Annotated in this window: 116 protein-coding genes and 2 pseudogenes; 75 read left to right on the top strand and 43 right to left on the bottom strand. The window is 50.9% G+C overall.

The genetic code is table 11. The annotated features are described in order from the left end of the window. From ftsY to WN56_RS08740, 8 genes are all read left to right on the top strand, one after another. The coding region (gene ftsY, locus WN56_RS08705) for a signal recognition particle-docking protein FtsY (RefSeq protein ID WP_046074628.1) at positions 1–1,050 on the top strand (1,050 nt) is incomplete at its 5' end. A gap of 2 nt (positions 1,051–1,052) precedes the next feature. Continuing rightward, positions 1,053–1,721 (top strand): cell division ATP-binding protein FtsE, encoded by a 669-nt coding sequence (ftsE, locus tag WN56_RS08710; protein WP_046074629.1) that lies wholly within the window; start codon positions 1,053–1,055, stop codon positions 1,719–1,721. Next, complete coding sequence (ftsX, locus tag WN56_RS08715) at positions 1,714–2,652, top strand: permease-like cell division protein FtsX (protein WP_046074630.1); 939 nt, start codon at positions 1,714–1,716, stop codon at positions 2,650–2,652. Before ftsE ends, ftsX begins: the two co-directional genes overlap by 8 nt. A gap of 133 nt (positions 2,653–2,785) precedes the next feature. Beyond that, positions 2,786–3,637 (top strand): RNA polymerase sigma factor RpoH, encoded by an 852-nt coding sequence (rpoH, locus tag WN56_RS08720; RefSeq protein WP_369795704.1) that lies wholly within the window; start codon positions 2,786–2,788, stop codon positions 3,635–3,637. Positions 3,638–3,955: 318 nt separating this feature from the next. Further along, positions 3,956–4,294, top strand: a complete 339-nt coding sequence (glpE, locus tag WN56_RS08725; RefSeq protein WP_046074632.1) for a thiosulfate sulfurtransferase GlpE — start codon at positions 3,956–3,958, stop codon at positions 4,292–4,294. A 20-nt stretch (positions 4,295–4,314) separates the two neighbouring features. Beyond that, positions 4,315–5,145, top strand: a complete 831-nt coding sequence (gene glpG, locus WN56_RS08730) for a rhomboid family intramembrane serine protease GlpG (protein ID WP_046074633.1) — start codon at positions 4,315–4,317, stop codon at positions 5,143–5,145. A gap of 252 nt (positions 5,146–5,397) precedes the next feature. Further along, positions 5,398–6,759 carry a glycerol-3-phosphate transporter gene (gene glpT, locus WN56_RS08735; RefSeq protein ID WP_046074634.1) on the top strand — a complete coding sequence of 454 codons (1,362 nt, stop codon included), beginning with the start codon at positions 5,398–5,400 and terminating at the stop codon, positions 6,757–6,759. 87 nt (positions 6,760–6,846) lie between these two features. Further along, positions 6,847–7,641, top strand: a complete 795-nt coding sequence (locus tag WN56_RS08740; RefSeq protein ID WP_046074811.1) for a DeoR/GlpR family transcriptional regulator — start codon at positions 6,847–6,849, stop codon at positions 7,639–7,641. Here the strand turns inward: WN56_RS08740 and WN56_RS08745 are convergent, their stop codons facing one another. Further along, a complete protein-coding gene (locus WN56_RS08745; RefSeq protein WP_046074635.1) occupies positions 7,642–8,058 on the bottom strand; it encodes a flagellar basal body-associated protein FliL in 417 nt (138 codons plus the stop codon). Between the two features lie 157 nt (positions 8,059–8,215). On the opposite strand from WN56_RS08745, the gene WN56_RS08750 reads away from it, so the two are divergent. Further along, positions 8,216–8,758 (top strand): chorismate lyase, encoded by a 543-nt coding sequence (locus WN56_RS08750; RefSeq protein ID WP_046074636.1) that lies wholly within the window; start codon positions 8,216–8,218, stop codon positions 8,756–8,758. After that, entirely contained in the window at positions 8,755–9,609 is an 855-nt protein-coding gene (ubiA, locus tag WN56_RS08755; RefSeq protein WP_046074637.1) for a 4-hydroxybenzoate octaprenyltransferase, read from the top strand. Before WN56_RS08750 ends, ubiA begins: the two co-directional genes overlap by 4 nt. 85 nt (positions 9,610–9,694) lie before the next feature. On the opposite strand, the gene plsB is transcribed toward ubiA, so the two are convergent. Next, a complete protein-coding gene (gene plsB / locus WN56_RS08760) occupies positions 9,695–12,145 on the bottom strand; it encodes a glycerol-3-phosphate 1-O-acyltransferase PlsB (RefSeq protein ID WP_046074638.1) in 2,451 nt (816 codons plus the stop codon). Positions 12,146–12,358: 213 nt separating this feature from the next. Between plsB and lexA the strand changes: the two genes are divergently transcribed. From lexA to WN56_RS08790, 6 genes are all read left to right on the top strand, one after another. Continuing rightward, a complete protein-coding gene (gene lexA / locus WN56_RS08765) occupies positions 12,359–12,985 on the top strand; it encodes a transcriptional repressor LexA (RefSeq protein ID WP_046074639.1) in 627 nt (208 codons plus the stop codon). Between the two features lie 120 nt (positions 12,986–13,105). Then, positions 13,106–13,900, top strand: a complete 795-nt coding sequence (locus WN56_RS08770) for a class I SAM-dependent methyltransferase (RefSeq protein ID WP_327294138.1) — start codon at positions 13,106–13,108, stop codon at positions 13,898–13,900. Between the two features lie 310 nt (positions 13,901–14,210). Further along, a complete protein-coding gene (gene coxB, locus WN56_RS08775; protein WP_046074640.1) occupies positions 14,211–15,320 on the top strand; it encodes a cytochrome c oxidase subunit II in 1,110 nt (369 codons plus the stop codon). A gap of 9 nt (positions 15,321–15,329) precedes the next feature. After that, positions 15,330–16,931: a cytochrome c oxidase subunit I gene (gene ctaD / locus WN56_RS08780; protein ID WP_046074641.1), complete on the top strand. Its 1,602-nt coding sequence runs from the start codon at positions 15,330–15,332 to the stop codon at positions 16,929–16,931. Continuing rightward, on the top strand, positions 16,921–17,448 hold the full coding sequence (locus WN56_RS08785) for a cytochrome c oxidase assembly protein (RefSeq protein WP_046074642.1): 528 nt from the start codon (positions 16,921–16,923) through the stop codon (positions 17,446–17,448). Before ctaD ends, WN56_RS08785 begins: the two co-directional genes overlap by 11 nt. A 10-nt stretch (positions 17,449–17,458) precedes the next feature. Next, positions 17,459–18,325, top strand: coding sequence for a cytochrome c oxidase subunit 3 (locus tag WN56_RS08790; protein ID WP_046074643.1), 867 nt, complete (start codon positions 17,459–17,461; stop codon positions 18,323–18,325). 1 nt (position 18,326) lies between these two features. On the opposite strand, the gene WN56_RS08795 is transcribed toward WN56_RS08790, so the two are convergent. Beyond that, a complete protein-coding gene (locus WN56_RS08795) occupies positions 18,327–18,533 on the bottom strand; it encodes a DUF2909 family protein (RefSeq protein WP_046074644.1) in 207 nt (68 codons plus the stop codon). 45 nt (positions 18,534–18,578) lie between these two features. Here WN56_RS08795 and WN56_RS08800 point away from each other — a divergent pair, with 45 nt between their 5' ends. From WN56_RS08800 to cyoE, 4 genes are read left to right on the top strand one after another with little or no spacing between them, the layout of a single operon-like run. Then, on the top strand, positions 18,579–19,286 hold the full coding sequence (locus WN56_RS08800) for an SURF1 family protein (protein ID WP_052708054.1): 708 nt from the start codon (positions 18,579–18,581) through the stop codon (positions 19,284–19,286). Beyond that, on the top strand, positions 19,283–19,804 hold the full coding sequence (locus WN56_RS08805) for a hypothetical protein (RefSeq protein ID WP_046074645.1): 522 nt from the start codon (positions 19,283–19,285) through the stop codon (positions 19,802–19,804). The genes WN56_RS08800 and WN56_RS08805 overlap by 4 nt, the downstream gene beginning before the upstream one ends. Before the next feature lie 2 nt (positions 19,805–19,806). After that, entirely contained in the window at positions 19,807–20,829 is a 1,023-nt protein-coding gene (locus WN56_RS08810) for a heme A synthase (RefSeq protein ID WP_046074646.1), read from the top strand. Further along, the gene (gene cyoE, locus WN56_RS08815) at positions 20,804–21,706 is read left to right on the top strand and encodes a heme o synthase (RefSeq protein ID WP_046074647.1); all 903 of its coding nucleotides are present in this window, start codon (positions 20,804–20,806) and stop codon (positions 21,704–21,706) included. Before WN56_RS08810 ends, cyoE begins: the two co-directional genes overlap by 26 nt. A gap of 4 nt (positions 21,707–21,710) precedes the next feature. Here cyoE and WN56_RS08820 read toward each other — a convergent pair whose 3' ends face one another. Further along, on the bottom strand, positions 21,711–21,959 hold the full coding sequence (locus WN56_RS08820) for a lipoprotein (protein ID WP_046074648.1): 249 nt from the start codon (positions 21,957–21,959) through the stop codon (positions 21,711–21,713). 248 nt (positions 21,960–22,207) lie between these two features. Here WN56_RS08820 and dinF point away from each other — a divergent pair, with 248 nt between their 5' ends. Further along, positions 22,208–23,548, top strand: coding sequence for an MATE family efflux transporter DinF (dinF, locus tag WN56_RS08825; protein WP_046074649.1), 1,341 nt, complete (start codon positions 22,208–22,210; stop codon positions 23,546–23,548). Between the two features lie 59 nt (positions 23,549–23,607). Here dinF and nfuA read toward each other — a convergent pair whose 3' ends face one another. Then, positions 23,608–24,192 carry a Fe-S biogenesis protein NfuA gene (gene nfuA, locus WN56_RS08830; protein WP_046074650.1) on the bottom strand — a complete coding sequence of 195 codons (585 nt, stop codon included), beginning with the start codon at positions 24,190–24,192 and terminating at the stop codon, positions 23,608–23,610. Between the two features lie 111 nt (positions 24,193–24,303). Further along, positions 24,304–25,035: a ComF family protein gene (locus tag WN56_RS08835; protein WP_082084439.1), complete on the bottom strand. Its 732-nt coding sequence runs from the start codon at positions 25,033–25,035 to the stop codon at positions 24,304–24,306. Positions 25,036–25,074: 39 nt separating this feature from the next. Between WN56_RS08835 and bioH the strand changes: the two genes are divergently transcribed. The 3 genes from bioH to WN56_RS08850 all read left to right on the top strand — a co-directional run bounded on the left by bioH (position 25,075) and on the right by WN56_RS08850 (position 26,850). Further along, positions 25,075–25,854, top strand: coding sequence for a pimeloyl-ACP methyl ester esterase BioH (bioH, locus tag WN56_RS08840; RefSeq protein WP_046074652.1), 780 nt, complete (start codon positions 25,075–25,077; stop codon positions 25,852–25,854). A gap of 98 nt (positions 25,855–25,952) precedes the next feature. Further along, on the top strand, positions 25,953–26,312 hold the full coding sequence (locus tag WN56_RS08845) for a hypothetical protein (RefSeq protein ID WP_046074653.1): 360 nt from the start codon (positions 25,953–25,955) through the stop codon (positions 26,310–26,312). 64 nt (positions 26,313–26,376) lie between these two features. Further along, on the top strand, positions 26,377–26,850 hold the full coding sequence (locus tag WN56_RS08850; RefSeq protein ID WP_046074654.1) for a hypothetical protein: 474 nt from the start codon (positions 26,377–26,379) through the stop codon (positions 26,848–26,850). Between the two features lie 63 nt (positions 26,851–26,913). On the opposite strand, the gene WN56_RS08855 is transcribed toward WN56_RS08850, so the two are convergent. Both WN56_RS08855 and greB read right to left on the bottom strand, forming a co-directional pair. Then, on the bottom strand, positions 26,914–29,211 hold the full coding sequence (locus tag WN56_RS08855) for a Tex family protein (RefSeq protein WP_046074655.1): 2,298 nt from the start codon (positions 29,209–29,211) through the stop codon (positions 26,914–26,916). Positions 29,212–29,301: 90 nt separating this feature from the next. Continuing rightward, positions 29,302–29,796, bottom strand: a complete 495-nt coding sequence (gene greB, locus WN56_RS08860; RefSeq protein ID WP_046074656.1) for a transcription elongation factor GreB — start codon at positions 29,794–29,796, stop codon at positions 29,302–29,304. 221 nt (positions 29,797–30,017) lie between these two features. Here greB and ompR point away from each other — a divergent pair, with 221 nt between their 5' ends. From ompR to WN56_RS08875, 3 genes are all read left to right on the top strand, one after another. Further along, positions 30,018–30,734 carry a two-component system response regulator OmpR gene (gene ompR / locus WN56_RS08865; RefSeq protein WP_046074657.1) on the top strand — a complete coding sequence of 239 codons (717 nt, stop codon included), beginning with the start codon at positions 30,018–30,020 and terminating at the stop codon, positions 30,732–30,734. A 2-nt stretch (positions 30,735–30,736) separates the two neighbouring features. Beyond that, a complete protein-coding gene (gene envZ, locus WN56_RS08870) occupies positions 30,737–32,062 on the top strand; it encodes a two-component system sensor histidine kinase EnvZ (protein ID WP_046074658.1) in 1,326 nt (441 codons plus the stop codon). Positions 32,063–32,161: 99 nt separating this feature from the next. Beyond that, a complete protein-coding gene (locus WN56_RS08875; RefSeq protein WP_046074659.1) occupies positions 32,162–32,557 on the top strand; it encodes a GntR family transcriptional regulator in 396 nt (131 codons plus the stop codon). Here the strand turns inward: WN56_RS08875 and recG are convergent. The 5 genes from recG to gmk all read right to left on the bottom strand — a co-directional run bounded on the left by recG (position 32,542) and on the right by gmk (position 38,581). After that, positions 32,542–34,620: an ATP-dependent DNA helicase RecG gene (gene recG, locus WN56_RS08880; RefSeq protein WP_046074660.1), complete on the bottom strand. Its 2,079-nt coding sequence runs from the start codon at positions 34,618–34,620 to the stop codon at positions 32,542–32,544. The two genes, WN56_RS08875 and recG, sit on opposite strands and share 16 nt — an antisense overlap. A gap of 39 nt (positions 34,621–34,659) precedes the next feature. Continuing rightward, positions 34,660–35,361 (bottom strand): tRNA (guanosine(18)-2'-O)-methyltransferase TrmH, encoded by a 702-nt coding sequence (trmH, locus tag WN56_RS08885; RefSeq protein ID WP_046074661.1) that lies wholly within the window; start codon positions 35,359–35,361, stop codon positions 34,660–34,662. Between the two features lie 82 nt (positions 35,362–35,443). After that, a complete protein-coding gene (gene spoT / locus WN56_RS08890) occupies positions 35,444–37,543 on the bottom strand; it encodes a bifunctional GTP diphosphokinase/guanosine-3',5'-bis pyrophosphate 3'-pyrophosphohydrolase (protein ID WP_046074662.1) in 2,100 nt (699 codons plus the stop codon). Positions 37,544–37,570: 27 nt separating this feature from the next. Continuing rightward, entirely contained in the window at positions 37,571–37,843 is a 273-nt protein-coding gene (gene rpoZ / locus WN56_RS08895) for a DNA-directed RNA polymerase subunit omega (RefSeq protein ID WP_046074663.1), read from the bottom strand. A 114-nt stretch (positions 37,844–37,957) separates the two neighbouring features. Next, complete coding sequence (gene gmk / locus WN56_RS08900) at positions 37,958–38,581, bottom strand: guanylate kinase (RefSeq protein WP_046074664.1); 624 nt, start codon at positions 38,579–38,581, stop codon at positions 37,958–37,960. 379 nt (positions 38,582–38,960) lie between these two features. Here gmk and WN56_RS08905 point away from each other — a divergent pair, with 379 nt between their 5' ends. Beyond that, positions 38,961–39,878 carry a phytanoyl-CoA dioxygenase family protein gene (locus tag WN56_RS08905; RefSeq protein WP_046074665.1) on the top strand — a complete coding sequence of 306 codons (918 nt, stop codon included), beginning with the start codon at positions 38,961–38,963 and terminating at the stop codon, positions 39,876–39,878. A 131-nt stretch (positions 39,879–40,009) separates the two neighbouring features. Continuing rightward, positions 40,010–41,113 carry a glycerophosphodiester phosphodiesterase gene (locus WN56_RS08910; RefSeq protein WP_231637426.1) on the top strand — a complete coding sequence of 368 codons (1,104 nt, stop codon included), beginning with the start codon at positions 40,010–40,012 and terminating at the stop codon, positions 41,111–41,113. 211 nt (positions 41,114–41,324) lie between these two features. Here WN56_RS08910 and WN56_RS08915 read toward each other — a convergent pair whose 3' ends face one another. Then, positions 41,325–42,635: an MATE family efflux transporter gene (locus tag WN56_RS08915; protein WP_046074666.1), complete on the bottom strand. Its 1,311-nt coding sequence runs from the start codon at positions 42,633–42,635 to the stop codon at positions 41,325–41,327. Positions 42,636–43,314: 679 nt separating this feature from the next. Between WN56_RS08915 and WN56_RS08920 the strand changes: the two genes are divergently transcribed. The 14 genes and pseudogenes from WN56_RS08920 to WN56_RS17070 form a co-directional block, all read left to right on the top strand. Next, positions 43,315–44,340, top strand: coding sequence for an ABC transporter permease subunit (locus WN56_RS08920; RefSeq protein WP_046074667.1), 1,026 nt, complete (start codon positions 43,315–43,317; stop codon positions 44,338–44,340). A gap of 1 nt (position 44,341) precedes the next feature. Next, complete coding sequence (locus tag WN56_RS08925) at positions 44,342–45,385, top strand: ABC transporter permease (RefSeq protein ID WP_046074668.1); 1,044 nt, start codon at positions 44,342–44,344, stop codon at positions 45,383–45,385. Positions 45,386–45,431: 46 nt separating this feature from the next. Then, positions 45,432–47,258 (top strand): extracellular solute-binding protein, encoded by a 1,827-nt coding sequence (locus WN56_RS08930; protein WP_046074669.1) that lies wholly within the window; start codon positions 45,432–45,434, stop codon positions 47,256–47,258. A gap of 8 nt (positions 47,259–47,266) precedes the next feature. Beyond that, the gene (locus WN56_RS08935; protein ID WP_082084440.1) at positions 47,267–48,133 is read left to right on the top strand and encodes an ABC transporter ATP-binding protein; all 867 of its coding nucleotides are present in this window, start codon (positions 47,267–47,269) and stop codon (positions 48,131–48,133) included. Positions 48,134–48,148: 15 nt separating this feature from the next. After that, positions 48,149–49,036 (top strand): ABC transporter ATP-binding protein, encoded by an 888-nt coding sequence (locus WN56_RS08940; RefSeq protein WP_082084441.1) that lies wholly within the window; start codon positions 48,149–48,151, stop codon positions 49,034–49,036. A gap of 288 nt (positions 49,037–49,324) precedes the next feature. Next, positions 49,325–50,341 (top strand): TRAP transporter substrate-binding protein, encoded by a 1,017-nt coding sequence (locus tag WN56_RS08945; protein WP_046074670.1) that lies wholly within the window; start codon positions 49,325–49,327, stop codon positions 50,339–50,341. 62 nt (positions 50,342–50,403) lie between these two features. Next, on the top strand, positions 50,404–50,961 hold the full coding sequence (locus WN56_RS08950; RefSeq protein ID WP_046074671.1) for a TRAP transporter small permease subunit: 558 nt from the start codon (positions 50,404–50,406) through the stop codon (positions 50,959–50,961). Further along, positions 50,954–52,270, top strand: coding sequence for a TRAP transporter large permease subunit (locus WN56_RS08955; protein WP_046074672.1), 1,317 nt, complete (start codon positions 50,954–50,956; stop codon positions 52,268–52,270). The genes WN56_RS08950 and WN56_RS08955 overlap by 8 nt, the downstream gene beginning before the upstream one ends. Positions 52,271–52,349: 79 nt before the next feature. Continuing rightward, entirely contained in the window at positions 52,350–52,850 is a 501-nt protein-coding gene (locus tag WN56_RS08960) for a gluconokinase (protein WP_046074673.1), read from the top strand. Beyond that, positions 52,847–54,337: an NADP-dependent phosphogluconate dehydrogenase gene (gndA, locus tag WN56_RS08965; RefSeq protein ID WP_046074674.1), complete on the top strand. Its 1,491-nt coding sequence runs from the start codon at positions 52,847–52,849 to the stop codon at positions 54,335–54,337. Before WN56_RS08960 ends, gndA begins: the two co-directional genes overlap by 4 nt. A gap of 109 nt (positions 54,338–54,446) precedes the next feature. After that, a complete protein-coding gene (gene gntR / locus WN56_RS08970) occupies positions 54,447–55,448 on the top strand; it encodes a gluconate operon transcriptional repressor GntR (RefSeq protein WP_082084442.1) in 1,002 nt (333 codons plus the stop codon). Between the two features lie 35 nt (positions 55,449–55,483). Next, positions 55,484–55,702 carry a hypothetical protein gene (locus WN56_RS08975; RefSeq protein ID WP_046074675.1) on the top strand — a complete coding sequence of 73 codons (219 nt, stop codon included), beginning with the start codon at positions 55,484–55,486 and terminating at the stop codon, positions 55,700–55,702. A 194-nt stretch (positions 55,703–55,896) separates the two neighbouring features. After that, the gene (locus WN56_RS08980) at positions 55,897–59,037 is read left to right on the top strand and encodes a DUF3427 domain-containing protein (RefSeq protein ID WP_046074676.1); all 3,141 of its coding nucleotides are present in this window, start codon (positions 55,897–55,899) and stop codon (positions 59,035–59,037) included. 458 nt (positions 59,038–59,495) lie between these two features. Further along, positions 59,496–59,687: pseudogene (locus WN56_RS17070) on the top strand (integrase); the annotation flags it as partial. 71 nt (positions 59,688–59,758) lie between these two features. Here WN56_RS17070 and WN56_RS16565 read toward each other — a convergent pair. Continuing rightward, positions 59,759–60,694, bottom strand: coding sequence for a hypothetical protein (locus WN56_RS16565; protein ID WP_052708055.1), 936 nt, complete (start codon positions 60,692–60,694; stop codon positions 59,759–59,761). Between the two features lie 425 nt (positions 60,695–61,119). On the opposite strand from WN56_RS16565, the gene WN56_RS08990 reads away from it, so the two are divergent. Further along, positions 61,120–61,794 (top strand): inovirus Gp2 family protein, encoded by a 675-nt coding sequence (locus WN56_RS08990; protein ID WP_046074677.1) that lies wholly within the window; start codon positions 61,120–61,122, stop codon positions 61,792–61,794. A gap of 75 nt (positions 61,795–61,869) precedes the next feature. Here WN56_RS08990 and WN56_RS08995 read toward each other — a convergent pair whose 3' ends face one another. Then, positions 61,870–62,430, bottom strand: a complete 561-nt coding sequence (locus WN56_RS08995) for a tyrosine-type recombinase/integrase (RefSeq protein WP_046074678.1) — start codon at positions 62,428–62,430, stop codon at positions 61,870–61,872. A 175-nt stretch (positions 62,431–62,605) separates the two neighbouring features. After that, positions 62,606–63,109, bottom strand: coding sequence for a DNA repair protein RadC (radC, locus tag WN56_RS09000; RefSeq protein ID WP_077676327.1), 504 nt, complete (start codon positions 63,107–63,109; stop codon positions 62,606–62,608). 157 nt (positions 63,110–63,266) lie between these two features. Between radC (WN56_RS09000) and WN56_RS09005 the strand changes: the two genes are divergently transcribed. From WN56_RS09005 to WN56_RS09040, 8 genes and pseudogenes are all read left to right on the top strand, one after another. Next, positions 63,267–63,449 (top strand): AlpA family phage regulatory protein, encoded by a 183-nt coding sequence (locus WN56_RS09005; protein WP_046074679.1) that lies wholly within the window; start codon positions 63,267–63,269, stop codon positions 63,447–63,449. Positions 63,450–63,451: 2 nt separating this feature from the next. Continuing rightward, positions 63,452–64,330: pseudogene (locus tag WN56_RS09010) on the top strand (IS5 family transposase). A 235-nt stretch (positions 64,331–64,565) separates the two neighbouring features. Then, positions 64,566–65,363, top strand: coding sequence for an iron-containing redox enzyme family protein (locus WN56_RS09015; protein ID WP_046074680.1), 798 nt, complete (start codon positions 64,566–64,568; stop codon positions 65,361–65,363). Beyond that, the gene (locus WN56_RS09020; RefSeq protein ID WP_046074681.1) at positions 65,356–66,633 is read left to right on the top strand and encodes a pyridoxal phosphate-dependent aminotransferase; all 1,278 of its coding nucleotides are present in this window, start codon (positions 65,356–65,358) and stop codon (positions 66,631–66,633) included. The genes WN56_RS09015 and WN56_RS09020 overlap by 8 nt, the downstream gene beginning before the upstream one ends. Before the next feature lie 55 nt (positions 66,634–66,688). Continuing rightward, positions 66,689–68,407, top strand: a complete 1,719-nt coding sequence (locus WN56_RS09025) for an FAD/NAD(P)-binding protein (RefSeq protein ID WP_046074682.1) — start codon at positions 66,689–66,691, stop codon at positions 68,405–68,407. Positions 68,408–68,438: 31 nt separating this feature from the next. Beyond that, entirely contained in the window at positions 68,439–68,969 is a 531-nt protein-coding gene (locus WN56_RS09030) for a cupin domain-containing protein (RefSeq protein ID WP_046074683.1), read from the top strand. Further along, positions 68,969–69,724 carry a sulfite exporter TauE/SafE family protein gene (locus WN56_RS09035; RefSeq protein ID WP_046074684.1) on the top strand — a complete coding sequence of 252 codons (756 nt, stop codon included), beginning with the start codon at positions 68,969–68,971 and terminating at the stop codon, positions 69,722–69,724. Before WN56_RS09030 ends, WN56_RS09035 begins: the two co-directional genes overlap by 1 nt. A gap of 5 nt (positions 69,725–69,729) precedes the next feature. Next, positions 69,730–70,311, top strand: a complete 582-nt coding sequence (locus WN56_RS09040; RefSeq protein WP_046074685.1) for an O-methyltransferase — start codon at positions 69,730–69,732, stop codon at positions 70,309–70,311. 107 nt (positions 70,312–70,418) lie between these two features. On the opposite strand, the gene WN56_RS09045 is transcribed toward WN56_RS09040, so the two are convergent. Beyond that, a protein-coding gene (locus tag WN56_RS09045; RefSeq protein WP_231637428.1) for an IS3 family transposase occupies positions 70,419–71,529 on the bottom strand; the annotation gives its coding sequence in 2 pieces (ribosomal slippage) (positions 70,419–71,277 and positions 71,276–71,529; 1,113 coding nt in all). A gap of 93 nt (positions 71,530–71,622) precedes the next feature. Between WN56_RS09045 and WN56_RS17200 the strand changes: the two genes are divergently transcribed. Both WN56_RS17200 and WN56_RS09055 read left to right on the top strand, forming a co-directional pair. Continuing rightward, a complete protein-coding gene (locus tag WN56_RS17200; RefSeq protein ID WP_369795705.1) occupies positions 71,623–72,171 on the top strand; it encodes a hypothetical protein in 549 nt (182 codons plus the stop codon). A 102-nt stretch (positions 72,172–72,273) separates the two neighbouring features. Next, on the top strand, positions 72,274–72,552 hold the full coding sequence (locus tag WN56_RS09055) for a hypothetical protein (protein ID WP_046074687.1): 279 nt from the start codon (positions 72,274–72,276) through the stop codon (positions 72,550–72,552). Here WN56_RS09055 and WN56_RS09060 read toward each other — a convergent pair. Next, positions 72,549–73,763 carry a site-specific integrase gene (locus tag WN56_RS09060; RefSeq protein WP_046074688.1) on the bottom strand — a complete coding sequence of 405 codons (1,215 nt, stop codon included), beginning with the start codon at positions 73,761–73,763 and terminating at the stop codon, positions 72,549–72,551. The two genes, WN56_RS09055 and WN56_RS09060, sit on opposite strands and share 4 nt — an antisense overlap. Before the next feature lie 186 nt (positions 73,764–73,949). Further along, positions 73,950–74,813: a YicC/YloC family endoribonuclease gene (locus WN56_RS09065; RefSeq protein ID WP_046074689.1), complete on the bottom strand. Its 864-nt coding sequence runs from the start codon at positions 74,811–74,813 to the stop codon at positions 73,950–73,952. A 160-nt stretch (positions 74,814–74,973) separates the two neighbouring features. Between WN56_RS09065 and rph the strand changes: the two genes are divergently transcribed. Both rph and pyrE read left to right on the top strand, forming a co-directional pair. Continuing rightward, positions 74,974–75,693: a ribonuclease PH gene (rph, locus tag WN56_RS09070; protein WP_046074690.1), complete on the top strand. Its 720-nt coding sequence runs from the start codon at positions 74,974–74,976 to the stop codon at positions 75,691–75,693. 94 nt (positions 75,694–75,787) lie between these two features. Further along, the gene (gene pyrE / locus WN56_RS09075) at positions 75,788–76,429 is read left to right on the top strand and encodes an orotate phosphoribosyltransferase (protein ID WP_046074691.1); all 642 of its coding nucleotides are present in this window, start codon (positions 75,788–75,790) and stop codon (positions 76,427–76,429) included. A gap of 63 nt (positions 76,430–76,492) precedes the next feature. Here pyrE and slmA read toward each other — a convergent pair whose 3' ends face one another. Beyond that, positions 76,493–77,083, bottom strand: coding sequence for a nucleoid occlusion factor SlmA (gene slmA / locus WN56_RS09080; RefSeq protein ID WP_046074692.1), 591 nt, complete (start codon positions 77,081–77,083; stop codon positions 76,493–76,495). Positions 77,084–77,280: 197 nt separating this feature from the next. Beyond that, positions 77,281–78,531: a bifunctional phosphopantothenoylcysteine decarboxylase/phosphopantothenate--cysteine ligase CoaBC gene (gene coaBC / locus WN56_RS09085; RefSeq protein WP_046074693.1), complete on the bottom strand. Its 1,251-nt coding sequence runs from the start codon at positions 78,529–78,531 to the stop codon at positions 77,281–77,283. Positions 78,532–78,776: 245 nt separating this feature from the next. Between coaBC and radC (WN56_RS09090) the strand changes: the two genes are divergently transcribed. The 5 genes from radC (WN56_RS09090) (at position 78,777) to mutM (ending at position 81,492) form a co-directional block, all read left to right on the top strand. Further along, on the top strand, positions 78,777–79,460 hold the full coding sequence (radC, locus tag WN56_RS09090) for a DNA repair protein RadC (protein WP_046074694.1): 684 nt from the start codon (positions 78,777–78,779) through the stop codon (positions 79,458–79,460). Positions 79,461–79,645: 185 nt separating this feature from the next. Next, a complete protein-coding gene (gene rpmB / locus WN56_RS09095; RefSeq protein WP_046074695.1) occupies positions 79,646–79,882 on the top strand; it encodes a 50S ribosomal protein L28 in 237 nt (78 codons plus the stop codon). A gap of 13 nt (positions 79,883–79,895) precedes the next feature. Beyond that, positions 79,896–80,066, top strand: coding sequence for a 50S ribosomal protein L33 (rpmG, locus tag WN56_RS09100; protein WP_046074696.1), 171 nt, complete (start codon positions 79,896–79,898; stop codon positions 80,064–80,066). Between the two features lie 116 nt (positions 80,067–80,182). Next, positions 80,183–80,662, top strand: coding sequence for a hypothetical protein (locus WN56_RS09105; RefSeq protein WP_046074697.1), 480 nt, complete (start codon positions 80,183–80,185; stop codon positions 80,660–80,662). A gap of 17 nt (positions 80,663–80,679) precedes the next feature. Then, the gene (mutM, locus tag WN56_RS09110) at positions 80,680–81,492 is read left to right on the top strand and encodes a bifunctional DNA-formamidopyrimidine glycosylase/DNA-(apurinic or apyrimidinic site) lyase (protein WP_046074698.1); all 813 of its coding nucleotides are present in this window, start codon (positions 80,680–80,682) and stop codon (positions 81,490–81,492) included. Here mutM and coaD read toward each other — a convergent pair. After that, on the bottom strand, positions 81,487–82,035 hold the full coding sequence (coaD, locus tag WN56_RS09115; protein WP_369795703.1) for a pantetheine-phosphate adenylyltransferase: 549 nt from the start codon (positions 82,033–82,035) through the stop codon (positions 81,487–81,489). The two genes, mutM and coaD, sit on opposite strands and share 6 nt — an antisense overlap. Before the next feature lie 119 nt (positions 82,036–82,154). Here coaD and WN56_RS09120 point away from each other — a divergent pair, with 119 nt between their 5' ends. Next, positions 82,155–82,865 carry a 3-deoxy-D-manno-octulosonic acid kinase gene (locus tag WN56_RS09120; RefSeq protein WP_046074822.1) on the top strand — a complete coding sequence of 237 codons (711 nt, stop codon included), beginning with the start codon at positions 82,155–82,157 and terminating at the stop codon, positions 82,863–82,865. 2 nt (positions 82,866–82,867) lie between these two features. Here WN56_RS09120 and waaA read toward each other — a convergent pair whose 3' ends face one another. Beyond that, positions 82,868–84,127 carry a lipid IV(A) 3-deoxy-D-manno-octulosonic acid transferase gene (gene waaA, locus WN56_RS09125; RefSeq protein WP_046074699.1) on the bottom strand — a complete coding sequence of 420 codons (1,260 nt, stop codon included), beginning with the start codon at positions 84,125–84,127 and terminating at the stop codon, positions 82,868–82,870. Between the two features lie 169 nt (positions 84,128–84,296). Here waaA and WN56_RS09130 point away from each other — a divergent pair, with 169 nt between their 5' ends. Further along, entirely contained in the window at positions 84,297–85,211 is a 915-nt protein-coding gene (locus WN56_RS09130; protein WP_052708056.1) for a hypothetical protein, read from the top strand. On the opposite strand, the gene WN56_RS09135 is transcribed toward WN56_RS09130, so the two are convergent. The 8 genes from WN56_RS09135 to rfaD are packed head-to-tail and all read right to left on the bottom strand — an operon-like array spanning position 85,201 to position 93,403. Continuing rightward, positions 85,201–86,238: a glycosyltransferase family 4 protein gene (locus WN56_RS09135; protein ID WP_046074700.1), complete on the bottom strand. Its 1,038-nt coding sequence runs from the start codon at positions 86,236–86,238 to the stop codon at positions 85,201–85,203. The genes WN56_RS09130 and WN56_RS09135 overlap by 11 nt on opposite strands. 4 nt (positions 86,239–86,242) lie before the next feature. Further along, complete coding sequence (locus WN56_RS09140) at positions 86,243–87,025, bottom strand: glycosyltransferase family 2 protein (protein ID WP_046074701.1); 783 nt, start codon at positions 87,023–87,025, stop codon at positions 86,243–86,245. Positions 87,026–87,040: 15 nt separating this feature from the next. Next, positions 87,041–87,943, bottom strand: a complete 903-nt coding sequence (locus WN56_RS09145) for a glycosyltransferase family 2 protein (protein ID WP_046074702.1) — start codon at positions 87,941–87,943, stop codon at positions 87,041–87,043. After that, a complete protein-coding gene (locus WN56_RS09150; RefSeq protein ID WP_046074703.1) occupies positions 87,936–89,102 on the bottom strand; it encodes a glycosyltransferase in 1,167 nt (388 codons plus the stop codon). Before WN56_RS09150 ends, WN56_RS09145 begins: the two co-directional genes overlap by 8 nt. Position 89,103: 1 nt before the next feature. Beyond that, on the bottom strand, positions 89,104–90,414 hold the full coding sequence (locus WN56_RS09155) for an O-antigen ligase (protein ID WP_046074704.1): 1,311 nt from the start codon (positions 90,412–90,414) through the stop codon (positions 89,104–89,106). Beyond that, positions 90,411–91,436: a lipopolysaccharide heptosyltransferase II gene (gene waaF / locus WN56_RS09160; RefSeq protein ID WP_046074705.1), complete on the bottom strand. Its 1,026-nt coding sequence runs from the start codon at positions 91,434–91,436 to the stop codon at positions 90,411–90,413. Before waaF ends, WN56_RS09155 begins: the two co-directional genes overlap by 4 nt. Further along, complete coding sequence (gene lpxM / locus WN56_RS09165) at positions 91,433–92,413, bottom strand: lauroyl-Kdo(2)-lipid IV(A) myristoyltransferase (RefSeq protein ID WP_046074706.1); 981 nt, start codon at positions 92,411–92,413, stop codon at positions 91,433–91,435. Before lpxM ends, waaF begins: the two co-directional genes overlap by 4 nt. Before the next feature lie 45 nt (positions 92,414–92,458). Further along, positions 92,459–93,403, bottom strand: coding sequence for an ADP-glyceromanno-heptose 6-epimerase (gene rfaD, locus WN56_RS09170; protein WP_046074707.1), 945 nt, complete (start codon positions 93,401–93,403; stop codon positions 92,459–92,461). 103 nt (positions 93,404–93,506) lie between these two features. Between rfaD and WN56_RS09175 the strand changes: the two genes are divergently transcribed. The 3 genes from WN56_RS09175 to tdh all read left to right on the top strand — a co-directional run bounded on the left by WN56_RS09175 (position 93,507) and on the right by tdh (position 96,613). Beyond that, on the top strand, positions 93,507–94,175 hold the full coding sequence (locus WN56_RS09175; protein ID WP_046074708.1) for a TetR/AcrR family transcriptional regulator: 669 nt from the start codon (positions 93,507–93,509) through the stop codon (positions 94,173–94,175). Positions 94,176–94,368: 193 nt separating this feature from the next. After that, complete coding sequence (locus WN56_RS09180) at positions 94,369–95,565, top strand: glycine C-acetyltransferase (RefSeq protein ID WP_046074709.1); 1,197 nt, start codon at positions 94,369–94,371, stop codon at positions 95,563–95,565. Between the two features lie 19 nt (positions 95,566–95,584). Further along, the gene (tdh, locus tag WN56_RS09185; protein WP_108744014.1) at positions 95,585–96,613 is read left to right on the top strand and encodes an L-threonine 3-dehydrogenase; all 1,029 of its coding nucleotides are present in this window, start codon (positions 95,585–95,587) and stop codon (positions 96,611–96,613) included. Between the two features lie 84 nt (positions 96,614–96,697). Here tdh and WN56_RS09190 read toward each other — a convergent pair whose 3' ends face one another. Both WN56_RS09190 and gpmM read right to left on the bottom strand, forming a co-directional pair. Beyond that, positions 96,698–97,831: a peptidoglycan DD-metalloendopeptidase family protein gene (locus tag WN56_RS09190; RefSeq protein ID WP_046074711.1), complete on the bottom strand. Its 1,134-nt coding sequence runs from the start codon at positions 97,829–97,831 to the stop codon at positions 96,698–96,700. A 7-nt stretch (positions 97,832–97,838) separates the two neighbouring features. Further along, positions 97,839–99,377, bottom strand: coding sequence for a 2,3-bisphosphoglycerate-independent phosphoglycerate mutase (gene gpmM / locus WN56_RS09195; RefSeq protein WP_046074712.1), 1,539 nt, complete (start codon positions 99,375–99,377; stop codon positions 97,839–97,841). Between the two features lie 478 nt (positions 99,378–99,855). Here gpmM and WN56_RS09205 point away from each other — a divergent pair, with 478 nt between their 5' ends. The 4 genes from WN56_RS09205 to cysE all read left to right on the top strand — a co-directional run bounded on the left by WN56_RS09205 (position 99,856) and on the right by cysE (position 102,873). Continuing rightward, on the top strand, positions 99,856–100,317 hold the full coding sequence (locus WN56_RS09205; protein WP_046074714.1) for a rhodanese-like domain-containing protein: 462 nt from the start codon (positions 99,856–99,858) through the stop codon (positions 100,315–100,317). A gap of 97 nt (positions 100,318–100,414) precedes the next feature. Further along, a complete protein-coding gene (secB, locus tag WN56_RS09210) occupies positions 100,415–100,894 on the top strand; it encodes a protein-export chaperone SecB (RefSeq protein ID WP_046074715.1) in 480 nt (159 codons plus the stop codon). Between the two features lie 9 nt (positions 100,895–100,903). Next, positions 100,904–101,923 carry an NAD(P)H-dependent glycerol-3-phosphate dehydrogenase gene (gene gpsA / locus WN56_RS09215; RefSeq protein WP_046074716.1) on the top strand — a complete coding sequence of 340 codons (1,020 nt, stop codon included), beginning with the start codon at positions 100,904–100,906 and terminating at the stop codon, positions 101,921–101,923. 116 nt (positions 101,924–102,039) lie between these two features. Then, complete coding sequence (cysE, locus tag WN56_RS09220) at positions 102,040–102,873, top strand: serine O-acetyltransferase (protein ID WP_231637427.1); 834 nt, start codon at positions 102,040–102,042, stop codon at positions 102,871–102,873. Positions 102,874–102,987: 114 nt separating this feature from the next. Here cysE and pfkA read toward each other — a convergent pair whose 3' ends face one another. The 3 genes from pfkA to WN56_RS09235 all read right to left on the bottom strand — a co-directional run bounded on the left by pfkA (position 102,988) and on the right by WN56_RS09235 (position 105,560). Further along, on the bottom strand, positions 102,988–103,950 hold the full coding sequence (pfkA, locus tag WN56_RS09225) for a 6-phosphofructokinase (RefSeq protein ID WP_046074718.1): 963 nt from the start codon (positions 103,948–103,950) through the stop codon (positions 102,988–102,990). Positions 103,951–104,136: 186 nt separating this feature from the next. After that, positions 104,137–105,027 (bottom strand): CDF family cation-efflux transporter FieF, encoded by an 891-nt coding sequence (gene fieF, locus WN56_RS09230; RefSeq protein WP_046074719.1) that lies wholly within the window; start codon positions 105,025–105,027, stop codon positions 104,137–104,139. A 77-nt stretch (positions 105,028–105,104) separates the two neighbouring features. Further along, complete coding sequence (locus WN56_RS09235) at positions 105,105–105,560, bottom strand: Spy/CpxP family protein refolding chaperone (RefSeq protein ID WP_077578240.1); 456 nt, start codon at positions 105,558–105,560, stop codon at positions 105,105–105,107. 167 nt (positions 105,561–105,727) lie between these two features. Between WN56_RS09235 and WN56_RS09240 the strand changes: the two genes are divergently transcribed. From WN56_RS09240 to WN56_RS09250, 3 genes are all read left to right on the top strand, one after another. After that, positions 105,728–106,423, top strand: coding sequence for a response regulator (locus tag WN56_RS09240; protein WP_046074720.1), 696 nt, complete (start codon positions 105,728–105,730; stop codon positions 106,421–106,423). Then, positions 106,411–107,811 carry an envelope stress sensor histidine kinase CpxA gene (gene cpxA / locus WN56_RS09245; RefSeq protein ID WP_046074721.1) on the top strand — a complete coding sequence of 467 codons (1,401 nt, stop codon included), beginning with the start codon at positions 106,411–106,413 and terminating at the stop codon, positions 107,809–107,811. Before WN56_RS09240 ends, cpxA begins: the two co-directional genes overlap by 13 nt. A 63-nt stretch (positions 107,812–107,874) precedes the next feature. Next, on the top strand, positions 107,875–108,339 hold the full coding sequence (locus WN56_RS09250; protein WP_046074722.1) for a tRNA (cytidine(34)-2'-O)-methyltransferase: 465 nt from the start codon (positions 107,875–107,877) through the stop codon (positions 108,337–108,339). A 56-nt stretch (positions 108,340–108,395) separates the two neighbouring features. Here WN56_RS09250 and tpiA read toward each other — a convergent pair whose 3' ends face one another. Continuing rightward, on the bottom strand, positions 108,396–109,163 hold the full coding sequence (tpiA, locus tag WN56_RS09255) for a triose-phosphate isomerase (RefSeq protein WP_046074723.1): 768 nt from the start codon (positions 109,161–109,163) through the stop codon (positions 108,396–108,398). Positions 109,164–109,427: 264 nt separating this feature from the next. Here tpiA and WN56_RS09260 point away from each other — a divergent pair, with 264 nt between their 5' ends. Beyond that, positions 109,428–109,790 carry a 5-carboxymethyl-2-hydroxymuconate Delta-isomerase gene (locus tag WN56_RS09260; protein WP_046074724.1) on the top strand — a complete coding sequence of 121 codons (363 nt, stop codon included), beginning with the start codon at positions 109,428–109,430 and terminating at the stop codon, positions 109,788–109,790. A 2-nt stretch (positions 109,791–109,792) separates the two neighbouring features. Here the strand turns inward: WN56_RS09260 and WN56_RS09265 are convergent, their stop codons facing one another. From WN56_RS09265 to glpX, 4 genes are all read right to left on the bottom strand, one after another. Continuing rightward, the gene (locus WN56_RS09265) at positions 109,793–110,146 is read right to left on the bottom strand and encodes a DUF3135 domain-containing protein (RefSeq protein WP_046074725.1); all 354 of its coding nucleotides are present in this window, start codon (positions 110,144–110,146) and stop codon (positions 109,793–109,795) included. Between the two features lie 237 nt (positions 110,147–110,383). Then, positions 110,384–111,127: a ferredoxin--NADP reductase gene (locus tag WN56_RS09270; RefSeq protein ID WP_046074726.1), complete on the bottom strand. Its 744-nt coding sequence runs from the start codon at positions 111,125–111,127 to the stop codon at positions 110,384–110,386. A gap of 9 nt (positions 111,128–111,136) precedes the next feature. Then, complete coding sequence (locus WN56_RS09275; RefSeq protein ID WP_046074727.1) at positions 111,137–111,757, bottom strand: metalloregulator ArsR/SmtB family transcription factor; 621 nt, start codon at positions 111,755–111,757, stop codon at positions 111,137–111,139. A 119-nt stretch (positions 111,758–111,876) separates the two neighbouring features. Next, a complete protein-coding gene (glpX, locus tag WN56_RS09280) occupies positions 111,877–112,884 on the bottom strand; it encodes a class II fructose-bisphosphatase (RefSeq protein ID WP_046074825.1) in 1,008 nt (335 codons plus the stop codon). Between the two features lie 291 nt (positions 112,885–113,175). Here glpX and zapB point away from each other — a divergent pair, with 291 nt between their 5' ends. Beyond that, positions 113,176–113,418, top strand: coding sequence for a cell division protein ZapB (zapB, locus tag WN56_RS09285; protein WP_046074728.1), 243 nt, complete (start codon positions 113,176–113,178; stop codon positions 113,416–113,418). A 52-nt stretch (positions 113,419–113,470) separates the two neighbouring features. Here zapB and rraA read toward each other — a convergent pair whose 3' ends face one another. Further along, a complete protein-coding gene (rraA, locus tag WN56_RS09290) occupies positions 113,471–113,989 on the bottom strand; it encodes a ribonuclease E activity regulator RraA (RefSeq protein WP_046074729.1) in 519 nt (172 codons plus the stop codon). Between the last annotated feature and the right edge of the window lie 97 nt (positions 113,990–114,086).

A 114,086-nucleotide genomic window follows, 5' to 3' on the forward strand; every position in this document is an offset into this window, starting at 1 on the left:
CCAGAGCCAGAGCCAGAGCCAGAGCCAGAGCCAGAGCCAGAGCCAGAGCCAGAGCCAGAGCCAGAGCCAGAGCCAGAGCCAGAGCCAGAGCCACAATCTGCTGCGGTTCGCGAGCGTGAAAGACCGCAACGTGAAGGCTTTTTTGCCCGCCTAAAGCGTGGCCTGCAAAAAACCAAAACCAACTTAGGTTCTGGATTTTTTGGCCTGTTTAGCGGTAAGAAAATCGATGATGACTTATTCGAGGAGCTCGAAGAGCAGCTGCTTATCTCCGATGTGGGGATGGAAGCGACCACTAAAATCATCGATAACCTGACCGATAAAGCCAGTCGCCGCGAGCTAAAAGATGGCGAAGCCTTGTATGGCATTCTTAAACAAGAAATGGCGCAGATGTTGGAAAAGGTCGAGCAACCGTTGGTGCTGACTGACCAAAAGCCTTACGTGATCTTAATGGTCGGGGTCAATGGAGTGGGCAAGACGACCACCATCGGCAAACTAGCACGCCAGTTCCAAGATCAAGGTAAATCTGTGATGCTGGCTGCCGGTGATACCTTCCGTGCGGCCGCGGTGGAACAGCTGCAAGCTTGGGGCGAACGCAATCAGGTGCCCGTGGTCGCGCAACACACGGGTGCAGACAGTGCTTCTGTGCTGTATGACGCGATTGAAGCGGCCAAAGCGCGTAACGTCGATGTGGTGATTGCGGATACCGCCGGGCGCTTGCAGAACAAAGCCAACTTGATGGAAGAGCTGCGCAAGATTGTGCGCGTGATGCAAAAGCTGGATGTGGGTGCCCCACATGAAGTGATGCTGACCCTGGATGCCGGTACCGGACAAAACGCCATCAGCCAAGCGAAATTGTTCAATGAAATTGCACCGATAACGGGGATTACGCTGACAAAATTAGACGGCACTGCCAAAGGCGGAGTGATTTTTGCTGTGGCAGAACAATTTAATATTCCGATTCGCTATATTGGTGTCGGTGAAGGCATTGAAGATTTACGCACCTTTAACGCCAACGACTTTATCGAGGCGCTCTTTAGCCGGGAGGAATAACCGTGATTCAGTTTCAGCAGGTAAGTAAAGCCTATCGGGGCGGTCGTCAGGCGCTACAAAAAGTCAGCTTTGAGCTTCCCAAAGGGGATATGGCGTTGTTAACCGGCCATTCTGGCGCTGGGAAAAGTACGCTGCTGAAACTGATCTGCGCCATTGAACGTCCCAGTGATGGGCAGATTTACTTCAATGGCCATGATATTTCCCGCATTCCGCGCCAAGACATTCCGTTTCTACGGCGCCATTTAGGGATTATTTTTCAGGATCATAACCTGCTGATGGACGCGACTGTCTACGAGAATGTGGCGTTACCGCTGCGAATTGAGCAGCAGCCAGAGGGTGAAATCAAAAAACGCGTGTCTGCGGCGTTAGATAAAGTGGGGTTGTTGGATAAAGCGCGTTGTTTCCCGATTCAGCTATCAGGGGGCGAACAGCAGCGCGTTGGGATTGCCCGGGCGGTGGTCAATCGCCCGCAAGTCCTGTTGGCGGACGAGCCAACGGGGAATCTCGATGCCGCTTTGTCAGCGCAGATTATGGAGCTGTTTCGCCTGTTCAACCAAGTGGGCGTGACCATTCTTATGGCGACCCATGACACCAGCTTGCTTGAGCAGTACCGCCACCTTAGGCGGTTTGATCTCCAGCAAGGCAGTTTGGCGGAGGTCAGTCATGGCTGAATCTTTTATGCAGACGCAAAAGCGTCATGCCTCCACTGCTTGGCGGGATCTGTTTCAACGCCCGATGGGGAATCTACTCACCTTGATGGTGTTAGCGGTTGCACTTTCCTTACCCGCGACCTTCTACTTATTGGCCAAGAATGTGGTAGCAGTGAGCGCGCAGTGGCATAGCCCAGCAGAGCTCAATGTGTTCTTAACGCCGGATCAATCGTCGCAGCAAGGTGAAGCACTGGCTAAGCAGCTGAGGGAGTGGCCCGCCATTGATAGCATTGAATACATCTCGCCCGACCAAGGTATGGCGTCGCTAAAACAGCAGCGAGGCTTTAATCAAGCGGTGAGCTTGTTAGATAATAATCCACTGCCTGCTGTGTTGGTGGTGGTGCCTGACGTGACCCCCGCAGATGGAGAAGGCGCCATCTCTTTGACCGCGCGTGTGGAAGCCTTGTCCGACAAGCTTTCGGCACTGGCTGAAGTCGAGGAAGTGCGGTTAGATACTGATTGGCTGGCACGTTTGGACGCGATCAAAACACTGGCCATTACACTTGCTTGGCTTTTTTCCGGGTTGATGTTGGCAGCTGTCGTGCTACTTGTGGGGAATACCTTGCGGTTGCAGGTACTCCATCATCGTGCACGGATCCAAGTGATGAAAATGGTAGGAGCCACCGACCGTTTTATCTTACGGCCTTATCTTTATATGGGCGCATGGTTGGGCGGACTGGCGGCGATCGTCGCGTGGTTACTCACCGGATTAAACACCTGGTTGATGGATGGGGCGGTGCGGCAATTTGCACAGCTTTATGACAGTCCCTTTACCCTTAGCGGACTCAATTGGGATGAATCTTTGCTATTGTTAATGGGCTCAATCCTACTAGGAGTGTTGGCGGCGTTGCTGGCGACGCGCCGACATTTAAAAGAAATTGAACCTGTGTAGGGTTAATACGGTCATAGACTCACAACAGACAGATAAAGGCTTGCAGTTTGCCCCTGCTTGGGTATATTTTTGCATGCTTAATCAGCAATTCGGTCTTCGACGATTCGGAAACGAGGTTTGAATGACAAAAGAGATGAACGCATTGGCACCGATTGTTCAAGATAACATCGACGGTTATCTGCAAGCGGTAAACAGCCACCCTATGCTCAGCGCTGAAGAGGAGCATTCGCTGGCCGAGCGTCTCCATTATCATGGTGATTTGGAGGCGGCGAAGTCGCTGATCCTATCTCACTTGCGTTTTGTTGTTCATATCGCCCGTGGATACACCGGATACGGTCTCCCGATGGCAGACTTGGTACAAGAAGGCAACATTGGTTTGATGAAGGCGGTGAAGCGCTTCAACCCAGAAGTTGGCGTGCGCCTCGTGTCCTTTGCTGTCCATTGGATCAAAGCTGAAATTCACGAGTACGTATTGCGTAACTGGCGTATCGTTAAAGTGGCAACCACCAAAGCGCAGCGTAAGCTTTTCTTTAACTTGCGTAAAAACAAAAAGCGCTTGGGTTGGTTTAATAACGACGAAGTGAATATGGTCGCAGAGCAACTCGGCGTGGAAGCGTCTGAGGTGCGCGAAATGGAAGCTCGGTTGGCCGCACAGGATGCGACCTTTGAAGCGCCGGCGAATGCCGACGATGAGCGCGAAAGCGGTCCAATGGCCCCTGTCTATTATCTGGAGGACAAAACCTCAGATATTGCCGCGTCGCTAGAGGCGGAAAACTGGGAGTCGCACGCAAACCGCCGATTGGCCAGTGCACTATCCGCATTGGATGAGCGCAGCCAACATATTGTCCGTTCTCGTTGGTTAGACGACAACAAAGCCACGCTGCAAGATCTCGCGGATCATTATCAAGTGTCGGCGGAGCGGATCCGTCAGCTAGAGAAGAACGCGATGAAAAAGCTTAAACAAGCAATGGGTGATGCGCTGTAAGATCGTCTTCGATCAAAGCTGAACCGGCCATGAGGCCGGTTTTTTTATGCCTGTTGCCAGGGAAAAAGAAAAGTGTTGAAGAGGTTATTCACAGCTTATCCTGGATCCTTACTACATATAGTGGATCCGGTATAACGATCATCGCTTATCAACGCAATCCACACCTTTTTCCACAGTCGACTAAAAAACGAACACTGTTGGCGGGGGAAGCAGACGTGTGAGATCAAACTCAGGTACAATGCGGACTTGTTTCGAGGAGCACGTTATCCTCGTGTGACGTCAGCTGGGAATAACTTTGTGAGTGAAGGGGTAAAAGGTATGGATCAGTTTGCACACATCTCTGTGACCGATGCGTGGGAAATGCTGCGTGATGATCAGCAAAATGCAGTATTAGTGGATATTCGCGATCCACAAACGTTTCAGGTTGCGCACCCTCAAGATGCGTATCACCTAACGAACGATACCTTGGTGGCGTTTATGGATCAGGTTGACTTTGATCAGCCGGTGCTGGTGATGTGTTATCACGGGATCAGCAGCCAAGGCGCGGCGCAGTACTTGATCAATCAAGGCTTCGATGCGGTATATAGTGTCGATGGCGGGTTTGAAGCCTGGCAACGTCAAGCCCTTCCCACCGCGTCGGGTATCGATCTTAAATAGGAGCCTCAATAGGACAGCTCATGCAAAAAATCGCGGTACTGCCAAATGCGCGCTTGGCTCAGGCATTTGTCGATTATGCGGCAGCGCATCACGTCACTCTTGAACTCGCCCCTGAGCCGGAAACGCAGGTGGCGATTTGGTTGGTGAACGACAACGATAAAGCCTGGGTGGATAGCGAGCTGGAGCGGTTTATCGCTGACCCCATGCATAGCCGTTATCAAGCGGCGTCTTGGCAGGTGGCAGAAACCCGCCATGCCCGTTTTCACTACCCCTCCTCAGGGTTATGGCAAACGGTCAAAGATAAGTCTGGTCCAGTGACCTTGGCGGTGATGTGCGCCAGTGTGGTGTTGTTTGCGTTGATGACGCTGGGCGGGTTTGAGGTTGTCGTACGCAGCTTACTGTTTCCGGCTGATAGTGGTCAGCGCTGGCAGCTGTGGCGTCTATTCAGCCATGCGCTCCTGCATTTTTCCGCTTTGCATATTATCTTCAACTTACTCTGGTGGTGGGTGCTTGGTGGTCGCATCGAGCGCCTCGGCAGTAGCAGTAAGCTGGTTCAAATCTTTTTATTTGCCGCGCTTTTCTCGGGACTCGGTCAGTATTGGTTGGAAGGGCCTTACTTTGGTGGTCTCTCGGGCGTGGTTTACGCGCTGTTAGGCTATTTATGGTGGATGACTTGGCTGGCGCCATCGCGTGGCCTCACGGTCGAAAAGCCATATGTTGTCTTTATGCTGGCGTGGTTGGTGATTGGCTTTTTCCAGCCGATGGGCATGAACATCGCCAATATGGCGCACTTATTTGGTCTGATCATTGGCTGTTTGCTCGCTCTGTGGGACGCGAAACGCCATTCTTAGCGGATCGGTACTTCTGTCTACATCGCATTATCTCTATCGCGTAAAGAAAAAAGAGCAGGTAACTGCTCTTTTTTTGTTCGTAAGCGCAATTTTATTGCGTCAGATCTATGTTTTTATGTTCGCTTTCACGGTTTTTGTTTTCAATTTGAGTAATTATTCTACCCGTTGAGCGGATACGAAAATTTATTGCTCACTTCTTTGATTTTTATCCTTTTATAAATCCATCGCGTACATCTTACTGAGGACCCTCTCATGTTTGGAATCTTCCGTCCGGCTGCTCACCGGCAAAGATTGCCCCAAGCGCAGATCGGTGACACCTACACTCGACTGCGCTGGCAACTGTTTATCGGGATTTTTATCGGCTATGCCGGCTACTATCTCGTGCGTAAAAACTTTAGCTTGGCCATGCCGTATTTGATTGATGAATATGGCTTTAGTCGTGGTGATTTGGGGGTAGCGCTCGCCGCTGTGTCCATCGCTTACGGCTTATCAAAATTCTTAATGGGCAGTGTCTCTGACCGCTCAAACCCACGTTATTTCCTAAGTGCTGGGCTGTTAATGTCATCGTTGGTGATGTTCAGCTTTGGTTTCCTTCCTTGGACAACCAGCAGCATTACCATCATGTTTATCCTGCTGTTTATCAATGGTTGGGTACAAGGTATGGGCTGGCCTGCCTGTGGGCGCACCATGGTGCACTGGTGGTCACGGAAAGAGCGTGGTGAGCTGGTGTCGGTTTGGAACGTGGCGCATAACGTCGGGGGTGGCTTAATTGGGCCGCTATTCTTGCTCGGCTTGTGGCTGTTTAATGATGACTGGCGTGCGTCTTTTTATGTACCTGCATTTTTTGCCGCATTGGTCGCGGTGTTTATCTGGTTAACGCTACGTGACACCCCACAATCGTGTGGCTTGCCACCGATTGAGGAGTATAAAGACGATTATCCAGAGAACTATGACGAGGAAGCGTTTGAAAAAGAGATGACCGCCAAAGATATCTTCGTCACCTACGTGATGAAGAACCGTTTGCTGTGGTATATCGCGATTGCCAATGCCTTTGTCTATTTGATTCGCTATGGCGTACTCGATTGGGCACCGGTTTATCTTGATGAAGCGAAAGGCTTTACCGTGGATAAATCCTCTTGGGCCTACTTCCTCTATGAATGGGCGGGGATCCCAGGCACCTTATTATGTGGCTGGATGTCTGATAAATTCTTCAAAGGGGCGCGAGCACCTGCCGGTGTGTTGTTTATGGTGCTGGTGACCGTGGCAGTGTTGGTGTACTGGTTTAACCCAGCCGGCAACCCGGGCATCGATATGGTAGCGTTGGTGGCGATTGGTTTCTTGATTTACGGCCCGGTGATGCTGATTGGCCTGTATGCATTGGAGCTGGCACCGAAAAAAGCGGCGGGCACCGCGGCCGGCCTGACCGGTTTATTCGGCTATCTGGGTGGCGCGGTTGTCGCGAACATCGCGCTTGGCTATACCGTCGACCACTTTGGTTGGGATGGTGGCTTTATGCTGCTCACCGGCGGGTGTGGGTTGGCTATCTTCTTCCTGTGTTTGGCATGGGTCGGGGAGCATCGTGTGCGTCGTGACACAGCTGTGCACGCTGTCTAAGTGATCTGTCTTGGCATCGCCTAGTGGCTATGCGTAAACTAGGAAGCCCTCGTGATCGCGGGGGCTTTTTTTGTAAGGGGAGAAGCAGTGAAGCAAAACAAACGTCATCAGCAAATCATTGATCTGGTTAAGTCACAAGGATACGTGAGCACGGAAGACTTGGTTGAGCGCTTCAATGTCAGCCCGCAAACGATTCGACGCGATCTCAATGAATTGGCGGCAGAGAACCACATTCGTCGTCATCATGGTGGCGCGACGGTGCCGTCCAGCTCAGAAAATACCGCGTATGCGACCCGTAAGGTGCTTCAGCAGCAAGAAAAAGACACCATCGCACAGGCCTTGGTCAAACATATTCCTGATGGGGCGACCTTGTTTATCGATATTGGTACCACACCTGAAGCGGTGGCACGTGCGCTACTAGACCATCATAACCTGCGCGTGGTGACCAACAACTTGAATGCGGCCGCGATCTTAATGCCAAAGCAGGACTTTACGGTGATTATTGCGGGCGGCGAGGTACGGAATCGCGATGGGGGGATTGTCGGTGAGGCAACGCTCGACTTTGTCTCTCAGTTTCGGCTCGACTTTGGCATTCTTGGCATCAGTGGTATTGATGATGATGGCTCATTACTCGACTTTGACTACCATGAAGTGCGCGTCAAAAAAGCCATTCTTGATAACAGTCGTTGTGTGATGCTGGCAGCAGACCATACCAAGTTTGGCCGCAATGCCATGGTGAATTTGGGCAATATCACCCAGCTGGATATGGTCTTTACTGACGCAACGCCACCAGCTCAGATCCGTGACATGCTGAGCGCACAGGGAAGCCACCTTGAGGTGATTAGCCACCCTGAGCCCGTCGCTAACGTCACGGCTGAGTGATTATTGATATAAGTATTTTGTGAATAACAGGTCGGTGAGCATGCGGCGATTGGTTTCGGCGAGTAGGTGCTCGTTGACTTTCTCTAAACAGGTTTTGCGAATCGTTTCTCGGCCAGACAACGACTTTATCTGGGTGGCGGTTTGCTGGTTTAGGGTTTCAATAATCACATCGCGGATCAGGGGAGAGTGATACTCCAGCTCACTGACGAGTTTGGGGTTATCGACCATCAACTCGACTTTCACCTTGATAAAACCTAATCGACGACCTTCGGTGACATAGTTGGTGGTAATCTCAGGCTCTAAGGAAAAGTAACTGTATTTGGGGTTACCCTCACCCTCTTCTTGTGCATGGACGGCGGCACTAAGCCAGAACAACACGCTCAGTACGACCATTAATAGGGGTTGTTTTTTACTCATAGTGACCCAGTTATTCCGTTCATGGTGTGACAGGGATAGGCTGAGCGCATTCTCCAAACGCAACCAGCCTGATACAATTACCAGCCGAGTATAGCAACATTGTCCCCCCCTTAGCGGTAAGGACAGGCGAATTTTGCGCGATGTGGCACAGGAAACAATGTCGGAATTAAATCATACCTATTTAGAAGCGCTGCAAACGGCACGCTGGGAGCGACCAGATATTGCGGCGCTAAAGCGCACCGCAGAAGGCAGTTGGTTACTCGAATCACATTCGATGACAGCAAGGTTGAAGCAGCACTGTCATGACTTTGACGTGGATGTGATTGCCGTTTATCAATTAACCCCAGACAAACTGACTGACAGCGAAGTTGCGCTGATTGGCCAAGAGGCTTGTGTGGTGCGTGAAGTGGTATTAAAAGGCGATGGACTTCCTTGGTTGTGCGCGCGTACTTTGATGCCGGCCTCCACCTTAGAAGGACAAGGGGGACACTTGCATGCCTTGGGAACAGAGCCATTAGGCCAACATGTCTTTAAGCAGCGCGCCTCACGGCGAGATGCGATTGAAACTGCTAATGTGGCGTGCTTGTCTCATCAGTTGCATGCGCGTCGCTCTCGGCTTTGGCTCCACAATCGCCCCATGCTAGTGGCGGAATTATTTCTGCCTAGCTCACCTGTGTATGGAAAGGAGATCCCTGCATGAGCGCAAAACTGGCCGCCTTCGGACAGCTGGCCCGTCTAGACCGGCCCATAGGCACGCTATTGCTGTTATGGCCAACCTTATGGGCCTTGTTTCTCGCTGCCGATGGCATGCCGTCACTGTTAACCCTGGTGGTCTTTGTCCTCGGGGTATATATGATGCGTGCCGCCGGGTGTGTCATTAACGACTATGCGGATCGCCATTTCGATGGCCATGTTAAGCGCACCAAAGATAGGCCCTTACCGGCCGGACGGATCAGCGAAAAAGAAGCGCTCGGCTTTTTTATTATGTTGGTATTCGGTGCGTTTTTGCTGGTGCTCACCCAAAATCGTTTGACCATTCAGCTTTCTTTTGTCGGCGTCGCGCTGGCGTTTATTTATCCTTTTATGAAGCGCTACACCCATCTGCCTCAGTTAGTATTAGGGCTGGCGTTTAGCTGGGCGATCCCCATGGCGTTTGCGGCGGCGCAAAATGCGCTGCCACCAGTGGTTTGGTTGCTGTTTTTCGCCAATATTTGTTGGACCATCGCTTACGACACCTTGTATGCCATGGTCGACAGAGACGATGACGTGAAAATTGGTATCAAATCGACGGCGATTCTATTTGGCCGCTGGGATAAAGCGACGGTGGGTGGCTTACAATTATTAACCCTCGGGCTGCTGATGCTCGCCGGGCAGTGGTTAGCGCTGTCGCCAGCCTATCAGTGGAGCTTATTGGCCGCCTTTGCATTGTTTGTCTATCAGCAATACCTCGCCAGAGAGCGCGAGCGGATGGCGTGCTTTAAAGCCTTTTTGAACAATAACTATGTCGGCCTAGTGATTTTTATTGGTGTATTGTTGGGTGTATACGGGTAGCCGAGTTTGGATAAAGAAAGAGAAGGCGCTTCGTGGTGAAGCGCCTTTTTTTTGTCAGGAGGGCTGTATGAGTGGGCCGTTTCGCTTAGCGTTTGTCCGCCTTATTCGTGCCTAATGGCTGATTAAGCACTGCTTGAATGGTCAATTGCACCTCGGGGGAAATCAACTCACATACCAGATCGTTGAGCGCGGCGATACGCTCTGCATTGGCCTTGGCATCATCGTCCAAATAGCCTTGCTCGCGCAAGGTGTCGACAAAAATGGAGAACACTCGCTTGTCAAAGAACTCAGGGGCGTTGATCCCATGCAAACGGCTGAGTCGCTGCGCCAGCATCTGGCTGTGTTTTTCCAAATCACGCTTATCAATATGCGGCTGGTGGCTGAATAAGGTAAGCGTAATCGCGTAGCGCTGTAGCGTTTCGGCAATGGTGCGGCCGAGTAATTGCAGCTCACCGAGCTTGGCATTATTCATGGTCACTTTGCCATCGTCACAGCACAGCAGCGACTGGTCGTGCATTGCGTGCAGTAAGGCTTCGAAGTAGCTTTCAAGGCCGGCTTGGTCAAAGCTCATAAAGAGTTCCGCTTTAAGCAAGGGGTACAATTGCTGCACGCAGGCGCGCAAGCCGGATCGGCTAATCGATTTGTGGGTCACCAATATTTGCGCGATCAGCGACGGCAGCGCCACCAGATGAATGACATTGTTGCGATAGTAGGTCATCAAGATCGCTTGCTGGCGATCCAGAGAAATGACTTCACCCATGGTGTCTTTTTCGACCACCAATTTGTTGAGTGATAACGCGTGATCGACCAGATCCGCCGGTGAATCTTGAGGCACACTGCTGCTCGCCGAGTAGGGAGCCTGTGTCAGCAGGGCTTGATACACCCCTAACTGGGCCTCGAGCGCTTCACGGCTTAAGGCACGCTGACGTGAGGCCAGCAACGCGGTGGCGCACAAGTTGAGAGCATTGGTCGCGGCGGCATCGTTGATATGGGTCATTACCTTGGTCGCCAAATCACTGACGACCGGATTCATCCACGCCGGTTTTTGCGGCTCCATCGGGTTAATGTAATCGTGCCAGTCAGGCACCTGCTCATTAAGGTGTTGGTTGAGCGCAATGGGTTCACCAAAGTTCACGTAACCCAAGCCGTAGTTACGCAGCTTACGCACGATCCCTAATACTTGGCCGACGCTTTCTTTCTCTTTGCGCTGGCCTTGGAGCTCTTTGGCGTAAGTGTTGACCTCCATCACGTGCTCATAGCCGATATAGACAGGCACCAAGGTGATAGGGCGTTGTTGGCCGCGAAGCATCGCCTGTAGGGTCATGGCGAGCATCCCGGTTTTCGCTGGCAGTAGGCGGCCTGTACGAGAACGGCCGCCTTCGGCAAAGTACTCGACCGAGTAACCACGGGCAAACAGTTCTGCGAGATACTCACGGAATACGGTGGAATACAGGCGATTGCCTTTAAAGCTGCGGCGAATAAAGAAGGCACCACCACGGCGGAATAAGGGGCCGGCCGGGAAGAAGTTGAGGTTCACACCGGCGGCGATATGCGGTGGCACCAAGCCCTCTTTGTATAACACGTATGAAAGTAGCAGGTAATCCATGTGCGAGCGATGGCAGGGCACGTAGACAATCTCGTGGCCATCTTGCGCGAGTTGACGCACACGCTCGGCGTTGTTGACATGAATGCCTTGATAGAGCTTGTTCCACAGCCAAGTAAGAATGCGGTCACTGTAACGGATCAAGCGATAGGAAAAGTTGGCGGCGATCTCCTCCATCATATCGACCGCTTCTTTGCGCACTTTGTCTACTGACACATCGCGCGTTTGCGCTTCATCGTGCACCACCTTGTCGATGGCTTTCGACGCAAGCAGCCGCTTAAACAGTAAGCCACGGTTGGGCAAGCGTGGTCCTGAAGCGGCGAGCTTTTGGCGTGAGAAATGGATCATCGCCACGCGCGCCAGTTTATGGGCGATAGCCTGGTCGGTGCCGTGCTTATCGGCCATGTAGCGTAGCGATACCGCTTGGCTAAGTCGCACCATGCCATCGCGGCCACGGGTGAGGATGGTCCACAGCTTTTCTGGTCCATTCATCGCCCGCAGAATCGCTTGGTGACGCTGGGTCTCATTGCCCGGATCGCGCTGCCATAGCACGGAAGCTGGGACGAGCTGGATATCTAACTCGCTATCTTGGCGGTGTAAGTGAAGTAAGTCTTTAAAATGCGCGAGCGAGCGCGCAGGCAGATCGTCATCCCCAGAAAATACCTTGCGTCCGTGGCTAATAAACACGTAGCGCGGCAAAGTGACATCGCCAATGGTCAAGGGCGTTAACGGATCGGGCAACCCCTGGCGTAAGCAGGTGCGCCGTAAGGTTAATAAATCGGTGTGAGACTGAAACGGCAACACATACACAATAGGGCGTGCGAGTGACAGATTAAGCTGTTCGACCGGTTCAGAGGGAATACATTGGGTGTTTACCCAGGCAGAAAGCGGCAAATTCAATAGCTTGTAATAAATCTTTTGCCAGAGAGCCATGATTGTCAGTGCCTCAAATTCAAAATGCGCGCCAAGGATAGCAGAAAAGTGCCGCGAACTTGCAAACAAAGGTCGAGATTTGCCATTAGCCTGCGCGTAATCGACGATATTCGCGATAATGAGATCGGCTTCTCGTGGCGTTAATTAGTGCTTTTCAAGCTGCATTTTACTGGATATACTCACAGTTAACTGTATAAAAAGACAGGTAAGAGCATGAAGCCGTTAACCGCGAGACAGCAACAAATCTTCGATTTGATTAAAGCCCACATTGAAGAAACAGGAATGCCCCCGACCCGTGCCGAAATCGCCCGTCAATTGGGTTTTCGTTCGGCGAATGCCGCAGAGGAGCATTTAAAAGCCTTGGCCCGTAAAGGTGTGTTGGAAATCATTCCAGGTGCATCACGTGGTATTCGTTTGATCAGTGAAGAAGAGGTGGTGACGCCGGAAGAGCAAGGGCTGCCCTTAATTGGGCGTGTTGCTGCCGGTGAGCCGATGCTGGCGCAAGAGCACGTCGAAAGCCACTATCAGGTCGATCCTGCTCTGTTCAAGCCCAATGCTGACTTCCTACTTCGTGTCAATGGCATGAGCATGAAAGACATTGGTATTCTCGACGGTGATTTGCTCGCCGTCCACAAAACGCAAGATGTGCATAACGGCCAAGTGGTGGTTGCCCGTGTCGATGATGATGTGACGGTTAAACGGCTTGAGAAGAAAGGCGCACAAGTGGTACTTCATGCTGAAAACGATGAATTTATGCCAATTTCGGTGGATTTGACCGCACAATCGCTGACGATTGAAGGCGTTGCTGTGGGGGTGATCCGCAATACCGACTGGATGTGATCTTGACCGTGGCGGGCGATAGCGTCCGCCATTGGAACGCGGTTAAAAAAACACCTTTGCATTCTTGCTCAGTTAAACGATAATTATTATCATCAGTGATTATCGTGTGTGGAGGTGTCCGTGCGTACACAACAGCATTCTGTTCCCAGTAAGCTATTTAAGCCAATGTGGCTGCGCAGTCGTGAGAGCCTGACTGACGACGGCGTGATCTATGATCCCATGGCGGCGGCTGCCTGCCAGGGGTGCGTGTTGCAGCCTGAATGCGATTGGCACAACCTAGATCAAACCCAGCTGCTTTATGCCACGCTTACCAGTCAATGTGACGCGATTGTAAAACAATTCTTAGCCCAGCATCCCACTGCGTGGATTATTAACGTGGGTGGCGGACTCGATACCCGTTTTTATCGACTAGATAACGGTCGCTGTCGCTGGTTGGAAGTGGACGTAGACGAAACCCTGCTCTGGCGAGAGCGCTTGTTTCATACCAGTGAGCGTTTTCGCATGGTGCAAGGCTCGGTCAAGCAGCTTGATTGGCTGGCGCAGTTGGCGGTGCCGGCAGGTCATCCCACCATGCTGATTTGCGATCAAGCCTTGTTAGAGTGCACTAACCAAGAAATTTCTGCCTTTTGCCACCACATTAGCCGTTATTTCCCTCAACTTGAGGCTTGCTTGGTCTTAGCGGGAGATAAATGTCATACCCGAATGGGTCAAAAACTCGGCTGTGAGCACTATCAACATGGGTTCACCGACCCCAGAATGGCGATTATTAATGCGTTACCTTGGGCGTGTCGCGTGGAAGAAAAATCTCCGCTCGATAAGCCGTGCCCACGGTGGCGTCTATGGCAGCGTGCACTGGCCGCGATGCCTCGCTATCGCCTCCGCTTTACGCCGGTGGTGCTACATATCGAAATCTGATGCCATGGCGGCCCCCTGCTTACTGTGTTGAGCATCAGTATGTGCTTGGCATCACAATCTTTTTCCCTCTGTTTTTTTGTCCTTTGGGCAAACCTCTCCTAAATTGAATGTAAATAAAACGTTAATGGTTGTGACCAGCTGTATCGAGGTTTTTCCTTAACGACGGCTTGCTGATATCGCTACTCTGACCGCTATAACAGCGTGCGACGTTGATATGTGGCGACAAGCAGTAAGGCTTTGCATTGATGCCGTGAGGCAGGAGGGAGCCGTGCTGAGGCACCAAAGACGAATCCTAGCGCTGAGTTTAACAATGTTCAGTGGCGGTGCAGTAGCCACAGAGCGCGAAGGCTGGAATCTCACCCAAGGGGTGACGGCCATCAGCCAGCAGGTGTATGACCTGCATATGACCATTTTCTACATCTGTGTCGCGATTGGCGTACTGGTGTTTGGGGTGATGTTTTGGGCCATCATCCGTCACCGTAAATCCAAAGGCGCGAAGCCTGCCTCATTTCATGAAAGTACCAAGGTAGAAATTGCGTGGACGCTCGTGCCGTTTTTAATTTTGGTGGGTATGGCGATTCCGGCCACCCAAGTGCTACTCGATATGGAAGACACCACTGAGCCGGACCTCACAGTGCAGGTAACGGGATCACAATGGAAGTGGCATTACCGCTATTTTGACCATGACGTTGCCTTCTTTTCACTGCTTGCCTCAAGTCCTGAACAAATCCGCAATGAGAGACAAAAGCGGGACACCTATTTGCTCGAGGTCGATCAGCCACTGGTGTTGCCAGTTGGGCGTAAGGTGCGCTTTTTGATTACTTCGCAAGATGTGATTCATTCGTGGTGGGTGCCTGCCTTTGCGGTGAAAAAAGATGCTAACCCCGGCTTTATCAATGAGGCGTGGACCAAAATTGATAAGCCCGGCATTTATCGCGGCCAATGTGCAGAGCTGTGCGGTAAAGACCACGGCTTTATGCCGATTGTGGTGATCGCCAAGCCTCAAGAGGAATTTGATGCTTGGGTGCAAAAAACGGCCCTAGCGCAGCAGAAAGCGCGCGAAGAAGAGCAACGCTTGCTGGACATGGAAATGCCGATGGATGAGCTGATGGCGCTAGGCAAACAGGTGTATGACAGCCGCTGTGGCATGTGTCACCAAAGCGAAGGACAAGGGATGCCGGGCGTGTTCCCCGCGTTGGCCGGCGCTGAGATTGCCATTCAGCCGGATAGATTGGTCGACCATATCGATATCGTCGTCAACGGCAAGGCAGGCACCGCCATGCAAGCGTTTGGTCCGCAACTGTCGCTCAAAGAATTGGCGGCGGTGGTGACCTACGAGCGCAATGCGTGGGGCAATGACACCGGTGATACCGTACAAGCTGCGCAAATCAACGCGGTGAAGTCAGGTGAAGATCTTTAGGAGCGCGTGATGACAGATACTACCCCAGATACCTTGCATGACGATCATCACCATAAACCGCGTGGGATCATGCGTTGGGTGTTGACCACCAACCACAAAGATATTGGCTCCATGTATCTGATTTTTAGCTTCACCATGTTTTTACTGGGTGGGGCGATGGCGATGGTGATCCGCGCTGAGCTTTTCCAGCCCGGCCTGCAACTGGTTGAGCCTAACTTTTTCAACCAAATGACCACAGTACATGGGCTGATCATGGTGTTTGGCGCGGTGATGCCTGCGTTTACCGGTTTGGCTAACTGGATGGTGCCAATGATGATAGGGGCGCCGGACATGGCGCTGCCACGGATGAATAACTGGAGCTTTTGGATCCTGCCGTTCGCGTTCTTACTGCTTATTGGCTCGTTGTTTATGGAAGGTGGCGGCCCTAACTTTGGCTGGACGTTTTACGCACCGCTGTCGACCACTTATAGCCCAGACAGTACCGGCCTGTTTGTGTTTGCCCTGCATATTATGGGGATAAGCTCGATCATGGGCGCTATCAATGTGATTGTCACCATCACCAATATGCGCGCGCCGGGCATGACCTACATGAAAATGCCGCTGTTTGTTTGGACTTGGCTGATCACGGCCTTTTTGTTGATTGCGGTGATGCCGGTGTTGGCAGGGGCCGCCACCATGGTGCTTACCGATAAATACTTTGGCACCAGCTTTTTTGATGCCGCGGGGGGCGGCGACCCGGTTTTGTTCCAGCATATTTTCTGGTTCTTTGGTCACCCCGAGGTCTACATCATGATTTTGCCAAGCTTTGGCATTATCTCGGCAATCGTCCCTGCGTTCTCGCGCAAGCGCCTGTTCGGCTATAGCTCGATGGTGTATGCCACCGCCTCGATTGCGGGGTTAAGCTTTTTAGTATGGGCGCACCATATGTTCACCACCGGGATGCCGGTGTTTGCCGAATTATTTTTCATGTTCTGTACCATGCTGATCTCTGTGCCCACTGGGGTGAAGGTCTTTAACTGGGTCGCCACCATGTGGCGGGGATCCTTGACCTTTGAAGTGCCCATGTTGTTTGCGATTGCCTTTATTGTCTTGTTCACCATCGGCGGGTTTTCTGGCTTGATGCTGGCGATCACCCCAGTCGATTTTCAGTATCACGACACCTATTTTGTGGTCGCACATTTCCACTATGTACTGGTCTCGGGCGCGGTATTCTCGATTATGGCCGCGGCTTACTACTGGCTCCCTAAGTGGACGGGCCATATGTTTAATGAAACCTTGGCCAATTGGCACTTTTGGTGTTCGGTGATTTCGGTCAATGTGCTTTTCTTCCCCATGCACTTTCTGGGGCTGGCGGGGATGCCGCGCCGGATCCCCGATTATGCCCTGCAGTTTGCTGACGTAAACGCCATTGTCAGCATCGGTGGCTTTGCCTTTGGTTTATCGCAACTCATCTTCTTGGTCGTCGTGGTTAAGTGCGCGCGTGGTGGCGCCCCAGCGGCTGCCAAGCCTTGGGATGGCGCTGAAGGGCTAGAATGGACCGTGCCATCGCCCGCACCGTATCACACCTTTGAGACACCGCCTGATCTCAAGGAGGTGCGAGATGGCCACTAAATCAACCCGCTCCGCTCGTCGATTATTGTTGTTAGCGGTGGCCATGTTTGGCTTTGCGTTTGCCTTAGTGCCTTTGTACGACGTGTTCTGTGAGGTGACAGGGATCAACGGCAAAACCGATAACGAGGCGGCCGCATCCAGTGCGGGCATTGACCAAGACCGCTTGGTGACCATTGAGTTTATCGCCTATATCAACCCGGGGATGCGCTGGACGTTCGAGCCCCAAGTCAACCAGATGAAAGTGCACCCGGGTGAGACCCACACGATTAATTATCTCGCAACGAACAACGCACGCTATGACACCATTGGCCAAGCCGTGCCTTCGGTCTCGCCGGGTTTAGCCGCACAGTACTTAAACAAAATTGAATGCTTTTGTTTTAACCGTCAGCCATTGCCGCGTGGCGAGGATGCCTCTTTACCGCTGATCTTTTACGTGGATCCTGAGTTGCCGGACGATATTAACCACTTAACGCTGGCTTACACCTTGTTTGATGTGACTGCCAGCGCCAAGGAATAAGGAGGCGATCATGGCGACGCCTGAACGTTATTATGTCCCTGCCGCGAGTATTTGGCCGATCGTGGGTGCGGTGGCGCTGTTTTTGATTGCCGCTGGTGCAGGTGCCACGGTGGGCGGTTTATTTGGTGGCAACGGTCCTTGGCTGTTACTGGCTGGCACTGTGCTTATTTTGATTATGCTCACTGGCTGGTTTCGCGACGTGATCCGCGAATCCATGCAAGGGCTTTACTCAGCGCAAATGGACCGTTCTTTTCGCCAAGGAATGAGCTGGTTTATTTTCTCTGAGGTAATGTTTTTTGGTGCCTTCTTCGGCGCGCTCTTTTATGCCCGCTTTATCGCCGTCCCTTGGCTGGGTGGTGCGAGCAATAACGCGATGACCGCGGCGGTGCTGTGGCCAGATTTTGTCGCCCAGTGGCCGTTGACCCTCACGCCTGGAGGGATTGAAACCACTGCGATGCCGGCAATGGGACTGCCCTTACTTAACACGCTGATCCTACTCACCTCATCGGTCACGCTCCATATTGCCCATACCGCGATTGAAAAAAATCAACGTGAGCGATTGAAAGGCTTTTTACTGGTAACGGTGCTGCTTGGGGCGCTGTTTATGTTCTTTCAAGGCGAAGAGTATGTGCACGCCTATCAAGAAATGAATCTGCGTCTCGACTCCGGGGTGTATGGCAATACCTTCTATTTATTAACCGGCTTTCATGGCCTACACGTGACCTTGGGTACCATTATGCTGTTGGTGGTGTGGCTGCGTGTGATGCGTGGGCATTTTAGCCCTGAACATCACTTTGGCTTTCAAGCCAGTGCGTGGTATTGGCACTTTGTCGATGTGGTCTGGCTATGCCTGTTTGTCTTTGTGTATATCTTGTAGCTCAGTAAGGGCGCGGGTTGGGGGCAATCCAGCCCATGGATAGCGCAATCAGCAATAACACGAAGACAACCACGGAAAACAGCACACGCCGACCGAGATAACGTGACAAAGGCACAGCGCTATCGCCTTTTAGTAGCACGGGCAAGGCACGGAAGAGATTAAACAGAATAAAAATCAGTAAACAAATCAGAATGACTTTGACCAACATAAGCGCTCCTTAGCGCAATAGGTAATCATGAAACAAGGACGGCGAATGGGGTTTCTGATATTGACTGTGGTTGTGGTCTTGCTGCTCGTCAAGTTAAGCCATTGGCAATGGACGCGTGGCGAGCAAAAAGCCCAACATCTGGCACAGTTTGAGGCCAATCAAGCACCAGGTTCACTCGCAAGCGCGGTGCAAAAAGGGCAATTTCTGGCGATCGATGGCCAGTTTCGCCCCGAGTTTGCCGTGTGGCTCGATAATCAGACCCACCAAGGTCGCGTAGGCTATCGCCTTTTTCTTCCCTTCATTCCAAACCAGCAGCCATCGCGATGGTGGCTGGTGGAATTGGGTTGGGTGGCCGCGCCTGCTGTGCGTGCCTTGCCGGCGGTACCCGCGTTGGCGTCGCGCTATCAGCTGTCTGGCTTTATTGATACACCATCTAAGCGGGTGGTGCTCAAGAAAGAAACGGCATCGCATAAGTGGCCCGCTCGGGTGCAGCGCATTGACTTACAAGCACTTAAGGCTCAAATGCCCGCGCTGGAGGCGCAGTGGTTGATACGGGCAGAAAAACTGGTGGATGTGACCACGCCGAGCACAGATGCCTTGGCGCAAGCGGGGGTGACACCGGTGTGGCAGCCGGTGGTGATGCCGCCAGTAAAACATTATGGCTATGCCTTTCAGTGGGCGTTAATGGCGCTCGCGGTCAGTATTGGCGCGGGCATCTGGTGGTACAAAACTAAACAGAGGGAAGCGGTGTGAAAGGACGCATGACGCTCGTGGCTTTGATTGGCATCTTTGTCCTGCCCGTGGTGGTGGCGAAATTGGTGTTGGAGCAAAGTTGGTATGAAAAAGGGGTCACCAATTACGGACAGTTTCTCACTGAGCCGGCGACCTTGAATTGGTTACCTGAGCAAGGCCAGTGGCGGTTGATTTATCGGGTGCCAGAGCAATGTGACTCTGTGTGCGAGCAAGCGCTGTTTCAGTTAACACAAATTCCGATTGCGGTCGGCAAAGAGCGCGATCGGGTCAGTAGCGTGGCACTGACGAGCTCCGCCCCGAAAGCGCCGGAGGTACTGACATGGCAAACCCTGACCACAGAGCAAGCGCGGGCATGGCAGCAGCAAGCGTTTGATAAAAATACCATCTATCTTAGCGATCCGATGAATAATGTGGTGCTGGCCTATCCGGTCAGTGATGATAAAACCAAGTGGGTCGCGCAAGGCAAAGGCTTGTTACGCGACCTCAAACGGCTCCTTAAATTGTCAAAGGTAGGCTGATTATGGCAACGCGTCGCTACCAACTCGCCGTTTTATCGACACTGATACTGGCTGTGCTGGTGGTCGGCCTCGGCGCGTTTACCCGCCTCACTGAAGCGGGGCTTGGCTGTCCAGACTGGCCTGGATGCTATGGCCATTTGGCGGTGCCCGTCAGTGAAAGCGCGCAATCGGTCGCCATGTCGCGTTTCCCAGATGCGCCCATTGATATCAATAAAGCATGGAATGAAATGCTGCACCGCTACGTGGCCGGCACCCTCGGGCTGGCGATTTTTGCGTTGGCCTGGATCAGCTGGCGACGTCCTGACTATCAGGCTTTACGACCACTGACCACCTTGCTCAGTGTGGTGGTCGTCGCGCAAGCGGCCCTAGGGATGTGGACGGTGACCTTAAGTTTAATGCCGGTGGTGGTGATGGCGCACTTACTCGGCGGTTTCACCACCGTATGCTTGCTGGTTTGGCTGACGGCGGTGACAGGCGCATGCCGGTTGCCGGTGATTGCAATGTCGTCATCGGCGCGCCGCGTGGGCACTTTAGCTTTGGTGGCGGTGATTGTTCAAATCGGGCTCGGCGGTTGGACCTCCGCCAACTATGCCGCCACTGTGTGCACCCAGCTACCTATCTGCGAAAGCCCTTGGTGGCAGCTTTTCACCCCTTCCGCCTTTCATCCTGTCAGTCCGCTTAGCGACACCTATCAGTTTGGCGTGCTGAACCATGCCGAGCGGGTGACCATCCATGCCACCCACCGTCTTGGCGCCATGGTGGTCACCGTATTCGTGCTCGCTTGGGCATGGGTGCTGTGGCGTGCTGGGGGGCGCGCGCTGGCAATGACGGTGAGTGGTGTGTTGGCGATTCAAATTACGCTGGGGGTGACCAATGTGGTCGCATTACTGCCGCTGAGTGTGGCGGTGGCGCATAATCTCGGTGGATTGTCGCTGTTGGCCACATTACTCCTCACCCGATTTTTATGTCTTTCTCCGTCGACCCGACAAGGAGCCCGTGATGGCACAGTTTCAACGTACCGCTAGTGTTTCGACACCTGCTGGCGCCAATTGGCGTGATTATTACGAGCTGACCAAACCGCGTGTGGTTGCCATGTTGCTTCTCACCGCGTTGGTGGGCATGTGTTTGGCAACCCCAGGTTGGCCACCTTGGTCGGCGGTGCTGGTGGGATTATTTGGCATTGGTGCGCAAGCCAGTGCGGCGGCGGTGTTTAATCACGTTATCGATTGGAAAATTGATACGAAAATGCAGCGCACCCGCCATCGTCCCGTTGCTGAGGGGCGAGTGAGTCAAGGTGCCGCGTTGGCCTTTGCCGTGGTGCTGATGGTGAGCGGTTTTATTGCTTGCTGGTGGCTGAACCCGCTCACCGCCTGGTTAACGTTTGCCAGCCTAGTCGGGTATGCCTTGGTGTATACCCAGTGGCTTAAACCTGCGACCCCGCAAAATATCGTGATTGGCGGTTTGGCCGGTGCGATGCCGCCTTTGTTAGGCTGGACCGCGGTGACCGGAGAGCTTCACGCCCATGCGCTACTGCTGGTGATGATCATATTTACTTGGACGCCGCCTCACTTTTGGGCGTTAGCAATACATCGCCGCCATGACTATGCCAAAGCCGATGTGCCGATGCTGCCTGTCACTCACGGGGTAGGGTTTACCCAAACCATGGTCTTGCTTTACACCCTACTGCTGGTCATCGTGGGCATTTTACCTTGGCTGACCGGGATGAGTGGTTGGCTGTATCTGGTGGGGGCGACCACCTTAAATCTGGTCTTTGTCGGCTACGCTTGGCGACTGAAAACCCAGTCGCAAAAAGGCATCGCGTGGCAGACCTTTAAGTTCTCGATATGGCATATCTTCGCGACCTTTGTGGTGCTGCTTGCCGACCACGCGTTGCGCTATTAAGAGGCTACTTTAGCCCTTGCGCCGACAGCACGGTGGCTTTGTCGGCGACAAAAGACACTTTGATGTGCTTACCATCGCCGCCCCACACACAGTGGGTTAAGCCCATGGTGTCGTCGCATTGGCTAGGCTCGCCAATGTGGCTCACAACCACGTCATAACTCATGCCCACTTCGAGCTGATCGTAGTTTTGCTTGGTCACTTTCGAGCAACCCGCTAGCAATACCACCAACACACAGGCAAAAAATACACGCATAACCTTTCCTTATTCACAGAGGTGATGAGCGCTAGTTAGCGCAGTGCAACTGGCGCAGTGCAACTGACGTCGTGTCACTGGCGCAATACAATGGCCGCTCGTCGATGAGATTGTCGCAATGGTACACTGCTGCACCCATAAGGGCTACCCAAGGATGTTATCGCTTGTCGATGCAATCGTGTTCTTTATCAAAAATAGACGATCTCTCAAACGCAGTGCAGATCACTTAAAATTCAAATCGAGGAAGTATGTGGCAGTCTTTAACCCAGCGTGAGCTTCACTGGCGGGTCTTATCGCTGGCTTTACCTATGGTGATCTCCAATATCACCGTTCCGTTATTAGGGTTAGTGGATGCCGCGGTGATCGGCCATTTAGACCATGCATGGTATTTAGGTGGTGTGGCGGTTGGCAGCACCATGATAAATGTCACCTTTTGGCTGTTGGGCTTTTTGCGTATGGCGACCACCGGGTTTACCGCGCAAGCCTATGGCGCGAGTGATAACCGTGAGCTGGCAGCGACCTTTGTGCGTGGGGCGACCTTAGCGTGCTTGCTGGCTGTACTGTTAATCGCACTGCATGTGCCTATTTTAGAGGGGGTGATGCACTTTAGTGATGCCAGCGCTGAGGTGAAACACTATGCGAGCCAGTATTTCTCCATTCGGATCTTTAGTGCACCGGCGACCTTGATGAACTTGGTGATCATGGGCTGGCTACTGGGGGCCCAAAATGCGCGCCAGCCGATGTGGCTGCTGATTGTGGTTAACAGCGCCAATATTGTCCTTGATTTGCTGTTTGTGGTGGGCCTCGATATGAAAGTCGAAGGGGCCGCAGCGGCGAGTGTGGTTGCCGATTATCTCGGCCTCATGCTGGGGCTCTATTTTGTCAAAGGTATCTGGCAGTCGCGTCAGTTACCGACCGTTTGGTCGGTGTTCGAGCGCGGGTTGACTGGGATGAGCCGCTTGCTAAAGCTTAATCGAGACATCTTTTTACGTAGCCTTAGCTTGCAGTTGGCGTTTACCTTCATGACCTTCCAAGGAGCGACACTCGGCGATGACATTGTGGCCGCCAATGCGGTGTTGATGAGCTTTCTGATGCTGATTTCTTTTGCAATGGACGGTTTTGCTTATGCGATGGAGGCAATGGTCGGTAGAGCGATTGGCGCGCAGAGCAAGTCTGAGCTGTTAGTGTCACTCATAGGCAGCACGTTTTGGTCGTTGGTGATTTGCTTGGCGATCACGTTGGCGTTTGGCGTGGCAGGCCATCACATCATTGCGCTGATTTCCGATATCGAGGCGGTGCGTGACCAAGCGGCGCGTTATTTACCTTGGTTGGTGGCTATGCCTTTGGTATCGATGTGGTGCTTTTTGCTGGATGGTATTTTTATTGGTGCCACGCGGGGTAAAGACATGCGCAATGGGATGTTTGTCGCCACCGCAGGTTTTTTTGCGGCATGGTGGTTAGCGCAAGGGTGGGGCAATCATGCACTGTGGTTAGCGATGCTTACTTTTATGGCGCTAAGAGGGCTCAGTCTTGCGGTGTGCTTTGTTTACCATTGGCGACGAGATAGCTTTTTTCACGTCACGCACTGAGGCTAATGAACAAAAAAACAGGCCATTTGGCCTGTTTTTGCGATAGGAGACGGCGTTTATTAGTAGTAAGAATGATCGCCACGGGCATGCTCAGTCACATCACGCACGCCGTTTAACTCGCCGCTAAACTCAGCCAGCAACTGCTTTTCGATCCCTTCTTTTAGGGTAACGTCCACCATCGAGCAGCCATTACAGCCGCCACCGAATTGCAAAATCGCGACCGCATCATCGGTGATTTCTATCAAGTTCACATGGCCGCCATGGCTGGCAAGCTGTGGGTTAACTTGGCTTTGAATCACGTAATCAACCCGCTCCATCAAGGGGGCATCGGAGGCGACTTTACGCATTTTCGCATTCGGTGCTTTCAGCGTCAGCTGTGAACCCATTTTATCGGTGACAAAGTCGATTTCCGCTTCGTCTAAAAATGGCAGGCTCATCTCATCGATAAAGGCAGAAAAGCCGTTGAACTTAAGTTCGGTATCGCTGCTTTCTATCGCTTCGGGTGGGCAATAAGAAACACCGCACTCGGCGTTTGGCGTGCCTGGGTTAACCACAAACACGCGAATATTGGTGCCCTCGGGCTGCTGCTCAAGCAGCTTCACAAAGTGGCTTTGTGCATTTTCTGAAATATTGACTTCTGACACGACAAATACCTGACTAATCCAGTGTGTTTTATACAGTGTACTCCGGTTTGCGTTGGCTATCACCCCTTGAAGTATGTGGCTACTTTATGAGCATGGATAGCACGCTTTCCGTTAGGGTAGATCGGTACGTGCCAAACAGTAAATATCGATCGTTTCTGCTCCCACACGGCGTAATAACCGGCACAGTTGTGACACCGTTTGTCCAGTCGTGACCACATCATCAACAATCGCCACATGCGAACTTGGCAGCTCGCCCCTGATCGCAAACGCATGTTTCAGATTAGAGAGCCGCGCCTGTCGGCTTAAACCTTGTTGTGGCGCAGTATGGCGATGTCGGACTAACACGTTATCGACAACTTGAGTATCAAGGTGGTCGGCCAGCGCCCAAGCTAAATGCACACTTTGATTAAAGCCGCGTTGCCAGCGACGCCGCCAATGCAGAGGGACAGGAAGCAGCACGGGAGCGGGGTGAAGGATACGCTCGCTTAACTGGCGTGCAAAGGGCAAGGCCAACTCGAAGGCCTGCTGGTATTTGAATGCGTGGACAAGTTGCGGCAAGGGATCATGGTAAGCGCTGATGGCAAACAAGTGATCCCACGCCGGTGGGTGGCTCAGGCAGGCACCGCATCGCGCTTGGGAGTCGGTCACCGGCAAACCGCAACACTGGCAAAGATGATATTGGTAGTGGGCGTCCCAGCATGCGTCGCAACACAAAGCCTGTGTGGCCCCCACCGACGTGGTCGCCAGTGATAAGTGGCAAACAGGGCATTGCAAGGGCAAGATCTTGCCTCTCCAATGGGTCAGCCAACGCGTCAAGCGCCTTGGGTTGATTGCTGGTATCATAGGCACCTTGATTGAAAAGCAACCAAGGCAGTGTAAAGCATGGCGTTATGTGATTGGCAATCTTATGGTCAAGGCCCCGATCTGGTTCTCATTCACGGCTGGGGGATGAACAGTGCTGTTTGGTCGCTGTTACTGCCTTACCTGACCGCGCATTACCGTGTTCACTGTGTTGACCTACCAGGTTTCGGCCACAGCGCCCACCAACCGGATCTTAATATAGAGAAACTGGCACAACTGTTGCTTAAAGAATCACCAGCGCATGCAACTTGGATCGGTTGGTCGCTGGGCGGGTTAGTCGCCACACAGGCGGCATACTTATCGCCACAGCGTATGAGTGGTTTAGTCACCGTGGCCAGTTCACCCAAGTTTGTTGCAGAGCCAGGATGGCGCGGAATCAAGCCGGCAGTATTGACCGACTTTGCCGACCAACTTGAGCGTGATTTTTCGCAAACGGTGGAGCGCTTCATGGCGCTGCAAGCCATGGGATCACCCACGGCGAGAAAAGATGTGAAAGCGCTCAAACAAGCGGTGTTTTCGCGGCCGGCGCCCGACCCTCGTGCTTTGGCAGATGGATTGTCGATGCTGGCAACCACAGATCTTCGCCAACAGTGTGAGGCGATCACTGTGCCTTGGTTGCGGTTATACGGGCGGCTAGACGGTTTGGTGCCTGCGTCGGTGGCGAAAGCGGTGTCTGCGTTGGCGCCTCACTCACAATGCGAGGTATTAGCACACAGTGCTCATGCCCCCTTTGTGACGGAGCCTGACGAAGTGGTGGACAAGCTACTTGCCTTTTTAGGCAAAAACTTGCCGCCCGAATAGTGTGCGCGGATCGTTTTTTGGTAGAATTGACTAAATCCTGTCATGGTTCTGCCGATAAGTTAACTATGTCACTTGCTCTGACATTAGGAGAGACCATAATGAACGTAGGTAACGTTGGGCAGTCTCAGGCGTATCATCAACAAACGATGAAGCCAAAAGCGCCGACACAGCCGCAACAAAATGCGGACAACGCGGCCAAAGATACGAAAGAAGCGAAGCCTGTTGAAAAGCTTTCTGCTGCTGAGGCAGCAAAAGAAAGCAAAGATGTGAAAGCAGCGAAAAACGCTGAAGGTGTTAAAAAGCCAGAAGAGAAATCATCGGTTGAATCCTTTACCTATGGTGCGTTGGGCATGGACCACCCGGAAAAAGTGAAAGAAAACGATGATACGGCCTATAGTGCGGGACAATTTTTGTCTGCGTTGGGCACAATAGGCACCATACTCGCGGTTGTCGTCTAAACTATAAGGAGACGAGGCCGCACTGACAATTAGGCCTTCAGCTGATGTTGGGAGGTAGCATCAGATGAATATATCGCCAGCAAGCGTCAGTATCCCAACTGTCGCGCCATCGGTGAACCCGCCAACCGAGCAAGTTGCGCGGGACAATCGCATGCGCGAAAAAATCGTCCCCACCAAGCAAGCCCCAGAGCCAGAACACGGCAAAGCGGCCACCGATCAAGGCAAGCAGCTCGGCCGCTCATCTTGGGATCCGTCACAGCACCCTAATTATTCGCTCGACTACAGTCGCGAGTCTTTGTCTGACGCTGATTACGATGGGGCGAACATTGCCGGTCGTGTCGACGCCATGGCACGTACCGAGCCTGGAGAGCAAGCACGTAAAGACAACGGCTACCCGCTGGGGTTGAAAATGCCGGAAGAAGTGCTTGAAAAAGTGGAAGAGCTGAAAAGGTTCGAGCAAACGCGTGCAGTCGTCGCCATGCGTTATCAGCAAGCGACCGTGGCGAATATGCCCTCAGAAGTGCTGATCGTGATTTAAGCGCTTTCCGTTGAGCCGATTGACGTCAAAGCCCCGCGTATTATCGCGGGGCTTTTTGCTTGGCTAAGAGCGCTTGGCGCGGGCAAAGGCATCCGCCATGCTGCCCATTGCGGCGGGTTTGTCCTGCCGTTTTTTCGGGCCTTTATCACGTTGCTTTGGGGCGGCAACTGTGGTTTCGCTCGCGGCTGGGGTGTCGTCGAGGCGCATCGATAACCCAATGCGTTTGCGCGGCGCATCCACCTCCATGACTTTCACTTTCACCACATCACCGGCTTTCACCACGTCGCGGGGATCGCTAATAAAGCGGTTTGATAGCGCAGAGATGTGCACGAGCCCATCTTGGTGGACGCCGATATCGACGAATGCGCCAAAGTGCGTGACGTTAGTGACCACGCCTTCGAGTTGCATACCTGGTTTTAAGTCACTGATCTGATTCACGCCCTCGGCAAAGGTGGCGGTTTTAAACTCAGGACGCGGATCGCGGCCCGGCTTGGCCAGCTCGTTCAGTACGTCGGTGACCGTGATCTGTCCAAAGGCCTCGGTGGCATAATCGCTTGCGTTTAAGCTTTGTAGCATACCCGCATTGCCCACCAAGGCATCGATGGCTTTGCCAGTCTTTTGGGCGATTTGTTTAACTAAAGGGTAGGTTTCTGGGTGGACACCTGAGCGATCCAGCGGGTTAGCGCCATCCATCACCCGTAAAAAGCCAGCGCATTGCTCATAGGCTTTCGGGCCAAGGCGCGGCACTTTCAGCAGGGTTTTACGATCGCCAAATCGGCCATTTTCGTCGCGAAAGGCAACAATGTTTTGTGCCATGGTTTGGCTAAGGCCTGCCACCCGGGTGAGTAGTGGTGCGGACGCGATATTTAAATCAACCCCCACGGCGTTCACACAGTCTTCCACCACGGCATCGAGCTTTTTGGCAAGCTGACTTTGAGAGACATCGTGCTGATACTGACCGACGCCAATCGATTTAGGATCAATTTTAACCAGCTCGGCGAGGGGGTCTTGCAAGCGACGGGCAATGGAAACCGCGCCACGTAGCGAGACATCGAGATCGGGAAACTCATTGGCTGCCAGCTCTGACGCCGAATAAACCGAGGCACCGGCTTCACTGACCATCACGGTTTGAATGCTTAAGTCGGCTTGCTTGAGCATGGTGGTGACAAAGTGTTCCGTTTCACGTGAGGCGGTACCATTGCCGACGGCAATCAAGTTCACGCCATGGCGATCAATAAAACGGCGCAGGGTTTTGCTTGCCCCTTCAATATCGTGTTTAGGCGCGGTGGGATAAATCGTGGCGGTGTCGAGCAGTTTGCCCGTGCCATCCACCACCGCCACTTTACAGCCGGTACGTAGGCCTGGGTCTATCCCCATGGTGCAGCGAGGGCCAGCCGGTGCAGCCATCAATACATCTTTTAAGTTGGCGGCAAACACATCAATGGCGTCATTTTCCGCGCGCTCTTTCAGATTGGCCATGAACTCTGTCTCGAGATGCATCAAGATTTTTACCCGCCACGCAAAGGCAATCACCTGCTTGCGCCAACGGTCAGCCGGTGCGGTGCCTAAAGACAGCTGGTAATGCTGAGCAATCATGGTTTCGCATACGCTTTGCTTGCTGTCTGGTGCTTGGTCGGGGTCGGCAACCAGCGCCAGCTGCAGTACGCCTTCATTGCGACCACGTAGCATCGCCAGCGCGCGGTGAGAGGGCACTTTGGCAATCGGCTCTTGGTGGGCAAAGTAGTCTTTGAACTTTGCCCCTTTCTCTTCCTGACCCGCAATCACAGTGGCGCGTAGCACCGCATATTGCTTAAGGTATTGGCGCAGCGCCTCAAGTAAGCTCGCATCCTCAGCGAGGCGTTCCATCATGATGGCGCGGGCCCCCTCGAGTGCTGCTTTGGTATCGGCGACGCCCTTTTCAGCATTGATGTATTGCTCGGCAAGCGTGTCAGGGTTGTGTGAGGCGTCTTGCCACAGGGCCTCGGCCAAGGGGGCGAGGCCGGCTTCAATCGCGATCTGTCCTTTGGTTCGGCGCTTGGGTTTGTAAGGCAGATAGAGATCTTCTAGGCGGTTTTTACTCTCCGCGGCGAGAATATCGCGGCGCAGGCTCTCGGTGAGTTTGCCTTGTTCGTCAATCGATTTGAGGATGGTGTCGCGCCGGGTATCCAATTCGCGCAGATAGACCAATCGCGTTTCTAGGGTACGCAACTGCGAGTCATCCAGGCCCTGAGTCGCTTCTTTACGATAGCGAGCGATAAAAGGGACAGTGTTACCATCGTCAAGCAGCTCAACCGCTGTCTTAACTTGACCTGGTGCGACATTGAGTTCGTGCGCCAGGGTTTGTGTAATGGATGTGTGCATGTGTTTCCTTTTCTCTACAAGCACGGCAGGGGATACCCTGCCAAGGGATAGCATTTTTGACCGCGATGGAGGCGAAGGTTCCCTCCGTGATTACTGAGCGTCGGTGTCATTGGGCTTTGGGTAGGTAATGGTATTCACAAACCACTGCTTTTCACCTTCAGGGGTTGAGACCACCACTTCGTCATCAACGGCTTTTTTTAATAGCGCCCGCGCCATAGGGGCATCGATAGAAATGTAATCTTTGCGTTCATAAATCTCATCAGGGCCAACGATTCGAAATTGTTTGGTGTCGCCGGCCTCGTTTTCTATTTCCACCCAGGCGCCAAAAAAGACCCGCCCTTCTTGTTCTGGCGCGTAATCAACAATGGTTAAGTCATTGAGGCGTTTGCGCAGATAACGGACGCGACGGTCAATTTGACGTAACAGCCGCTTATTGTAGGTGTAGTCAGCGTTTTCTGAGCGATCACCTAAACTGGCGGCCCAGCTGACAATTTTGGTCACTTCTGGGCGTCGTTCGTGCCACAGGTAATCGTGCTCGGCTTTGAGCGCGTTAAACCCCTCTCGGGTCACCAATTTGGTTTTCACGTTACCTCTCCTTTCGCTAGCCATTCGGCGTCGCGCGATATAACCTTGTTCAGGAAACTACAAGAAGCGGACAAGCTTGTCGAGGCAACACTCGGTAACAATTTACTCCGCATGTGGTGACAGACAAACACGCGGTCTGACATTCAATTGTGGCAAAATTCAGTATGATATAAGTGACGGTCAATCGATGGCCGGGCAACGATCAGCATTGAGGGCTTAGCATGCAAGAGAACTATAAAATTCTAGTGGTGGATGATGATATGCGTCTGCGCTCGCTACTGGAACGCTACCTGACCGAGCAAGGTTTTCAGGTACGCAGTGTGGCCAATGCCGAGCAAATGGATCGCTTACTCGCGCGTGAAGCCTTTCACCTGATGGTACTGGATCTGATGTTGCCGGGTGAAGATGGCCTGTCTGTGTGTCGCCGTTTGCGTCAAGCGAATAACCAGTTGCCGATTTTGATGCTGACCGCCAAGGGCGATGAGATTGACCGCATTGTTGGCTTAGAGGTGGGTGCTGATGATTACTTGCCCAAGCCTTTTAACCCGCGTGAACTATTGGCGCGGGTACGGGCGGTATTGCGCCGGCAGACCATTGAAGCGCCAGGCGCGCCGAGTGCAGACTCAACCACGGTGACCTTTGGCGAGTTTCGCCTCAACTTGGGCACGCGAGAAATGTTTCGCAATGATGAGCCCATGACGCTTACATCTGGCGAGTTCGCGGTGCTTAAAGCCTTGGTGACCAATGCGCGAGAGCCTTTGTCACGTGATAAGCTGATGAACATGGCGCGTGGTCGTGAGTATTCGGCTATGGAGCGCTCGATTGATGTGCAAATTTCGCGGTTGCGCCGCATGATAGAAGAAGATCCGAGCAAACCGCGTTACATTCAAACCGTATGGGGGCTCGGCTACGTGTTCGTTCCGGATGGAGAGGTGTAGCGATGCGGATGTCACCGCGGACTAACTTTGCGCGTACCTTGTTTATCTTGGCTGGCTTATTAATTGCCAGCCAAGTTTTTTCTTATCTGACCATCGTCAATTATGCCTTACTGCCCAGCTTGCAGCAGTTCAACAAAATCTTGGCGTTCGAAGTACGCCTGATGCTGGAGGAAGATTGGTATCTTAAGGATGGTGAAGTCCTTCACCTTGGTGAACCTGTGCGGCGGCAGCTATTGGAGCAGATTGGTGTCACCTTGCATGCGCCCAACAGTGACCAAGCGGCGGCGTTTAAAGACGCGATGGAGATTGATTACTTAAGCGAGCACATCAGCAAAGAGCTAGGCACGCAAACCGAAGTACGCTTGGTCAGTGGCGAAGACAGTTATGTGCTATGGCTGAAGTTTGACCAGATTGACGACTTTTTAATGCGGATCCCGCTATCGGAACTGCATCAAGACGACTTTGCCCCTTTGTTTCAATACAGCTTGGTGATTGCCCTGTTGGTGATTGCGGGCGGGTGGCTATTTATCAAGATGCAAAACCGTCCACTCGTGGCTCTTGAGCGGGCGGCGTTAGATGTGGCGGATGGTCGTTTTCCCGATCCTGTCCCCCCGCGAGGGGCGTCGGAAATTCAGGCGGTGACGGTGGCGTTTAATAAGATGTCGGCCGGCATACGCAAACTCGAAGAAGACCGCGCCTTGCTGATGGCCGGGGTGAGCCATGATTTGCGCACGCCACTGACGCGCATTCGCCTTGCGACTGAAATGATGTCATCAGATGATGCCTACTTGGCCGATAGCATTACCGAAGATACCGAAGAGTGTAATGAAATCATCAACCAATTTATGGACTACTTGCGCGCGGTGCAGCAACAAGATCCTGATCCGATTGATTTAGCCAGTATTTGCCGCGATGTGGCGAGTAATCAGCAGCAAGTCGGTGTCGATATTGAACTCGATTTAGGGGCGTTGCACGGAGAGTTATTTGCCAACTCGGTGGCCTTAAAGCGTGCGGTGACCAACCTGGTGGTCAATGCGGTGCGTTATGGACACGGTTGGGTCCGTCTCGGCTGTGGCAGTAATGCCGATCACACCTATCAGTGGGTGGAAGTGGAAGACAATGGCCCAGGGATCGATGCCAACTTAGAAAACTCGCTATTTCAACCCTTTACACGCGGCGACACCGCACGCGGTAGTGAAGGGACAGGCTTAGGGCTGGCTATCGTCAAACGCATTGTGGAACAGCTCCATGGTGATATTCGTCTTTCTTCACGTACTGAAGGCGGGCTGAGAATTCAAATGACGTTTCCCGTGGGCAATAAAAAATAACCCCTCGTGTGCGTGTGACCACGTTTTTAGCGGCGGAAGTCGCGGAATGCGGGCGTTAGGCCATACTGTCATAGAGATTCAATACACTGGGAAAAGGCTATGCGTTTATCGCTAGACAGTCAGGATCCGACGCCTAAATTTCAGCAGCTTATTGACCAAATTCAACGGCAAATTGCCAGTGGTACACTTTATCCGGGGGCGCGCCTCCCCTCGGTGCGGCAATTGGCCAAAACACTGGCGATGAACCCAATGACGGTATCGCGCAGCTATCAGCAATTGGTTGAAGACGGGTGGCTAGAGCGCTTGCCCGGCGTGGGTATGCAGGTCAGTGATGCCATGCGTCCTGCTGAGCCAGAGCAACGTCTGCAATATGTTGAAGCAACGCTGGCGCAATTTATTCATGCGACCAGCGAAGCAGGCTACAGTAAGTCAGAAGCCATGGCGCTGATCATGACCCATTGGGAGCGTTATAGCGGTGATCAGGCGTTGGAGTAATGGGTTTTATGCCCCAGCCAGCGGCGAATAATCGCATCCGCATGTTGTGGGTAATGTTGATGGATATGGGTCGCCAGTTTTTGTACTTCAGGGATCAGCGCTTGGTCTCTCACCAAGTCGGCGATTTTAAATTCGGCCAAGCCCGTTTGCCGAGTCCCCAATAGTTCACCCGGCCCGCGGATTTCAAGATCGCGCTGGGCGATAACAAAGCCATCATTACTGTCGCGCAGTACCCCAAGCCGCTGACTCGCGGTTTTAGATAAGGGCGCATGGTAAAGCAGTACACAATGACTGGCGACTGCGCCTCGGCCGACACGGCCACGTAACTGGTGCAGCTGTGCGAGCCCCAGCCGTTCTGGGTTTTCAATGATCATTAAACTGGCATTGGGCACATCGACCCCCACTTCAATCACAGTGGTCGCTACCAATAACTGCAGTTCGCCTTGCTTAAAAGCGTCCATCACCGCTTGCTTGTCCGTCGCTTTCATTCGCCCGTGAACCAAACCAATTTCCAGGTTGGGTAGGGCGTCTTTGAGTGCGGTGGCCGTGTCTTCGGCGGCTTGCGCTTCTAAGGCGTCGGACTCTTCAATCAAGGTGCATACCCAATACGCTTGTCGACCGGCGGCACAGGCAGCACTGACGCGGGCGATGATATCGTCACGGCGGGTGTCGGGGACGGCAACGGTTTGAATGGGGGTACGACCTGGGGGTAACTCATCAATCACTGAGGTTTCTAAATCGGCATAGGCGGTCATCGCCAAGGTACGAGGAATGGGGGTCGCGGTCATGATCAACTGGTGTGGATGCGCACCTTGTTGCTCGCCTTTTTCACGCAGCGCAAGACGCTGATGAACGCCAAAGCGGTGTTGCTCATCAATAATCACCAGTGCTAAGCGGTGGAACCGGACACTGGCTTGAAATAACGCATGAGTACCGACCACCATTTGTGTTTTGCCATCGGCAACTTGTGCCAGGGTGTCTTCGCGTGCTTTTCCTTTTAACTTGCCAGCCAGCCAACCAACCTGAATCCCCAATGGCTCAAGCCACTGGGAAAAGTTGGTGGCGTGTTGCTCGGCCAAGAGCTCGGTCGGTGCCATCAATGCCACTTGATGGCCTTGCTCAATCGCTTGCAAGGCGGCGAGGACGGCCACCAAGGTCTTGCCCGCGCCGACATCCCCTTGCACGAGGCGCATCATTGGAAATGGTTTAGCTAAATCGGCACTGATCTCGCTCACCACTCGGGTTTGTGCGCCGGTGGGAGTGAAAGGCAGGTTATCTAAAAGACGCTGTCCCAGTGACTGACTGGGCGCGAGCGCAAACCCTTTCACTTGCTGTGCCTGGTGGCGCACAGACAGCATCGACAGGTGCTGGGCAAGGAGCTCTTCAATGATTAAGCGCCGCTGAGCGGGATGTTGACCGGTTAATAGATCCTCTAGCGCGGTATCTGGCGGTGGGCGATGTAATAGGTGCAACGCCTCGCGCAATGAGAGTTGTCGATCGTACAAGCCCTCGGGCAGCAGCTCGTCGACGCCACTTTTATCCAGCAACGCCAGCGCTTGATCGGTCAGGCTGCGCAGGGTCGCTTGGCGCAGCCCCTCCGTGGTGGGATACACGGGGGTCAGGGTTTCTTCCATCACCAATTCGGTGGGCTCAGAAAACACCTGATACTCGGGGTGAATGATCTCCAGCCCATGCTTTCCGCGTTTGAGTTCGCCGTAGGCTTTCACTTGCTTGCCGACCGCTAAACTGTTTTTCATCGCGGCATTAAAATTGAAAAACCGTAGTGTTAACGCGCCGCTGCCATCTTGCACCCGGACGGTGAGCATCCGGCGGCGACCAAATACGGTATCGTTGTGGGTGATCTCACCTTCGATAGTCGCATGTTGGCCAGGTAAGAGGCTAGCGACCGGCCAGACACGGGTACGATCTTCATAGCGATAAGGCAGGTGAAACAACACGTCCTGCACTGTATGCAGGCCAACTTTTGCCAGTTTTTCTGCCATCTTATTGCCAACACCGCTTAAGGTATCGACAGTAACGGCACTCAGCATGGAAGATCGCATCCGTTTCTCTATTTGGTTAGCGCTGGCTATTGTACATGACTAACGTGCGTGTTTAGCCGCTTGCATCTGTGCCCACCACGCCTCATCCGCCACGATTTGACCATGTTCATCTAAAGGCGGATAAGGCAAACCTTTTTGTTTTGCCACCCGGGCAAGTACCGGATGGCCGCGCTCGAACAAAATGTGGTGGATCTCGTGTTCGGGTAAGCGGGTTTTATCCTGTTGATACATGCCAGCCGCTTGGCGCTGGCGCTGTGCTTCGTACAAAATCAAGGCACTGGCCACTGACACATTGAGTGACTGTACCATACCCACCATAGGAATGAGGATGTCTTGGTCCGCTTTGTCGAGCGCTTCGCGACTGATGCCTTGTTTTTCTTGCCCCAGCACGATGGCAGTCGGACGGGTGTAGTCAATCTCGCGAAAATCGACCGCGGTATCCGATAAGTTGGTGACTAACACCTGCATCCCTTGGGCTTGCATGGTATTAAACGCTTCTTCCGTGGTGTTGTGAGTCACCACATCTATCCAGTTGCGTGAGCCGGCCGATGTGCCCCCGAGGGTGCGCATCTTGGTGCCTTCTGGCCACACGGCATGCATGCGATGAATCCCCACAGCGTCGGCAGTGCGAATGATAGCGGAAATATTATTGGGTTTATGAACTTGCTCCATGCAGACAGTGAGATCAGGCTGGCGTTGGGCCAAGACCTGATGAATGCGTTCAAAGCGTTCAGGGGTCATGATTCAATTCCGTAAATGGCAGACGAAAAACAAATGCGCCCGCCAAAAAGGACGGGCGACGGGCAATAGTGTATTGAGGCGATCAGTTTTTCTGGCGGCTAACCTTCACCACGTTAGGCATCACCCGCAGGCGGCGCATGATATTGGCTAGGTGCACTCTGTCTTTGGTCGTTAGGCGAACAAAGATAGTGTACAAGCGGCCATCGCGCTCTTCGGTGGTTAGCCCTTGGATATTAGAGCCGGTTGATGCAATGGTATTGGTTAAATCTGCCAGCGCCCCTTGATGGTTTTGCATATCCACACGCACCCGTGTGCTGAACTCTTGTTCAAAATCATCCGCCCACTCGACGGGCATATATTTATCCGGCTCTTGGCGGTGACCACGGATGTTGGCACAGGTCTCACGGTGGATAACCAAGCCTTTACCTGGGCTGACATGGGCAATGATCGGGTCACCTGGGATTGGACGACAGCAATTGGCATAGGTGACCAAGATACCATCGGCACCACGGATAGGCATTTTGCCCTCGGTGGGGGCCGCCGGGTCTTGATCTAGCAAGCGACGTGCGATCACTACGCTCATGAGTTCGCCAAGGCCAATCGACGCGAGTAAGTCGTCGCTGGTTTTCAGCTTTAAGTCACTTAGTACTGCCTCAACCCGCTCAGGGTTGATATCCGGCAGGTTTTGCTCTCCAAGCGCATGATTGAGCAGACGACGCCCTAAGGTCACCGACTCTTCACGGCGCATGGTTTTCAGCACTTGACGAATTTTCGTCCGGGCCCGTGCAGTCACCACATAGTTAAGCCAAGCCGCGTTGGGGCGCGCGCCGGGTGCGGTGATAATCTCTACTGTTTGACCATTTTTGAGCGGCTGACTCAGCGGGTAAGGTTGACGGTTAACCCGCGCCCCGACACAGGTATTGCCCACATCGGTATGGACGGCATAGGCAAAGTCGACCGCGGTGGCATCGACAGGGAGCTCGACAATCCGCCCTTTGGGGGTAAAGACGTACAGCTCATCGGGGAAGAGATCCGACTTGACGCTCTCAATAAATTCAAACGAGCTACCGGCACTTTGTTGGAGCTCAATAATGTTTTGCATCCAGCGCTGCGCCCGTTTTTGTGCGGTGGTGCCAGAGGGCCTGTCGGCACCGCTTTTATACGCCCAGTGTGCCGCGACCCCTTTGTCGGCCATTTGATCCATGTCTTCGGTACGAATTTGTACTTCCACCGGGACACCATGTGGACCAATCATCGAGGTGTGCAGTGATTGATACCCGTTGGCTTTAGGCACCGCGATATAGTCTTTGAGCCGGCCTGGGCGTGGCTTATACAAGTTATGCATTTGCCCTAGCACGCGATAGCAGGTATCAAGATCACCCACAATCACTCGAAACGCGTATAAATCCATGATGGTATGGAAACGCTGCTCTTTATTCTTCATCTTGTTATAGATGGAGTAGAGGTTTTTCTCTCGGCCCAGCACACGGGCGTTAATCCCGGCATCTTCCAAACGACCTTCAATTTCCGCATGGATTTTTTGGATCATCTCTTTGCGGTTCCCCCGCGCTTGCGCGATCACCTTTTTAAGGACGCGGTAGCGATTGGGGTACAAGGCCTCAAAGCCGAGCTCTTCAAGCTCCACCTTTATATTATGGATACCCAAGCGGTGGGCGAGAGGGGCGAAGATTTCTAGCGTTTCACGGGCAATACGGCGTTTTTTGTCTGGGCGGAGGGCGCCCAAGGTACGCATATTGTGGGTGCGGTCACTCAATTTTATCAGGATCACGCGAATGTCATGGGCCATCGCCATGACCATTTTGCGAAAGTTCTCGGCTTGGGCTTCTTTACGGTCGCGAAATTTAAGCTTATCAAGCTTAGAGACGCCGTCGACCAAGTCAGCCACCACATCACCAAAGCGTTGCTGCAGATCGTCTTTGGTCACCTCAGTGTCCTCAATGACATCATGCAGCAATGCCGCCATCAGGGTTTCACAGTCCAAGCGCATTTCCGCCAAGATCCGTGCCACCGCGATGGGGTGAATGATATAAGGTTCGCCGGTTGAGCGAGTTTGCCCGTCGTGGGCATCCCTGGCTACTAGGTAGGCTTGCCGAAGCGCTTCAAGCTGTGACTCCGGCAAATACTGGCTAGCAACTTCTTTCAGGCTATCAAATAGATACAAACGGCCTGTCCCTGATAAATGCAGCGTTTAACGTTGACCCGAAATGGTGCTTACCGCGGCCATTTCAGCGGCTTCTTGCTCTTGCTTTTCCTGACGCTCACGCGCGTCGAGGACTTCTTTGTTGATCAGTCCTTCTTCAACTTCACGCAAAGAGATCACTGTGTACTTGTCGTTTTCTTCTGCGACGAGGGCATCTTTGCCACCCGTTTGCATTTGACGGGCGCGGCGAGCCGCAACCAGAACGAGATCGAAGCGGTTACCAATTTTTTCAACGGCGTCTTGAACAGTTACGCGTGCCATGAAGGACTCCAGCTATGTCATCAATAGGTCATTCAAAATGACCGAAAAGTATACAAAAGGCCGCGACCTATTGCCAGCGTTGGCTGGGGCAATGGCCACGTCTCAATGTGGTGGTTAGTCAGCCAACAGTTCGTCGATCATTGCATGATACTTGCTGGCTTGTTTGGCTTGTGCCATCCGCTCGGCACGGATGATGGCCTTAATATCCATCAATGCGACATCAAAGTCATCATTAATAATCAGGTAATCATAATCAGCATAGTGAGAGATCTCGGAGCGTGCTTCCTGCATGCGTTGCGCAATCACTTCCTCACTGTCTTGGCCACGTGTCGTGAGGCGTCTTTCTAACTCTTCACGGCTTGGTGGCAAAATGAAAATACTCTTGCTGTTCGGCATTTGCTGACGAATTTGCTCAGCGCCTTGCCAATCGATATCGAGAAAAATATCGACACCATTATTAAGCATTTTTTCAATCCATACGCGCGAGGTGCCGTAATAATTGCCAAACACTTGCGCGTGCTCTAAGAACGCTTCCTGTGCAATCAGTGACTGAAATTCTTCCACCGAGACAAAATGATAGTGTACGCCATTTTCTTCACCCGGACGCATGGCGCGCGTTGTGTGAGAGACTGACACTTTCATGTCATAGCGAGGATTATCATTCAGCAACGCTGAAATCAGACTGGATTTACCCGCACCACTTGGGGCGGAAACAATGTAAAGCGTACCTTGGCTCATGGATTGATCACTTTCACTGGCTGATGCCCATCCGCAGTATAGCGTACACGTACAGGCGTCGATCGACGAATAGATAGTTGTTCCCCGTGGGAGGCGCGCAGGGTAGCACGAACCAATGAGGATTTGAACGGGATCGGTGTGAAAGCGATCCGCTGGATCCCTCACGAGGCATAATGACGTTGTGGTGACAAAGGTTCACTGTTCGATGCTGAGCTGATAGGGTAGCCCGCAGTTATCCAAGAAGATGCATCGCACGCGTATGGGGGTTGATTTTCGATTGGCCGCCCACACCTGTGTTGTGTTCAATTCACGCCCTTTAGGGCCTCAAACAGCGAGAAGATATCACCAAAAAACGAACGACATGAAGGAGGTGTCAATAATGGAAGGTACTCCCGATTTGTATCCCTCACGCGTCAATGGACAAGAAACGCTTTCACCACGTCTAGACCCTGTTGTGTACGGCAGTGTGCAACCAGAGGTACCGCATAGCTTAAGCCCGCACGAGCTGGATACGTTCGAGCGCCAAGGCTTTCTAGTTATGAAGGATTACATGCCGGAAATGGTGGCACCGCTTAAACGTGAAATAACCCGTTTACGCGATGATATGGCCGGCTATGAAGAGCTATATACTGAGCCGGATAGTGACGAGCTGCGCACCATTTTCAAACCTTTTGCCTACAGTGATTTGATTGATCGCTTCTCACGCGATCCGCGCATTCTCAATAAAGTGCGGCAAATTTTGGGCTCGGACGCATATTTGATGCAATCGCGAGTCAATATTAAGCCTGCGTTTAAAGGCAAGTCGTTTCCTTGGCATTCTGACTTCGAGACTTGGCACGTTGAGGATGGAATGCCACGGATGCGAGCCGTGACCGTATGGCTGATGCTAACTGACAACACCGAGCACAATGGGCCTTTGTATGTGATCCCCGGCTCACACCATCACTATGCGTCTTGTGAAGGCAACACCGGCGAAAAAAACTATCAGCAATCGCTGAAAAAACAAATGCTGGGTGTGCCCAAGCCAGAGACCATGGAGGCATTGTTAGAAGACAATGGCATTGCCTCGGTAACGGGACAAGCCGGTACCTTGGTGTTCCATGATTGTAACTTGATGCATGGTTCACCCGATAATATCGCCAACGACCCACGCTCAATTTTAATGTTTGTCTATAACAGTGTGGAGAATAAACCGGTGACGCCCTTTAGTGGGTTGTCACCGCGCCCCCACTATTTATCCAATCCCGACCAACGCCCCCTGCAGGCGGTTGAGTCACTCTGGCCGCTAGCTTCTTAGCCCGACTAACGCCCACGTTGTTGTGGGCGTTTTTATTTTTTCTCTTTAAATCAGGGTTTTGCTATGCTGTCTCGATAATTGAACAAGCGTTTAATTATCTCGCCAATTTCAACGACATTAAGGAGTTTCCGTTGAACACATCATTAAAAGCGACCTTGAGCGTGACGGCTACTGCCCTGAGTGTAGCCAGTGCCTTATCTTACCCTTCTTTTGCCCAAGCCAGTGACAGTGCGCTTAGCGAACAACTTGGCATTGCTGATCACGCCGTGATTGCCCACCGTGGTGATTCTTACAATGCACCAGAATCAACCTTGCCGGCCTACCAACTTGCGTGTGAAGTGGGGGCCGATTATCTCGAGCTTGATCTGCAACGCACTAAAGACGGCAAACTGATTGCGGTGCATGACGACAACCTTAAGCGCAACACTAATATTGAGACAGTTTATCCTGAGCGTGCCGACGACCCAGTCAATACCTTTACTTGGGCAGAGCTGGAAAAGCTGGATGCGGGCAGCTGGTTTAATCAGTCATACCCAGAGCGTGCGCGTGAGAGCTTCCGCGGATTGAAGTTAGTGACACTGGATCAGGTACGTGAAATCGCTGAAGACTGTGCCCATCAGCCCGGGCTTTATATCGAAACCAAGGTGCCGGAGTTCTTCCCAGGGATTGAGCAGGATTTGAAGCAAGACTTGACCGAGCATGGTTGGTTAGATGATGACGCCAAAGGCAAAGTAATCCTGCAGACTTTTAATAAATCGAGCCTTGAAGCATTGCAAGATGTGATGCCAAACGTGCCAAAAATCTTGCTGCTATGGGCAGGCGATGGCTACATTCCGACCAAAGACAGCGCGCCGAAAGCGGATGATGAGTCCTACGCTCAGTACTATGCGCGCCAAGAAGTGGCCTCGAAAGCCGGCTACGCAGAGTGGTTGGATTATGCCAAGGAGCACGGTGCCATCGGTGTAGGCCCGTCGGGCACGCAAGCCAACTTCGATGATGCCTGGTCAAGCCAATTTAGCTATATGGACCTAGCGAAGACCTGGATGGTGGACATGAGCCATGAAAAAGGCTTATTGATGCACATGTACACCTTGGACGATCGCGAAGATTTGATTCGTTACCGTGAGCGTGGCGTGGATGGCTTCTTTACCAACCGTCCTAACGTGGCGGTTAAAGCCCTAACCGACAGCGACGGTAAAGACATTGAAGCGACCTTAACGCAACTGGGTTATTAACCCCGCGCGTTAACCGTTTTTATCCTTTGAGCCCGCCTTATATTTGGTGGGCTTTTTAGTTGGGGGCGAACGCTGGAGGGTTTGATGATCGGCTTATTTCGCTAAGCAGACCCTCCGCGCCATGGATGGCGCGGCGGAGCCTCCAGGGAAGGATTGACGGCGTGTCTGTGTGCGAACTGAGCCGATGCCCCAAGGTTGACGTTTTGGCTCTCTATTCGCGCGCCATCAGTTTGGCTAGCGTACGTCGGTACATTGCATAAGCCACGGCGCCTGCGAGTAGGTTACCGATTAAGGCACCGGCAAACAGGCCAAACAGCTCGCCAATTTGTGCGCCTAGCCAGAGGCAGGGCAGGAAAAACGCAAATAGGCGGAGCGCAGAAATGGTTAGGGCGGTGTATGAGCGACCTAATGCATTGGTAATCGACACCATCAACATACACACCCCCAGAGCGCCAAGACTAAATGGCACTAGCGTGAGGTGGGTGTACAAGATATCGGTGACTTGTTGATCGCTGGTCATCAAGTCTGCCAAGGGAGCGGCGGCAAGCCAGGTGACCAGTGCTATCAGCAATTGAAAGCCGAGAATAAACTGACAGGCTAACTTGACCAGATGCCGCACTTCGGTCAGATCGCCTTTACCCAGCAAACGACCCACCATAGGGGGCATCGACATGGTCAGCGCCAGCACCGAGACAATGGCGAAAAACTCAAAGCGTGAACCCAGCGCCCAGGCGGCCACTGCCGCTGAGCCAAAGCTGGCGAGCAGCTTGGTGGCCAGCATAGATGACACCGGCGGCAGCAGTTGGCTTATCATTGCCGGCCCCATAATATGCCCAATCGAACCCACACTGTGTTTGATGTCTAAGTCTTGCCAGTCAAACGAAACCCAACCTTTACCAAACACGCGGGGCGCGACAATGGCGATGCCTGAGCCAAACGCAATTAAGGTGGCGACGGCCGCGCCATTAATGCCCCAATCGAGCCAAAAGATAAACACCGGATCGAGCGCGAGGTTTAATAAGCTGGTCACCACCATCATGGAGCCGGGCAACATGGTGTTTCCATTGGCGCGTGCTAGGCTATAAAAGAAGTAGAGTACCGCGCCTGTCCAGGCACTGACTAACCAAATTTGCCAATAGCTATCAATTACCGGAAACACATTATCCGGTGCATCCAGCAGCTGCAAGATGGGGTGGCGTAATGCATAAAGTAAACCGGCGAACAAGGCGACCCCTGTGGTGCCGATAAATAAAATTAAACCGCCGAGTTGTTTGGCGTAACGGCACTGATCGGCCCCGAGCGCGCGCGAGATCACCGCCGTGGTCGCAATCCCGAGTCCGACTTGAATGCCGATAATGATCATCTGAATCGGCAAGGTGAAGCCTTGCGCGGCGAGGGGCAACACGCCCAGCTGACCAATGAAAGCACTGTCAACGAGCTGAAAACTCATCAGTGACAGTACGCCAAACAGCATGGGTAGGGTGGTCGAGAACAAGCGCTTTGCGCGAGAAGCAGACTCCATCAGGCACTCTTTGCTTAATTGGATGAAAAAAAGCCGAGCAGGAAGAGGCTCGGCATCACTCAACCAATTGTAGAGGATTGCTAAAAATTACCAACCCCTAATAAATACGGTTATTCAGTGTCAGAGAGCCTGACCCTAGCGATGCGATGGACGTTCAGGGAGCGACTGCACACAATCATTGGGGTTAGTGATTCATGCTGGTAGCCCTAGTTTATAGTGAAACAAGTCACTATCACTGTTGCACTGATCCTGATGAATGAATATGAGATTGAGGGTGGAGCGGGAGGATGGTTGTCTGTTTATCAAGGCAGGCACTGTGGTGGGTTATCGGTGCGTGCAATCACGAGAAGATACAAGGTTTCGGTGAAATGTCATTTTTATTGCATTTTAAACCAAACCTTTTTAACTATTGATTGAAATATTTATTGCTTTTAGCGATAAGCAAGCTAGCACAACACAGTAATTAGTGCCGGAATAACGTCATTGTTTTGTCGAAAAAAAATGACTTTTGACAGCGTGTTATCGTTGATCGTGACCAAAATTCAAGATAAATATAGACCACTTTATATAAGTGTGTAATACGTATTGTTGCTTTCAGTGCTTAGGATGGCCAAGAGAACGCAACGGCAGGCGCAGTGCTCTGCAAAAATATCAGACAGTGGACAGGGAGTAGTGGACTATGCTGTCGTACTTTTTACGCCGGTTACTGTTGGTGATCCCGACGTTTCTCGGCATTACCATTTTGATTTTCGGTATCACCCGCCTAGTACCAGGTGGGCCGGTTGAACGGATGATGACGCAAATGCAGGCTCAAGCCGATGGTGGCTCGAGCTTGCAGCGTGCTGGCGATAGCTCAGCGTTATCAGACGATCAGATTGCCGAACTCAAGGCATTTTACGGCCTCGATAAACCCGTGCTCGAGGCCTACGTGGATTGGCTCGGCAAACTGGCCAATTTGGACTTGGGCGAGTCGACCCGCTACTACGAGCCGGTCACCGACATGATTGCCGAGCGTCTGCCCGTCTCTTTGTTTTATGGCGGGATGACCTTCTTCATCAGTTATTTCATTTCTCTTCCGCTTGGTTATTACAAAGCCCTCAAACACGGCTCGGTGTTTGATTCGTCCTCCTCTGTACTGATATTTATTGGTTTTGCCTTACCCGGCTATGTGGTGGGGGTATTGCTGATCACCTTATTTAGCTATCACCTCGAATGGTTTCCGATGGGGGGCTTTGTGGGGGACGCTTACTACGATGCCACCAGTTTTTGGGAGCGCGCCAAAGATGTGATGTGGCATGCGGTGCTGCCGCTGATTTGTTATCTGATTGGTGACTTTGCCACTCTGACCATGACGATGAAAAACAATCTGATGGAAAACTTGTCGGCGGACTATATCCGTACTGCTATCGCCAAAGGGTTACCGTTCCGCTCGGCGGTGCGCAAACACGCGCTGCGCAACAGCTTAATTCCGATAGCCAGCCATTTTGGCAACTCCTTGTTGTTCTTTATGACTGGTGCGTTTTTGATTGAAGTGATTTTCAACATCAACGGCATTGGCTTACTTGGCTATGAGTCGATTATGGAGCGCGATTATCCGGTGGTAATGGGCATTGTCGCCATCAATGCGCTTTTACTGCTGGCCGGCAACATTATCTCCGATATCTGTGTTGCCTTGGTTGACCCTCGCGTGAAGTTTGGATCTTGATATGTTGACGTTTAGCCCTTTAACTCAAAAGAAAATCCGCAGTTTTAAGCAAATTAAACGCGGTTACTGGTCGTTTATCATCTTGACCACCATGCTGGTGTTGTCGCTGTTTGCCGAGCTTTTTATCAACAGTAAAGCGTTAATGGTCAAATACGACGGCGAGTATTATTTCCCGGTATTGAGTGATGTGTACTTGGCGAGCGATTTTGGGCAGGTAGGAACCAGTGAGGCCAACTATCGTCAGCTCGCGAAAGCCTTTGCCGCGCAAGGCGGTGACAATTATGTGGTGATGCCCCTAGTGCCGTGGAACCCGCTTGAGCAAGACTTTAGCGGTGACTTCCCGCCGACAGCGCCCAGCGCTGAGCATCAGCATTACCTTGGCACTGATGAGATTGGTCGCGACATCCTCGCCCGCTTGGTGTACGGCTTTCGTATCGCCATGGGCTTTGCGTTGCTCACCATGGCCGCTTCCTATGCGATTGGCACGGCTGTCGGCTGTGCGATGGGCTTTTGGGGCGGCAAGTTTGACCTCTTCTTCCAACGCTTTATCGAAATCTGGTCGATGGTGCCTTTTTTGTACGTGATCATGATTTTGGTCTCGATTCTCCAGCCCACGTTTGCTCTGTTTGTGGGGATTAACGTGTTGTTTGGCTGGATGGCGATTACTTGGTATATGCGCACCATGACCTATAAAGAGTCAGCGCGTGATTATGTGATGGCCGCGCGTGCACTCGGTGCCTCGACCAGCCGGATCTTATTCCGTCATATTTTGCCCAATACCATGGTGATGATTGTGACTTTGGCGCCCTTTACCATCGCACTCAATATTACCGCGCTAACGGCGCTGGATTATCTCGGCCTAGGACTGATGCCGCCGACGCCAAGTTGGGGCGAGCTGTTGCAGCAAGGCAAATCAAATTTGGACGCGCCATGGATTGTTGCGTCCGTGGTGACCTCACTGGTGGTGGTATTGGTGATGGTGACCTTCATTGGTGAAGCGGTGCGCGCCGCGTTCGACCCGAAAAAATTCACCCGTTACGACTAACGTTAAACACAATGTGCAATGTTTGAATCACGATAAGGAAATCACGATGAAAAAACTGATCCTTGCGACCTCAATCTCAATGTTTAGCCTGACTGGCTGGGCGGCGGATTTGCCTGAAAACCTCAATTGGCAAACCAACTGGGATGCGCCTAAAATCGGCTCTCCCGACGCCAAGCGCGGCGGCGTTCTGCGCTCACACTTAAGCTCCTTTCCCCAGACGCTGCGCACGGTAGGCCCAGACTCCAACGCAGGCCTGCGCAGCTATTTTCTCGATGAAATGCCCTCATTGGTAAAGCGCCACCCTGACACGCTGGAATGGATCCCGGATTTGGCCAACGAGTGGGCCTATGGCGACGACCATAAAACCATCTACTTTAAACTGAACCCAGAGGCGACCTGGTCGGATGGCGAGCCCGTCACCGCTGATGATTTTGTCTTTATGATGCAGTTCTACCGCTCGAAAGACATTGTTGCCCCTTGGTACAACGACTACTACACCAACACCATTGGTGGGGTAGAGAAAATTGACCAACACACCATTGCGATCTCGACCGCGATAGAGAAAAGTGACGAAGATCTGATGTATACCTTGGGTAGTTTGGTCCCACGTCCCGCGCATTTTTACGCCAATCCGCGTAAAGATGAAAACCAAGACGGCATTGCCGACGACTTTGTGCGCCGTTATAACTTCAAAGCGACGCCCACCCTGGGTCCGTACGAATTAGCGCGGGTGCAAAAAGGCCGCAGCGTCACCTTTGAGCATGTCGATGACTGGTGGGGCTACACCAACCCCTATTATCAGCACCGCTATAACGTCGACAAAATTCGCCTGCGTGTGATCCGGGATAACGACATCGCCATGAAGCACTTTGAGAAAGGCAACTTGGATGTGTTCGACTTGCTCTTACCGGATGTGTGGCACGACAAAACCCAATCTGAACCTTATAAAAAAGGCTATATCACCAAATTCTGGGGCCACAACGAATTACCGGTTGGCGCGGGTGGGTTATGGATGAATACCGCCATGCCGCTACTCGATGATATCAATGTGCGCAAAGGCATCATCTATGCCACCGACTTTGATGGCATGATTGAAAACATTACCCGTGGTGACTACTCACGCAAGCCACATGCAATGGGGCATGGTCATGGTGAGTACGACAACGATGGTGCGACACCGCCAGCGTTTGATCCTAAAAAAGCGATCAGCTATTTCGAAAAAGCTGGCTTTGACCAAGTGGGCCCCGATGGCATTCGTATTAACGACAAAGGCGAGCGTTTAAGCTTTGCCATCACTTATGGGTACCAACACCACACCCCACGGATCGCTTACTTGAAAGAGCAAGCGAAAAAAGCAGGGTTGGACTTTACCATTCACCTGGTTGATGGCTCATCGGCGTTTAAATACATACTGGAGAAAAAGCATCAGCTGGCGTTTCTCAATATGGGCACCTCAGAAATCCCGGCCTATTGGGAATACTTCCACTCGGATAACGCTAATAAAAAGCAAACCAACAACCACACCAATTACAGCTCCCCGGCGTTGGATAAGCTGATCATGGCGTACAAAACCGAGTTCGACATGGCGAAGAAATACCAGCTGTCGCACCAGATCCGCGCTAAGATCTCAGAAGCCAGTGTGATTGTACCTGGGTACATGGTGCCGTATGTGCGTCAAGGTTTTTGGCGTTATGTACAAATCCCAGACAACGCAATGACCAAGCGCACCGAAAAAATGGTCACCAGTGGCCGCGTGATGGGCTTTGGTACCTTCTGGATTGATGAAGAGATGAAAGACGCCACCGAAGAGGCGATGGATGACGATAAAGCCTTTGAGCCGGTGACCATCATTGATGACAGATACAAGCTGTAGGGGCGATTATGACGCAGGATGTCATTCTTTCGGTTAAGGATTTGACCGTTAATTTTACCACTGACGACGGCCCCCGTGAGGTACTTCACGGGGTAAGCTTTGACGTAAAAGCCGGGCGCACGCTCGGCTTGGTGGGCGAGTCGGGCAGTGGCAAAAGTGTCACAGCGATGTCAATCATGGGTCTGCTTCCTAAACCCTACGGCCAGGTGACGGGCGGCGAAATCTTGTACCGCGGGACCGACTTGGTGACCTTGCCCGCCAAAGAGCGCTATGCGATGCGTGGCAATCGGATCTCGATTATCTTTCAAGACCCGATGACGGCACTGAACCCGGTGCATACCGTGGGACGGCAAATCAATGAAGTTTTGATGCTACACCGCCCAGAGCTGGATAAAAAAGCCCGTGCGGCGTGTGCGCTCGATATGCTGGCCAAGGTGAAAATCCCGATGCCAGAAAAGCGACTGAACGAGTACCCGCATAACCTATCCGGTGGGATGCGTCAGCGGGTAATGATCGCCATGGCACTGGCCTGCAAACCCGATATCTTGATTTGTGATGAGCCAACCACTGCCTTGGATGTGACGGTGCAGGCCTCGATTTTGGACTTGATTAACGAGCTGCAAGAAGAAACCGGCATGGCGGTGATTTTTATCACTCACGATCTGGGGGTAGTCGCCGAGGTGTGTGACGATGTGGCGGTGATGTACGATGGCCAAATTCGTGAACGGGCAGATATTTTCACCCTCTTTGATCACCCATCCCATCCGTATACCAAGCGTTTATTGGGATTAATGCCGGGGCGTCACCATCAACCCAAACAGATGATTGATATTCGCCCGTTGGAAGCGTTTGATGCCGCGCCATCATCCCCGTAGTTGCAGGAGAACGCGATGAGCAAGGAAGTCCTCAGAGTAGAAAACCTGAAGCAGTATTTTGTCTCGGGCAAAGGCCTGCTTCGTCAAGGCTACACCATTAAAGCCGTCGATGGCGTATCGCTCTCGGTGTCACAAGGTGAAACCCTCGGGCTGGTGGGTGAGTCGGGGTGTGGCAAAAGCACCCTTGGCCGTACCATGCTTAAGCTGTTTGAGCCTACCGAAGGGAAAATTTTCTTTGAAGGTAAAGACATCACGCATTTATCGCCACGTCAGATGCGGCCACTGCGTAAAGACATGCAGATTGTCTTTCAAGATCCGCTCGAGTCGCTAAACCAGCGTCACACCATCGGCGGGATCTTAGAAGAGCCCTTTATTATTCACAATATAGGCACCGCGAAAGAGCGCCGCCAATGGGTACTTGAGCTGCTAGATAAAGTCGGCTTGCCCCACGATGCGGTCAACCGCTACCCGCATGAGTTTTCGGGCGGTCAGCGCCAGCGGATTGGTATTGCGCGGGCGATTGCCCTTAAACCGAAACTGCTTATTTGTGATGAATCCGTCTCCGCCTTGGATGTATCGGTGCAGGCCCAGATTCTTAACCTGTTGCTGAAACTCCAGCAAGAGATGAACTTGGCGATGATTTTTATCTCCCACGACTTATCGGTGGTTCGTCATATCTCCGATAAGGTGGCAGTGATGTACTTTGGTCATGTGGTGGAAGAGGGTCCGACCGAAACCGTCTATCATCAGCCGCAGCATGAGTACACGCAAAAGTTACTCTCTGCCATTCCGATCACCCACCCTAAATACCGCAAGCACAAGCGCCGCGCTGAGCAGCCGGCCGCTGACGCGGACGCAAGGGATGAGGCGGTGGACGAAAAAAAGCCTGAAACCACCCGCTAGTTCTGTTTCCCCACCCTGTTTCAGGGTGGGCATCGGCTCATGCTTGCGCTTTTGTCGAGGATGCTAGCCCGATAACCGCCAATGTGGTGTGTCTCACACTTCTTCCTCTTTGCTTTATCCTTGTGACAAATTAATCAATAACTGTGAGTGCGATCTCTGTTCATGCATCAGTGTTACCGGTAACTTTACGGCGTAGAAGGTTGGTAACATAACAATTACATCCAGCGTTTCGACCACTCGCATTCCAGCTTGATGGAATAAATGGAAATAAAACAAGGACATCCTACTATGAAAGCAATAACGAAAACCCTGCTCGCTGCCTCTATCTCTGGCTTGTTCTCTGTGTCAGCGATGGCGGCGGATTTTAATCTGAAAATCCAATCCTCTGATCCCTCAGGTGATCTCAACTTTAAGGTTCAGCAGCGCTGGGCGGATCGTGTTGAGACCATGTCTGATGGCCAAATCAATATCGATTTATTGCCTGTCGGCTCTGTGGTGAAACACACCGAGACCCTTGGGGCGATAAAAATGGGGATCCTGGACGGCCATGTCACCGCCACGGGCTACTTTTCGGGCAAAGATCCGGCCTTTGGCTTGATTGGTAATATGGTCGGTGCCTGGTCCGATACCACCCAGCTGCTGCAATACATGAATTACGGTGGCGGGAATGAGCTGATGACTGAGCTTTACGCTCCGTACGGCGTGCAGTTTGTAGGCGCATCGACCACAGGCGTTGAGTCGTTTATTTCCAAAAAACCGATTGATGGCGTGGCTGATCTGAAAGGGCTCAAACTGCGTGCCCCGGAAGGCTTGGTGCAGCAAGTGTTTGCCGCCGCTGGCGCCACACCGGTTAACTTGCCGGGCTCGGAAGTCTTTACCGGTCTGAGTAAAGGGGTGATTGATGCGGCCGATTACACCGTGTTTTCCACCAACCAAAAAGCGGGCATGAATGATATTGCACCGCACCCAGTGCAACCAGGCTTCCACTCGCTGCCACTGATTGATATCTCTATTGCGCAGAAAAAATGGGACAAGATGCCGGAAGACTTGCAGACCATTTTGAAAACCTCTGTTCGTGACTTTTCTTACGACATGACCACCCAACTGAAAATGGCAGATATGGCAGCTGTGAAAGAGGCCAAAGCCAACCCAGAGATCACTATCCACGATTGGTCTGACGAAGAGCGCAAGAAGTTTCGTGAAATTGCCAAAACCCAATGGAAAGTGTTTGCCGAGCGCTCACCGAATGCACAAAAAGTGTATGACTCAGTGACCGAGTTCTTAGAAACCAATGGCTTGTTGTAAGCATTCATCCTTGTCTTGTCAGTGATAGGAGGGCATCGCCCTCCTGATTGTGGACCTATTTTATGACTGAACAAACACCTCATACCCCGCCCGAGACCGACGAGCACCCAAGAAACGTACTCGATAGAGCGATCATTAAGGTGAGCCACCTATTAAGTTGGTTGTTTATCGCCACCGTCTTTATCTCTTTTTATGAAGTGGTGATGCGCTACCTGTTTGATTCGCCCACCACCTGGGTGCATGAAACGGCCTCATTTATCGGCGGCTCCTTGTTCATTATCGGTGGTATTTATGCCTTTGCGGCCAATCGCCATGTGCGTGTGGTCTTAGTTTACGACGCGGTGTCGTCACAAACGCGCAAATACCTCAACCTGGTTCATCACCTCGTAGGGCTCGCGTTTGCCAGTATGCTGGCTTATTCATCCTACTCGCTTGCCAAGGAAGCCTGGTTTGCACCTTGGGGCGAATTACGGCTTGAGACCTCGGGGTCTGTGCTTAATGCTCCCTATCCGGCGCTGCTTAAAGGGCTGATTTTTATCGCGCTGTGTATTCTCGTGATCCAGTTTGTATTGCATCTCATCCAAGAGCTGATGGGACTGAGGAACAAAGACGATGTTTGATTTATCTTCGATTGGACTGGCATGGGGAAGCCTGCTCATGCTGGTGATGCTGATTGGACTGCTGCTCACTGGGATGCAATTGGCGTTTGTGTCTGGGTTTGTGGCGATCTTTTTTACCCTCTTTTGGTTTGGCCCCGAGGCGATGCCATTAATTGCCAGCCGTACCTACAGTTTTGCCTCTGGTTACGTCTTTTTAGCCGTGCCGATGTTCGTGTTGATGGCAGCACTGCTTGACCGTTCAGGCATTGCCAAAGATCTTTTCGATGCCATGAAGTCCCTAGGGCGCAAGGTGAGAGGCGGGGTCGCGGTACAAACCATTTTAGTCGCGGTGTTGCTGGCTTCTATGTCTGGCGTGATTGGCGGTGAAACCGTGTTATTGGGGATCTTGGCGTTACCGCAAATGCTCCGCCTTGGTTATGATCGCAAACTGGCGATCGGGACCACCTGTGCCGGGGGCGCGCTCGGGACCATGCTGCCGCCCAGTATCGTACTGATTATTTACGGCATGACCGCCAGTGTATCGATTGGCGATTTGTTCAAGGCATCCTTTCTCCCCGCCTTTATTCTCGCCGCTTGTTACATCGCTTACGTGTTGATTCGTTGTAAGTTAAACCCGTCACTGGCGCCGATCCCAAGTGACAGCGGCGAAGACGACGAGCCGCAAGTGAGCTACTTTAAAGCGCTGTTTTTCCCACTTTTCTCGGTAGCGGTGGTGCTTGGCAGTATTTACACCGGGGTGGCCTCGGTCACTGAAGCCTCGGCGCTTGGCGTGGTGGGGATCATGCTGTCTGCGATTGTCCGTGGTGAGATGAATCTTTCGATGCTCAAAGAGAGCGCGATTGCCACCATGCGCACTTGCGGGATGATCATGTGGATTGGCATTGGTGCCAGCGCCCTGGTGGGAATCTACAACCTGATGGGCGGGATTGATTTTGTTGAACAAGTGATCCTGAGCCTAAGTGGCGGCAGTGCGATAGGTACCTTGCTTATCATGATGGTGATCTTACTCGTCTTAGGGATGTTTCTAGACTGGGTCGGGGTGGCGCTGTTAACCATGCCGATCTTTGTGCCCATCATCACCGGGCTTGGTTTTGACCCCATTTGGTTCGGGGTGGTGTTCTGCCTCAACATGCAGGTGTCGTTCCTTTCGCCACCATTTGGACCCGCTGCCTTCTATCTTAAATCGGTCGCCCCGAAAGACATTAGTCTTGGTGAGATTTTTACCTCACTCCTGCCTTTTATCGCTCTGCAAGTGTTCGTGCTGTCATTGGTGATTATCTTCCCTGAGTTGGCAATGTGGTGGCAATGATCATGGTATTAAAACAGCAATATCGAGTTCTCAAGATGTTATCGCTGGCGTGTGGCCTGGCTAAGGGTTGTGGTGTGTAATGAAAGTAAAAAAACTATTAATCATGGGGGTTTCAGGGTGCGGCAAAAGCCTGATTGGCAGTGAAATTGCCCGTGCACTCGACCTGCCTTTTTATGACGGTGACGATTATCATCCCGCTGACAATGTAGAAAAAATGCGGCAAGGGATCCCACTGACTGATGCTGACCGTAGTGGCTGGTTGCGCACCTTGAACCGTCTGTACACCGACAACGAAGCGGCGGTGATTGCCTGCTCAGCATTAAAACCGGAGTACCGTGACGTTCTGCGACAAAACAACCCAGAGTTAGTGATTGTCTACCTGCAAGGGGATTACGCCACGATTTGGTCACGGCTACAAAAACGGGCTAACCACTATTTTCATGGTGAAGCCATGCTGCGTAGCCAATTTGACGCCTTGGTTGAGCCCAGCGCCGAAGAGGCCTTGTTTGTCGATATCTCTTACCCCGTCGACACCGTGGTCGCGCACGCGTTGCAACAAATAAAGGAGATGGAGTCATGATGCCATCACAGATAAGTCTGATTGGATTAGGTGTGATGGGGAAAAGCCTGGCTTTAAACCTTGTCGATCATGGCTTTAATGTCGCAGGCTTTGATATTGATCCGCATCACCGGCAAGCGGCGCGCGAGGCCGCGTTACCCCTGAATCAGGCGTCGGGAAAAGGCCAGCTAACGGTGGTCGATTCGCTATCTCAGCTGCTGGCCTGTTTGCAAACGCCGCGTGTTATCGCCTTGTCGGTGCCCGCCGGCGAAGTTGTTGATCGGGTGATCGATGAGTTGTTGGCGGCGGGCCTGGCACCTGACGATATTGTTATCGATACCGGCAACAGCCTGTGGACAGATAGTGAGCGGCGCGCCCGCGACTACCAAGGGCAGTTGCGCTTTTTTAACACCGCCATCTCCGGTGGGGAAGTGGGCGCGCGTACCGGCCCCTCGCTGATGGCCAGTGGCGATGCGTCAGCGTGGGCGCAGGTTAAACCCATGTGGTTGGCGATTGCGGCAAAAGTGGATCACACCGGTCAGCCTGTGGGCCAGTTTGAGCAGGGGGAGCCGTGTGCCGCTTATTTAGGCGGGGCGGGTGTGGGTCATTATGTCAAGATGGTACATAACGGCATTGAATATGCGGACATGCAGTTAATTGCGGAAGCGTATCATTTTATGTCGCAAGCACTAGGACTGTCGGCGGTAGAAATTGGCCAATGTTTTGCTCGTTGGAACCAAGGGCCGCTCAATAGCTACTTGATGGCAATCAGCGCCGAGATCTTACAAACCCCAGACCCTATCACAGGTAAGCCGTTCGTCGAGGTGGTGCTGGATAAAGCCGGTCAAAAGGGAACAGGCATGTGGACGGCAGTGAATGCGCTGCAAACTGGTGTCGCGGCCCCGACCATTGCCCAGGCGGTGTTTGCACGCGCCCAAAGTGGTTTAAAAGCGGTGCGAGTCGCGGCAGCGAAAACCCGTACCAACTCAGCGGCTGTTGCGTATGATGATATTGATACGCAGCTTGAAAACCTACACGACGCCCTGTATTGCGCCAAATTGTCGGTGTATGCCCAAGGGTTTGATCTGATCAACACCACCGCCCAGCAACAAGGTTGGACACTGGATTTTGCGCAAATTGCCAAGATTTGGCGGGCAGGGTGCATTATCCGCGCACAATGTTTAAGCGAGATTGCCAGCGCGTATCAACAGACGCCAGATGTCGCTAACTTGCTTCTCGTCGCGCCCTTTGCCGAGGCGGTGAGCCGCCAAGCTTCCGGCTGGCGTGCGACCGCTGCCAGTGCCGCGCAAGCGGCGGTGCCTATTCCCGCGATGGCGGCGTCATTGAGTTACTTTGATGCTCTTTATAGCGAGGTGTTACCCGCTAACTTGCTTCAGGCTCAGCGCGACTATTTTGGCGCTCATGGTTATGCACGTGTGGATGACGATGAGTCACGCCAGTACCATTTGACCTGGAGTGAGCAGCCAAAGCGCCAACAAACACGATAATAAAAGGCGCGCTGTGATGGGCGCGCCTTTTTGTTACACGTAACAACAAAAAGGGCCAAAGAGTGGGTATGATGGAGCCAAAACAAGACTGCATCAACGAAAGACCCAGATGGCGAATAAGAAAAAGCGACCGACATTACAAGACATTGCCGACCGAGTCGGCGTCACCAAAATGACAGTAAGCCGCTGTTTGCGCGATCCGGCGATGGTCTCGGACGCCGCCCGTGAAAAAATCCAATTAGCAGTAGAGGAGCTGGGTTACATTCCCAATCGTGCCCCCGATATTCTCTCCAATGCAAAATCCCATGCAATTGGCGTACTGGTGCCTTCGCTGACTAACCAAGTCTTTGCCGAAGTGATCCGCGGGATTGAATCCGTCACCTCACCAGAGGGCTATCAAACCATGATTGCCCACTATAGCTACAGCGCCGCGCTCGAGGAGCAGAGTATTGAGTCTTTGCTCTCGTATAACGTCGATGCGATCATTTTGTCCGAAAATGTCCATACCGATAGAGCGCGCAAAATGCTGCAAACCGCCTCGATTCCGGTGATTGAAATCATGGACAGCGTGTCGCCACGCATCGAGCAAGCGGTCGGTTTTGACAACACCAAAGCCTCGCGGGATATGACCAACGCCCTGATTGAAAAAGGGCGCCAATGCATTGCATATTTTGCCGCCCGTATGGATGAGCGCACGCGCTTAAAGCTTGAGGGTTATCATCAAGCGATTGCTCAAACCCAACAAGCGCCGATCAGCCTGCAAACTGAAGACGCCTCGTCATTTACCTTAGGGGCCAAGTTACTCGGCCAGATCCTCGAGTTACATCCCGAGGTGGATGGCATTGTTTGCACCAACGATGACCTGGCGATTGGCGCTTTATATGAATGCCAACGACGCGGGATCAAGGTGCCGGAACACATTGCGATTGCCGGTTTTCACGGTCACGACATCAGCCAAGCCATGCTCCCCAAACTGGCGACAGTGATCACCCCCCGAGAAGAAATCGGCCGCGTCGCCGCCACCGAGCTTATCTCCCGACTCCGCGGCGCCGACACCTGGCCGAGCCACATCGATCTTGGCTACCGCATCGAACACGGGGAGAGTATTTGAGGCAGGAGCCATAGCACAGCGGTGGGGCGTTGTCTGTGAAAGCGTTAACCGCTATTTATCGCCAGCGTGAGCCTGGTTGCCAGCAAGCGCATGAGCAAGCGGATCGTACTTGCCCCAGTGGCTGCGATCCGGCATCACGCTATTTGCATCAGCCTCACGATAATGCTGCTTCCTTTGTTCAGTTATTTAAGCGCTCTGTAGCAGCCAATAGCCGTCGTGAAGTGTTATTAGCAAAAAATATCGTTGAGTTTTGATTGGCTGAAAGCCTTTGTGCCCGCCTCTAGGTCTACACATTGTTACCTATTAAGTCACTTTGTGTAGACCTCAGATGAGAGTGTGACTTAACTCTTTGTTGCTATTGTTTGAAAAGTATAGAAAAGTGATCCTTTCATAGCGCCTACAACCCGTGGTTTGTAAGGTGAAACTGGCTCATCACGTGGAAGGAAAAATGCAGCAGGTCGGAATTTATGAGCAGCTGGTAACGCAGCTTATTGAGAGCCGTATTGATCGAGAAAGATTTTATGTTGGCGAGCGAGCGCTTACCAGCAACGAGGCGTCAGTTTGGTTGTCTCGTTTTTTATCGCATGTTTTGCACCATGTACTCGACGCCGTGCCTGCCAGTGATGATCGCCTAGAGCAGCAAATCACACTATCCAACCAATTCTTGCTTTGGCTGAAAACCCAGATCCACGATAAAGACATTATCGACGATAATTTGCTCGCGAGTCAGGGAAAAATCCTGACGGCCCTTTATGAGTTTGAAAACCCGATAGCATCTGATTTAGCGCGCTATGTGCAAGATATTTTCCCACTCACCGGCTTAACGCAGAGTGAGCTTTTTTGTGGCAGTAATGCGGGTCTTTCATTGGAGTCAGAGCTGAAAAGAGAGATTTTATCCGCAGACAAAATCTATTGGTTGGTATCATTCATCAAGTGGGCGGGGATAAGAATTTTCCGTAAAGAGCTGGAAGCCTTTACTCGCAGTGGCCGCGAGTTAAAGGTCATCACCACGTCATACATGGGCGCGACAGATGCGAAAGCGGTGGAGTACTTAGCCAGCTTACCCAATACCGAGGTGAAGTTAAGCTACAATACCGAGCGCGAGCGTCTGCATGCAAAAAGCTATTTGTTTTTACGCGAGACCGGCTATCACACCGGTTATATCGGATCGTCAAACCTCTCTCACTCTGCACTGACGAATGGGTTGGAGTGGAATCTCAAAATTACCTCGCAAGAAATTCCCCACATTATCAATAAATCACTCAGCACCTTTGAAACGTATTGGGCGTCGAATGAATTTGAACGATTTGACGGAGATGCAAAAAGTACCGAAAAACTGAATCAGGCCCTTCGGCAGCAGCGTAGTGGTGACGAGGATAGTGCTACGTTTTTCTTCGATCTCTCTCCTTTCCCGCACCAACGTGAAATTCTGGAGCAGCTGACGGTTGAACGTCAGACGCATCAGCGTTTTCGCAATTTAGTGGTGGCGGCAACAGGCACTGGTAAGACACTGATCTCTGCGTTTGATTTTGCCCGTTTTTTGAAAAAACACCCTGATGCCAACTTTTTATTTGTGGCTCATCGTGAAGAAATCCTTAAGCAGGCGCGTGCGGCCTATCGAGGCGTATTACGTAACAGTACCTTTGGCGAGCTGTGGGTCGGTGGTCACACGCCAGATCATTACAGGCAGCTATTTGTCTCGATTCAAACATTGAACAACCAGCTCGATACGCTCAACTTGACGGCCGATTACTATGACTACATTGTGATTGATGAAGTGCATCATATTGCGGCGAGCAGTTATCGAGCGGTTTTGCACCACTTTTCGCCGTCAATACTACTGGGTCTGACGGCGACACCCGAGCGTCACGATGGCGGCGATATTCTCGCGGATTTTGGTGGTGTTATTGCGGCTGAGATTCGGTTGCCAGAGGCGATTAACCGTCGTCATCTTTGCCCATTCCAATATTTTGGTATTGATGATGATACCGATCTACGGACCATTCCTTGGCAGCGTGGCCGCTATGATATTGCACAGCTGACTAACCTCTATACCTCCAACCAAGCACGGGTGGATAAGATATTACTCAGCATGAACGAGATCATCACGAGTCTTAGCCGTATGAAAGCACTCGCTTTTTGTGTGAGTAAAGAACACGCTCAATACATGGCTCAACAGTTTTCACTGCAAGGGCTTAAGGCGGATGTGTTAACCAGCGACAATCGGCATGAGCGCCAGCGAAAGCAGCAATCGCTGCGCGCCGGTGAGGTCAATGTGCTTTGTGTGGTTGATATTTTCAACGAGGGGGTCGATATCCCTGAAGTAGATACCTTATTGTTTCTGCGTCCCACCGAGAGTTTAACCATTTTCCTTCAGCAACTAGGCCGCGGTTTACGGTTAGCCGAGGGCAAAGAGTGCTGCACCGTCCTCGATTTTGTCGGTCATTCGCGTCCCGAGTATGACTTTGCAAACAAGTTTCGGGCGCTGGTGGGTAAGAGCGCTCGTGCGATTAACCGTGAGATTGAGCAAGGCTTTCCCCATGCGCCTTTGGGCTGTCGCATTGAGCTTACTAAGCGCACCCAAGAAATGGTCTTGGATAACATTAGCAAAGCGTCTCTAACGTTAAGGCGCTTAGTGGCAATGGTTCGGCAATATCCTCAGCACACCCATCTGCCGATGACGCTAGCGAACTTTCTAACCTTGTATCCGCATATTGATTTGAACGAACTATACAAGCGAGGCTGCTGGTCAGAATTGGTGTTCAAAGCAGATCTGCAGGTCAATGATTATTCTGTTGATGAAAGTGCATTTAAAACAATCAAGAAAGCGATATTTCAGCGGATTTTAACCACGGATGATCATGCGTATCTAGAGTTTTTAAAGCAGCTTTGCCAAACAGACTTTGCGCCTGATACGGGTAACGAACGGCATCTACTCATGTGCCATTATGATGTTTGGCAACAAACAGGGCCAGCTCTTGGCTTTTCATCCATTGCGCAAAGCTTTGCCGCGTTAAAACGGCTGGGCATCAAAGCAGAATTAATGGATGTGGTGAACTGGAAACTGGCACAAACCAAGCATGAGCAGTTAAGGATGGACGATTTACCTGATGTGCCATTACGGCTTCATGCTCGATATGCGCGTGAGCAAATCTTGGTTGGGTTTGGCGCTACCACCTTGGAGCGGCAGCCACCTGCACGAGAGGGGCTCTATGCGCTGAAAGATCAAAACATTGAGTTGTTATTTGTCACCTTGGATAAAAATGAAAAGCAATTTTCCCCGACGACCATGTATCACGATTATGCGATCAACGCATCACGCTTTCACTGGCAGTCGCAAAACAGCTCGCGCCCAGATAAAGGCCGAGGCAAAGATTACATTCAACATCAAAAGATAGGGAAGCGCCTGTTTTTGTTTGTACGAGAGCAAACTAAAGATGAATTCGGGCGTACCATGGGATTTGTGAATTTTGGCGAAGTGAATTATATCTCACACACCGGCTCTCAGCCGATGAATATTACGTGGGAGCTGGTCACCCCGATGCCAAACTTTATGTGGCAGCAAGCGGCGAAGTTGGCGGTAGGCTAGGGGATAGCGAATCTTTTGTAGACACTGGTTGGATGATTAATGTGGGAGGGTAGAGCAAGCGATGACTGAGAATACGTGGGCATTGATTGGGCTCTGGCTATTTTTTACTGCGGTATTCGCGTGGTGTGGGCTCAGCCTAAAAATCCAAAAAATGAGTCAAAACAGTGAAAAGCGGGATAACACAAGCGGTTAATACAGATTTACTTTACCGCTCCCACCAAAGGGGTCTATTCGCATAACGCTATAGGCGATACAAAACAACCCGACATGTAGAGCCGAGCTGTCTTTATGTGACTGATAGTTAAGAGCCGCGAATCGCTATTTATCACTCAATATTCTGGATCTGAATGTGGGTTTTATTTAAATTCTTATATATATCAGTCGCTTATGATGGATTGTTTCTTGAATGTCGATTGTTACCCACCATGTTACCCACCTCTTGGTGAGGTGGCATATTTTGTAGCGAAATGGGGCTAGTCATTGTTGTCATTGAAAAGACCGTTGGTCACCAGCTACCAGGGATGTTCAGGGGTGTACAACCACTATGATAACCTTGATGAACAGCGGACGTCTTAGAGGCTTGGGGCGATAAGTTTCTTTCTTTAACGCAGGAGAATGTTCACCCGTTACCATCGGCTAAAACAAGCTAGCAGGGGCTTGTAGGCTGGCAGCGAGAGCCAGCCTCTTCATGCTCAAACGCATCATTACCAAACGCTCTGTGTCAGTCTTTTATTTCAAAACCGGACCGTTCCCCTTCTTCACGAATCAATGTCTCTACAAGCTCGTTGATACGCATTCCTTTTCTATCTGCTAGTTCGTCGAGCATCGTTTTTGCCGTTTTAGTTAAGCTGATACTGTAAGGCTTTTTTCCGTTCTTCTTATCTCTGAACTTCTTTTGGCTCCAAGCCCTTTTCATATTTAAGATGAGCAAGTTCTTTTTGTCTAAGTTCTCGCTCAGTAAGTCAAAGCCTGTGATTAGCGCTTGTTTCTTGTCACTCTTCGCTAAGAACCTGAGCAGTCTACCACTGAAAAAATATTGAGAAGTCAGATAATCCCAAGCCCAATCAATTTGGATCTCGTTATCAGTGATCCACTTCACTATCCGTTTGTCACTCTCTATCTCTCGCCATTCTTGTACCAGGAGTTTGTTGACCCTTCCAACTTTCTTGTTACTCATTTCAGAGAATACAAAGCAGTTTTCAATCTCCTCTCTGATTCTTTTTATGTCTAAGGATAATTCATTGAGTTCTTTTCCTGATATCGTTGTTGTCTTTCTTTCTTCTCTGTCATGGAGGTCTATAAGCATATTTCGCGACAAAGCCCCATGAATATCCTTTCTATGTTTTTTCATAAAAACCAAGGCCCAGTATAGAAATCTTGGCTCAGCTTCTTTTATCCAATCGAGATCGCCGTTTTCTTTTCTGCTATTTATGAACGCCTTCTTCATTTTTTTAGCAAGATCAGAATACTCTCTTGTGCTTGCTATTTTTTCATCTGCTTCTTCGAATGTGATGTCTGGGTCCATCAAGAATGAATGCTTTTTTATTCCTAGGTTTTCTTGCAAGTATTTAATGTAAAAAATCCGCTCCTTTGATGAGCGTATTTTTAACTGTGTTTTGAGGGGTTCAGGTTCTACAGTATTACTGGTCATTACCATTACCATTACCTTGTAACTAAATATGCCCTATATCGTACATTACTAAACTATTACTGTGTAGTATTTATAGTGGTTTTATGACAAGTGTCTCGTGGTTTTACACAGTGTTTGTCGTGGTTCTAAGCCAACTTTATAGTGGTTTTAGAGTGATTTTATTAAAGGGGTACACCCATATAAACCGCTATGAGACTGGGTTTTTTATTCCTGTAGATAGGATGTCATAACTTCCACATGCTCAGATCATCGGTGAGAGAGGGAGAGACTAGGTTGGCTGGTGGGTGACATCGTCACAGTGGGAGGGGGATTTGTCGGTATAGTAATATACGTATTAGCTCTTCTCTTCATATACCCATTACCTGTAAAGCAGATAAGGTAAAAAATAATGTAGTCAGTGTTCCTTTGTAGAACTCAAAGAGGAACATAAAATGAATCAAAATACCTATGAGGGGTTTCCCATTCTCCTACCTGTTAATGAATGTAAGGGAAGGTATTTAGATAAAATAAGAGAGGTGTTAGCTGATGGATATCATGACTATAAAAACCTCACTATTGCTCGTCTTGACTTAAGGTTTCCAGCTATTGATGAGTCTGATGACTTTCTGATGCGTGATGAGGTGTTTTCGTTAAGACGGAGGAGAAAAGATACCGTTAAAGTTTTTATTCGAGCTATTGAATTAGAAATGGCAAAGCAAGAGTGTGAGAAGCGAGCGAAGGGTAAGCGGGTGCATCGTTGTAAGGTGCGATATGTATGGGCAAGAGAGCGCGATGGTTCACACAACGACCACTATCATTTCGCGTTGGTTTTAAATAAGGATAGGTTTTACCGTTGGGGAAAGTTTGAGAATGTTGAGTGCGGTGATGGTTTATATAATATCATTGTACGTGCCTGGGCGAAGGCAATCGGCCTGTGTAACAATCAAGCGATGGGGTTAGTGCATATCCCTGATAATAGTATTTACTACCTTCACGGACGTCCTGAGAGCTCTGAACGCGCTGAGCAGGAGTATAAAGATATATTCTATCGACTAAGTTATTTAGCCAAAAAAAGAACCAAGCGTCGCAACGAGGGATTTCGTTGCTTTGGTTCTAGCACCAAGTGAGCGGTGCGAATCGTTTTTTATTGATGATATATATTTAAAATCCCGTCGGCCGTACTGTCATGGTGCGGCCTTATTTCATATCTCTAAGGCAATAAAATCATTGTCGACATCCTCCTGTGTAATACCAATATAACGAAGCGTGATGCCTTCTGAGGTATGGCGCAGCATTTTCATCACCCGACCAATATCTTTTGTGGCTTGATACAGCATATAACCGCGTGTTTTTCGCATTGAGTGCGTCCCTAACGAGAGGTTGAGCTCTTGCCCAACCTGTTGAAAGGCCAGAGTAACAGCACGCCGAGAGAGCGGTTTAGGCGGCAACTGCTTAATCTGCTGACAGCGGTGAGATTGAAACAGGTAGACGTGGTCAGGATGGTCTGCCCGTATCTTTTCAATGCGCGCCAGTGTTTTGGAGTTGAGCTGGATATCAGCAATCTTACCTGTCTTACGCTCTTTGATTCGCAACCGGTCACCGTGGATGTCGTCGAACCGAATGGCAAGCAGATCGGAGATACGTAACGCCAGGTTTAACCCGATATACCAGACGTCAGCCATTTGGCGGTGATAACGAATACTCAATAGATGACCGATAAGATGAACAGTCTCAGCGTCTTTGATGGCTTGAACTTCTGACATGGCTTACTTCCTTTTTTCTTCACAGAGAGAGGTTTTGAGAAGCACAGCACGACAGCGACAGCCGGACCCTTGTTGCGCCTGGGTTGGCTGCTTCCCGTTTTAACATAATGAGAAGCAGGGAAAGGTATCGCTGCCTGTGTGCTTGTGTGGCGTGTAAAAATGGCCTGCGAAGCCGCTACACGACTGGGATCCAGCCTCGCTCGGCGAAAGACACACAGTCTTCACCGACAACCACATGATCTAAAACGCGAACATCGATAAGGCCCAACGCCTTGATCAACTTGTCAGTGATGTGACGGTCTGCCTGTGACGGCTCGGCAATCCCCGAGGGATGGTTGTGCGCAAAGATAACGGCGGCTGCATTGTGGCTCAGTGCCGCTTTCGCCACTTCGCGTGGATAGATAGACGCGGCATCAATGGTGCCAAAGAACAGGATATCGAACTGGATCAGCCGATGTTGGTTATCCAGCAGCATCAACGCAAACACTTCACGATCGTACGCGCCGAGTTTGAGCTTTAGGTATTCCATCACGTTGTTAGGGCTCGTGAAGGTGCCTTCGCGTTTGTACTTTTGTGCCAGTGCTTCTGCCGCGTGCTCTAAGAGCTGGTTCAAATCAGATGGCTGGTGGGCAGGGTAGTTGTCTGCAGGGGTAAACAGAGGAGTGTGTGACGTACGCATAGGGAGTCTCCTTTAAGTGATTGATGTGGCTATGCGTATCGATGACATATATCTGAAATCAGGTTGGTTAGGGGAGTGGATACCCCAAAAGCTAATCACGGTAAAAATTAACGCATGGGGACTTGTTATGAGTTGAACTACCTAACAAGGACCAATCATGAAGTTTTTAAAACTACAACAAGTTATGGAAAAGACCTCACTGTGCAGCAGTAGCATCTACAACTTGATGAAAGAAGGTGACTTCCCCAAAAACATCTCCGTGATGGGTAAGCGTAAGGCCTGGTTGGAGAGTGAAGTCGAGGAGTGGATGCTGAGTAAGCTTGAAGAGTGTGAGGGGTGACAATGGTTAACCGTGGTTTGGTTACCCCTTGGGTTGATGACGCCGCCATCCAGAACGAGTATTACAAAACACATCATGGCAAACGAGGCAGAGGGTTTACGTTTACCGATGGTGCCATTGAAACAGCACTGATGGTTAAAGGCATTTTCAAGCTCCCTCTTCGCGCCCTTCAAGGCTTTCTCGACTCGATATTTGGTTTGATGGATGTACCGCTAAAATCGCCGTCATACAGTTGTATCAGTAAACGGGCGAAGACGGTTGAGGTTAACTACCGATTACCCAGTCGTGGGCCCGTTGCTCACGTCGTCATTGATGCCACCGGTTTAAAAGTGTTCGGCGAGGGAGAGTGGAAAATGCGCAAACATGGCAAGGAAAAACGCCGTGTTTGGCGCAAGCTGCATCTCGCGATTGACGACAGTACACATGAAGTGATTTCTGCCGTCGTTAGCTTAGCGTCTGTTGGTGACAATGAAGCCTTGCCGACGCTGCTCAACCCGCTACGCCGAAAAATCGCCCAAGTCAGTGCTCCAAGTCAGTGCTGATGGGGCCTATGATCCCAAAGCCTGTTATCAAGTGTTCAGGAAAAAAGGCATCAAACCGGCCATTCCACCACGCAGCAATGCGGGTTACTGGGAAGACGGCTATCCTCGTAATGAAGCCGTCGGTGCCTGGAAATCAGGTGACTTGGAAGACTGGAAACAAGAAGAGGGGTATTACTAACGTGCTCTATCAGAAGCTGGAATGTTTCGATACAAAACGTACTCAGCCCTTATCTGACTCTGCGCAATTACAATGCACAATTTGGCGAAGCATTGGCCAACGTGAAAGCGATGGACAAAGTCAATCAACTCGGTATGCCTGTTAGTTACCGAGTTGATTGATGGGGGCAACCCCATTGGGATCAGTGCGTTAGGTGAATAATTTGATCAACAACGCCAACTAATACTTTTGTCTAATGTAATTATTGTGTTAAATTTAATACAGTTGATATGTAACGAGTTGTACAAAACTTGATTGCATATTATTTAACTATTTACATTATAAAGAAACTAAACGATTGGTTATCCCATCTCCATCAGATGGAATAATAAAGGTTAGTTATAATCTGGAGGAGCAATGTCAACACAATTAGATAGTAACGTGGATAAGCTAGACTTTTTTTTATCTGAGTTGGAGTTTCACTCTATCTTCAATAATCCGTACTTTACTTATCTCTCTGAGCATAAATGGTCACCCACTACATATGAGCTTTTCCGAGCTAACTTTTTCTTTCGAACTGAATTGACAGTAAAGGGTATTGCACACGTATGTTCACGATCGGCTGCAATAAATGACATGGACACGCTGATTCTTTTTTCCTACATACTATGTGAAGAAACAGGTATGGGTAACAAGAACCATTGCCATGAGATTTTCATGGAAAATGCCCTTAACCTGTTTGGTTCTCGAGAGTTTGGTTTGGAGCCTTTAAGTGTTAAAGATGCAAGCTTGAGCCCATACATTCTAAATGAGACCTTGCAATATCGTGAGCGAATTCTAGAGCTCATTACTGATAGTTATCCAAAGATGCTTGGAGTTGTGATGGCACTTGAAACACATGCCGACATAATGCTCACGGCGTTTAGAGAAGCCTTCCGATTCAGCAGAACAAAACTAGACACAGATACTTATTTAAAGTCCGTGGAAGTTTACTTCAATGCTCATGTCGACAATGGGGTTGAAGAAAGACATGCGGAAGACGCAAAACAATGTGTGATCAACAACTGTCGCAGCGAAGAAGATTTGAAAGACATTATCTATGGTGCCACTGAAATGCTGAAAGTACAGGAAGCCATGTGGGAAGCAATGTATACAAAAGCGGTTGAGCTTGAAAAATCAGAGCAACTTGTTGGGAGCGATAACATTCATGCGTAATTCTTCTTTCTCTTCAGCAGCAATGAACCTTCGAGAGTCCATTACCCACGGTACTAAAGCTAGGATCGCGGCCATAAATCAATCCGCTCGAGTAGGCGAAGAAGTTATTGACCTTAGTATAGGTACCTTAGATGACCTAGCTGACAACCGAATCAACGAAGCCGTAATCAGATTCATCAAAGACAATCCAAGAGCAATTCACGAGTTCGCACCAGTCAAAGGTTTTGACTTTCTGCGCCAATCCATTAGCGAAAGAGTCGAACGATTCCGTAAGGTTAAATACTCACCGGATAGTGAAATTATGGTAACCCCAGGGGGCATTAAGGGAGCGATCACAGTTGTATTCCAAACGTTTCTAAACCCTGGAGATGAAGTCATTGTTCCTTTACCAAACTGGCCACACTATGCCGATATGATTGAGCTTCATGGCGGTGTAATGAAGGGAGTGATGGTTTCTGACTTTTACAATAAAGCCCTGTCTCCTGATACTTTGGATGAAGTAATTACTGACAAGACTAAGATGGTAATTCTGGGAGATTGTGTTAATCCTTCCGGGAAAATTTATAGCTATGAAGACCAAAGGCATTTAGCCGAAGTTATTTCAAAGCACAATATCACCCGAATGAAAAAGGGTCTGCCACAGATTCAGGTTCTATTTGACTGTCCTTATGAGTCCCATATCTTGAATGGTCCTCAGACAATCTCCTCCATAACAATTAAGGTTGAACCTGGTCAAGAGTACCAAATGAAAGATTGCACATCTTTTGTAACAGGCCCTGGTAAAACCTATGGTATGCATGGAGATCGTTTAGGCTACATTTGTTCAACTGCAGAAAATATAACTTTAATGGCTAAAGTCCAGGTGAATCTCAACTCATTTTCTTCTACATATGCACAAGTAGCTACAAATGAAGCAATGCAGGAGTATATGGATGAAGTTGCTACTTCCCGAGCCATAAACTCTCGAGCAAACCTACAATGGTTCATCGAAAAGCTTAATGCGATTCCGGGCGTACGTGTTCCTAGTCCTGAAGGGGGATTTTTCATCTTTGCTGATCTTTCTGCATATGGTGAACAAATTGAACAATGTGGCTTTTCTAGTGCAGAGGAATTCATCTTGGAGCACGCAAAGGTTGCTTCAATTGGAGGTTTACACTTCGCCGAGGATGCTTCTGAGTTGAGGCATTACATACGCATGAATACTGGCCGAAGTTCTGATTGTCTCGCATTGGCAGTTGATCGAATTAATACCGCACTGCAAAGCCTATAACTTTTATTCATAACCTCGATGTGTCAATACGTTGAGGTTGTAAACGAGGTTTAATATGTCTAGTGAAGTAAAAAAGCTTTGTATAGTTGGAACTGGTTTTTCTGGGACTGCTGCATTTTTCCATCTCGTTAAATACTTAACCGAGCGAGTTAGTTTCACCACAGCCGTCGAAATCATAACAGTTGAATCGAGACCGGATAATGGACCAGGTTTTCCCTATGCTCCTGCTGAACTACTACCTGACCATCTATGTAACAATCAAGCAAAAGTAATGTCTCTGTTCGGCAATGACTTTGTTGATTGGATGGTTGCAAATAGAAGTCGTCTTTCTGAACAGTATCCCCAGTTCATTAGAGAAACACATCCAAATATACCTCCTAGCGAATGGAATCCAGATCCCGATGCATTTTATCCGAGGGCGTTATTTGGTGTTTACCTGCGTGAACGCTTCGAAAGCACACTGAAAACTGCTCAAAGCCATGGTATCTCAGTTCGAGTCCTTAACGGTTACAGGGTTATTGATGGCTGTCGACGTTCTGGAAAACTTCAGGTTACCTTGATCCAAAACAATCGTGGCACGAAAGAAGAAATCACAGGAATTGATAAGTTATTGCTGTCCATTGGTCATTGGGTACCGAAAGACACTTCCACTTTCGATAAATCCAGAATGTACCTAGATAGTCCCTACCCTTTTTCAAGACTGAAAGCATATGTCACAGAGTGGCACAAAAATCAGCCTGATCGTATTCCTCGCGTGTATGTAAAAGGAATGGGACCAAGCGGAATAGACGGGATTCTGTCTCTTGCAGGGCCTGGACGATTTATATATTCAAATCTAGGTGAAGTTGTCAGTTACCAGACACCTAAGCAAGGTGAGCGCGTTAAAATCATTGCTGGAAGTCGTTGTGGCTTCTTCCCAGCTGTTCGTGGGAAAGTGATGGACTATCAGTTTAAATACTTAATTGAAGACACATTCTCCGAACTCGAAGCGGCCTTAGATAGAAAACTCAGCCTTGATGATGTCATCAAATTAATAGATTTAGAACTACTTGAAGCAACATCTGGTAGACTCTGCTGGCAAGATGTTGTACAGCCAAAATTTGAAAATGCGTATCAAAAACTTAAGCATGATATTGAATGCCCTTTAGACAATGATTTCGTGCACACCATCTTGCTTAAAGCGCGCAGAATGAAGTTTTATCGCTTCCTCAATGACAGTGAAAAGGAAATCTACGACCGTGAGTTAGACTCACACTTTATTCGCGTAGCAGTGCCCATACCGAAACAGAACGCAGCAAAGCTTATAGCGTTGTTTGAGAGTGATGTCCTTGAGTCGATTCGAATCGGTTACGGGAAACAGAGAGAGCCCAGATTCAATGGCACGGAATACGAGATAACACTGCCAGACAGTGAGTCATGCTTTGTAGATGCAATAATTCGAGCTTCAGGGCAGAACTTCAAGCTTAATGCTCATCCTTCTCGACTTGTATCTGCACTTCTGGAGCGAGGTGAGCTAGTGGAGAACCGAGAGGGGAATTATTACACCGGAGGAATAAAGCTGGTAAGCGATGAGTCGTATCAAGTCGTTCGACTAGACAATGATACTGGTCAGTTTAAGCCTTCTCAGAACATTTACTCATATGGTGTGCTTAATCGCTATTGGCAAAATGAGAGAAATTTTTCTGCAGCTTTTATAGATGCAGCAATTTGGCTGGCTGAGGACTGGTCCTGCTTTTGTTCCAACGCATCCCATATTCCAGCTGATTTAGCTTAAAAAATTTGAAAAATTAAAAAGAGAAAACAAAATGGAAATGAAAGAGTTTTACTATGAGAATGGCATCCGAGTGAGCCTATTCAATCTCGACCATAAAGCGGTACCATTTCACTTTCACCAAACAGTTTCCGACATGATTTACTGCTCTAAAGGCTCTATCAAGATTGAATTGCCTGAAATTGGAGGGCTGTACAAAGTAGCTACTGGTAACGTATTTCAGATCCCACCCCGTGTTAAGCATAGATTTGCGAACGGGGAAGAAAACGGTCAGGCTAGCCGCTATGTTCTCCTGCAACTGGGCTGCTTTGATATTGAGTTTTTGGATGATACTTCATCCCTACAGGACATGCTCAAGGAAACAGAGCTTAAGTTAGATTCCTCCACACCTGTATACATAGAGAATCGTAAGGATGAAATCTTAACTCTCGCGAATAAATTCTCACGAAATAAACCGGATGTCCTTACTAATGAAGAAAATAATGATGTTGTCGAAGCGTTGAAGTTATTTGCTTCTGAAGGCATAACTTCGCCTTACCCGGACAAAAGAGCTGTGATTGCTTAATGGAATATGATGTTTCAAAAGTCGTCCTGATAATGCTGGTTTTTTTGATTGCTGGGACCATAAAAGGGGTGGTTGGCTTAGGCCTTCCCCCCGTTGTGCTAGGGTTGTTAACTGCTGTGATCGGCATTCATCCTGCCATGGCGATGGTTGCTCTGCCCGCATTCATCACCAACTTCTACCAGGCAGCATCGGGAAATAATGCAAAGATTCTTGGTAGAGAATATTGGGTGTTCTTTCTTTCAGCCACCTTATTCGTCGGCGTTGGTTGCTGGATGGCCTTGTCTGTTAATCATCAATATATGGCCGTAATGCTGGGTATTTTACTCACTGTATATGCGGTTGCAGGGCTTTCTAATTTTCGCTTAGTAATACAACAACGGTGGCAAAGTATTTGTGGGGCTGTAATGGGTACATGTAATGGGATCTTCACTGGCTTAACGGGTTCTTCCGCCGTGCCAGGGGTTTTCTACTTACAATCGTTAGGGTTGTCGAAAGAGCAATTGATCCAAGCTATGGGTATTCTGTTTACTTTCTCCTCAGCCGGTTTGAGTGTCGGACTGTATCTGCAAAACCAGCTAACCTTTTCATCTAGCGCCATCTCCCTCGTCGCCTTGATCCCTGCTGTTTTTGGTATGTGTATTGGCGCTCTAATACGAAAACGTCTATCCATTAAGGCTTTCCAAACAACGTTTTATATATCTTTGCTAATACTTGGCTTGTTTATCGTCCTTAAAAATAGTGGTATTTGGAGTTAGGAAACATGAATGAAACTATGAAGCTATTGAAAAGTTTAGCCGCCAAAGGTGAAGACAATGACCGTTTAGTATCTGATAAAAACAAAAAGTACCTCAACATCACTCATGATACAGGTGAGTTCCTTTCTGTGATCACAAAGGCAACCTCGGCTAAACGTATTCTGGAGATTGGTACCTCAAACGGCTACTCAACCATTTGGCTTGCTTACTCACTATGCGAAACCGGGCAAGTTATCACAATTGAATGCGACCCGGATAAAGCCCAAGAAGCACAAGCCAATTTTAAAAAAGCTAACTTGAATGAGCGCATTCGTCTTGTTAAAGGGGAAGTTAGCGATGTGCTCCCTCCGCTTAATGAACAGTTCGACCTAGTTTTTCTTGATGCCGACAGAAGTATCTACATGAATATTCTTGATGATATTCTGAGGTTGACAAAGAGAGGCGGGGTAATTATCTGCGACAACGCTATTTCTCATTATGATGAAATCAAGGATCTAATTGATTACTTCAACCGTCAACAAGGGTATACGACTTGTCTAGTCCCTGTAGGGAAAGGTGAATTTACAGTTTACAAAGGAGTTGACTAATTAAATATGTTCCATCTCAACTTCAAGAAATAATAATTCCTTTGGAAGATCCAGTAGTTAGTAAGATCGAATAAGAAACCGTCTGTTCAATTGTAATCATCCCTGTTTTAGTGGCACTCTAAATTAGAGTTTTTCCTACTTTCATGCCTTGCTAAATACTCCCAAGGGGTCAGATCATCGAGTGAGTCATGAGGGCGTTCATCGTTGTATTCCTTCATCCATTTTTCTGTCAGGTCTCGGACTTCACTTAAGGTTTTGAACACGTACATGTTGAGTATTTCTGTCCGATAAGTTCGGTTAAATCGCTCTATATAGGAGTTCTCCGTTGGTTTGCCTGGGCGAATAAATTCCAACTCAACTGCGTTCTCTTCCGCCCATTCAGCCAGCGTGGTCGAGATGAATTCAGGGCCATTATCCATGCGCAGCTTACTGGGGTACCCTCGCCAAGCAATAATGCGTTCTAGCACCCTTATAATGCGTGGTGCTGGCAGATTGAGATCTACTTCAATCGCTAGCACCTCACGGTTGAAATCGTCCACGACATTGAACGTACGAAAGCGCCTGCCGCAGAGCAAAGAGTCACTCATGAAATCGATAGACCAGCAACTGTTGATCGACTCTGGACATGCCAGTGGTGCTGGATTTCGTTTAGGTAGGCGCTTTTTTCCCTTGCGCCGTAGGTTTAGCTTGAGCGAACAGTACACTCGATGGACTCGTTTATGATTCCATCGGTGTCCCCAGCGCCTAAGTACTTTAAATAATTTGCCAAAATCGTAGGCAGGATAACGCTCTGCTGCGTCCTGCAACGTCGCGATAACCTCATCATCCCGATGCGGATCTGGTCGGTAACGATAGACTGAGTCGCTAATGCCAACTACGCGGCAGGCCATTCGCAAACTGACCTGATAGTGTTTGCGAGCGTAATCGACAAGCTCGCGCTTAACCGCTGGCCCTACAGCTTTTTTCCAGAATATCTTTAACGATACGGTGCTCAAGGCTTAGGTCGGCAAACATTTGCTTGAGCCTCCGATTCTCATCCTCAAGCTCTTTAAGCCGTTTAACATCTGACGCTTCCATCCCACCATACTTGGACTTCCAGTTGTAGTATGTTGCATCAGAGATGCCATATTCGCGACAGACTTCGTTGACCTTTCGGCCTGCTTCGACTTCCTTCAAGATCTTTACGATTTGTGTTTCTGTGTAGCGTGATTTTTTCATCATGCGTTCTCCGTTTGTTTCAGTGTAAACGGAAAAACTCTAATTGCTAATGACCAGTTTTTTGGGGAGGGTTACAGGCTGAATGCGGCTCGAATAGTAGGGGCACTATTACTTGAGGGTGCGGGGGTTGATCATGCTGCTGGAGAGTATTCACTTTCAGGTTTTTTATGGAATTCAGACACTATATATGAAAATTATATCTTTTGGTTATGTCGTCGTGCGGCAAGCCGAAATGGTAATCGTATTAGTAAAGGGGAGCTAAAGTTTGGAAGAGTAATTCAAGGTGACGGCGGCAGGTTAAAAACGACTCCCGATGTAGTATTTCATGATGTTAATGGTAATACACTTGCAGTTGCTGATGCTAAATATAAACGCCTTGGAACTCGACCGAAAGCTTCCGACACGTATCAGGTATTAGCCGCTGGACATGTGTTAGGTTGTCAACGAGTCTCGCTAACTTATCCTGTAGCTACTAATCGTGAACCAACAGTTTGGAGAGTGCCTTCCTCTTTGGGGGCTAGAGATATAGAGTTGACTACTTTACCCATAAATCTGATGAGCCTAACTGTATCGGGAGGGCAAAATGCTTTGATTGAAACAATTAGATCATGGCTAGATAAAGAATTATTCTCGATAGTTTGAATTTACGGTATCAGAATATCGGTAAGCGACCATTTATCCCCACATTCAGATAACCACTATGACCTGATATTGATATAGCTCCTTCACTATCGGAGCGATATCATGACACGCGAAGATAAGATGAAACTCTGGCAGGAGCGCCTGCAGCATCAAAAAGATAGCCAACTCACCATCGCCGCTGGTGCGAACTGCACCAAATTGCCCAATGCGCGCGTTTTTGTGCTTGTTTCATCGTACCTCTGCTCAAAAAGGTACTATGGTAATGCCCGTGTCTTATGGGTATGTGGGGTTTATCAACCGCTTACGTTCCCTCGTGCTACTCTGCTGATTGAGGACAAAGTCTGGCTATGGTCGTCAGAGACTCGTTCTTATCATTTCTAGATCCAGTGTAAGCCATTCGCTAGAGCGGAAAGTGCTTCTTTCCGCTCGTCAAAGTAATCATACCTATCGTAGATCCCTTCAACGCCTTTGAGTTTATGGTTTAGGCATCTTTCTGCAATGTGACCTGGTGTGCCTTGTCGTGCCAGTAATGTCCGGCATGTACGGCGTAAGTCGTGCACTGCAAAATGTGGCATGTCGCCCATTACATTCGGTGCAGGTTTTTTTTTGCCTGGCTCTTTACCGAATAATTTTGAAATCGCACGATTGAGCGTATCTGGGCCCATATGAGGTCGCTTGCTGGCGCGTCGGCTCGGAAAGACATAGTCTGAACCACAACCTCGGATTTTTAACTCTTCTAACCAGGTAACGACCACTGGCGCTAAAGGAATATCTAACGCAACGCCGGTTTTACTGCGCTCTTTAGGGAGCATCCATACCCCTGCTTCTAAATCAAACTCTTGCCACTTCGCTTCACATAGCTCTGATTTTCGTACCCCCAAGCAAACCAATAACGCACAAGCGAGATAGTTATCGCGACCAAAACTAGTTTGATATGCCTTTGCCGTAGAAAAAAACTGGTTTAGTTCCTCTGGGGTCAAGGCTCTATCCTTGCTGTGCTCAACACCACCAGCGTCTCTTACTGTAAAAGCTGCCGCTGGGTTGCCGTTCATAAGGTCGAGTTTGATGGCATGGTTAAAGAGTTGTTTACAGTAACCTAATGCATCGTTCGCTATTGTAGGCCTGCCAGAATTTGTAATCGCATTAATAGTAAAACGAATATCTCGCGCTGTGACTTGGTCCAGTAAGATCTCACCAATATGCGGCGCAATGTCTTTCGTGTAGATGCGTTTAGGAATATCGGGGTATTTGAGACGTTTAACGAGAGTGGGGTACCAATCTTCGAAAAGGTCGTTCACTGTTTTTATTTGTACTTGTTGGACTCGTTTTCGTTGCAAGAGCGGATCGAACCCATCCCGCAGTTGTTTCATCTTGGCGGCAGCGTCTAATCGAGCATCCTGGAGCGATACATCGCGTACCTTCCCGAGACTCATCTCTCGTCGCTTTTTGTTTGAGGTATACCGTAGCATCCAGCTGGGCAGACCGGAGGCAGGCACAACAAGGTATAAGCCACCACCGTCAGCATAGCGTTGAGTCTTCTCAGTTCTTGCTTTAATCAGCGCGTCAACTTTTTTTACCGTTAGCTTTCCCATTGCATTCTCCATACCCGCAACACGATTACCCACCACCTTACTGATAGTATAATCTCATTACCCACCATATTACCCACCATTTAGTGGTGGGTAAAGGTGGTTGACTATGTAATGCTATGGAAGTTATACAATCTCTAACTTACTGTTTTAATGTGACTGTAAGGTGGTTATGTTTAGATATGGAGTTTATTCAATATTCTGGATCTGCTCGCGCATTTGTTCGATAAGCACTTTAAGTTCGACGCCGGAGGCGGTGATCTCGGTGCTGATTGATTTGGAGGCGAGGGTGTTGGCTTCGCGGTTGAACTCTTGCATCATAAAGTCCAAGCGTCGGCCGCAGGCTCCGCCTTTTTTGAGGATTTTTCGCGCTTCTGAAACGTGTGAGTCCAAGCGGTCAAGCTCTTCCGCAACATCCACTTTTTGCGCCAGCATCACCATTTCTTGCTCAACGCGGGCTGGATCGAGTTCCACTTGTGCTTCCTCTAAGCGCGTGGTCAAACGCTCACGCTGCCACTCAATCACGGTGGGCATCTTTTCGCGTACTTTGATCACTTCAGCGCTAATCGCATCGAGTCGCTGCTCAATCAGGGCTTTCATGTTCTCGCCTTCGCTGGCACGTGCGGCGATAAAGGCATCGAGCGCGTCATCAAGGCCTGCTAATAAGGCGCGGTGTAGCTCGTCGGTGTCTTGCTCCGGCGCTTCCATCACGCCTGGCCAGTTCAGGACTTGAAACGGATTGATGTTGCCTTCACCCGCGGTCTCTTTCACCCACTTGGCGGCGTGAATCACTTGCTTGGCCAAGGCTTCATTGATGGTGAGCTTATCTTGGCTGGCTTGTGAGGTATCAAAGCGCAGGTTGCATTCCACTTTGCCGCGGGCTAGGCGTTTGCGAAAACGCTCGCGTACCACAGGCTCAAGGCTACGTAGCTGCTCAGGCATGCGAATGTAGGTTTCGAGATAGCGCTGGTTAACGGAGCGGATTTCCCAAACCGCGTTGCCCCAATCGCCCTTGAGTTCTTGACGGGCGTAGGCGGTCATACTGTGGATCATGTGTACCTGCTCTTATGTGCTGAAGGTCAATGGCAAAGATTATACGCATCCATGCCCTTGCCGTCAGCTGTCTTGGCCTGTGGGGTGGACAGGGATCGCAAGAGGGCGGAGAAACACGTATAATCGCGACCACATTCTTACAGTCAATAAGGTAACTTGCATGCGCCCAAGTGGAAGAGCACTCGACCAAATTCGTCCCGTTAGCTTTACCCGCGGTTTTACGGCCCACGCAGAAGGCTCTGTGTTGGTGTGCTTTGGTGATACCAAGGTGATCTGTAACGCCACGATTGAAGAGGGCGTGCCGCGCTTTTTAAAAGGCAAGGGCCAAGGTTGGGTGACTGCCGAGTATGGCATGTTGCCGCGTGCAACCCACACCCGTAACCGTCGTGAAGCGTCAAGCGGTAAACAAGGTGGCCGTACCGTCGAAATTCAACGTTTGATTGGCCGCAGTTTGCGCGCCGCGGTTGATTTAAAAGCACTGGGTGAGCGCACCATTACCGTTGACTGTGACGTGATTCAAGCAGATGGCGGCACGCGCACGGCGTCCATTTCGGGGGCGAGCGTCGCCCTGGCAGACGCACTTAATGCGCTGGTACGCGATGGCAAGCTCGCGGCCAACCCGATGCGTGGCCATGTGGCCGCTGTGTCAGTGGGTATTTATCAACAAACGCCGATTTGTGACCTTGAATACGTGGAGGACTCGGCGGCCGATACCGATATGAATGTGGTAATGCTCGAAGATGGCCGCATGATTGAGGTGCAGGGCACCGCCGAAGCGGAGCCGTTTACCCCCGATGAGCTAAACGCGATGCTCGCGTTGGCCAGTAAGGGCATTGATGACATTGTCGTCGCGCAAAAATCGGCACTCGCCGACGCATAACAGATTGAATAGCTCCCACATCGGGGGCTATTTTTTTATCTATCCGACCCGGGTGACATGTGGCGTGTCACCAAGACAACCAAGAGAGGAACGAATGAAAGCCTATCAGCGCCAGTTTATTGAGTTTGCCCTTGAGCGAGAGGTATTAAAGTTTGGCGAGTTTACGCTTAAATCAGGGCGGAAAAGTCCGTACTTTTTTAACGCCGGCTTGTTTAACACCGGGCGTGACTTGGCAAAACTGGGTGAATTTTATGCGGCCGCGTTGATGGATGCAGGGATTGATTACGATGTTTTGTTTGGTCCTGCGTACAAAGGGATCCCGATTGCGACCACCACCGCGGTAGCACTTGCTGCGCACCATAATGTGGATACGCCTTATTGCTTCAACCGTAAAGAAGCCAAAGACCATGGTGAGGGCGGCAACTTGGTAGGCAGCGCGCTGAGTGGCCGTGTGATGTTGGTGGATGATGTGATCACTGCAGGTACCGCTATCCGTGAGTCAATGACACTGATTCAGGCGCAAGGGGCGCAGCTTGCTGGGGTGTTGGTGGCGATTGACCGCCAAGAGCGTGGTCAAGGTGAGTTGTCGGCGATTCAAGAAGTGGAGCGTGACTTCGATTGCCAGGTGGTTTCTATCATTAGCTTGTCGGACTTGGTCGCCTATTTGGAGCAAAGCCAAGCGGATCCGGCTCATCTAGCGGCGGTGAAAGCGTACCAGGCGAGCTACGGGATTTAAGTTACAGGTGTGCAGCTGGCTGACTTGAGTGCGCCAGCTGCACTACGCTCGTTGCACTGCTATTCACTGCAGTTGATTGGTGAGCAGTTGCCAGTATTGCTCGAAATTGGCGGTCGGCAGCTGTTTAAATGACGAGCGTACGTAGCGACAAAAGCCGCCTTCTACTTGGCTAATCAATTGGCTGGCAAGCACCGCCTCATCCAATGGAAACCCCTTCCCTTCACGTAAACGACGCTCGCGCAGTACTTGCTTAAGCTGTGCCTCGACGCGCTCAAACAGCTGGTTGATACGCGCTTGCAACCTATCTTGCTCAAACATCAATGCATGACCTGTCATAATGCGCGTGAGCCCCGGGTTGCGCTCACCAAAGGCCAGCAATAATTGCAAGATCAGTTTGAGGCGCACCAAGGTATCCTTTTCTTCCTCAATGATCCGGTTGATGCGGGATAACAGGGAATCTTCAATAAATTCGATTAATCCCTCAAACATCCGCGCTTTACTGGGGAAGTGGCGATAGAGTGCCGCCTCAGACACCCCGACTTGTTCGGCGAGTTTGGCCGTGGTGATGCGTTGGCTGCCTTGGGTTGACTCCAGCATCTGCGCGAGCGCTTGGAGGATCTCTTCGCGGCGATTACTTTTTTTTGGGGCTGCCATGGGTGCGATTCCTTTGTCTTTTTATCTATCACACTGGCGACCAGTAAAGGAGGCATCATGGAGAGGTGCCGCCCAGTGTGAGTCTTTCCTCCTATCTTAGCGACGAGGTCTCTGTATTAAAAGCAAAAAGCGTGGCCATGGCGCACGCTTTTGAACTTGTATTTTTGGCTCAATATAAGCTGTTTGTATTGTGTGGTTCAGGGTTGCTTCTGACAGGCTTGTTGTAAATAGCACGCGTGAATGTGTGCCATGACATTGCGCGCTAATAAGCGTTTTTCCTCGACGGGCAGCGCCTGATCGCCGCCAGGCCAGAACAGATGTAAGGCATTGCGATCGCTGTTAAAGCCTTGATCGGATTGGGACACATCGTTAGCACAAATCATATCAAGCTTTTTGCGCGCCAGCTTGTCACGCGCGTAGGTCGCGACATCTTGGGTTTCGGCGGCAAAGCCGACCGTAAATGGACGATGTGACGTTAAGCCCGCTACCGAAGCAATAATATCGGGATTTTTTACCATGGTGACGGTCATCGCGTCTTTATCCACTTGCTTTTTCATCTTCTGTTCGGCGATGTGCTGTGGACGGTAGTCCGCGACCGCGGCACAGCCGATAAAAATATCTTGGTCGGTGATGCGCTCATGCACCGCATCATGCATCTGTTGGGCGCTGGTGACATCAATACGCGTGATTCCTGCTGGCGCTGACAGCGCAACCGGGCCAGAGACTAAGGTGACGTCGGCCCCTAAACGGGCTGCCGCCTCGGCGAGGGCATAGCCCATTTTCCCTGAACTGTGGTTAGACAGATAACGAACAGGGTCTAAGGCTTCGCGGGTAGGGCCGGCGGTAATCATCACGCGCTTGCCTGAAAGCGGTTTGGGGCCGGCCCAACGTTCGCATTCCGCCACTAAGGCCAGCGGCTCGAGCATGCGCCCAAGGCCCACATCGCCGCAAGCTTGCGCGCCACTGTCGGGGCCCCATATCAAGCAGCCGCGAGCACGCAGTCCACGTAAGTTCGCCTGAGTGGCTTGGGCGCGGTACATTTGCTGGTTCATTGCTGGCGCAATCGCCAGAGGTGCATCGGTGGCCAAGCATACGGTGGTGAGCAAATCATTGCCCATGCCTGCGTGGATCCGGGCAATCAAATCGGCAGTTGCCGGGGCAATCAGCACGAGATCCGCCCATTTAGCCAGTTCAATGTGTCCCATTGAGGCTTCGGCAGCCGGGTCGAGCAAGCTATCAGACACGGGATGCCCAGAAACGGCTTGCATGGTCAATGGCGTAATAAACTCTTTTGCGGCATGGGTCATCACCACCTTGACGGTGGCTCCACGCTCGATGAGGCGGCGGGTGAGATCGGCACACTTATAGGCGGCAATCCCGCCACCCATGCCAAGCAGAATACGTTTACCGGCCAGCGTCTGGGCTGGCTGCTGTGAACTATTGGCCATAATGCTCTGTGTGTTTGAACGACAATGACGAAACCATACCATAATCCTTAGCGCAAAAAGCTTGTTTGAGCGCATGAATCCGTATGGGGTGTGACGTGCGTTGGATGTGATATGGCTAGCGCGTGGCTGAAAGCATTGACGGTGGCACATGATAAAACCACGAGCGCGCCGCAGTTACATGGAAAAGCTATTGCGGCGTGGAGGAGGCTTACTTTAACTGGCGGCAACGTTGAAGAGGGATCACCATGAGCCTAAAAACCTTGCCGCAAGACTGTCGCCCCAGAGAGCGTTTATTAGCGCGAGGGGCGGAAAGCTTATCGGACGCCGAGCTGTTGGCGATTTTTCTACGCACCGGCGTCACAGGGATGAGTGCGGTAGCGCTGGCTGACCACCTGTTGCAGGATTTTGGCTCGCTCCGGGCGCTGATGGGCGCCGACCAAGGGGCGTTTTGTCAGCGAAAAGGACTGGGTAGCGCCAAATATGCCCAACTTCAAGCTGTGCTTGAGCTGAGCCGGCGCTATTTAAAAGAAACCTTAAGCAAAACTGACGCACTGACCAGCCCGGACCATACTCGCCGTTATCTCTCGACGTTACTGCGCGACCGGCCTCGCGAGGCCTTCTACGTTTTATTTCTCGATAATCAGCATCGCGTGATAGCCGATGAGCAACTTTTTGAAGGCACGCACAATGCGGCGAGTGTTTACCCACGAGAAATTGTTCGCCGCGCGCTCGAATTGCATGCCGCTGCACTGATTTTGGCCCATAACCACCCATCGGGCGTGGCAGAGCCGAGCCAGGCAGACCGACATATTACCGATAGAATTGCCAATGCCTTGTCATTAGTGGATGTTCGCGTGCTTGATCACCTAGTGATTGGGGACGGAGATGTGGTATCGTTCGCCGAGCGAGGTTGGTTGTTATCCCCTTAAGGATCGCCATTGGCGAAAAAAACGATCAAAAAGCGCATAAAAGGATCTGCTCGGGACTTGAGCAATGTGAATTCAGTTAGTATAATGCGCCACCTTTGATAGCCTTGACCTTCGACCTGACCTTAACGATGCAGGACTGGCGGACAAGGTTGATATCGAGCCGAAACGATTTTGGAGAGACTTTCATGTCACGAGTATGCCAAGTAACTGGCAAGCGTCCTGTAGTTGGTAACAACCGCTCTCACGCTAATAACGCCACCAAGCGTCGTTTTCTGCCGAACCTGCAAACTCATCGTTTCTGGGTAGAAAGCGAAAAACGCTTCGTTAAACTGCGTCTATCTACTAAAGGTATGCGCATCATCGACAAAAAAGGCATTGATTCTGTACTTACAGAAATGCGTGCCCGCGGTGAGAACGTATAAGAGGAATTAGAGAATGGCTAAAAACGGCGTTCGTGAGAAGATTCGTCTAGTATCCTCTGCAGGTACTGGTCACTTCTACACCACAGACAAGAACAAACGTAACATGCCTAGCAAATTCGAGATCAAAAAATTTGATCCTGTAGTTCGCAAGCACGTTATGTATAAAGAAGCCAAAATCAAGTAAATTGATCGACGCTTTGAGAAAGACCCAGCTTCGGCTGGGTTTTTTTATAACTAAAATCTGGCCGCATTTGCGGTTATACTGCGGAGGACACGCGTAACGTCCTCAGGTGAACCGACATGAAGCTAAAGCGGCAGACATGGAATAACATCCTGATTTTCTCAGTGGTGGTTTTTTTTGGCTTAATGCTGCTGCCAGATTATTTGCGCCATCAACGCCAAGCACGGGCGACGCCTGAGGGGGTAATCGCGCTGGTTGAATCGCGCAGTGAAGTGCTGTCGTTGCGGTTCTCCCATTTAACCCTGACGCGTACGTTAGAGGGGTGGCAATCGGATAAACCCCTGGTAATTAGTCCGACAGAGCTCGCTCAGCGCTGGTTGGGGCTGACTGGGACACAAATCGATGACACCACCTTGCAGTCGTTGCGACCCCAATTAACCTCTCCCCGTACGTTGGAGCTTACTCGCAGCCCTGACCAAGAGCCCATTCGTATTACCTATTATCAACAACCCCAGTTTTGGTTGATGCAAAACGAACACGGCCAATGGTTAGCCGTGTCAGTGGATAGTCGGTATCTTTTCCCGCTATCAAAGTCGTAAATATTAAGAGCTGTGTTATGCCCGAGTTACCTGAAGTAGAAGTAAGCCGTTTAGGTATCATGCCGTATGTCGAAGGGCAAACGGTCACCGAGATTACCATTCGTCAGCCCAAGCTACGCTGGCCCATCCCCGAAACGTTACAACAGTTGAAAGGCCAGGTGATACGTCGCGTCACGCGTCGCGCCAAGTATCTTTTATTGGAGACGGATGTCGGTACTGCGATTGTGCATTTGGGGATGTCAGGCAGTTTGCGGGTGCTGCCCACGTCACTGGCACCGGAAAAGCATGATCATGTTGATGTGACACTCAGCAATGGTCGCTTAATTCGTTACCACGATCCGCGGCGTTTTGGCGCCTGGTTGTGGCAGGAGGGAGATTTGCCGCATCCCGTGTTGGGAAAGCTCGGCCCTGAACCACTCACCGATGCGTTCAATTCAGATTATTTGCTGGCCAAGGCGGCAGGCAAAAAAATGGCGATGAAAAGCTTTATTATGGACAATGCAGTCGTGGTGGGCGTGGGGAATATTTACGCCAACGAATCGCTGTTTTGTGCTGGTATCCACCCTAAACGTCCTGCCGGTAGCCTGACGCAAACAGAAGCGACGGCGCTGGTGGATGAGATAAAAACGGTGTTGGCCGCGGCGATCACGCAAGGCGGTACGACGTTAAAAGACTTTACGCAGGTAGACGGGAAGGCCGGTTACTTTGCTCAAGCGCTACGCGTTTACGGAAAGTCGGGTGAGCCGTGTCCAGCCTGTGACACGACCCTTGAGCGCATAGTCATCGGCCAGCGGGCAACTGTCTTTTGCCCACAATGCCAGCCCTTATGACGACGTCTTGCTTTGCAGCTTTTCTTGTAAGGCCGTTAGCACGCTAGGCGCGACAAACTCACTGGTATCACCGCCGTGCAACGCGACTTCTTTGACCAAGGTAGAAGAAATAAACGAATGCTCCTCTGACGGAGTCAGAAAGACGCTTTCCAGTGCGGGCATCAGTCGACGATTCATATTGGCGAGTTGGAATTCATACTCAAAGTCGGAGACCGCACGCAAACCGCGCACCAGAATATTGGCTTGGTACTGTTTGGCAAAATTGACCAGCAACCCTGAAAACCCAACCACAGAGACATTGGGAAGGTGCGCGGTGACCGCTTGCGTGAGTGCCACTCGCTCACCCAGATCGAACAATGGTTTTTTGCTTGGGCTAGCCGCAATCCCCACAATCACATCATCAAACATCCTTGCTGCCCGCTCAATCAGGTCCAAATGACCATTCGTGATGGGATCAAATGTGCCTGGGTAAATCACGCGTGTATGCTGTTTGTGTGTCACGAGCTTTTCCTTAAAAACGTTGATCTGGAAAGAGGTTATCAAATCCTTGTCCATCACGCATTGTTCTTACGGTCCCGTGAGGTATCGCCTGTGAATCCATTGACGAGCAAGGTACACTAATGTGCGCTAGCGTGAGTGCGCAAACAGGAAAAACCGTGAGTATAGAAGTAGAGCAACGCGAAAACGAGTGTATTTGGTACGATCCGGCTTTAGTGGAGGGCGACCCTCGCCAGTATTTTGATATTCATTTTTGGCACCAGCAAGCCGCTGTCACCGGTTCAGCCAAAGGGCGCGGTACCACGTTCTTTATCCGAGGGCCGAAAATGGAGATGGCGTTACGTCATTACTATCGCGGTGGTTTGTTTGGTAAATTCGTGAAGGATCAGTATTGGTTTCAAGGGTGGGAGGCGACCCGTTGTGGCGCTGAGCTCAACTTACTGGCCTATCTTCGCGAGAAGAAAATGCCTGTGCCTCGTCCTGTCGCTGCACGCGCGGTAAAAAACGGCCGTACCTATCGTGCTGATATCTTGGTGGAGAAAATTCCAGGTGCACGCGATCTGGTCGCTGTATTGAGTGAAAATAGCTTACTTGCCCATGATTATCGTGCCATTGGTCGTTTGGTTCGCCGCCTACACGACGCAGGCGTGTGCCATACCGATCTAAATATCCACAACATCCTGCGTGATAGAAAAGGAAAGCTGTGGCTGATTGACTTCGATAAGTGCCAACAGCGCGATGGCGAACAGTGGAAAGAGGATAACCTTGCCCGCCTTCATCGCTCGTTTAAAAAAGAAAAAGAGAAGCGTCAGATCCGTTGGCAACCCGAGGATTGGGCTGCCGTATTAAAAGGCTACAACCATATCCGCAAGTAGCACTAGCGTGGATGATTAAGCCAGGGCGCGATCGCCTGCAAAGTGCGCTCGACCGCGCCGCGATTTTGCTTCACCACAGAGAGCCCAGCGTTGCCGGCCTGTGCGGCAAGGGCGGGGGCACTGAAAAAAGCCCCGATTTTGGCAGCGAGATCTTGGCTGTCGTTACACACCTGTAGGGCGCCAGCGTCAATCAGAGCATCACCAATCACTTGGAAATTATAATAGCTTGGGCCTGTTAAAAGGGGCTTGCCTAACGCCGCGGGTTCAAGCAGGTTATGCCCACCCACTTTGGTGCCCAGAAAACTGCCCGCCATCACTACCACATCTGCGCCAGCAAGGTAGGTCATCATCTCTCCCATGGTGTCGCCAAGATAAACTTGAGTACTGAGTGCCAGCGGCTCACCCTCGGTGCGTCGTTGCACACTGAGGCCTTGGCTAGCCACTAGCTGGGCAACATCATCAAAACGTTCAGGGTGGCGAGGGACCAGTATCAGTAGCGCGTCTGGGTAATCGCGCAGTAATACACTGTGAGCGGCGAGCAAGGTGGCGTCTTCTCCCGCGTGAGTACTGGCACCTATCCAGCAAGGGCGATCACCGCGCGCTTGGCGAAGTGTGGCACCCAACGCCGGATCCACGGCTTTAATATCAAATTTCACCGAGCCAGCCACCGCAAGCTTGTCGTCAGCGACACCGAGGCTTGCAAAGCGCGCTTGGTCGTTTTGATGCTGACAAACGATTAAGTCGATATGTTTACTCATGGCTTGAAAGAGCGGTGCGATTTTCTGATAGCGTTGGCAAGCTTTTTGAGAAAGCCGGGCGTTGATAACCGTAATGGGAATGCCCGCTCGACCCACATGATGCAAGGTATTTGGCCAAAGCTCAGTTTCCATGATCACGCACACCCGTGGTGACACCGTGCGGAGAAAACGTTTTACCGCAAATGGAAAATCAACCGGCATATAGCGGTGTATGATCCCATCAAGACGCCTGGCCTGCTCTGCGCCGGTGGCGGTAGTGGTGGTGACCAAGATCGGGACATCTGGATAGGCTTGTTGCAGCGCGCTGATCACCGGCTTTGCCGCGAGAACTTCTCCCACCGACACCGCATGGAGCCAAATAGGCTGACCGCCTACGTTGGGCGTACCGCCAAAGTGTTCACGCCACCGCTCGCCAACAGCAGGCTTACCAGGCCGTTTACGGTACAGCCCAATAAGCAAAAAAGGGGCGGCAAGCGTGAGTAAGAGTGTATATATCCAGCGCACAAGTTAGCTCCTATTGATGGCACTTCGCCATGATAGCGCCTTGATGAGTATTTGTTGATGTTTGATTGTCGGTAATAGCTCACGCCTTGGATGTTGTGAGCGCTAAGCGATGATGAAACTGTGCTAAAGTTGGCGCCATTTAGCGGCGAACAACAGCGATAACATGGGAATGCTTAAAAAAATAAAGAAAAGTATTAGAGAGCGGAAACAGCGGCATCGGAACCAACGGGATATTGAAAGCATTTTTGCCACGCGTCTTCGCCAAGAGCAACTTCACCAACAGATGCTTTCTCATTCAGCCTCACTGGTGACATCTAAAGCCTATTTTGATGCACCCTTGGTGGTGAGTTTAACCTCTTTCGCCGAGAAGGTGCACGAAGTGTACTTGGTTATCGAATCCTTGGCGCAGCAGACGTGCCCACCGAACCGCATCATTCTTTGGCTGGATGAGAAGGAATACAGTGACGTTAATCTGCCTCATTCTCTAAAAAGACAATGTGAGCGTGGGCTGGAGGTGAGGTATTGCGACAATATCAAGTCATATAAAAAGATCATTCCCACACTGAAACTAGCACCAGAGGCCTATATCTTAACCGTCGATGACGACGTTATGTATCCGCACAGCATGATTGAAGGGTTAATTCGCACTTGCCGCCATCATCCGGGGCATATTTATGGGCATCGAGGACACAAAATCACCACCCGTGGTGGCGAAGTGCGACCCTACAAACGCTGGCAATACTGCGCTAGCTTCTTTGCACCCAGTCATCATCTGATGCTCACTGGCTGCGAGGGGATATTATATCCGCCGCAATCGCTTCATCCTGATGTGCTCGATCAGTCATTATTCATGCAGCTTGCGCCGAACGCCGATGACTTGTGGCTAAAAATCATGGCAATCCGCCAAGGCAGTCTGTGCATGAAAGTGCCATATAGCGATCCATCGCTTGCTTTAAAACGGCACCGTGCGATTGGTCTAGCGCAGGCGAACATTCGCCAAGGTGGCAATGATAAGCAACTCAACATGCTGCTTGACCATTATCCTGAGGTCAAACAGGCATTATTGGCTGATGCTAGCGCGTGATCACTTGTTGGTAGAGATCTTGATAGGTGATGGCGGTTTGGGAGATATCACACGCAGCCGCTTGCTGGTGGCTGCCTTTAATAAGGTGCGCGCGAAGCGCATCTTGCTGTGTGATGTCCGCGATATGTTGCGCCAACTGGTTGGCATTGCCCGGGTCAATCAGATGCCCAGTGACACCATGCTCAATGATATCAGGGATCCCGCCCGCGCGAGCGCCTATCACGGGAAGCCCTGCCGCCATCGCTTCTAAAATGACTGAGCCCAATCCCTCTGTATAGGACGGGTGAACGAGCAAATCGGCCGCCGCGAACCAATCTCCCATATTGGCTTGTTTACCCATAAACTGCACATTTGTGAGCCCCTGAGCTTGCGCCTCTAAAGCGTCACGCTCTTTGCCGTCACCGAGTAAGCAAAACTGAATGTCAGGTGATGTATCGGCTAGTAACCGTGCAGCTTCAATCGTGACATCAAAGCCTTTATGCGCATACATATTGGCGGCATGAATCACCAAGAACTTGCCACGAAAGTGCGCGTTGATTTGCTCAACCTTATCTTGCGAGACAGGGTAGGTGACAGGAGAGCTAGGGATTTTGACTAACTTGGCATCAGGGTGGCGTTTTTCTAGTTGATGGATGATCTCCGAACTCAAACCGACCAGCGCGCTGGCTTTGCGGTACGCCAGTTGAGATAACCACTTTTTCTTTAAAGGGTTATCGATGCGGCGTGTCACTATGTAGGGCACGCGGTGCAATAGGTGTTGAAACAGTGCCCAATAAATGGCACGGCCTTCGTGAACATGGATCAGATCGCATGTCGCAGTGATTGAGCGCCCATGTTGCCGAGTGTAGTGCGGACAAAGCACGATCTGGCATTGAGGTATCGCGCGAAGCTCGTCGAGCAGCTGGCTTTTAGGGTTCACCACCGCCGTGAGCTGGTAGCCCATTTGGGCTTGTTGCTGGATTAAGGTGAGGGTTTGGCGTTCCCCACCACTAAAGCCTGACGCGAGATTGACGTGACAAATGTGCATATTGTCACCACACCTTATTGAAGTCTTCGTTTTCTAGCACTTTAGGGTCGCGTTGAAACTCCAAGAGCTTGGCATATTTAAGGTAGCTATTGACGGCTGAACTCAAAGCGACTGTCATACCATCGACACCGCCTAAAAACCCCCGTTGAAACAAGTATTTGCGAATAAAGGCATTGAGCCCGTGTATAAACGGTGAGAATGCGTTGGCGCGCTTACCCTTTTTATACATGATTTTCGCGGCGCGGCCACTAAAGTTACGCCCCGGTTTGGCAAACAGCTGGCCGAGGTTCTCAAACGAATAGTGGATGAGATCGCAATCAAGCTGTTTCGGGTTTTTGGCCTCAACGGCCGCGTGTTGCTTAACTTCGGCAAACCGAGTTTTTGACTTGTTATACAAGCGAATGCAGTAGTCTGGATACCAGCCACACTGTTTGATCCAGCGGCTGCCGATGTGGTTACGGCGACGAAAGGCAAAGGCATCATGCGCTGTATTGACTAAATCTAGCGCTTGGATTTGCTGCACCGCTTCTTCGGTAAGACGTTCATCAGCATCAATACTCAGGATCCATTGATTGTCAGTGTGCGCTAAGCCAACGTTTTTTTGCAGGCCATCACCAAGGTAAGCTTGAGTGACTACGGTGGCACCGAGTTGCTCTGCAATGGCAAGCGTGCTATCCGTGCTTTGCGAGTCAACCACCACAATGTCAGAACACACCTGCTGAAGTGACTCGATACACGCTTTGATGTTTTTTTCTTCGTTGAGCGTAATGACGACGCCTGTGATCATGATGACCTCTATTAATTAATCCTGGAAACGAGCTACGCGTGCTACACACCAATGTGACAGCTTTAGTAATCTTAGTTTAAGCTTGAAAATAGGAGCGTCTTCAACGCCATACTTTCTTTTTATATACTGCTCATAAGCTTCAAATGGTGCATTTTTTCTTTTGAGTTGCTTAAGAAACTTTAAACAAGTTTTATAAAAAGGGTAAGCAAGCTCAGACTTTTTTTGGGATAATGGATGGATAGAGTCGATAATACTAATATAATTGTATTGGTATTCATCACTGTAAGAGGATTTCTTAGTAATGGATCCAGATCTTTCCCTATAAAAAATCACGTCTTCATCAATGATTTTTATTTTAGGTGATCTGGAGAAAACCTGCCAATAAAACTCTTCGTCTTCATGTATTAGGCCTTCTTTAAAACGAATCCCATTGAAAATTTCTTTTCTATATAGTTTATTCCAAACTACAATTTCAAGCTGAAAAAAATCTTTTTTAAGATCTATTTTTGAGCTTCTTCGTTTTTTATAACGACGAAAATCCCCGTTGGATTCATTATAGGCTAAAACCCCACCCGAAATGACATCATAACCTTTAGATTCTTTGACTAAAGAATTAATAGCACTTAAAGCTAGCCAATCATCGGAATCAAGAAAAAATAGGAACTCACCTTTCGCATCTTTTATTCCTGAGTTTCTTGCACCAGAAAGGCCTTTATTCTTTTGATCAATGACTCTAACTCTGTTATCTCTTTGCGCAAAGCTGTCACATATATCTTTACTGCTATCAGTAGAGCCATCATTGATGCAAATAATCTCGAGATTTTCATATGTCTGATTGAGCACTGACTCTAAGCATTGAGCAATAAAAGCTTCAACGTTATAGACAGGAATAATGATACTTACTTTTGGGTTATACATGAGACGCCCTTTTATACTCAGACACAATTTTCTCACAGCTGAACTCAGCCAACTTTTCATCAACGTAGTTTTGCTCTGCGTCTGACCATGACGAGGAGAGGGACTTGTACATACTATCGGCGAGCGGTTCAGGCTCTTGTTCGCTAAGGTATTTCTCCAGCTCGCCATCCATTATTTGGTGAATACCGCCAGGAGAGTCCGTACAGACGACGCGGGTGCCACAGGCCAGTGCTTCAAGCAATACCATGCCGAGCCCTTCAAATCTTGAGCTCAATACAAAAAGATCAGCGTGTTTAAACCATGGGAAGGGATTTTTGCGCGCGCCTTTGAAAAACACCCGATGTCCAATGTTGAGTGCTTTGACCGACGCCTCGATATTGTCTCTGTCTTTACCTTCACCCACAATAACCAGATCGTGCGGAATATCATATGTCTCAACAAGGTGCGCGTATGCCTCGACCAATAATGTAAAGTTCTTGACTTGGGTAAGCCTGCCCAAGCCAAGAATAAAAGGCCGAGGGTGCATGTCGGGCTCTGGCTTGTCCGCCTGCTCACGGATATATACCTCGTTATTAGGGTTGCTAATCACGCTGGCTTGGCATGGTGTGATGGCATGTGTTTGAGTCAGAGATTGGAACGTGTTGTAGGCACCATCTGAGACGCAGACAATACGTTTCTTGTCGAACAATGCTCGGTAAACTACACGGGATAAAACGCCATATTGCTGTGGCTTGATAATGTTTTCACAGACATAAATAAAGCGGTCATCATGCAGCGGCCAGAGTTGTTCAAAGGTGCCTTGGCCGCGAAAAATGATCAGATCAAATTGTCCTTTTTCCGCCTCGAGCTGTCTGAGTTTTCGTTTGAAGAAAAAAGCACTGGGATAGGCAAAGAGCAGCGGGAACGTTTTGCTGACCAGCGCATTAACCAGCTTACAAATAAAGTAATAAAGCGCACCTATGCCGGTTTTTAATACTGATTTTTTAATATCAAACAGGCGGACGTCCACATCCGACGTCGGCTTTATGTCTTGTGGTCGATTTTTAAGATAGATTAGCGTGGCATCGTCACCATTGGCGGTGAATGCATCGGATAAATTGACCGCTACCCTTTCCATCCCACCGAGCTTGAGACAATTGACGACAATCGCGACACGCATATCAGTCTTCACCCTGTGTATTGTTTTTTGTGCTAGCCAGTGAGTAAAAGCAGCCCGATATTATGACAAAGGCAAACACGCCAAGGCTTCGGCTGTTAAAGGTTTCGAAGGCATTAATGGTTAGCCAGTAGATAAAAAAGGCGATGCAGAAGAATGCTAGTGCTTTGTTGTTGTCGGCACCATCACGATAGGTAAAGCAACGCCTAGCAAGTTGGAAGTAGGTAAATAAAATCAATGCAAAGCCTGCCAAGCCATAGGCGACCAGAGTTTCTACATGGTTGCTATGTAAGTGCGATAGGTTGCTATACATAGGCACCGTTTTTTTCAGCTCTGAGAGTTTCTCGGAAGAAGAGATAACATACCCAATCCCGTTTTCACCCAAACCGACTAAAGCGGTGTTTTGAAAGACATCCCAAGCGGCTAACCATGAGTTGAGCCTGACACCAACACTGGTCATCGGGATGTTATCAAGGTTGCCTTGGACCACGCTCGAAATAACCGCGCTCTCTTTTAACGCGCGGTTTTGAATATAGTCAGATTGGCTGATTGCAAATAGAGTGACGCAGACAAACGCATAGCCAAGGAGTAACTTTGTCTTCCCTTTAATGAGCCCAACCATAAACATCAGCGCCGGCGTTAATGCGATGACGATCGCCAGGGCAAGCCAGACTTGTCGTGATTGGCTGACCAGTGTCAGAGCAAGTCCCAAGCTGGCTGAAAGTGCAAAAAAAGTACGCGTCGTCCAGCGGCTTTTGTCGACGAGACAAAAGCTAAACGCCGAAATAATCGCGATCACACCGCCCAACATCGAGGTGTACTGCGCATTCTTTAAACCAAAGTCCACGCGGTGTGTGTGGAGCAGTTTATGAATTTGGTTTGCAAAGTCGCTTTGTGTGTAACAGGCGATAAACACGCCCAAGACAAAGCAAGCAGCGAGCGTGATCACAGCGTCCTTACGCCCTTGTAAGGCGAGGCCAATGGGGACGAGCAAAAACAGTTTTGCTAACCGGTCGACATGTGGGTAGCTATTGGCAATGTCAGGAATATGCATCAAGCTGTTTGCCCAGCTCAGGCATTGGACGATAATCACCCCAAAAAATGCCCAGACAATGGGGTCTTTCTTAAGCTGTGGCCAATGGGTATAAAGCAAGGGCAGGCTCAATAGCAAAAAGCCTGCACGAAAGACTTCTCCCGCGTCAGGAAATGCGATCGCACACAAGGCATAACCAAAAAGGAAAAAGCGGGTAATTTGGTAATACAACTGATGACTCAGGTAACGAGAACTGGATGATGCCATGCTGATACTGCTCACTTTAGAATCCTTTTTACAACTCGGCTCGGGGCGAGATCGTTTAAACATTTTAAGTGCCCTAGGGGACATTCGCGCTGGAAGCAAGGACGGCACTCGATATCCGTGTGCACAATATCGACCTTACTGGTCAGCGGCGGGGTGTAATCGGGGGATGTTGAGCCGTAGATGGCTATCACTTGGCAGTTGACTGCCGCGGCGATGTGCATCAACCCCGAGTCATTGCTGACCACGGTTTGACACGCGCCTAAAAGGTCGACGGCTTCGATTAAGTTAGTTTTGCCTGCCAATACATGAATATTAGGCGCATGCTCTGCGAGAGCGGCAATTTTTTCACAGGTTTCAACATCTTTCGCCGAGCCAAAAAGCCAAATTTGGTAGCCTTGTTGATGCGCTTGGCGTGCGACCTCAGCATAGTGCTGTTCTGGCCACTTTTTGGCGGGCCCGAACTCGGCCCCCGGGCATAAACCAATCACAGGTTTGTCTTGGTTTAATCCCAGTTTGGCGATGACAGCCACTTGGGCGTCTGGATCGATGTCTAGCGCCGGCTTAGGGAGGTTGTCGAGCCCACCCAGCGAGGCAGAGCTTTGCATCTCGGTGCGCGGGTGAGCGAGGGCAACATAACGCTCAACCATGTATTGAAACGCTTTCTTGTTGGGACGCAGGTCGTTGAGCAAGCCATAACGCATTTCACCTTTCCAACCTGTACGCGTCGGGATCCCTGCAAACCACGGGATCAGTGCGGATTTTGCGGAATTAGGTAACACGTAGGCGCGATCATAACCGTGTTTTGCTAAGCGTTTCCCCAGTTGGTAACGTTTACCAAGTGCCAATTCGCCATGGCCGAGTGGCATTTCAATGCTGCGATTAACCTCGGGCATGCGCGCGAGAATCGGCGCGCACCAAGCGGGCGCCATCACATCAATCTTGGCATCCGGGTGCTGTTGCTTGAGGGTTTTATACAAAGACTGCGACATCACCATATCGCCGACCCATGATGGGCCAATGATTAATACGCTGGTCATGATGCCCGTTTCCTCTTTGCTTCTTGGTAGATATTACGGCCGTCCTCGCGGGTACGAAGTAGCTGCAAGATCCACATGTATTGATCCAGCTGACCGTCGAGCATGGTTTCTATTTGTTGGTTCATCATGCGTGCGTCGGTGCGACTGTCTCCCGTTGGGAAGTCGTTAAACGCAGGGTGAACCTCGATGACGAACCGACCCGTCTGGGCATCAAAGCCTGACAGCACAGGGACAATATGCGAGCGGGTGACTTTGCTTAACTTGCCTAGACTCGGCAAGGTCGCTTTGGTGGTGGCAAAAAACGGCACGAACTCGCTGCTCTCATCTCGCATATCTTCGTCGGGCAAGTAATATCCCAAAAATCCGCGCTTAACTGCACGGATAAAGGGCTTAATCCCTGCTTCGCGCTCATAACAGTTACCGCCATATTGTACGCGTTGGCGATGCATCAGCCAGTCTAGTAGCGGGTTTTTTTGTCGTTTTGAGAATGCCGCCACGGGGAGCCCTTGCGAGGCAAATAAAATCGCGGCTGCATCGATGGCCCAAGTATGGGGCACAAAGAGGATCACCGCTTCGTCGTTATCAGTGTGCCGAGTGATATGTTCCATGCCTGTCACATCACAGTGGTGTTGAAACCACTGGCGACTGCGCAAGGTGATCAGCGGAAAGCTCAGCAAAAAAGCCCCTGCGGTGGTTAAGGTGTCGACTAATATGGCTTCGCGTGCTTGCGCGGATTTCTCGGGAAAGCAGGCTTCCAAATTAAGCCAGGCGTTAAGGATCGTGCCTTTTTTCTTTTTAACCAGTTTGCGCGCCACCCATTGTGCGAAGCGATGCTTACCGCGCGCCGGCACCAGAAGGCTGAAAGGCATTGCGATGAGTAGCATCAGCCACGTGCCCCAGTATTTAGGCGCTAAGTAAGCACGCGAGAACTCTGGGTTATACGCGTGCGCGTCGTAGTCGTGTCGCTGTTTTGTCATTGCTCTTTCTCGCGTCCCACTATCAAGGGGGACGAATTGCTTTTATTAGCGATTGATTTCGGCTAGGTAAGCGGCGACACCTTCAGCCACGGTCTTAAAGGAGGCGGTGTATCCCGCTTCACGTACCTTGGTCAGATCGGCTTGTGTGTACGCTTGGTAGCGACCTTTTAGGTGTTCGGGGAAGGGGATCTCTTCAATCTCTCCTTGACCGTGGAAATCAATCACCGCATTGGCAACCGCACTAAAAGGCTCGGCGCGGCCGGTACCACAGTTGTAGATTCCGCTGATCTGTTGCTGCCAGAACCAAATATTCATTGCGCAGACATCACCGACATAGACAAAGTCACGCTTGAAGGTATCACTGCCCTCAAAAAGTTTGGGGTTCTCGCCTTTTAGAATTTGTTGATTGAGGTGATAAGCCACTGACGCCATGCTGCCTTTGTGCTGTTCGCGCGGACCATACACATTAAAATAACGGAAGCCAGTAATCGGTGGCAGAGTCTCGCCATGGGCCTTGGCATCTTCTTTCACACGACGGACATAGTTGTCGAACTGCTGCTTGGAATACCCATAGACATTCAGCGCGCCTTCATACTCTGGCGCTTCAATGAAGTTACTGTCGCGGCCGCCATAGGTGGCTGCTGACGAGGCGTAGAGAAAGGGGATATCGCGGTCAATACAATAATGCAACAGTTCTTTCGAGTACTCGTAGTTGTTGAGCATCATGTATTTGCCGTCCCACTCTGTGGTCGCTGAGCAAGCGCCTTGGTGGAAAATAGCTTCGATCGGGCCGAAGTTCTCTCCGGCCATGATTTGGGTAAGAAAATCTTCCTTATCCATATAGTCCGCGATGTCGAGGTCAACCAGGTTAACGAATTTGGTGCCGTCTTTGAGGTTATCGACCACCACGATGTCACGGTAGCCTTGCTCGTTCAGTGCTTTTACTAAGTTGCTGCCAATCATGCCAGCACCACCAGTCACAAAAATCATATCGTTACCTAATTCATCTCTATCTGACGACAGACCCCGTCGCCATCACTGTTGACTGTGATAGTATGGTCAAGCATCAACCGGGCAGAGGACTGAACCATACATGAAAACCCGAGACCGAATTATCCATGCTGCACTGGCTTTATTCAATCAACATGGTGAACCGAATATCACCACCAACCATATCGCAGCAGAACTCGGGATTAGCCCGGGCAACCTTTACTATCACTTCCGTAATAAAGAAGCGATTATACACAGTATATTCGACCAATACGCGCAAGATCTTGCCCTTGCCTTTGATCCTAGTCAGCCTCGTGATGATACCCAAGCCTTGCTGCAGCATTACTTGGACGCGACCTTTAGCTTGATGTGGCGTTATCGGTTTTTTTACGCCAATTTGCCGGACATTTTGCGTCGTGACGAAGCACTGCAACAAAAATATCTTGGGGCGCAGCAACAGCTACAAACCAACTTGATGACCATTTTGCATCATTACCGTCAAGCCGGTTGGCTGAGTCTCAATGACAGTGCTTTGTCTGCGGTCGGAGAAACGCTTAAGCAAGTGGCGTCGAGCTGGATTTTTTATCAAAGTGCACAAGCTCCCCAAACGCAAATTCATGCAGGGGTGATCTACAAAGGTATTTTGCAGATGCTGGCATTGTTACATCCTCTGACATCGGCACAGGGACAAATGGCCATCACTGCGTTAATAGACCACTACGAGCAGCAGTTAGTTCGCCAAGACTCACGCTCGCTGGACACATTGAACTGAGCTATCTCTCTAGGCGGTGGTGGCATTGCGCGATATTCGCCCAGTTTGTCAGTGATTACACGATATGAATCACTGTCTCGCGCCCCTTATTGGCACAAAACGCGCGAACGTGCCATGATAGCAAGCATTCATTCGTCGTACACAATGTGTGCGGCGGCCTTCCCAAAGTAATCATCACAGCACGGAGATTGCGATGACGGCTGCCTTCTACCAGCAAATCCGTCATCAGCTTGAGCAAGTTAAAGCTGATGGCTTGTACAAAAGTGAACGCCTTATTACCTCACCACAAGCGGCCAGTGTGGCCGTCAATCATGAACAGCAGGTATTGAACTTTTGCGCCAATAACTATTTGGGGCTCGCTAACCATCCTGAGTTGGTGGACGCTGCCAAAGCAGGCATGGATGAGCACGGCTTTGGTATGGCGTCGGTACGGTTTATTTGTGGGACGCAAGATGCGCACAAAACCCTGGAAGCCAAGTTATCTGACTTTCTCGGGATGGAAGATACCATCCTGTATTCCTCATGCTTTGACGCCAATGCGGGATTATTCGAAACCATTCTCGGCCCAGACGATGCCATTATTTCTGATGCGCTAAACCATGCGTCGATTATCGATGGCGTGCGCTTATGTAAAGCCAAGCGTTTCCGTTATGCCAACAACGATATGGACGAGTTGGAAGCCCAGCTAAAAGCGGCGAAAGCGGCCGGTGTGGCGAATATCTTGATTGTGACTGATGGTGTCTTCTCGATGGACGGCGTGGTAGCGAATTTGCCGGCTGTGTGCGATCTGGCGGAGCAATATGGTGCGTTGGTGATGGTGGATGACTCTCACGCGGTCGGCTTTATGGGCCAGAACGGTCGAGGCACCCACGAATATCATCAAGTGATGGATCGTGTCGACATCATCACTGGTACCTTGGGCAAAGCAATGGGCGGTGCTTCAGGAGGCTACACCTCAGGGAAAAAAGAGGTGATTGATTGGTTGCGTCAACGTTCGCGCCCTTACCTTTTCTCCAACTCGCTGGCACCGGCGATTGTATCTGCCTCTATTCGCGTACTGGATATGCTGGCCGAAAGTGATCACTTGCGTGAGCAGCTTTGGGACAACAGCCAACACTTCCGTGCACGCATGACGGAAGCGGGCTTTACCTTAGCGGGCGCTGATCATGCCATTATTCCCGTGATGCTGGGTGATGCTAAAGTGGCCAGTGAGTTTGCCGAGCGGATGATGGAAGAGGGTGTCTATGTGGTGGGCTTCTCCTACCCAGTGGTGCCCAAAGGGCAAGCACGTATTCGTACCCAGATGTCAGCCGCGCATACGCGTGAGCAACTGGACCGTGCCATTGATGCCTTCATCAAAGTGGGCAAAGAGATGAAATTGATTGGGTAATGTCATGACACAAACAACCATGAAAGCCTTGGCCAAACTCAAGGCGGAGCCCGGCATTTGGATGACGGAGGCCGAGCTTCCTGAGCTGGGGCATAACGATCTGCTGATCAAAATTCGTAAAACGGCCATCTGTGGCACCGATGTGCATATTTATAAGTGGGACGAGTGGTCACAAAATACCATCCCTGTTCCTATGGTGGTCGGCCATGAATATGTCGGTGAAGTCGTCGGCATTGGTCAAGAAGTGCGTGGCTTTTCACTGGGGGACCGTGTCTCTGGTGAGGGCCATATCACCTGTGGGCACTGCCGGAACTGCCGTGGCGGTCGTACCCATCTATGTCGTAATACCGTCGGGGTGGGGGTCAATCGCGAAGGGGCGTTTGCCGAGTATTTGGTAATCCCTGCGTATAATGCGTTCAAAATCCCCGATGAGATTTCGGATGATTTAGCCTCGATTTTTGACCCGTTTGGCAACGCCGTCCACACCGCGCTCTCGTTTGATTTGGTGGGCGAGGATGTGCTGATCACCGGTGCAGGTCCGATTGGGATCATGGCCGCTGCGGTGGCGCGCCATGTCGGGGCGCGTCATGTGGTGATCACCGATGTGAACGAGTATCGCCTCGAGCTTGCCCGCAAAATGGGGGTGACCCGTGCGGTCAATGTCGCCAATACCTCGCTGGAATCAGTGATGGAAGAGCTGGGGATGAGTGAAGGCTTTGATGTTGGCCTCGAAATGTCTGGTGTGCCGGCGGCGTTTAATAGCATGCTGACGGCCATGAATCACGGTGGCAACATAGCGCTTCTTGGGATCCCACCCAGTGATATGGGGATTGATTGGAACCAAGTGATTTTTAAAGGCTTGGTGATCAAAGGTATCTATGGCCGTGAGATGTTCGAAACCTGGTACAAGATGGCGTCGTTAATCCAATCAGGGTTGGATTTAACCCCGATCATCACCCATCACTACAGCGTGGATGACTTTCAACAAGGCTTTGATGTGATGTGCTCAGGCCAATCAGGCAAGGTGATCCTCGATTGGCAGAGCTAAATACCACGATTGCCGCGTCCATGTTGAACCATGGCGATGGGCTCTGTTAGATGACAAACGCGCCCGCCGATGAGGTGGGCGTGTTTAATCCAGCCAAGGCACGGGGTTGGTGGTGTTGCCTTTACGGCGAATTTCGAAATACAGAGAAGGGGTGGATTGTCCACCACTGTCGCCGACCAAGGCGATAGCTTCCCCGGCAGTGACCGTATCGCCTACGTCTTTTAGCAAAGCTTGGTTGTAGCCATATAAGGTCATGTCCCCTTTGCCATGGTCAACGGCAATCAATAACCCATAGCCGCGTAGCCAGCTAGAAAGCACGACTTTACCCGCATGCGCCGCTTTGACCTCGGTACCGCGTTTGGCCCCAATTACGATACCATTCCACGAGACTTCACCTGACTGACGCTCACCAAAACGGTGGAGCAGCTTCCCTTGGGTGGGCCAGTGAAGTTTGCCTTTGGCTTTTCCAATGCCCGCCATTTTTACTTGTGCACGGCGCGCCGCCGCAGCAATTTGCTCTTGCAGCCGTTGCTTGTTTGTCTTGAGCTCAGCTAAATAAGCATTGTCGCTGGCAATTTTGGCCCGGATTTTTTTCGCGGTCTGGCTTTGCGAGGCTTGCTCCCGCTCCAGTGCTTGTTTTTTCTCGGTTAACTCTGCCACCAAGCTAGCCTGCTTATCACGTTGTTGTTTGAGCTGGTGGGCCGTGAGTTGATAATCGGTGCGAGTCGCAGCTAATGATTCGATCGCCTCCTGCATGGTGCTTGCAAGCACTTCAGCATACTTCGTGAGTCGGTCGAGCTTGGTGGGTGACTCTTGGCTAAGTAGGCGTTTTAGCTGATCATGCTCGCCTTGGCGATATTGGGCGTCGATCAATTCGGCTAACTGTGCCTGCTGGGCAATCATCTCTTGTTTGAGTCGCGCTTGCTTTTTGCTTAGGCGCGTGATTTGAGCATCAGTCTGCTGCAGGGTTTGCTGAGCTTGGCGCGTTTTTTTAGACAGGGTATCAATGCGTTTCGACTGTGCTTTTAGATCGCTTTGTAACGCATTGAGCTTTTTATTGTGCGCCGCCAATTGCGATTGCTGGCGGGCAATTTCATCGCTCACTCCCTCTAGCTCAGAGTTGGCATTGGCTGAGCCAATCAACAGGCAGAGAAAAACGCCAGTGCATAATGCACTGGCGCGGAGGGTTTGGCTTAAGCGTGTTCGTTTCTCCCGCATAGGGGGATTATTTCAGATCGAACAGTGGCTTGCCAGTCATCTCTTCAGGAATCTCCATACCGGTTAATGCCAGCATAGTCGGTGCCAGGTCAGAGAGCTTACCGCCTTCTTTCAAGCTTACCGGCTGACTGCCCACATACATCAGCGGGACAGGCAGGTTGGTGTGTGCCGTATACGCACCGCCGGTCTCTTCGTTGACCATCATCTCAGCGTTACCGTGGTCGGCGGTGATCAGCATCTGACCATCCACTTCTTTGATGGCTTCCAAGACACGGCCGATGCAGTGATCGACGGCTTCGCAGGCCTGTACTGCAGCGTCATACACCCCAGTGTGGCCAACCATGTCGCCGTTTGGATAGTTACAGATGATCATATCGAACTTACCAGACTTAATCGCATCAACGAGCTTGTCGGTCAGCTCTTCTGAACTCATTTCTGGTTGTAGATCATAGGTAGCCACTTTTGGTGAGGCGACCAAGGCACGCTCTTCGCCTTCAAACACGGTCTCGATACCGCCGTTGAAGAAGAAAGTCACGTGTGCGTACTTCTCGGTTTCAGAGATACGCAGCTGAGTTTTACCATTTTTTGATAGCCATTCGCCAAGCGTGTTGGAGAGGCTTTCAGGTGGGAAGGCCACCGTGGTATCGATGTCAGCGGCGTATTCCGTCAGCATCACAAAGTCAGACAGTTCCGCGTATTTTTTACGCGCAAAGCCATCAAAATCCGGCATAAAAGCGCGCGTCATTTGACGAGCACGGTCGGCACGGAAATTCATGAAAACAACCGCATCGCCATCGTTAATGGTCGCTTTGTTGTCCCCGTCACGGTAAATTTCTGTTGGGGCGACAAATTCATCATTTTCTTCACGTGCGTAAGCCGCTTCCAAGCCTTCTACAGCGCTGGTCGCAGTGAATTCGCCTTGCGCTTGGGTGAGCAAATCATAAGCGCGCTCGACACGGTCCCAGTTGTTGTCACGGTCCATGGCGTAGTAGCGACCAACCAGTGATGCGGTACGGCCTTTACCCAGCTTTTCAAACAGGGCATCGAAGCGCTCTAGCGATGCTTTTGCACTGCGTGGCGGCGTATCACGGCCATCCAGGAAGCAGTGTAGATAAATCTGATCGGCACCGCGCTCTGCGGCCAGTTCAACCATGGCGGCAATATGATCTTCATGGCTGTGTACACCGCCAGGCGACATCAGACCCATAATATGCACGGCTTTGCCTTTATCGACGGCTTTATCAACGGCGGCCGTCAGTGCTGGGGTTTGGTTAAACTCACCGTCCGCAATGGATTTGCCAATACGGGTCAAGTCTTGGTAAACCACGCGACCTGCGCCGATGTTGACATGGCCAACTTCTGAGTTACCCATTTGCCCATCAGGCAGACCCACATCGAAACCGGACGCTGAAATCAGTGTGCTGTTCTCGGCCATGAGGCTGTCGATCACAGGGGTGTTGGCGTTGGTAATCGCGTTATCGCTTTGTGGGTCGCGATAACCCCAGCCATCGAGAATCACCAGTGCAAGTGGTTTTTTCGCAGACATGTTACGTCCTCTTAATTCAAGCAAAAGACTGACATTGGATGCCAATGACATTGGATGTCATGGAGCAACCACTGAGGCATGGAGCCAGATGCATGGCTAGCTTCAGGGCTCAGTGTGTGCGTAATTTTACAACATTTTACGGGCTGATATGTAGGCTAAGATCAATTATCCCAGCTGACAAGTTAACCAGCAAGCCTTGGTTCACTTGCCTTCGAACCTTGACTCCCCTCATTATGGCGAAGATCGCCGCTGTGCGCGAATGGCTTGGCTCGATTTCTGCGATTGATGAAACCTTCTTTCTTTTCAAGTTATTGAGCGGAAGGTGAAAACGCGGGGACGTGCGTATGAGTGAGCAAACGCGCGATTTCGTCTCGGCAGGCTGTAAAACCATGGCGAGCAGGTTATACTCGACACCATTTTCACCCCTTGATGGACTCTCGCCCTCGGCGAGACAAGCAAGCAGTATAGAGCAAAGGTTATGCAGGAATATATTGATTTTGTCTCCAATAACATGATTCTCACCCTTGTCTGGGTAGGCTTGGCGGCCGCTTTACTGATGTCGCTGATTAAACAAAAAACGGCTGCCTATAAAGTGGTAGGCCCTAATGACGCGGCGATCCTTAACAACCGAGAAAATGGGGTATTCGTCGACATTCGTGGCCATGATGATTTTCGCGCCGGCCACATCACGGGGGCGATTAATGTGTTGCCGAGTGAAATCAAATCACAGTCGTTTGGTGAGCTTGAAAAACACAAAAATGACCCCATCATTGTGGTATGCAAAACCGGTCAAACGGCGGCAGACAGTGCTAATCAACTGGCAAAAGCAGGCTTCGAGTCCGTTTATATTCTTAAAGACGGTTTGACCTCTTGGAACGATGCCAAAATGCCGCTGGTCCGTGCCAAAAGCGGTAAGGGCAAGAGCAAAAAGAAAAAGTGATCCTTCACTCAATTCTCGAGCGACCGCATGACGCGGTGGCTCGCATTTTTTAATGTGCCAGGCGCATTTGCAATTTTTTAAATAAGGACGAACCATCATGGCTGAAGCCGAAAACAACCAACAAGCCGAGCAAAATTTTGCCATTCAACGCGTTTTTCTCAAGGACGTGTCTTTTGAAGCGCCAAACTCGCCAGAAGTGTTCCAACAAGATTGGGCGCCAGACGTTAACCTTGATTTGGACACGCAAAGCCGCGAGTTGGGTGAAGGCATCTATGAAGTGATCTTGCGTTTGACCGTGACGGTGAAAAACCAAGAAAGTAATGCCTTCCTTTGTGAAGTGCAGCAAGGTGGTATTTTCTCTGTGTCAGGCATGGAATCGCCTCAATTGGCACATTGCCTGGGCGCTTTCTGTCCTAACATTCTCTTCCCTTATGCGCGTGAAACGATTTCGAGCTTGGTCGTTAAAGGGACCTTCCCGCAACTGAACCTGGCACCGGTTAACTTTGATGCCTTGTTCATGAACTACCTGCAGCAGCAGGCGGGCGAAACATCTAGCGAAGAAGACGCGCAAGCGTAAGGTGTGATGATGACAGATCTTGCTCCCACTCAAGATGCGGCCATTACGGTACTGGGCGCCGGCTCTTACGGGACGGCGCTGGCAATCTCGTTGGCCAGAAATGGTGCCAACGTGGTGTTATGGGGGCACGATCCGAGTCATATCGCACAGCTGGAAATTGATCGCGCTAACCAAGCGTTTCTTCCCGATGTGGCGTTTCCAGACTCATTAGTGCTCTGTGCGGATCTATCTGTTGCGGTTAATGCCAGTCGCGATTTGCTTGTGGTCGTCCCCAGCCATGTATTTGGTGATGTGCTGAGCCAAGTGCGCCCTCACTTACGGGCCGACTCTCGTGTGTGTTGGGCGACTAAAGGCTTAGAGCCGGAAACTGGTCGTCTATTGCAAGACGTGGCACGTGAACAATTAAGCGACGATATACCGCTCGCGGTGTTATCGGGGCCTACGTTTGCTAAAGAACTTGCCGCGGGCATGCCTACCGCGATTTCGGTGGCCTCGCCTGACGCAGAGTTCGTGAGTGATTTACAAGAAATCATTCATTGCCAACATAGCTTCCGTGTGTATGGCAATCATGATTTTATCGGCATGCAACTTGGCGGCGCGGTGAAAAATGTGATTGCCATTGGCGCAGGGATTTCCGATGGCATTGGCTTTGGCGCCAACGCACGGACGGCCTTGATCACGCGGGGCTTGGCGGAAATGACCCGGCTAGGTGAAGCGCTGGGTGCGTCCCGTGATACCTTTATGGGGATGGCGGGTTTGGGAGATTTGGTGCTGACGTGCACCGATAACCAGTCGCGTAACCGTCGCTTTGGCCTGGCATTAGGCCAAGGTGAGGATGTGCAAGGTGCCCAAGACAACATTGGCCAAGTGGTCGAGGGGTATCGCAACACCAAAGAAGTATGGGCACTGGCCCAGCGCTCGGGCGTCGAGATGCCTATTGTGGAGCAGATTTATCAAGTGCTCTATCAAGGTAAATTGGCCCATCATGCCGCGCGCGATTTGCTGGCACGAGACAAGAAGTCCGAATAACAGCAAAAATCGAAGAGAGTAACGCGCGGGGTGAGAACCGCGCGTTTTTTTTATACACTGGCGTGAGGCGGTGTTGTCGCCTGAGTGGTAGATCATTTGGGATAAGGATGAAGGCAGTGAATCAGGCCAAAAAACAATGCCAACAAGATCGTGTCTGGCAAGCAGTGAAAAAAGAAGCGCGTGAGCATTCAGAGCGTGAGCCGATGTTGGCGAGTTTTTACCATGCCACCATTATTAAGCACGACAATTTAGCCAGTGCGCTTAGCTATATTCTCGCCAACAAGCTTTCCACCCCCTCGATGCCCTCAATGGCGGTGCGAGAGGTGATAGAAGAAGTGTATGCCAATGATGCTTGCGTGGCGGAATCAGCCGCGTGCGATATTTGTGCCACCGTTGAACGTGATCCTGCCGTTGAGCTGTATTCAACGCCACTTTTGTACCTAAAGGGCTTTCATGCATTACAAGGTTTTCGGGTTGCGAACTGGCTATGGCGTCAAGGACGAAAAGAACTCGCGACCTATCTGCAAAACCAAATCTCGGTGACCAGTCAAGTGGATGTTCATCCCGCTGCCTGTATAGGTCGTGGCATTATGTTTGACCATGCAACGGGTATCGTGATCGGTGAAACGGCCGTTATCGAGGACAATGTGTCTATTCTGCAAGATGTGACTTTGGGCGGGACAGGCAAAGAGGGCGGCGATCGCCATCCGAAGATCCGCACTGGTGTGATGATTGGTGCAGGGGCGAAAATACTGGGTAATATTGATATCGGTGAAGGCGCGAAAATTGGCTCCTGCTCTGTGGTGCTTAACCCTGTTCCACCTCACACCACGGTGGCAGGCGTGCCGGCCAAGATTGTGGGTCGACCCAGCTCGCACATGCCATCGCTGGATATGGATCAAGAATTTAATGGCTCGCACAAGACATTTATCTCGGGAGATGGGATCTAATGCGGCTTGCACAAGCGCGGCTTGCATAAGTGCGGCTTGCACCCAAGCTATCTCAGAATAAAAAACGGAGCCGTGGGCTCCGTTTTTAGCAATAGATGAAAGCTTGGCCGCGAGTTAGAACAGTTTTTCGGCAACTTCGTACAAGTCGTCGCGGAATGGGCGCTTCATGTTTTCAATCGCGTCAACGATGTCATGATGCACCATTTTGTCATTCTGAATACCGACACAACGGCCACCTTCACCTTGTTGCAGAAGGTCAACGGCGTAAGCGCCCATGCGCGAGGCAAGAATGCGGTCAAAGGCACCGGGTTGGCCGCCACGTTGAATATGGCCAAGAATGGTCGCGCGTGTTTCGCGGCCGGTTTCGCTCTCGATGAACTTCGCGAGTTCATTGGCGTCGGTCATCAGCTCCGTGATCGCGATGATCGCGTGCTTCTTACCTTTGTAGATGCCTTCTTTCACTTTGGCGAGTAGCTTGTCTTTATCCAGCCCAATCTCTGGGGTAATAATGTATTCACAGCCACCAGCAATCGACGCCATCAGGGTCAGATCGCCGCAATGACGGCCCATGACTTCAACAATAGAGATACGCTGGTGAGAAGACGAGGTGTCGCGCAGGCGGTCAATGGCGTCAATCACCGTGTTCATCGCCGTCATATAGCCGATGGTGTAGTCCGTCCCCGCAACATCATTATCAATGGTGCCCGGCAGGCCAATACAGGGGTAACCCATTTCGGTCAGTTTCTTTGCCCCCATGAATGAGCCGTCACCACCAATGACGACCAAGGCGTCGATGCCGTGCATTTTCAGGTTCTGAATCGCTTGCTCACGCACTTTTTCGTCGGCAAATTCAGGAAAACGCGCTGAACCTAGGAAGGTGCCGCCGCGGTTAATCACGTCAGAAACGCTTGTGCGATTGAGGCGCTCAATGCGGTTTTGATGCAGGCCGAGAAAACCATCATAAATACCATATACTTCTAAGCCTTCGCTGAGCGCGCTGCGAACCACACCGCGAATCGCTGCGTTCATACCTGGCGCATCACCGCCACTGGTCAAAACACCAATTTTTCTAACCATGGTTACCCTCTAACTGTTCGTCACTTAATTCGTGCCGATTGCGGTAATGGCAACCTGCTTGCCCCAGTGAACCCGCAATGACGATCGCTTAAACTGTAATTTTCCTACTTCTGTAATAGTATTACAATTGCTATAGAAAAAAAGTTGATACATGTCAGCCCGATGAGCTTTTGTTCATGCCGCCCTTCACGCTTTTGCCTCCTTTGGCACCACGGATTTGGGGTCTTGATGGATGATCACATCTGCCCCAGGAAAGGCGACGAGCAATCTATCTTCCACTTCATCGGCAATAGTATGTGCATCCACTAAGGGTAGCTCGTCATCAAGCTCTATGTGTAATTGGATAAACTTTGTCATGCCCGCCTGACGAGTGCGCAGTTGATGAATGCCATGCACCCCTACCACTGAGCTCGAGAGCACCGCTATTTTTTCTTGCTCTTCAAGCGGTAACTGCCTATCGAGCAGTGATTGGATGGCCTCGTAAGCCATTTTAAGTGCTTGCGATAAAATAAACAGGCTGATGGCAATCGCAAACCAGGCATCGGCCTGTGTCCAGCCGTACCAACTCAGTCCAAGGGCAATAATGATCGCGACATTCATTAACAAATCAGATTGATAGTGAAGGGCATCGGCGGCGATGGCGGGACTGGCGGTTTTGCGGATCACCCATTTTTGAAACAGCACCAAGCCGAAGGTGATCACGGTAGCGCCGACGCTGACCATAATGCCAAGTTCAGGGGCGGCAATCGGTACGGGCTTGAACAAACGTTCGAGTCCACTGAGCAGCAAGAAGGAGGCGGAGCCAATAATGAAGGTGGATTGCGCCAAGGCGGCCAATGATTCCGCTTTACCATGACCAAAGCTGTGTTCACTGTCCGCGGGCTGAACCGCGTAGCGCACCACGAGTAAGTTGGTGAGCGAGGCGAGCAAATCGAGCAATGAGTCAACAAACGAGGCCAGCACACTGACCGAGCCGGTGAGCCACCACGCGATGAGTTTGGCTAATAGGAGGAGGGTCGCCACACAGGTGGCTGCCCACGCCGCGGCTTCGACCCAAAAGGCATACTTTTTTGTCATACAGAGGGCAGTCGGTTAATCAACACTGCCCTCAAGTATATATGCCATTGACGGCAAACGTATGACACGGCGCAGGTTTAGCGCCAACAGTCACCTTTTTGACCCGGTTGGCGATGCTCCCCTTTACCTCGGTGACCGTGACCGCGTTGCGCCCGCCTTTCCATCATCGCATCAAAAAAGGCGCTTTGTTGCTCAGCGGTCAGCACTTGTAACATCGCATGCTGATGGCGGGCGTGCTTAACGCGACGCTCAAGATTTGGCTGTGGTTGAGACGCCAAGAGATCGCGCACTGCCGCTTCATCGAACGTCTGTTGGGTGAGTAAAGCATGCATGTTGGCATGGAAATCGTCTCGTGCCTGTTGACGCTGGGCACGATAGTCATCACGAAGCGCTTGAATTTGCGCTTTTTGCTCATCAGTTAAATCCAGGTCGCGCCACAGACTGCGATCCATGCCAGCGCCGACATGTGGAGCCGCTAAAGTCGGAAGGGTAATGGCTGCGAGCGCTAAACCTATCGTGATACGTTTCATCATCTTTCTCCTGAATGGAATGTTTACCCTGTTAGCCTACGTGTTGGGATGTAAAGTGACGTTATTGGGTGTAAAGATGGGTAAAGTCACGCATGTGTGTGAGCCGCTATGATAAAAATACACCCTGTTCGGTGTCACAAACACGCCACCTTGGAAGTGAGTGTAAAAGCATGTATCAGGTTTTAATCATCGATGATGACACAGCGTTAACGGACCTTCTCAGCGAGCTGCTGTCCTTGGAGGGGTTTTCGGTGCGCTGCGCGGATAACGGCCAAGTGGGTTTGGAGATGGCGAATGCGTCACCGCCCGATATCATTTTGCTGGATGTGATGATGCCTGTGCTCAACGGGATGGAAACCTTGCGTCAGCTACGCGCGACCTCAAACGTGGCGATTTTGATGCTCACTGCGCGAGGTGAGGAAGTGGATCGTGTGATGGGGCTAGAATTAGGCGCGGACGACTATTTGGCTAAACCCTTTAGTGATCGTGAACTGCTTGCCCGAATGCGAGCGATTTTACGGCGGACGCAGGGAGAGGGTGTCGAGCCGACGCAATCGGACGAGGAACCTGTCCTCGCCCATCATGACGTGCGGGTCTACCCACGCCGGCTGGAAACCCTCTGTCAAGACAGACCCGTGGAGCTAACGGGGATGGAAACCGAAATGCTCGCCTGTTTACTTCATCACCCAGGCGAAGTGGTGAGCAAAGCCTTGCTTAGCGAACAAGTGCTCGGTAAACGCTTAATGCCGTTTGATCGGGCAGTCGATGTACACATTTCCAATCTGCGCAAAAAACTGCCTGAGCGCCTTGATGGCAAGCCAAGGATCAAGACCTTGAGAGGTAAGGGTTACTTATGGGTCGATTAGCGACGTGGCGACAACGAGCTGGGGCACGTTGGGCGCAGGTGCCTTTTCTCGGCAGCTTATACGGTCGGGTTTTTATTATTTTCTGGCTTACGTTGCTGGTGGTATTAGCCGCGGTGATGTGGGCGCAGCGTGGTGATCCGCGTAGCCTGCATGCGATCCCATCCCCAGAAAAGGCGCGCATACAAGCTCAGATTGAGAAATTGATGGCCGTCGCGCAAGGTCGCGATATACCGCTTTCCGTGTTGGTTGCACGGCAAAATCAACATCATGGACACCGTCGCACTCCCTACAAGCTCTACTGGGTGCCTGACAGCGCACCGCTCGACTCGCTTCCTCGCGAGTTACGTCACTTTATGTCACGGACGTCAGACACTGCCGAGCCCTTGCAACGCCTCTATCATCGTTACATGCTGGCGGGGCCATTTCCGATTGTGACTTCACGTGAAGCAGGCCGTTTTTACCACGCCAGACGCTGGCAGCCTAGGCTGCCCTTTGTCCTCAAAATATTGGAAAAACCGGAGCATCTATTGGGTGTGACCATGTTGGTGAGCACGCCTTTATTATTGTGGTTAGCGTATACTTTAACGCGCCCTGCTCGGCGCTTTCAGGCGGCAAGTCAACGGGTGGCGCACGGTGAATTGGTGACCGATCCTGATCTTGAGCGAGGTCCGCGGGAGTTTCGCGACGCAGGGCGGGGGTTTAACCAAATGGTCACCGCGCTTAATCAGATGGTGACCGGACAGCAGCAATTGGTCTCAGATATTTCCCATGAGTTACGTTCGCCACTCACCCGTCTGCAGATGGCGCGTGCCTTGGCGGTACGTGAGCTGGGGGACAGCGAGGCGTTAGCGCGGATTGAGCAAGAGGCGAGCCAACTAGAGGCGTTGATCAGCGAGTTACTGACCTTGTCACGTTTACAATCCCAAGGGCATCTCGAGCGAGAAAGAATCAGTGCCGATGCCTTATGGCAAACAGTGATAGAGGATGCCCAATTTGAAGCCGGTCAACAAGGTAAGCAGGTCACCAGCAATGGGATCCCAGATGCCATGCTGACCGTTAATGTGCGCCTGGCGCGTAGTGCTTTAGATAACGTATTACGCAATGCCATTCACTATGCCGACCAACAAATTCGCATCACCATGGAACGAGACGAGGGACAGCTCTGCCTCTCCATTGACGATGATGGACCTGGGGTGCCAGACAGCATGTTAAAAGACATTTTTCGCCCGTTTTATCGGGTATCGGCCGCGCGTGATCGCCAAAGTGGCGGCTCAGGACTTGGGCTGGCGATTACCGCACAAGCGATTCAACAGCACGGTGGCCAGGTTAACGCGGCCAATCGCCCACAAGGTGGACTGGCGGTGTGTTTATATTGGCCATGTAGTTAATATTGCGCAATCGAAAAGCGGTTGCGACAATACCGCCTTTGCTGGATTTTGCAGGTCACTGCCATGTTTGATATTGCGCTCTATGAGCCTGAAATTGCACCGAATACGGGCAATATTATTCGTCTGTGTGCTAATTGCGGCGCGCACTTACATCTGATTGAGCCCTTAGGCTTTGATCTTGACGAAAAGAAAGTCCGTCGCGCGGGGTTGGATTATCACGATCTGGCGCGTGTGACGCGTCATCAGGACTATGCGGCGTTTGCAAAAGCAATGGCTGGCCGACGGATCTTTGCGTGTACCACCAAAGCAACCCAATTTCATACTCAGGCGCAATTCCAAGCGGGTGATGTGTTGCTATTTGGCCCCGAAACCCGAGGGTTACCCGATGCGCTGATCCAAGCGTTACCCGACGCGCAGCGGTTACGCATTCCGATGCAGCCAGAGGCACGCAGCCTTAACCTTTCTAACGCCGTGGCGATTATTGGGTATGAAGCGTGGCGGCAGTTTGGTTTTAATGGCGCGCAATAAAAAACGCCCCCAGCGATGGCTGAGGGCGTGGATCTTTTTTGTCTTCGGCGCGTAATTTACGCGTTTTTCGCCTCAGCCGCGGCTTTGGCAATCGCTGCAAAGCCAGCGGCGTCAAGTGCGGCACCGCCAACTAAGGCGCCGTCGATGTCTGGCATTGCAAATAGCTCAGCCGCGTTGCCTGCTTTCACAGAGCCGCCGTACTGAATCACCACTTTGCTTGCGACATCTTCACTGTAAGATGCAATGTGCTTGCGGATTGCAGCATGGATATCTTGTGCTTGCTGCGCGGTTGCCGCTTTACCCGTACCGATAGCCCAGATAGGCTCGTAAGCGATCACGGCATCGTTCAAGGCTTCAACACCTTGTGATTGGATCACTGCATCCAGTTGGCGAGCACAAACGGCCAGCGTTTCACCCGCTTCATTCTGTGCGTCAGACTCACCAATACATAATACAGGCGTGAGGCCATTTTCTTTCAAGAAAGCAAATTTCTTTGCCACAAACTCGTCAGACTCTTGATGGTATTCACGACGCTCTGAGTGGCCGATAATGATGTGCGTGGCACCAAAGTCTTTCAGCATGTCTGCAGAGATATCACCGGTGAATGCGCCGCTGTTATTGATGTCTACGTTTTGCGCACCAAGTTTAATGGCGCTGTCAGCCAGCAGCTGCTCGGCTTGTGCCAAATACATCACCGGTGGTGCAACGGCAACGTCGACGCCTTCAACATTTTGTAGTTCGGCGTTCAGGCCGTTAAGCAGTTCAGTGACCATGGCTTTGCTGCCATTGAGTTTCCAGTTACCCATTACCAATGGACGGCGCATAGGAATTCCTCCGCGGTTTAGTTGATTTGAAGTCAAAAGATGTAAAGAAGGTAGTCTATTGTAGCGCGGCCTTCTCTGTTTAAAATCATAGAATGGCGAGAATGCTTTCGTTTTTACCCGTTTTAGGCGTAAAAGGGAACCTTAAGGTAGTAAATTTTCATCACAATGGCGGTGAGAGACGGACGAAAGTGTGAGCCATGCGCTCGTGCAATACGCAACGTTTCGGCACTATGCAGGCTGACGATGATAATGGAGGGAGGTTTTATGCCCCATCTGGTGATGGAATACACAGACGCACTGGCAGAGCGTGTCAATATTGATCAACTGGTGGATGATCTTCATCGTGCCGCGATTGCGACGGGAAGCTTCGATCCCGAGGCCTTAAAATCACGCGCGGTGCCTTGCGGTGTGTGGCGTGTCGGGGCGCAGGCAGATCGTAGCGAGTTTGTTCATGTTGAATTTCGGTTACTCGCGGGACGCAGTGCCCAGCAAAAAGAAGCAATCAGTGACGCCCTAACAGCCCCATTGCGCGAGCACGCCGGTCATGTGAGCAGCCTAACGGTAGAAGTGCGTGATATGGACACTAACAGCTATCGTAAGTGGGTGGGCGACAAGCAAGCGATGTAAACCTAGCTTGGACGCTCCGGCGCATCGGCTGTCGCTTTTCTGGCGGCTTGGCCGACGCGAAAGTCCATAATGTCTGCTTGATGACTGCGCAACTCTTCCGGGGCCGTAAAGGCGGTGGCAAAGCGTGAGTACTGGCGCGTGAGTGCCCGGAACAACATCATGTTAACGTGAAGTGGGTTTTTACCATGGTCAATCATTCGATTGATGTGGCTTAACATCGCGTGGAGTTGAGGCTGGGTGGCATATGAGGCATTAGCGATAACATCTTCACTCATTGTCAGTCTCAGCGCTTCTAATGCATGCGGGTCTGACTCAGCCAGTGCCGCCAATTCGTCAAAAGAGGGTAGGGTCTTCATCGCTTACTCCTTACACGCCGCCGATCATCTGATCGTGTTACCAAAGCGTTAATCTAACTATGAGCCGGGGGCTGGAGGGGATCAAATAAGCGGTGTCTGGCTATATTGACGGCCTGAATGGAGATGCAGACGGAGGCGGGGGCAATCGACTGAATCCGAATTGGTTTTTGTGGTTAATTCTCGTCGATAAAAATGCCCTGCTTTACCGTATGCGTGTCAGCAAAGCAGGGGAGCAGCTTACCAGTAGTGCTCGGTGGTGACGTTGCCTGGCTTACGGCGCAGGTTTTTGCTGAGTCCTTTGCCTTCCAAGAGTGTTTTCACTTCTTTGACCATGGCGGGGTTGCCACACAGCATCACTTGGCTGTGTTCAGGCGTGAGGGGCAGACCAACCACCCGTTCGAGTAGCCCATCCTCTAGTGCGTGGGTCACACGCCCAGAGAGCGCACCCGCGGTCGGCTCACGACTGACAAATGGCTGCACCACTAGTTGGTCAGGGTATTGCTCTTGCAGCGCGTTAATGCGTGCTTGGTAGGTTAAATCGGCGGCGAAGCGTACCGCATGCACCAGTATCACTTTACGAAAACGTGACCACAGATCGCCTTGTTCCATCAGTGAGATGTAAGGGCCGATTGCCGTCCCAGTGGCAAACATCCAAAGGTGTTGGCCTTGTGGCACTTCATCGAGGGTAAAGTAGCCGGCCGGATCTTGCGTGATCATCACGCTGTCGCCTGGCTCGAGTGCATGGAGGCGGGGTGACATTATCCCGTCGGCGACACGCGTGGCATAGACTTCTAAGTATTTACTTTGTGGAGGATTCACGAACGAGTAGGCACGCTGGATCAACTTACCATCGATCTCCATGCCGAGTTTTGTGAATTGGCCTGCCTTAAACGGCTCGACAGGGGCGGATAACACCAGGCTGAAGAGATCCTTTGTCCAATGTTGGTTCTCCACTACCTCAGCCTTGATCCAAGTGGCCATATTACCTCCTCACGTCTTCTCTCCAATACGATATGTGCAGCGGCGCTGTCCAGAGACGATATGCTCTTCGCGTTCGACCCGGTAGGCCTCACCGAGTAGGTGGCGGAATAACTGGATTTCTGAGCGGCATAATGCCGGACAGGACTTCGCTGCATGACAGATAGGGCAGTGATGTTCAATCAGTATATAGTCGGTGCCGTCTTGATGAAGCTCGGCCATATATCCCTCGCTCTCTCTAAGATACGCCAAGGTTCGCAATTTAGCCTCTAAATTATCGCAATCTTTGAGCGCGTCTTGATATTGGGCAAAGGTGGCGGCTTCACGTTGAGCAATGACTTTTGCAACACCTTGCTCGCCAAACACGTCTTGCACGGAATCGATAAGGGTAATCGATAAATCATGGTGGCTGTCGGCAAAGCGGCGGTGACCATGGGCGGTTAGGGACCAATGACGAGAAGGTCTGCCCACTTTGGCGCGGATATCCTCAAAGTCGACCAAGCCATCGCGCTCTAAGCTTTGCAAATGTTGACGTACGCCCATGGTGGTCATGCCAAGCTCATCAGCCAAGGCTTTCGCACTTACGCTGCCTTCGCGTTTGATGGTGTGTAGAATGCGGTCAGTGGACTTCATGATTCGATTTCGATTACCCCAATCGTGTCGTCGCAAATAAATAAAGTAAACTATTTATAAAAGGGTAATCGAAATCGACGGGCTTGACCAGTCAAGGGCCGTATTCACGGCCACTGAGGTTACAGGATGTGCGGTTTGATCGCCGCATCTTTGCGGCTTAAATAATGGGTCGAGCGGATCCGACGAATGGTGCGGCACTGTCCGCGTACCACCAAGGTTTCAGTGGTGGCTAAATCCCCGTGTCGGGTAATGCCATCGAGCAGATCGCCTTTAGTGATCCCGGTCGCCGCAAATACCACATTATCACTGCTGGCCATGTCCGATAGCGTTAACACCTGATGAGCGGCAATCCCCATTTGCGTGCATCGTGTCATTTCTTGTTCACCGAGCAAGCGGTTGTCTGGGGTATCCCCTTTCACGTCGTGGCGTGGTAGCAATCGCCCTTGCATATCGCCGCCCAGCGCCCGGATCACGGCCGCGGACACCACGCCTTCTGGCGCACCGCCAATGCCAACCATCACATCCACTTCACTTTCAGGCATACAGGTCAGAATGGAGGCCGCCACATCCCCATCGGGGAACGCAAAGACGCGGATCCCTTTCGCCTGCATGGTGGCAATGATCTCATCATGGCGTGGCTTGGCCAAGGTGGCCACCACCAAGGTATCGAGTGTTTTATCCAGCGCCACCGCAATGCGCTCAAGGTTATCGATTAAAGGTTTACTGAGGTCAATCGCGCCTTTGGCGCCGGGGCCGACGACCAGTTTTTCCATGTACATATCAGGGGCTTTCAAAAAGCTGCCTTTCTCGCCGGCGGCGAGCACCGCGAGCGCGTTGGCTTGCCCCATAGCCGTCATTCGTGTGCCTTCTATCGGGTCAACGGCAATATCGACCGCATCGCCACCCAACCCGACGTGTTCGCCAATGTAGAGCATCGGGGCATCATCGATTTCACCTTCCCCTATCACGACTTCACCGTCGATATCGGTGAGGTTAAGTAAGGTGCGCATTACTTCAACAGCCGCGCCATCGGCCGCGTTCTTGTCTCCTCGTCCCAGCCATTTGTACCCAGCCAATGCTGCGCCTTCGGTCACACGCGAGAAAGCCAATGCGAGATCACGTTTCATCAGTACTCCGGAAATGTCAGCCACATTAAGACAGGCCTTAGCCCAATTTGCGCGCAAGTCTACCAGAAAGATAAAACGTTTGCGTTGGGTCAGGTCGGGTGTTTTTGCCGAATCTGAAACGGTGATGACAAAAGGCGCTGCATTTTTGCGCACTTGTACGCGGGCAGGTAGCGAGAACAGTGGCAGTCTGGTATCACCTGAGTACAATAAAGCCGGGGTGCACGTTCAGTTGCACGGGTTGCTGCACATTAGGCAGTAACGGGATCAATCGTCAGAAATAAGGTGGCCTTGATGTCATTGGAAGTATTAGAACAACTCGAAGCTAAAGTACAAATGGCGGTGGATACCATTTCGCTGCTACAAATGGAAATCGAAGAGCTCAAAGAAAAGAACGGGTCACTCGAGCAAGATGCCGTCGCGGAAAAAGAGCGCCGTGAGCAGCTTGAGCAGGAAAACGCCAAACTGCGCGACGAGCAGCAAGCATGGCAAGATCGCATCCGGAGCTTGTTAGGTAAGATTGAGAACGTCGAATAAACAAAAACAGAGCCAATTGGCTCTGTTTTGCTATTCGGTGTCAGGCGACGAGTCAGTCGTCGTCTTCCGCCTCATCGATGTCCGCGTCTGCCATGGTCAGCGCATCAGGTGAAAGGATCACGCCGGTGGTGTCGGCATAGACATGATCATCAGGCAAGAAGGTAACGCCGCCAAAGTTCACTGGCACGTCCGTTTCACCGACACCTTGCTCGTCAGCCCCCACAGGAATTGAAGCCAGTGCTTGAATGCCGATATCGATTTCATCAATGGTATCGACATCACGGACACACCCATAAACAATCATGCCAGCCCAGTCGTTGTCAGCGGCAAGCTGCGCAATCTCGCCGTCAATAAGGGCGCGACGTAACGAACCGCCGCCATCAATCAGCATAATTCGCTGCTCGCCGTCTTGTTCGGCCATTTCACGAATTAACCCATTGTCCTCAAAGCATTTTACTGTGGTAATTTGGCCACCAAACGAGCTGCGGCCCCCATAAGAGCTAAACATTGGCTCCACGACATCCACGTGTTCGGGGTACATGTCGCATAGTTCCGAGGTATTATATTCCATAGTCTAACTTCTTGTTGAGGCAGAAAAAGGCTGGCAAGCTAGTGTTGCCAACATGGCAAGTCCAAGTATAACGAGCCCATAAGGGTTTGCAATGTTA

It is taken from the genome of Salinivibrio sp. KP-1 (assembly GCF_000968645.1).
In the GTDB taxonomy this organism is placed as follows: domain Bacteria; phylum Pseudomonadota; class Gammaproteobacteria; order Enterobacterales; family Vibrionaceae; genus Salinivibrio; species Salinivibrio siamensis.

Bases quoted from the DNA above. Each gene is read 5' to 3' on its own strand.
- rpmB (WP_046074695.1), top strand. From the start codon at position 79,646: ATGTCACGAGTATGCCAAGTAACTGGCAAGCGTCCTGTAGTTGGTAAC.
- glpG (WP_046074633.1), top strand. From the start codon at position 4,315: ATGCAAAAAATCGCGGTACTGCCAAATGCGCGCTTGGCTCAGGCATTT.
- WN56_RS08750 (WP_046074636.1), top strand. From the start codon at position 8,216: ATGTCGGAATTAAATCATACCTATTTAGAAGCGCTGCAAACGGCACGC.
- WN56_RS08990 (WP_046074677.1), top strand. From the start codon at position 61,120: ATGAATCAAAATACCTATGAGGGGTTTCCCATTCTCCTACCTGTTAAT.
- WN56_RS16565 (WP_052708055.1), bottom strand. From the start codon at position 60,694: ATGGTAATGACCAGTAATACTGTAGAACCTGAACCCCTCAAAACACAG.
- rpmG (WP_046074696.1), top strand. From the start codon at position 79,896: ATGGCTAAAAACGGCGTTCGTGAGAAGATTCGTCTAGTATCCTCTGCA.
- coaBC (WP_046074693.1), bottom strand. From the start codon at position 78,531: ATGGCCAATAGTTCACAGCAGCCAGCCCAGACGCTGGCCGGTAAACGT.
- radC (WP_046074694.1), top strand. From the start codon at position 78,777: ATGAGCCTAAAAACCTTGCCGCAAGACTGTCGCCCCAGAGAGCGTTTA.
- WN56_RS08920 (WP_046074667.1), top strand. From the start codon at position 43,315: ATGCTGTCGTACTTTTTACGCCGGTTACTGTTGGTGATCCCGACGTTT.
- tpiA (WP_046074723.1), bottom strand. From the start codon at position 109,163: ATGCGCCGTCCATTGGTAATGGGTAACTGGAAACTCAATGGCAGCAAA.
- WN56_RS08810 (WP_046074646.1), top strand. From the start codon at position 19,807: ATGGCAACGCGTCGCTACCAACTCGCCGTTTTATCGACACTGATACTG.
- WN56_RS08915 (WP_046074666.1), bottom strand. From the start codon at position 42,635: ATGGAGTCTGCTTCTCGCGCAAAGCGCTTGTTCTCGACCACCCTACCC.
- coxB (WP_046074640.1), top strand. From the start codon at position 14,211: ATGTTCAGTGGCGGTGCAGTAGCCACAGAGCGCGAAGGCTGGAATCTC.
- gpsA (WP_046074716.1), top strand. From the start codon at position 100,904: ATGACAGATCTTGCTCCCACTCAAGATGCGGCCATTACGGTACTGGGC.
- recG (WP_046074660.1), bottom strand. From the start codon at position 34,620: ATGCGATCTTCCATGCTGAGTGCCGTTACTGTCGATACCTTAAGCGGT.
- WN56_RS09130 (WP_052708056.1), top strand. From the start codon at position 84,297: ATGCTTAAAAAAATAAAGAAAAGTATTAGAGAGCGGAAACAGCGGCAT.
- WN56_RS08945 (WP_046074670.1), top strand. From the start codon at position 49,325: ATGAAAGCAATAACGAAAACCCTGCTCGCTGCCTCTATCTCTGGCTTG.
- tdh (WP_108744014.1), top strand. From the start codon at position 95,585: ATGAAAGCCTTGGCCAAACTCAAGGCGGAGCCCGGCATTTGGATGACG.
- slmA (WP_046074692.1), bottom strand. From the start codon at position 77,083: ATGGCAGCCCCAAAAAAAAGTAATCGCCGCGAAGAGATCCTCCAAGCG.
- gntR (WP_082084442.1), top strand. From the start codon at position 54,447: ATGGCGAATAAGAAAAAGCGACCGACATTACAAGACATTGCCGACCGA.
- glpX (WP_046074825.1), bottom strand. From the start codon at position 112,884: ATGAAACGTGATCTCGCATTGGCTTTCTCGCGTGTGACCGAAGGCGCA.
- lexA (WP_046074639.1), top strand. From the start codon at position 12,359: ATGAAGCCGTTAACCGCGAGACAGCAACAAATCTTCGATTTGATTAAA.
- rfaD (WP_046074707.1), bottom strand. From the start codon at position 93,403: ATGATTTTTGTGACTGGTGGTGCTGGCATGATTGGCAGCAACTTAGTA.
- WN56_RS08785 (WP_046074642.1), top strand. From the start codon at position 16,921: ATGGCCACTAAATCAACCCGCTCCGCTCGTCGATTATTGTTGTTAGCG.
- mutM (WP_046074698.1), top strand. From the start codon at position 80,680: ATGCCCGAGTTACCTGAAGTAGAAGTAAGCCGTTTAGGTATCATGCCG.
- WN56_RS08935 (WP_082084440.1), top strand. From the start codon at position 47,267: ATGACGCAGGATGTCATTCTTTCGGTTAAGGATTTGACCGTTAATTTT.
- gndA (WP_046074674.1), top strand. From the start codon at position 52,847: ATGATGCCATCACAGATAAGTCTGATTGGATTAGGTGTGATGGGGAAA.
- ftsX (WP_046074630.1), top strand. From the start codon at position 1,714: ATGGCTGAATCTTTTATGCAGACGCAAAAGCGTCATGCCTCCACTGCT.
- WN56_RS09150 (WP_046074703.1), bottom strand. From the start codon at position 89,102: ATGCGTGTCGCGATTGTCGTCAATTGTCTCAAGCTCGGTGGGATGGAA.
- lpxM (WP_046074706.1), bottom strand. From the start codon at position 92,413: ATGACAAAACAGCGACACGACTACGACGCGCACGCGTATAACCCAGAG.
- secB (WP_046074715.1), top strand. From the start codon at position 100,415: ATGGCTGAAGCCGAAAACAACCAACAAGCCGAGCAAAATTTTGCCATT.
- WN56_RS09175 (WP_046074708.1), top strand. From the start codon at position 93,507: ATGAAAACCCGAGACCGAATTATCCATGCTGCACTGGCTTTATTCAAT.
- WN56_RS08875 (WP_046074659.1), top strand. From the start codon at position 32,162: ATGCGTTTATCGCTAGACAGTCAGGATCCGACGCCTAAATTTCAGCAG.
- WN56_RS09145 (WP_046074702.1), bottom strand. From the start codon at position 87,943: ATGTATAACCCAAAAGTAAGTATCATTATTCCTGTCTATAACGTTGAA.
- WN56_RS08800 (WP_052708054.1), top strand. From the start codon at position 18,579: ATGGGGTTTCTGATATTGACTGTGGTTGTGGTCTTGCTGCTCGTCAAG.
- rpoZ (WP_046074663.1), bottom strand. From the start codon at position 37,843: ATGGCACGCGTAACTGTTCAAGACGCCGTTGAAAAAATTGGTAACCGC.
- WN56_RS08905 (WP_046074665.1), top strand. From the start codon at position 38,961: ATGGAAGGTACTCCCGATTTGTATCCCTCACGCGTCAATGGACAAGAA.
- ubiA (WP_046074637.1), top strand. From the start codon at position 8,755: ATGAGCGCAAAACTGGCCGCCTTCGGACAGCTGGCCCGTCTAGACCGG.
- WN56_RS08930 (WP_046074669.1), top strand. From the start codon at position 45,432: ATGAAAAAACTGATCCTTGCGACCTCAATCTCAATGTTTAGCCTGACT.
- ompR (WP_046074657.1), top strand. From the start codon at position 30,018: ATGCAAGAGAACTATAAAATTCTAGTGGTGGATGATGATATGCGTCTG.
- WN56_RS08790 (WP_046074643.1), top strand. From the start codon at position 17,459: ATGGCGACGCCTGAACGTTATTATGTCCCTGCCGCGAGTATTTGGCCG.
- WN56_RS08960 (WP_046074673.1), top strand. From the start codon at position 52,350: ATGAAAGTAAAAAAACTATTAATCATGGGGGTTTCAGGGTGCGGCAAA.
- WN56_RS09035 (WP_046074684.1), top strand. From the start codon at position 68,969: ATGGAATATGATGTTTCAAAAGTCGTCCTGATAATGCTGGTTTTTTTG.
- glpT (WP_046074634.1), top strand. From the start codon at position 5,398: ATGTTTGGAATCTTCCGTCCGGCTGCTCACCGGCAAAGATTGCCCCAA.
- radC (WP_077676327.1), bottom strand. From the start codon at position 63,109: ATGCGTACGTCACACACTCCTCTGTTTACCCCTGCAGACAACTACCCT.
- WN56_RS08980 (WP_046074676.1), top strand. From the start codon at position 55,897: ATGCAGCAGGTCGGAATTTATGAGCAGCTGGTAACGCAGCTTATTGAG.
- WN56_RS08835 (WP_082084439.1), bottom strand. From the start codon at position 25,035: ATGATACCAGCAATCAACCCAAGGCGCTTGACGCGTTGGCTGACCCAT.
- WN56_RS08940 (WP_082084441.1), top strand. From the start codon at position 48,149: ATGAGCAAGGAAGTCCTCAGAGTAGAAAACCTGAAGCAGTATTTTGTC.
- WN56_RS09260 (WP_046074724.1), top strand. From the start codon at position 109,428: ATGCCCCATCTGGTGATGGAATACACAGACGCACTGGCAGAGCGTGTC.
- trmH (WP_046074661.1), bottom strand. From the start codon at position 35,361: ATGACCCCTGAACGCTTTGAACGCATTCATCAGGTCTTGGCCCAACGC.
- WN56_RS09135 (WP_046074700.1), bottom strand. From the start codon at position 86,238: ATGCACATTTGTCACGTCAATCTCGCGTCAGGCTTTAGTGGTGGGGAA.
- WN56_RS09015 (WP_046074680.1), top strand. From the start codon at position 64,566: ATGTCAACACAATTAGATAGTAACGTGGATAAGCTAGACTTTTTTTTA.
- envZ (WP_046074658.1), top strand. From the start codon at position 30,737: ATGCGGATGTCACCGCGGACTAACTTTGCGCGTACCTTGTTTATCTTG.
- cpxA (WP_046074721.1), top strand. From the start codon at position 106,411: ATGGGTCGATTAGCGACGTGGCGACAACGAGCTGGGGCACGTTGGGCG.
- WN56_RS09055 (WP_046074687.1), top strand. From the start codon at position 72,274: ATGACACGCGAAGATAAGATGAAACTCTGGCAGGAGCGCCTGCAGCAT.
- WN56_RS08845 (WP_046074653.1), top strand. From the start codon at position 25,953: ATGAACGTAGGTAACGTTGGGCAGTCTCAGGCGTATCATCAACAAACG.
- WN56_RS08955 (WP_046074672.1), top strand. From the start codon at position 50,954: ATGTTTGATTTATCTTCGATTGGACTGGCATGGGGAAGCCTGCTCATG.
- WN56_RS09030 (WP_046074683.1), top strand. From the start codon at position 68,439: ATGGAAATGAAAGAGTTTTACTATGAGAATGGCATCCGAGTGAGCCTA.
- WN56_RS08850 (WP_046074654.1), top strand. From the start codon at position 26,377: ATGAATATATCGCCAGCAAGCGTCAGTATCCCAACTGTCGCGCCATCG.
- WN56_RS09065 (WP_046074689.1), bottom strand. From the start codon at position 74,813: ATGATCCACAGTATGACCGCCTACGCCCGTCAAGAACTCAAGGGCGAT.
- WN56_RS09265 (WP_046074725.1), bottom strand. From the start codon at position 110,146: ATGAAGACCCTACCCTCTTTTGACGAATTGGCGGCACTGGCTGAGTCA.
- cyoE (WP_046074647.1), top strand. From the start codon at position 20,804: ATGGCACAGTTTCAACGTACCGCTAGTGTTTCGACACCTGCTGGCGCC.
- waaF (WP_046074705.1), bottom strand. From the start codon at position 91,436: ATGACCAGCGTATTAATCATTGGCCCATCATGGGTCGGCGATATGGTG.
- glpE (WP_046074632.1), top strand. From the start codon at position 3,956: ATGGATCAGTTTGCACACATCTCTGTGACCGATGCGTGGGAAATGCTG.
- WN56_RS08855 (WP_046074655.1), bottom strand. From the start codon at position 29,211: ATGCACACATCCATTACACAAACCCTGGCGCACGAACTCAATGTCGCA.
- WN56_RS09275 (WP_046074727.1), bottom strand. From the start codon at position 111,757: ATGAAGTCCACTGACCGCATTCTACACACCATCAAACGCGAAGGCAGC.
- WN56_RS09140 (WP_046074701.1), bottom strand. From the start codon at position 87,025: ATGATCACAGGCGTCGTCATTACGCTCAACGAAGAAAAAAACATCAAA.
- fieF (WP_046074719.1), bottom strand. From the start codon at position 105,027: ATGACAAAAAAGTATGCCTTTTGGGTCGAAGCCGCGGCGTGGGCAGCC.
- WN56_RS08745 (WP_046074635.1), bottom strand. From the start codon at position 8,058: ATGAGTAAAAAACAACCCCTATTAATGGTCGTACTGAGCGTGTTGTTC.
- WN56_RS09020 (WP_046074681.1), top strand. From the start codon at position 65,356: ATGCGTAATTCTTCTTTCTCTTCAGCAGCAATGAACCTTCGAGAGTCC.
- pyrE (WP_046074691.1), top strand. From the start codon at position 75,788: ATGAAAGCCTATCAGCGCCAGTTTATTGAGTTTGCCCTTGAGCGAGAG.
- WN56_RS08995 (WP_046074678.1), bottom strand. From the start codon at position 62,430: ATGTCAGAAGTTCAAGCCATCAAAGACGCTGAGACTGTTCATCTTATC.
- dinF (WP_046074649.1), top strand. From the start codon at position 22,208: ATGTGGCAGTCTTTAACCCAGCGTGAGCTTCACTGGCGGGTCTTATCG.
- WN56_RS09240 (WP_046074720.1), top strand. From the start codon at position 105,728: ATGTATCAGGTTTTAATCATCGATGATGACACAGCGTTAACGGACCTT.
- WN56_RS09205 (WP_046074714.1), top strand. From the start codon at position 99,856: ATGCAGGAATATATTGATTTTGTCTCCAATAACATGATTCTCACCCTT.
- WN56_RS09270 (WP_046074726.1), bottom strand. From the start codon at position 111,127: ATGGCCACTTGGATCAAGGCTGAGGTAGTGGAGAACCAACATTGGACA.
- gmk (WP_046074664.1), bottom strand. From the start codon at position 38,581: ATGAGCCAAGGTACGCTTTACATTGTTTCCGCCCCAAGTGGTGCGGGT.
- WN56_RS09250 (WP_046074722.1), top strand. From the start codon at position 107,875: ATGTTTGATATTGCGCTCTATGAGCCTGAAATTGCACCGAATACGGGC.
- WN56_RS08820 (WP_046074648.1), bottom strand. From the start codon at position 21,959: ATGCGTGTATTTTTTGCCTGTGTGTTGGTGGTATTGCTAGCGGGTTGC.
- WN56_RS09040 (WP_046074685.1), top strand. From the start codon at position 69,730: ATGAATGAAACTATGAAGCTATTGAAAAGTTTAGCCGCCAAAGGTGAA.
- WN56_RS09060 (WP_046074688.1), bottom strand. From the start codon at position 73,763: ATGGGAAAGCTAACGGTAAAAAAAGTTGACGCGCTGATTAAAGCAAGA.
- plsB (WP_046074638.1), bottom strand. From the start codon at position 12,145: ATGGCTCTCTGGCAAAAGATTTATTACAAGCTATTGAATTTGCCGCTT.
- zapB (WP_046074728.1), top strand. From the start codon at position 113,176: ATGTCATTGGAAGTATTAGAACAACTCGAAGCTAAAGTACAAATGGCG.
- pfkA (WP_046074718.1), bottom strand. From the start codon at position 103,950: ATGGTTAGAAAAATTGGTGTTTTGACCAGTGGCGGTGATGCGCCAGGT.
- WN56_RS09005 (WP_046074679.1), top strand. From the start codon at position 63,267: ATGAAGTTTTTAAAACTACAACAAGTTATGGAAAAGACCTCACTGTGC.
- WN56_RS09190 (WP_046074711.1), bottom strand. From the start codon at position 97,831: ATGCGGGAGAAACGAACACGCTTAAGCCAAACCCTCCGCGCCAGTGCA.
- rraA (WP_046074729.1), bottom strand. From the start codon at position 113,989: ATGGAATATAATACCTCGGAACTATGCGACATGTACCCCGAACACGTG.
- gpmM (WP_046074712.1), bottom strand. From the start codon at position 99,377: ATGTCTGCGAAAAAACCACTTGCACTGGTGATTCTCGATGGCTGGGGT.
- bioH (WP_046074652.1), top strand. From the start codon at position 25,075: ATGGCGTTATGTGATTGGCAATCTTATGGTCAAGGCCCCGATCTGGTT.
- rpoH (WP_369795704.1), top strand. From the start codon at position 2,786: ATGAACGCATTGGCACCGATTGTTCAAGATAACATCGACGGTTATCTG.
- WN56_RS08925 (WP_046074668.1), top strand. From the start codon at position 44,342: ATGTTGACGTTTAGCCCTTTAACTCAAAAGAAAATCCGCAGTTTTAAG.
- WN56_RS09235 (WP_077578240.1), bottom strand. From the start codon at position 105,560: ATGATGAAACGTATCACGATAGGTTTAGCGCTCGCAGCCATTACCCTT.
- WN56_RS09025 (WP_046074682.1), top strand. From the start codon at position 66,689: ATGTCTAGTGAAGTAAAAAAGCTTTGTATAGTTGGAACTGGTTTTTCT.
- WN56_RS09105 (WP_046074697.1), top strand. From the start codon at position 80,183: ATGAAGCTAAAGCGGCAGACATGGAATAACATCCTGATTTTCTCAGTG.
- WN56_RS08795 (WP_046074644.1), bottom strand. From the start codon at position 18,533: ATGTTGGTCAAAGTCATTCTGATTTGTTTACTGATTTTTATTCTGTTT.
- WN56_RS08950 (WP_046074671.1), top strand. From the start codon at position 50,404: ATGACTGAACAAACACCTCATACCCCGCCCGAGACCGACGAGCACCCA.
- WN56_RS09180 (WP_046074709.1), top strand. From the start codon at position 94,369: ATGACGGCTGCCTTCTACCAGCAAATCCGTCATCAGCTTGAGCAAGTT.
- rph (WP_046074690.1), top strand. From the start codon at position 74,974: ATGCGCCCAAGTGGAAGAGCACTCGACCAAATTCGTCCCGTTAGCTTT.
- ctaD (WP_046074641.1), top strand. From the start codon at position 15,330: ATGACAGATACTACCCCAGATACCTTGCATGACGATCATCACCATAAA.